Source organism: Microbacterium sp. MMO-113 (assembly GCF_037148555.1).
GTDB lineage: Bacteria > Actinomycetota > Actinomycetes > Actinomycetales > Microbacteriaceae > Microbacterium.
Genome location: NZ_JBBCTD010000003.1, coordinates 495,150 through 597,369 on the forward strand (window position 1 = coordinate 495,150; position 102,220 = coordinate 597,369).

Sequence of the window (102,220 nt, forward strand, 5' to 3'; positions counted from 1 at the left end):
GCTGTCCTTGCCGTCGAGCCAGAGCTCGTCGGTCTTGTCGGCATGCGACCCGGTCGTGCCGACGTGCTTGTCGCTGATCTTCGGCCCCTTGAGGATGACGTGGACCATCGCCTGCGCGTGGCCGTGGCCGAGGCCGTACTCCTGCTTGAGCCAGTTCAGGACGACGGTGGACTTCGTGCTCTCGTCGAACCCCTGCTCGTGGGCGAGGTCGATGAACTGCCGCGGCGTGAGGCCGGTCTGGGTCTCGACCTTGTCGAGGTATGCCTGGAAGGACATGGTGGTCTCCGCTCTCAGTCCTCGTCGAGGAACGTCTGGATGATCGTGTCGGACGCGTGGATGCAGAGGATCCGGAGGAGCCCGGTCCCCGCGTTGGTGAAGCAGTGTGGCGTGAAAGCGGGCGCGGTGGCGGTATCTCCGGCTCGCGCGATGAGGGCGTCGTCGCCGATCCGGATCCGCACCGTGCCCTCGAGCACGATCCAGGTCTCAGAGTAGGGGTGCCAGTGCAGCCCCGGCCCCTCCCCTGGCTGGTTCTCGACGAAGAAGTAGGAGACGGCGGCTCCGTGGTCGGCGCCGACGAATCGGCGGCTGCGCCCGGCGCCGATGCGGATCGCGCCACTCGAGACAAGGGCGGGAACGGGGATCTCGGTCATGAACCCAGTGTCGACAGCACGCGTCGCACCTCCTAGAGTTTCGATGTGGATCGAAACTCCGCGCCGGTCGAGGGCGTCGACCACCCGGATCACCGGGTCGAGTTCCACCTGAGTCCCGGCGACATCCAGGCCGTGCGGTTCGGCATCTCCCCCGGGCACGAACTGGCGCATGCGGTACGCGTGCTCCTCCGCCCGGCGGCGCACCCCCTGCAGTGGGGGTGGCTCCGCACCGCGCGGGAGGGGCTGCCGCGCGACGCCTTCGCGCTCCTCGCGACGGTGATCGGCGACGACGGCTACCTCCCGGACTTCCTCACCAGCACTCCACGCGACGATCTGACCCCCGAGGACGAACTCGCCGCCCTGCGGGAGGCGGCGCTCGACCCGCTGCGCGTCGACCTCGGCAAGAGGATCCAGCGTTCGACGGGCGCACAGCGTCAGGCCCTGCGCGACCTGTCCGACCGGCCCCAGCGCGCCCGTGCGATGATCGCCGATGCCTGGGAGGAGGTCTGGGAGGCCGCGTTGGCTCCGGCCTGGCCTCAGCTGGAGCGCCTCCTCCGGGCCGACATCGCCGTTCGTGCCCGGGTGATCGCGACGACCGGCATCGCCGGGATGGCCGGCGCCCTCCATCCCCAGGTCTCGTGGGGCGCGGGTGCGGTGCGGGTCTCGCTCCGTCGGCACAGCGAGGACGTGGACTGCCGCGGCAGCGGTCTCGTGCTGGTGCCCTCCGTCCTCTCGTCCTGGGGCTGCCTGGTGCTCACCGAGCCGCCGGCACAGCCGACGCTGTTCTATCCCGCCCGTGGCGTGACCGCGGGGTGGGCACGGGACACCACCGAGACCGTGGCCGCCCTGGGCGCCCTGCTCGGCCCGGCGCGCGCCGGCATCCTTCTCACCGCGGGATCGCCGCGCACGACCTCGGAGGTGGCCGCCGATGCGGGGCTCGCGCTGTCGACGGCGTCACACCATCTCACCGTGCTGCGGGACGCCGGGCTCGTGGCGAGCGAGCGGGACGGCTCCCGCAGGCAGCACGTGCGCACGCCCTTGGGCGAGGCGCTCGTCGGCGCTCTGCTCTGACGCCGCCCTACTCGGCGGTCGAGACCGGGATGATCGGCCGGTGCTCGTAGTAGGTCTGCAGGACCACGGTCGTGCGCGTACTCACGTTCGCCGCGAGCCGGACGTCGCGGACGAGTTGCTCCAGGTCGCGCGGCGTCGGCACGCGGACGAAGAGCATGTAGCTCGCGTCGCCGGCGATGGAGTGGCAGGCCTCGATCGCGTCGAGGTGCTCCAGGAGCTCAGGGGCGTTGTCGGGCTGGGCGGGATCGAGCGGCGTGATCTCGATGAAGGCGGACAACGGAGTGCCCGCCTGCTCGGGGTCGAGGATCGCGCGGTAGCCGGTGATGACGCCGCGGGTCTCGAGCCGCCGCAGCCGGGACTGCACCGCCGACACCGACAGCCCGACGGCGTCGGAGAGCTGCGACAGCGTCGCCCGCCCGTCACGAGAGATGGTCGCCAGGATCGCACGGTCGACAGAATCATCCATGGCTGTAAGATTATCGTCAGGATTCCGTTATCACCGGAATCTTTCCGTTTTTCACTGCGATCGGAGGTTCCGATGTCCCTCGTTTCCGCCAACAGTTCCGCTGTTCAGGCCGTCGTCGGCGAACCCGAGGTCGTCGAGGATGCGTCGATCGCGGAGAACTCCGCCGCCTGGGCACAGCTCAAGCAGGCCGCGATCGCCCTCCGTGAGCTGCAGATCAAGGACGGCTCGATCCCTGGCGCTTCGACGAGCTCAGCGACCCGGGACCAGGCGACCGCGCTCGTCGGGCAGATCACCGCCGCGATCCGGGCACTGGCCCCCGCCTTCCCCCACGACGCGGACTACCTCGCCGCCTCCGTCGCCGACTTCGAGCGCTGGGCGGCCGAGGACTTCGGCGTGCCGGACTTCCTCGACTCGCTCGTGGCGTTCCAGCCGCAGCAGCACCGCATCGACGGGATCCGCCACCTCGTGGTCTTCCCGATGTACACGCAGAACGGCTCCAGCGACCGCCTGGTCGAGGCGCTCATCGTCGAGACCATCTGGCCGGAGTTCATCGCCGCGCTCGAGGCCGGCGACTACGGCAACAAGCTCTTCGTCTCGCTGCGCCTCGTGGACTTCACGCCCGGCTACGACACGAACTCCGCGGTGCTCTTCCCGGAGACCGTCGCCATGCGCGAGATCCCGACCTTCACCTGGGGCGCGATCTTCCAGGACCGTGAGGCCGCCCGTTACCGCCGCGTGGTCCGCGCGGCCTCAGAGATCACCAACCTCGACCTCCCCGAGCGTGCGGCGGCGATGCTGGAGGATCAGGAGGTCGCCGAGAAGACCTTCGTGATGTGGGACATCATCCACGACCGCACCCACATGCGCGGAGACCTGCCCTTCGACCCGTTCATGATCAAGCAGCGGATGCCGTTCTTCCTCTACTCGCTGGAGGAGATGCGCTGCGACATGACGGCGTTCCGCGAGTCGGTGAAGATCGAGCGGGCCCTGGATGCCCGGGTCGCCGCGGGCGAGGAGCTCACGGAGACCGAGCGGGAGATGCACGAGTACGCGCACCTCGTGCAGTACGCCGTGATCTTCGACCGCATCTTCCGCTTCGCCATCACCGGCACGCGCGTGCGCAACTACGACGCGGTCGGCGGTCAGCTCCTGTTCGCGTGGCTGCACCAGCGGGGCGTGCTGCACTGGACCGACACGGCGCTGGCCTTCGACTGGGAGAACGTGCCGGATGCGGTCGTGGCCCTCGGCGACGCGATCGACGACCTGTACTGGCACTCGATCGACCGCCCCAAGGTCGCGCACTGGCTCGCCGCGTACGAGCTGGTCCGCGGCACGCTGACCCCGCATCCTGCCTCGCAGTGGGCGCGCGGCCTGTCGGACGAGATCCTCGCCGGGGCTCCGAAGGGCTACACCGACGCGGTCCTCGACGACGAGTTCCCGCTGTCGATGTTCTTCGAGACGCTCGACAAGAAGATGAAGCCGGTCATCGAGTCGACGGTCGGCATCCGCGGTACGGACGACTGATCCGCATCGCATCGTTGTGACGCTGGGGCGCACCACCTCTGACCGAGAGGACACCGCATGACGACGTCGAAGATCGAGGGACCGCAGGGCCGTGTGGTCGTGCTGGCGGGGGCCACGAGCGCGGCGGGCCTCGCGGCGACGAGGGCACTGCGCGATGCCGGGGCCCGCGTGATCGCCACCGGCCGCACGGACGAGCGGCTGCGTCCGCTGGCCGATGCGGGCGCCGAGACCGAGCTCGCCGATGCGACCTCCCTCGCCGAGATGACGGCGCTCGCCGATCGCCTCGAGACGGTCGATGCGGTCGTGCCCCTCGTGGGCGGCTGGCGCGGCGGCGGCGGACTCGCCGGGCAGACCGACGACGACTTCGCGGCGCTGCTGCCGGCGCTGGAGGCGGTGCGGACGACGAGCCGCGCCTTCGACGGCCCCCTCCGTGCCTCCGCCGCCGGACGATTCGCGATCGTGTCGTCGACCGCCGTCGCACGCCCCCTCGCCGGCGGAGCGAACTATGCAGCGGTCAAGGCGGCGAGCGAAGCGTGGACCCGTGCCGTCGCCCAGGGGTACGCCAAGGCGGCGCGCGAGGCCGACGAACCGCTGCGGGCCGCTGCCGTCGTGTTCCGCGCCAAGGCCCTCGACCCCGATGTCCTCGCGGCGCGTCTCGTGGGGCTCTGGGACACCGACGCCGCGGACCTCAACGACCGGGTGCTCGACCTGAGCTGAGTCCCGCTCGTCGGACGATCACCGGGGCTCGGGCGGTATGCCGGGGACGATCGGCGGGGCGTCACGGAACGTGTGCGGGCCGTCGCCCGCTTCGTCCACGGCGTCGGCTGCGGGTTCGGGAGCCTCCTCCGGAGCCGGATCGGGGGCGGTCGCGTACAGCTCGGTGAGGGTGCGGTACGACCGGGTGAAGAAGGCAAGGGTCGCGGCCACCACCATGATCAGCCCCGCGAAGAGGCAGATCAGCGCGATGCCCCGCGCCTCGCCCTTGCCGAGGAGCCACCCCCACTGCCGCTGCCCCTGCGCGCTGTCCATGTACGGGATCACGAGGAACTCGGCGATCGGGGCGATGAGGAACGCGGTGATCGGGGCCGCCGCCGCCTCCATCGCGGCCGCGGTGCCGAACACCCGTCCCTGGCGCGCGAACGGGACGACCTTCTGGATCACGGTCTGCTCCGCGGCCTCGACGGGCGGCACGAGCGCCATGTACACCCACATGCCGAGGACGTACAGCGGCCACCATTCGCGCAGCATGAAGATCGCCCCGAGGAGTCCCATCGCGATCACGATGAGCAGCATCGTGCGCACGGGCTTCCTGCCGAGGCCGAACTTGGCCACCAGTCCCCCGCCGATCAGGAATCCGGTCGACGCGAAGGCCAGGGCGAACCCCCACATCTGCGCGTCGAACAGGGTGAGACCGTACGGATCCATGAGCGCCATGTAGACGCCGCCGATGAGGTTGTTGAAGGTCGAGAAGATGATGAGCGCGAACAGTCCGGGCGCCTGGCGGATGGCCTGGACGCTGCCGCGGACGTCGACGGCGCTCTTCGCCTCCGGGTCGACCTCGGGCTCGGGCTCCGGGATCCGGATGAACAGCAGGTGCGCGAAGGTGAGGGCCATCGCCGCGATCGCGATCCCCAGGGTCCACCCCATGCCGAGGAAGCCGATGGAGAGGCCGGAGAAGACGCTCGTGACGAGGAAGGCGAGCCCCTGCACCGTGCCGACGAGACCGTTGGCGTTGGCGCGCTTCTCCTCCGGCACCAGCAGCGTCACCGTGGTGGACAGGGCGATGTTGCGGAGCTGCTCGATCACCCCGCCGAACAGGATGACGCCGGAGAACAGCCAGAACCACGGTCCGCCGAGGTCGAGCAGGGATGCCTCGGGCTGCCACAGGTAGAGGACGCCCGCGACAAGGAAGGCCGCTGCCGAGATGACACTCGACAGGAGCATGACGCGGTGCTTGCGATGACGGTCGACGATGGTGCCGAACACCATCGCGAAGAACGCGACGAACAGCATGTAGGCACCGCCGATGATGCCCGTGGCCAGCACCGACCGGGTCTCGATGTAGACCCAGAAGGTGAGGGCGAACCACAGGAAGCTCGTCGTGACGTTGGCGATCAACGTGTTGACGAGGACGTTCGCGAAAGCGGTCTTCGCCGCACTGCGTTCCATGGGTTCGAGGGTAGAGCGGGCCTCGGACATCCGGTAGGGGAAGGCGATTAGGCTTGTCCGGTGAGCATCCCGCACGACCCCGCCATCCGGGGCTTCGCCAGTGACAACTACTCCGGCATCCACCCCGAGGTCCTGGCGGCCCTCGCGGCCGCGAACGGGGGCCATCAGGTGGCCTACGGCGAGGACGCCTACACCGCCCGCCTGCAGGAGGTGTTCCAGGCGCACTTCGGTGACACCGCCGCCGCGTACCCCGTGTTCAATGGCACCGGGGCGAACGTCACCGGTCTGCAGTCGATGCTGCCGCGCTGGGGTGCCGTGATCGCGGCCTCGACCGCGCACATCAACGTCGACGAGGGCGGAGCGCCGGAGAAGATCGGCGGCTTCAAGCTCCTCACCGTCCCCACCGACGACGGCAAGCTCACCCCCGAGCTCATCGACCGCGAGGCCTGGGGCTGGGGCGACGAGCACCGCGCACAGCCGCTCGTGGTCTCGATCACGCAGTCCACCGAGCTCGGCACGCTGTACACCGCGGAAGAGATCCGCACGATCGCGGACCACGTCCACGCGCGCGGCATGAAGCTGCACGTCGATGGCGCGCGCCTGTCGAACGCGGCCGCCGCCCTGGATCTGCCGCTGCGGGCGTTCACGACCGACGCCGGGGTGGACGTGCTGACCTTCGGCGGCACGAAGAACGGCGCCATGCTCGGCGAGGCCATCGTCGTGCTGAACCCGGACGCCGCCGTGGGCCTCAACTACGCGCGCAAGTTCAACATGCAGCTCTCGTCGAAGATGCGCTTCGTCTCGGCCCAGCTCATCGCGCTGCTCGACGGCGACCTCTGGCTGCGCAACGCCCGGCACGCCAACGCCATGGCGGCCCGGCTCCGCGGACGGATCGAGGACGGTCTCGCCGACGGATCGATCGTCGGGGTGGAGTTCACGCAGCCGACGCAGGCGAACGGCGTGTTCGCGACCCTGCCCGAGGGCATCGCCGATCAGCTCCGCGACGTGTTCCGCTTCTACGACTGGGACGCCGCCCGCCGCGAGGTGCGCTGGATGTGCGGCTTCGACACCGAGGAGTCCGACGTCGACGCCTTCGTCGACGCCCTCGCCCGCCTCACCCGCCCCTGATCGCCCACGCCTGACGCCCCGAGACCCCGGGTTCGCGCCGAGACCCCGGGGTGCTCGCGGGTCTACGCCGGGGTGTGGGCGGGAACCCGGGGTCTGGGCGGAGGGTCGTCTACCGCTTCGACTTGCGGTAGCCGGCCTTGACGGCGGCACTCTCGGTGGAGAAGCACACCTCGGGCTTGGTCTTTGCGTAGTACGCCCCGCTCCGCACGTGGTAGATCATCGACTGCGCGTTGCCCTTGATGGGAGCCCAGGCAGGGCAGTTCCAGGTCGAGATCGGCTTGGTGCGCCCCGGATAGACGACGGCGGCCGTCCGAGCCGATGTGCGCGCGGCGGAGATGTAGCCGCTCTTCGTTCCGGTGACGCGGACTGTGATCCTCGCCTTCACCATGGCCGGGGTGACGACGAGCGTCGAGCCGGTCGCCCGTGAGATGGCCCGGCCATTGAGATACCACTGGTAGCTCAGCCGGGTGCCGCTGGTCCAGGTATACGGCACGGCGGTGAGGCGAGAGCCCACGATCGCCGATCCGGTGATCCGAGGCGTCGGTGCGGACAGGATCCCCTTCACCGCGGCCGTCGGCTTCGAGCGCCGTGATGCGGCGGCGTACCCGGCTTTGGTCCCGGAGACGACGACCGTCACCGTCTTCACGGCCGCCGACGACGGGAGCGTGAACGAGGCTGCGGTGGCTCGGGCGACAGCGGCGCCGTTGATGTACCACTGATACGTCAGCCGTGTTCCCGTCGTCCAGGTTCCTGTCCGGACCTTGAGGGTCTGCCCGACGGTCGGCGTACCGGTGATCGACGGCGTCGGCGCGACGAGCGGGCGGAGCACGGCAGCCGTCGCGGCGGAGGCGACCGTCACTGACGCGAAGGCGGCCTTCTTCCCGGTCACCTGAACGGTGATGCGCGTCCCCGCGTGCGCCGTCGTCAGCGCGAGGGAGGAGGCTGTCGCCTTGCTGATCGCCTTTCCGTTCGCGTACCACTGGTAGCTGAGCGCGGCCCCCGCGGTCCAAGCCCCCGGGAGCGCTCGAAGGGTCTGCCCGACGACAGGCGTACCGCTGATCGTGGGCACCGAGGTCTCCATGCGGTGCAGCGCCTCGAGTGCGGCATCGATCCCCGGCCGCGCCTCCCCTGCAGCCAGCACGAGCGGCCGCGCCTTCTCGAATCGAGGTGCGTCCTGCCACCACTCCGAGACCGCGCCCGCGACCGAGGACACGAAAGCGACGCGATACTCGCCCGCCGGCAGCCCGCCGACGGCGAAGGTACCGGCGTCCGTCACGACGTTGGCAGCGGCGACTGCGGCCCCCGCTCCGGCCACCGGGTAGACGGCGACGACGACCCGCTGTCCGGTGATGTCCACGCCCGCCGGCGCGGTGACGCGCCCGGAGACGAGGGCGGAGCGCTCCAGCAGCACGTCCCGCACGACCCCGTCGGGCCCCACGGACACGAGCTCGCCGCTCTGCGGACCACCCTGATCGAAGACGGCGCGTCCCTCCGACACCACACCGAGGACGACGTCACCCTGCGGGACGCGCAGGGTGTAAGACCCATCGATCACGGCGGCGGCCGCGAGCGGGGAACCGGCGTCCGCCCCCGGCGCATAGGCCGCGACGAACGTCCGTCCCGTGCGCAGATCGGTGCCGTCCGGGAACGTGACCCGTCCGGTGACGGTGGCGGTGCCCGCCGGATCCGCCTCACCGGGATCGGCGGCAGCGACCTTCGCGGCCGCTTCCACCGCCGCGGGAAGCGCTTCGGCGACCCCGGGGAAGGCGGGGTCGGGCGCAACCGTCGCCGTGGCGGGTGCCGCGACGAAGACGAGCCCGGAGGCGAGGACTGCAGCGGCGACCGTGACGGCCAGCGCGCGGAGGGTGCGGAGTGAAGCGGCGAACGCCATGGGCATCCTTCGGGACGGACGCGGTCGACGACCGCGCGGATCAGGGCGTTCTGAGCAGATCACCTTCGTCATGAATACAGGGTCCCTGGCTCGGAAGACAAGCCGGACCTTGCGCCGAGACCCCGGGTTCTCGCCCAGACCCTGCCCTATGCGCGCGCCGTAGCCGGGGTCTCGACGCGAACCCGGGGTCTCGGGGAGAAGGACGAGCGTCAGCGGAGGAGGCCGAGGCTGGCGAGCGCGTGGCGGATGAGGGTGCCGCGGCCGCCCTCCATCTCGGCGGCGACGGCGTCGGAGGCGGCGGCCTCGGGCGAGAACCATGTCACCTCGAGGGCGTCCTGGCGCGGCTCGCACGTCCCGGTCACGGGCACCACGAAGGCGAGGGAGACGGCGTGCTGACGGTCGTCGTGATACGCGCTCACCCCCGGGATCGGGAAGTACTCGGCCACCGTGAACGGCAGCGGCTGCGGCGGAAGGAGCGGGAAGGCCATGGGGCCGAGGTCGTTCTCGACGTGGCGGAACAGCGCGTCGCGGATCGTCTCGCCGAAGCGCACGCGGCCCGACACGATCGTGCGTGTGATCTCGCCGAGCGGGGTGGACCGCAGCAGCACGCCGATCTCGGTGACCTGACCGGAGCCGTCGGTGCGCACGGGGATCGCCTCGACGTAGAGCATCGGGAGGTGGCGCCGCGCCTCTTCCAGCTCGATGTCGCTCAGCCAGCCCGGGTTCGCATCCGGCGCCGGCGGGTTCGCATCGCGGAACGAACCGAGGCCCTCGTCTTCGGGCTCCGGCTCCGGATCGGGTGTGCGCACCGCCATGCCTCCTTTCTACCAGCCGTCCTCGCCGATGGCAGCACCGGCGCGAGCCCTGGCAGGATGACGATGTGACCGAGAACCTGACGATCGACGCTGCCGCGACGCGCTGGTCGCCCACCGACCGCGCCGGGCTCCCGCTGCTCGTGCTGCTGCACGGGTACGGCGCCGACGAGCACGACCTCTTCGGCCTCGTCCCGTATCTGCCCGCCGGCATCGCCGTGGCCTCCGTCGCCGCACCGCTCGCCCCACCGTGGCCGACGCCCGGTCGCTCCTGGTACCCGATCGAGGGGCTCGACGGACGCAGCTCCACCGCCGTCACCCTCGCGGCGGAGGCGTTCCTGCGCTGGCTCGACGACGCCGCGGCGGACGCGCCGTCAGTGGCGCTGCTCGGGTTCTCCCAGGGCGCCGCGGTGTCGCTCCAGGCGCTGCGGCTGGCCCCCGAACGGTTCGGCGCGGTCGTCGCGCTGAGCGGGTACGCCGCCCCGGACGCCCTCCCCGGCGATGCGCACCTCGCGGAGGTCAGCCCCCCGGTGTTCTGGGGCCGCGGTTCCCGCGACGACGTCATCCCCGCGCCGCTGATCGCCCACACGGCGCAATGGCTCCCCGCGCACACGTCCCTCTCCGGTCGCGTCTACAGCGGACTGACCCACAGCATCTCCGAGGAGGAGCTCGGCGACGTGCACCGGTTCCTCACGACCTGGGTCGAGGGGATCGACGCGGATCAGGCGGAGGGGTCCCGGCCGTCCTGAGCGCCGTCTGCGGAGTCCGGGTCATCGGCATCGCCCTCCGCCGTGTCTCCCCTGCCGCCCCCGGAACCGCGGAACGCCACGGACAGGGCGACGCCGATCGCGAGACCGATCCCGATGCCCAGGATCCAGTTGCCCAGCGCCATCCCCATCGAGACGCCGATGGCCACGCCGAGCGCGAGACCGATGCCGAGGCCCGTCCGTGCGCGCATCTCGTCGGGACTGGGGTTCCGATCGTCTGCCATGCCTCCACGGTACGAGCCGTCCCGCGGCCCCGCATCCCCCGCGCGACGGAGCGGCGACATGCCCGGGAGTTGCGCGGCGTGACACGCCCGGGTATCGTCGTGGCGTCCTGTCCGCCGTGTCTGGAAGTCCTTTGATCTGAATCGTCGCCTCCGCGCCCCTCTTCTCGCGCGCTGACCCGACGATCGCCGACTCCCCGGCAGACGCCCTCCTCCGCTTCCGTGACTCCACGGTCCGAAGGGCTCGGTGTCAGTGCACCCTCGCACTCGACAGGAGACACCCCATGTCACAGCCCTCTTCCTCGCACGCCGCCGTCGTCCTCGACCGCCTCTCCCTCACCTGGCCCGACGGCACGGTCGCCCTCGACGGCGTGTCCGGAGCCTTCGGTGCCGGACGCACGGGACTGGTCGGCCGCAACGGCGCCGGCAAGTCCACGCTGCTCCGGCTGATCGCCGGGGAGCTCTCCCCCACCTCCGGAATCCTCAGCACCTCGGGCGAGGTCGCCTTCCTCCCCCAGCAGCTCACACTCGACGTGGACCGCCGGGTGTCCGACCTCCTCGGGGTGTCGGCAGCCCTCGATGCCGTGCGGGCCATCACCGCCGGTGACGTCGACCCCGCGCACTTCGACGCGGTCGGCGACGACTGGGACATCGAGGCGCGAGCGGAGGCCTCCCTCGCGGAGGCCGGGCTCGCCCCCGCATTCCTCGACCGCACGGTCGGCGAGCTGTCCGGAGGGGAGGCCGTGCTCGTCGCGATCGCCGGCATCCGGCTTAGGCGAGCCCCGGTCGCCCTCCTCGACGAGCCGACGAACAACCTCGACCGCGACGCCAGGGCGGCCCTCGCCGCGATGGTGCAGTCCTGGAAGGGCACGCTCATCGTCGTGAGCCACGACCTCGCTCTGCTCGAGCTCATGGACGACACCGCCGAGCTGTACGGACGGAACCTCTCCGTGTTCGGCGGCCCCTACTCCGAGTGGCGCGCGTGGCTGGACGCGGAGCAGGACGCGGCGAAGCAGGCCGAGGTCGCCGCCGCCCAGGTGCTCCGCAAGGAGAAGCGCCAGCGGATCGAGGCCGAGGTCAAGCTCGCCCACCGGGCCCGGACCGCCAAGAAGGCCGAGGTCGAGAAGCGCGTCCCGAAGATCGTCGCGCACGGTCGCAAGATGGCCGCCGAGGTATCCGCGGGGAGGCTGCGCACCGAGGTCGGCGCGAAGGAGGACGCTGCCCGCGCGGCACACGACGCAGCGGGGCGGCGGGTCCGCTCCGACGCCTCGATGAAGATCGAGCTGCCGGACCCCGACGTGTCGCGGAGCCGGCGGATCGCCGAGCTCGGCGGGCCGGATCGGTCCTGGGTGATCCAGGGTCCGGAGCGTGTGGCCCTGATCGGCCGCAACGGCGCCGGAAAGACGACGCTGCTGGAACGGCTGGTCTCCGGCGTCGCGCCCGACTCCGGAGGACGCGCGCCGGAACGTCCGGAACTGCGGGTGGAGGCGCTCACCGACCGGATCGGCTACCTGCCACAGCGGGTGGACGGTCTCGACGAGGGCCTGTCCGTGTTCGAGAACGTGGCCGCCGCGGCACCCCAGGTCCCGGAGAAGGAGCTCCGCAACCGGCTCGCCCGGTTCCTCATCCGAGGCGGGACGACCGACCGCCCGGTGTCGGCGCTCTCCGGCGGGGAGAGGTTCCGGGTCGCCCTGGCACGACTGCTCCTCACGGATCCGGCTCCGCACCTCGTCGTCCTCGACGAGCCGACGAACAACCTCGACCTCGACACGGTCGACCAGCTCGTCGAGGCGCTGCGGGCGTACCGCGGGGCGGTGCTCGTCGTGAGCCACGACGACGCCTTCCTCGCCCGACTCGACCTCGACCTCACCCTCGAGATCGATGCCGACGGCGGGTTGCGGGAGGTCGGGTGACCCCATCCCTCGTTCCGTCTGCACGACCTGGGTCCGCCCGCACGACCGAACCGCGGTTCCGGTCGTGCGGGCGGAACGAGGTCGTGCGGGCGAAACAGGGGGCTGTCAAGGTCCGGGCCGGATGTCGGTGGGGTCGGGAATGATGGAGGCATGAGCGACGTGCTCGACCGCTTCACCCCGGCCACACAGGACTGGTTCCGGGGTGCCTTCACCGCCCCCACGCCGGCACAGGCGGGCGCGTGGGAGGCGATCTCCGCCGGCAAGCACGCCCTCGTCGTCGCCCCGACCGGGTCCGGCAAGACGCTGTCGGCGTTCCTCTGGGCGATCGACAGCGTGTTCCGCGAGCGCGCCGACCTCCCGGAGGAGCCGAAGAAGGACGGGTCGCGCACGCGGATCCTCTATATCTCGCCGCTCAAGGCTCTCGGCGTGGACGTGGAGCGCAACCTGCGCTCCCCCCTCATCGGCATCGGGCAGTCCGCGCGGCGACTCGGTCTCACCGCCCCCGGCATCACGGTGGGCGTCCGTTCCGGTGACACCACGTCGAGCGATCGCCGCAAGCTCGTGTCCGATCCGCCCGACATCCTCATCACGACGCCCGAGTCGCTGTACCTCATGCTCACGAGCCGGGCCGGCGACACCCTGCGCGACGTGCACACGGTCATCATCGACGAGGTGCACGCAGTCGCCGCCACCAAGCGCGGCGCGCACCTCGCGGTGAGCCTGGAGCGCCTCGATGCCCTCCGCCGGTCCCACGGCGCGGAGACCGCAGCGCAGCGCATCGGCCTCTCGGCCACCGTCCGCCCGATCGACGAGGTCGCGCGCTTCCTCGGCGGCGCCGACCCGGTCGAGATCGTCGCTCCCCCGGCATCGAAGACCTTCGAGCTCGGCGTCGTCGTGCCGATGGACGACATGACCAACCCGCCACCGCCGCCCGGGGCGCCGCCGGAAGCCCCGGCGATCGATGCGGAGTACACCGAGGTCACCGGCTCGGTGTGGCCGCATGTCGAGGAGGCGATCGTCGACCGCATCCTCCAGAACAACTCGACCATCGTCTTCGCGAACTCCCGCCGCCTCGCCGAACGGCTGACCGGACGGCTGAACGAGATCTATGCGGAGCGGATCGGGGTCGCTCTTCCGGAGCCGACCGTGCCCGCCGCGATGATGGCACAGGCGGGGTCGACCGCCGGCGCCGATCCCGTGCTCGCCAAGGCTCACCACGGCTCGGTGTCGAAGGAGCAGCGCGCGCAGGTCGAGGAGGAGCTGAAGTCGGGGGTGCTCCGCTGTGTGGTCGCCACGAGCAGCCTGGAGCTCGGCATCGACATGGGTGCCGTCGACCTCGTGATCCAGGTCGAGGCACCGCCGTCCGCGGCCTCCGGGCTCCAGCGCGTGGGACGGGCCGGGCACCAGGTCGGCGAGATCAGCCGCGCGGCCCTGTTCCCGAAGCACCGGGGCGACGTGCTGCACACGGCGATCGTGACGGAGCGGATGCTCGCGGGGAAGATCGAGGCCATCCAGGTGCCGCGGAACCCGCTCGACATCCTCGCCCAGCAGACCGTCGCGGCCAGCGCCCTCGGAGCGATCAGCGTCGAGGAGTGGTTCGAGACCGTCCGCCGTTCCGCCCCGTTCCAGTCGCTCCCCCGCTCCGCGTACGAGGCCACGCTCGACCTGCTGGCCGGCCGCTTCCCCTCCGACGAGTTCGCCGAGCTGCGCCCGCGCCTCGTCTGGGATCGCGACGCCGGCACGCTCACGGGCCGCCCGGGGGCACAGCGGATCGCGGTCACCAGCGGCGGCACCATCCCCGACCGGGGACTCTTCGGCGTCTTCGTGGCCGGCGAGTCCACGGGTGCCCGGGTGGGCGAGCTCGACGAGGAGATGGTCTACGAGTCCCGGGTCGGCGACGTGTTCACCCTGGGCACCACGAGCTGGCGCATCGCCGAGATCACCCACGACCGGGTCAACGTCATCCCCGCCTACGGCCAGCCCGGCAAGGTGCCGTTCTGGCACGGCGACGGCATCGGCCGCCCGTTCGAGCTGGGCGAGGCGCTCGGGGCGTTCTCCCGCGAGGTGTCCGCCGCGAAGCCGGAGAAGGCGGAGCAGCGGCTCATCGCGGCCGGTCTCGACGAGCAGGCGCGCGCCAACCTCCTCGCGCATCTCTCCGAGCAGCGGGAGGCCACGGGCACCCTGCCGACGGACCGTACGCTCACCGTGGAGCGAGGACACGACGAAGTCGGCGACTGGCGCGTCATCCTGCATTCCCCGTACGGCATGAAGGTGCATGCGCCGTGGGCGCTCGCCATCAATGCGCGGGTGCGGGAGCGTCTCGGCGTCGAGGGCTCCGCGGTGGCGAGCGACGACGGCATCATCGTGCGCATCCCCGACGCCGAGTCGGAGCCGCCCGGGGCGGAGCTCTTCGTGTTCGACCCGGACGAGCTGGAGCAGCTCGTCACGCAGGAGGTCGGCGGCTCGGCACTGTTCGCCTCGCGGTTCCGCGAGTGCGCCGCGCGGGCGCTGCTCATGCCCCGCACGAATCCCAACCGCCGCACGCCGCTGTGGCAGCAGCGCCAGCGCTCGGCCCAGCTCCTCGAGGTCGCACGCCGCCACCCGACGTTCCCCGTGATCCTGGAGACCCTGCGCGAGGTGCTGCAGGACGTCTACGACCTGCCCTCGCTGCGGAAGCTCGCGACGAGCATCGCCGACCGCCGCATCCGCCTCGTCGAGACCCAGCCGGGGCAGCCGTCGCCGTTCGCGCGCGACCTCCTCTTCGGCTACGTCGGCGCTTTCATGTACGAGGGCGACTCGCCGCTGGCCGAGCGCCGAGCGGCCGCCCTGTCCGTCGATCCCGCGCTGCTCGGCGAGCTCCTGGGCACGGTCGAGCTGCGCGAGCTCCTCGACCTCGACGTCATCGCGCAGTTCGAGCGCGAGGCCCAGCGCCTCGACCCGGAGCGTCGGGCGCGCGGCCTGGAGGGCGTCGCCGACCTGCTCCGGTTGCTCGGCCCCCTCGACGCCGACGAGGTGGCGGCACGCCTCGATCCGGAGTCCACCGGCGGAGCGACCGCGGCGACGCTGCTCGACGACCTCGTCACCGCGCGGCGGGCCATCCCCGTCACGATCGCCGGGGTGTCCAGGGTCGCCGCGATCGAAGACGCGGGGCGCCTGCGCGACGCGCTCGGGGCGGCCTTGCCGACCGGCATCCCCGTCGCGTTCCTCGAGCCGCTGGCGGACCCTCTGGGCGACCTCGTGGCCCGTCATGCCCGCACCCACGGCCCGTTCACCACCGCAGCGGTCGCCGAGCGCTTCGGTCTCGGCACCGCCGTCGGCCGGCACACCCTGCAGCGCCTGGAGACGAACGGCCGCCTCACGAGCGGGTACTTCCTCCCCACCGCGGCCGGCAGCGGCGACGACGTCGAGTGGTGCGACACCGAGGTGCTGCGGCGGCTGCGCATGCGGTCGCTCGCGGCGATCCGCGGGTCCGTCGAGCCGGTCTCCCCGGAGGCGTATGCGCGGTTCCTTCCGGACTGGCAGCACCTCGGTCGACCCCTGGAGGGCATCGACGGCGTGCTCACCGTGATCGAGCAGTTCGCCGGCGTCCCCATCCCCGCCAGCGCCTGGGAGTCGCTCGTCCTGCCGTCGCGGGTGCGCGACTACAGCCCGGCGATGCTCGACGAGCTCACGGCCGCGGGCGAGGTGATCTGGTCCGGACACGGCACGCTCCCCGGGCGCGACGGGTGGGTCTCGCTGCATCCGGCCGATCTCGCCCCGTTCACCCTGCCCGATCCGGACGCGGAGATCGCCGCGGAGTCGCTGGAGGCACGTCTCCTCGCGGCCCTCGCGGCGGGCGGCGCGTACTTCGCCGCGCAGCTCAAGGAGATGACCGGCGCCGAGAACGAGCAGTCGGTGTTGGAGTCCCTGTGGTCGCTGACCTGGTCCGGGCACGTCACCAACGACACGTTCGCGCCGATCCGCTCGCTGCTGACCGGGGGCTCCCAGGCCCACAAGGTCAAGCGCCGGGCTCCGCGTGCGCGCACCTATCGCGGCATGTCGCTCACGCGGACCGCTCCGCGCCCGACCTCCATCGGCGGTCGCTGGTCGCTGCTCCCCGAGGTCGAGACCGATCCGGCGCGGCGCGCGACCGTCACCGCCGGACTGCTCCTCGACCGCTACGGCGTGGTCACCCGCGGGGCCGTGCAGTCGGAGGGCGTCCCGGGCGGTTTCGCGCAGACGTACCGGGTGCTGGCCGGGTTCGAGGAGGCGGGGCACTGCCGCCGCGGCTACGTGATCGAGAAGCTCGGCGCCGCGCAGTTCGCGGCATCGGCCACGGTCGACCGTCTCCGCACGTACGCCGGCCTTGCCGACCCCCCGCCGCGGACGGCCGTCACCCTGGCGGCCACCGACCCGGCGAACCCGTACGGCGCGGCGCTCGGGTGGCCGAAGCTCGAGGGCGTCTCGCATCGCCCGGGGCGCAAGGCCGGCGGGCTCGTGGTGCTCGTCGACGGCGCCCTCGTCCTGTCGCTCGAGCGCGGCGGACGGACCGTGCTGTGCTTCACGGACGACGAGGAGGTCCTGCAGGCCGCCACCGCCGATCTCGCGACGACAGCCAGGGACCGCCGACTCGACACCCTCACCGTCGAGAAGGTGAACGGCGAGGGGGTGTACGGCACGATCCTCGGGCGGGCTCTGCAGGAGGCGGGCTTCGTGCAGACCCCGCGCGGCTTCACCCTCCGCAAGGCCGTCTGACCCCGGCCTCATCACGACCACGAGTGGTACCATATTCCGTACCAGAAGGGGAACAACATGGCCATCACGACGAGCGAAGCGCGGCGCGATCTCTTCGGCCTGATCGAGCGGGTGAACCAGGATCACAACGAGGTCGAGATCACGTCCCGCCGCGGCAGCGCCATCCTCATGTCCAAGGCGGAGTACGACTCCCTGGTGGAGACGAGTTATCTGCTGCGCTCGCCCGCGAACGCCCGGCGACTCCTCAGCGCCCTGGCCGCGGTCCACGACGGCGACGTCTCGGAGCACGACCTCGACGAGGCATGACTGTTCGACTTCTCGTCTGGACCCCCCAGGGGTGGGAGGACTACGTCCACTGGCAGACCGAGTACCGGCGCACTCTCAAACGGATCAACCTCCTGATCGCCGACACCCTCCGCGACGATCCCTTCCAGGGGATCGGAAAGCCCGAGCCCCTCAAGCACGCTCTCGCCGGCGCGTGGTCACGGCGCATCGATGAAGCTCATCGCCTCGTCTACACGGCGACCGATCGCCACGTGACCATCCTGCAAGCCCGCTACCACTACTGACCCACCCCTACCCTGGAGCCATGATCCGAGAGTTCGCCGCCGGCGTCCGCACCCTGTTCCGCGGGTTCGGCGTATGGCGCACCCGCCCAGGGCTGATGGCGCTCGGGCTCGTCCCCGCGATCATCGCGCTCGTGCTCCTCGCCGCCGTCCTCGTGCCGCTGATCCTGTCGCTGCCCTCGCTGTCCGCCTGGCTCACCCCCTTCGCCGACGGATGGGTGGAGCCCTGGCGCGGGTTCCTGCGGACCGCGGTCAGCCTCGTGGTGGTCGCCGCCGCGCTCGCGCTGGCCAGTTCGGTGTTCAGCGCCCTCACCCTCACGATCGGCGACCCGTTCTACCAGCGGATCTGGCACGCCGTGGAGAAGGATCTCGGCGACCCGCCCCCCGCCGACGGCGGCAGCTTCTGGACCACCGTGGGCGAGGGGCTCCGGCTCGTCGTGCTCGGCATCCTCATCGCCGTGCTCGTGCTGCTCATCGGCCTCGTTCCCGGGGTGGGCGGCGTCCTCGGCGCGGTGTCCGGCGTGGTCCTCACGGGCCGCCTGCTCGCGCGGGAGCTGACCGGGCGCGCCTTCGACGCCCGGGATCTCAGCCCCGCCGCCCGCGCCGCGCTGTTCTCGGGCAGTCGCGCCCGTGTGCTGGGCTTCGGCGTCGCCACCCAGCTCTGCTTCCTCATCCCGGGCGGCGCGGTCGCCGTGATGCCGGCCGCGGTCGCGGGAAGCACGATGCTGGCACGCGACATGCAGGTCCGCACCCCGCTCGCCGTCGCTGCCCCCGCACCGACCCCGGGACCGCACGACCGCACACCCGGGGTCGCCTGATGCCCGAGGGCGATACCGTCTTCCGCACGGCCCGCCGTCTGGACGAGGCCCTCGCGGGCGGGGAGGTGACCCGCTTCGACCTCCGTGTTCCGCGCTACGCGACCCTCGATCTCACCGGGCAGCGTGTGCAGGGCGTGGTCCCCCGCGGGAAGCACCTTCTGCTGCGGATCGGCGAGAGCACGCTGCATTCGCATCTGCGCATGGACGGCGCCTGGTTCGTGTACCGGCCGGGTGAGAAGTGGAGGCATCCGGCCTACAAGGTGCGGGCGATCGTCGGCACGGCCGAACGCGAGGCCGTGGGCGTGGACATCGCCGACATCGAAGTCGTCCCCACCCGCGATGAAGACGACCTCATCGGCTACCTCGGTCCCGATCCCCTCGCCGCCGACTGGGACCCGATCGAGGCCGCGCGACGACTCGGCGCCGACACCCGGGCCATCCACGTCGCCCTCCTCGATCAGCGCAACGTCGCGGGCTTCGGCAACGAGTACGCGGCAGAGCTCCTGTTCCTCCGCGGAATCCTGCCGACCACGCCGACTCCGGAGGTCGACGTCGCCGCCCTGCTCGACCTGGGCGTGCGGACCATCCGCGCGAACCGCGACCGCCGCAACCGCACCTTCACCGGCATCGATCGTCCGGGCCAGGCGACGTGGGTCTACGGACGCGCTGGACGCCCCTGCCGACGCTGCGGAACGCTCATCCGCCGCGGGGAGCTGGGGGCCGATCCGACCCGCGAGCGGATCACGTTCTGGTGCCCTCGATGCCAGCGTTGAGCCGTATCCATCCGCGGGAATGAATCTCCCCCTCCCGTGGTTGTTGATATATCCGGAGAACTCCGGAGCACGGGAGGAATCGTGGGCAAGAACTACGTCGACATCGAGAACGACCACGGAGCAACGCTGCGGTACCGCAAGCACGCCAACGGTCGCGGTCTCGTCGCGCATGGCGCCAAGGTGCATCCGAAGGCGCACATCGAGGCGGGAGCCTACATCGAACCGGGAGCACGCGTCGGGGCGGGGGCCGTCATCGCCCGCGGTGCGTGGGTGGACGAGGATGCCGTGATCGGCGAGGGCGCGTACATCGACGCCCACGCGCACGTCGGGCAGGGCGCAGCGATCGGCGATCACGCGCACGTCGGCGTCCGCACCGACATCGGCGCCGGGGCCCGCATCGTGCGGGGCGCCCGCATCGGCGACGACGAGACGGTCGCGGCGGGACTCACCGTCGCCACCGATCAGAAGGGCCTCTGGCTGGCGGCCTGACCGCCCTCAGAGCAGGCGCCGCTCCGACGCCCAGGCGGTGAGCTCGTGGCGGGAGGAGAGCTGCAGCTTGCGCAGCACTGACGACACGTGCGTCTCGACGGTCTTGATCGAGATGAAGAGGGCTGCGGCGACCTCTTTGTACGCGTAGCCGCGGGCGATCAGCCGCATCACCTCCTGCTCGCGCGAGGAGAGGCGGTCGAGTTCGTCCGTCGCGGTGGCGGTCTCGCCGGCGACGGCGCCGAACGCGTCGAGCACGAATCCCGCGAGCCGCGGCGAGAACACCGCGACCAGGCGAGCGGCCTCATCGTCGTGACCCTGCAGGAGCCCGAGGAGGGCCAGGAATGAGCACCGAGAGCATCACCGCACCCCGGGTGCGCTGGGCAGCCGTCATCTGGGGCACGACCTTCGCCGCGGTCGCCGCAGGGGCGCTGTGGTTCCTCGCCGACGCGGATCGCCGCGCCGCGCTGGCCGACGGCGTGGGGACGATGACTCCCGCCACCCTGCTCACGATCGTGCTCCTCGCCGCGGGGGCCCTGTTCCTCGTGGGCGGTGTCGCCGGACTGGTCCGGCGGACCCAGCGGAGCTCCCCCACCGAGGACTCGGAAGACGCCGAGTAGCCTGGATCCCATGGCGCACCAGGGACGACGGCCCGCGAAGGGCTCCGGCAAGGGCTCACCCGCCCACCGGGGCCGTGCCGCGGGCGGCGGCTCACGCCAGGGGAAGCCGGCTCCGCGTCGCACACCCCGCGCCGAGAAGGTCGTGTTCGACGCTCCGACTGCCGCACCCGAGGAGCCGCGGACGTTCCGCCTCGGCGCCGTGCCCGGAGCGACCCCGGGCAAGTGGATCGACACGTGGAAGCGGCGCCTGCCCCAGGTGGCCCTCGAACTCGTGCCGATCGAGGTCGCCGGGCAGCGAGAGGCGCTCGACGATCTCGACGCCGCCCTCGTGCGGCTGCCGCTCACCGACGACGCCCTGCACGTCATCCCGCTGTACGACGAGGTCCCGGTAGTGATCACGTCGACTGACTCCCACCTGCTCGCCGCCGATGAGCTGACGGCGGCCGACCTCGACGGCGAAGTGGTGCTCCCGCTGTCCGACGATGTGCTCGGACCGCTGGCTCTGCCCGGCACCGCCCCCGCCCGCGTCGGACAGCTGTCCACGGCGGATGCGATCGCCACCGCGGCGACCGGGGTGGGCGTGGTCATCGTGCCCATGTCGCTCGCCCGTCTGCACCACCGGAAGGACGCCGACTACCGGGTCCTCGCCGACGGCCCGGTCTCGACCGTGGCCCTCGCCTGGCCGCGCGACCGGACCACGCCCGACGTCGAGACGTTCATCGGGATCGTCCGAGGACGCACCGCGAACTCCTCCCGCTGAGCCGTCGGGCCGGGACGCTCCCCCTCGTTAGAATCGCCTGATGGCCTCGCTTCTCTACGTCTGCGTGCGACCCGAGACCGGGGCGGCGGACGCCGAGCACGCCTCGTTCCGGCGGGCGCTCGGAGTCGACGTGGTCGATCGTCTCGACCTGCTGCACGAGCCGCTGGCCGAAGCCCACCTCGACCGCTACCGCGGCGTCGTCGTCGGCGGTTCTCCCTTCAACGTCACCGATGTCGACAAGACCCCGGTGCAGCGGCGGGTGGAGGCCGATCTGGAGACGCTCGCCCGCGCCGCACGGGAACAGCGGATCGCCGCGTTCTTCACCTGCTTCAGCATCGGGGTGCTCACCCGGCTCCTCGGCGGCGAGGTCGTGACGACCATGCCGGAGCCGGCGAGCGCGACGGTCATCGACACGACAACGGAGGGCGCCGTCGATCCTGTGTTCGGCCCATCCGGTCCGGCACTCACCGTGTTCACTGCGCACAAGGAGAGTGCCGCGGCGACCCCGCCCGGGGCCGTGCTGCTCGCCACCAACGCGACCTGCCCCGTGCAGGCCTACCGGGTGGGCACCCACCTGTACGCCGCGCAGTTCCATCCCGAGCCGACGCCGCGCGACTTCGCCGATCGGATGACGTTCTATCGCACGACGGGATACTTCGATCCGGCGCAGTTCGACGCGGTGCAGCAGGAGGTCCTCGCGGCCTCGGTCACCGAGGGTGCCGCCCTGCTCCGCCGCTTCGCCGAGCTGTTCGGCTGAGCGACACCCGGCGCGTGGAGGTGGCGTCGACGGCAGAATGCAGGGATGAAGTCTGTATGGATCGTGTTCGACGACGAGGATGACGCTGGCATCTACGGCGTCTTCGACAACCGCGAAGACGCGGATACCTATGCCGATGAGGTCAGTCACATGTCCTCGAATGGCATGAAGATTGCGGATTTTCCGGTGCCATGGCGCCTGACGGACAGGGCCACTCGCATAGAGATCTGACACCTTGCGGTGGGTCGGAGCGCATGTGCTCGCTCTTACAGACGAGGCGACGGTCGACGCCGAGATGTTCGGCGGAGATCAGGCCGGGGCATCGCCGCGGAGCAGCGGGATGCGCTCGCGCAGGTAGGCGTCCAGCGGCATGAACCCGCCCGCCTGACTCCAGCGCACCGACGGCACGCCGTCGATGAGCGCGAGCGGACCGGAGGATCCTCCCGCGTCCACCGCGTCGACGTCGATCACGCTCCAGCCGACGTGCACGACATCCCCCTCGTGGAAGCCGCCGCGGAGGGCCAGCGCGCGACGCTCGGCCCGTGCCCGCGCGGACTCGGCGGTGTATCCCCGACGCCCCGGGTCCGCCGCGCGGAGCACCTCCGCCGTCGCCAGCGCATGTGTGTCCGTGAGCAGGAGAACGCCGATGTGCCAGGCCTCGCCGACACGGACGATCCGAGGCCCGCGCCAGCGCGAGTCCCTCTCCTCGCCGAGGCCCTCGCGGGGTGCGCCGGCGAGCTCCTGCACGGCCTGGGTCAATAGGGCGGAGGCGGTGGTCACAGCTCCCCCAGGGTGGTCTGGTCGGCGAGGCGCGGGCCGGCGACCTGCGCCCGATCGCCACGCAGCGTCATCCCGATCAGCGGGTACAGGAGCACCGACAGCATGCCCGCCCCGACCAGCGCGGCCGCGGTCCCGGAATCGAGCATGTCCTGATCCACGCCGATCGCGGTGACCGCGACGATGATCGGCAGCCCGGTGGCCGCGAGCAGGCCGAGCGCGGCGCGGTCACGTCCGCTCGCGCCCGCCGGGGCGGAGAGCTGGGCAGCCGACCCGCGGATCACCAGGAGCGCCAGCAGGAACACCGGCACCAGCGACATCGCCGAGGGAGACGTCAGCAGCGCCTGCAGGTCGAAGGTCACCCCCGTGTAGAGGAAGAACACCGGCACGAGGAAGCCGAACGCGAGCCCCTCGATCTTGCTCTCGACCTCCGCCGCATCCTTCTCGGGCGCCCGCGCCATGATGATGCGCCAGATGGCCCCCGCGACGAAGGCGCCGAGGAGCATGTCCAGGTCGAGCATCACGCTGAGGCCGACGAGGGCCGCGATGAGGAGGATCACGAAACGCACCCCGAACTGGTCGGAGGTGTGGAGGGTCGCGCGCACGATGCCGTGCAGGCGCCCGTGCGGCACCCGGTGCGCGACGACGACGGCGAGGCCCGCCAGCACGACGAAGGTCAGCAGCACCGCAGTAGCCAGCGGTGTCGTCCGGGTGCTGAGGAAGATCGAGATCGCGATCAGCGGCAGGAACTCCCCTACGGCGCCGATGGTGCTGATGGCACGGCCGAACGGGGTGTCCAGCTCCTTCGCATCGCGCAGGATCGGCATCAGCGTGCCGAGAGCGGTCGAGCTCAACGCGATCCCGATGACGACCATCCCCTCGCCCGGGGCGAAGAAGAAACCGAGCCCGATGCCCAGCAGCACGCTGAGCAGCCAGCCCAGCGACGCCCGGGCCAGGGGCTTGCCGGCCACCTGGCGGAAGTCGATCTCGGAGCCGGCGACGAAGAACAGCACGGCCAGGCCGAAGTCGCTGAGCTTCTCCAAAAGGGGCCCTGGCTCCACCCAGCCGAACACGGCGGGACCGACGAGGATCCCGAGGACGAGCTCGAACACGACGATCGGCACCCGGACGAGCGGACGGACGCCGCGTGCGAGAAGCGGTGCGGCCACCGCCAGCAGCGGGATCAGCACCAGTCCGACGTCGCTCGCATTCACGGTCTCAGGGTAGCGACGCCGTGGGCGATTCGCTCCCCACCCGCGCGGCACGGCAGAATCGATGCACACCCCGAGGAGCAGCCATGACCCAGCCCGATACCGCCCGCCTGCTGATCGCCTGCGACGACCAGCCCGGCATCGTCGCCGCGGTCGCCGGCGTGCTCGCCCAGCACGGGGCCAACATCATCTCGCTCGACCAGCACTCGACCGACTCCGAGGGCGGGCGGTTCTTCCAGCGGACGGTCCTCCACCTCGACGGGCTGGCCGCCGCGCGCCCCGCGCTGGAGGCCGACATCGCGACGGTCGCCGAGCGCTTCGGCATGGAGTGGTCGCTGCACGACGTGGCCCGCCGCAAGCGCGTGGCGATCTTCGTGTCGAAGTACGACCACTGCCTCATGGAGCTGCTGTGGCGCACGCAGCGCGGTCAGCTCGACATCGACATCACCATGGTCGTCTCGAACCACCCCGACCTCGCCGAGGCCGTCCGCTCCTTCGGAGTGCCGTTCGTGCACATCCCCTCGACGGACAAGCAGGCGATGGAGGAGCGTCAGCTCGACCTCCTCCGCGGCAACGTCGACCTCGTCGTGCTCGCCCGCTACATGCAGATCCTCAGCGACGACTTCATCACGCGCCTCGAAGCCCCGGTCATCAACATCCACCACTCGTTCCTGCCCGCGTTCATCGGCGCGAACCCCTACGCCAGGGCGAAGGAGCGCGGCGTGAAGCTGATCGGGGCCACGGCGCACTACGCCACGGCCGACCTCGATGAGGGGCCGATCATCGAGCAGGACGTCACGCGGGTCACGCACTCCGAGTCCGCGGCCGAACTGCAGAGCCGGGGCGCCGACGTCGAGCGTCTGGTGCTGGCACGGGCCGTGCAGTGGCACGCCGAGGACCGGGTGATCGTGCACGGCCGCTCGACCGTCATCCTGTAGCGCCCGACCGCTCAGCGGTCGAGGATGTCCACGGCGAGCCCGTGCGACGCGGCGGCGAGGCGCCTGTCGTTCGTCCACAGCTCCGTGCACCCCGACAGCTGGGCGGCGGCGAGGTGCAGCGCGTCCGGGGTCTTCAGGCCGAAGTCGGCCCGGAGCTCGGCCGATCGGACGAACGCGGCCGTATCGAGCGCGACGATCTCCATCCGCTCGAAGAGAGCCAGGTACCGGTCACGGAGCTCCGGATTGCGCTCGCGGGCGGGGAGCACGAGGCATTCGTGGAGCGCCAGCGGACTCGACGCCACCTCGTCATCGACGTCGCGGAGCGCGTGCCGCACGGCATCCCCCCTCGGACCGCGGTCCTCGATGGCGTAGCTGAGGATGCACGAGTCGAGATAGATCATTCCCAGGCGTCCCGGTTCTCGGCGACCTGCGCGTCCAGCTCCTCGGCGGTCCGTGCGAGCCGCGGCGGAAGCGGATGCTGTTCGATCCACTCGACGAGGAGGCGGCCGCTCCGCACCACGTCGACCGGCCCGATGGGCACCAGACGGGCGACCGGAGTGCCCCGCTTCGTGATGACCACGTCCTCACCCGCCTGGGACTCCGCGATCAGGCGCGAGAGGTTGTTGCGCGCTTCCAAGACGTTCTGCGTGGACATGATGCCATTCTAGCCAGGAACCTGGCGTTCTTCACCGGCCGGGGACTCCGGCTGCCAGCTCCGCGAAGACCTCGGCAGCGGTGGTCCCCCGGGCGAGAGGGGCGGCCTGCCCCATCCACAGCGACTGCAGCTCGCCGAGGTTCTGCTCTCCTGCCGCCGCGCGGAAGCGTCCGGTGAGCCAGTTCTGCATCGGGAACGGGGCGATCGTGCCGCTCGCCTCGATCGCCCGCACGGCGCGGTTGCGGGCTCCGCGGGCGAGGCGTCCGCTCATCGCCCTGGTCAGCACGGTCTCGTCGGCGGCGGTGCTCCGGATGGCGTCGCGGTGCGCGGTCGTCGCGGCGGACTCGGCGGTCGCGAGGAACGCCGTCCCCACCTGCACGCCGGAGGCACCGAGGGCGAAGGCCGCAGCGACCCCGCGGCGGTCCGCGATCCCGCCGGCGGCGATGACCGGCACGTCGACGGCGTCCACGACCTGCGGCACGAGCGCGACGGTGCCCACGAGCGACTCGGCAGCGGGGCGGAGGAACGACACCCGGTGCCCGGCCGCCTCGGCTCCCGAGGCGACGACCGCATCGGCTCCGGCGTCGGCGAGCGCGACGGCTTCCGCGACGGTGGTCGCGGTGCCCACGACGCGGATGCCGCGGTCGCGGGCTTCGGCGACGAGAGCTGCGGACGGCACCCCGAACACCACGCTCAGCACGGCCGGAGCGACCTCCCAGATCGCGTCGAGCTGCTCGTCGAGCTCGGGGACGTAGCGCTCGGGCCGGGCCGGCACCGGAACCCCGACGGCCTCGTAGAACGGCTCCAACGCCTGGGCGAAGACCGCGTGCTGCGGGTTCGGCGCGACCTCGTCCCCCAGCGGCAGCCAGATGTTCAGGGCGAAGGGCCGGTCCGTGGCTCGGCGCAGCTCAGCCCCGACGGAGCGGATCCGGTCGCCGTCGTAGCCGTACAGCCCGTACGATCCCAGCCCACCGGCGGCACTGACCGCCGCCGTCAGCTCCACGGATGAGCTCCCCCCGAACGGCCCCAGCACGATCGGCTGCTCGACTCCTAGAAGTTCTGTCGCCATACCCCGACCGTACGCCCTTCGAATCGCCTGAATGGCTCCATCGGCGGCCCGGATACAGCAATTCAGGCGATTCGAACGGGGTAAGCTCGCGGCATGAGCGAGTGGTTCGGGCAGATGCTCGGCTTCGTCGCGGCCGCGATCGGCCTCGTGACGATGCCGGATGCCGCCGCGCTCGGCCTCGCCATCGCGATGCTCGCCGTCACGGTCCTCACGCTCGCGCTCGCGCTGAGCGTGCGCCACCAGACCTCCGCCGATGCCCCGCACCCGCTGCGGGCGATCGATGTCGGAACGCTCCTCCCGCAGAGCGATCCGGATGCCGCAGGACACCCTCGTCCGCGAGCGCCGGGAGTCGCGACCGCCGCGTAGTCCGTCCGACCGGGACCGCGCGGCCTTCGCCGACCCTTCCCGACCTCATCGAACGGACCGTCCCGTGGACATCTTCGCCTTCCCTCCCCTCGCCGCGCTCCTGGACGCCGCCTACGGTGCCCTGAACGGCCTCTCCACCCTTCTCGAACCCCTCGCCGGCCCCTCCGCCGCCGCCCTCGCCGTGGTCCTCGTGACCCTCCTCGTGCGCGCCCTCCTCATCCCCGTCGGCATCTCGCAGGCCCGGGCCGAGCAGACCAGGGCCCGCCTCGCCCCGAAGCTGCGCGCGCTGCAGCAGCGCCACCGGAAGAACCCGGAGCGCCTGCAGCAGGAGATGATGGCGCTCTACCGCGCCGAGAACACCTCGCCCTTCGCCGGGATGCTGCCCGTGCTGGCGCAGGCACCGGTCGTCGGCCTGCTCTACACGCTGTTCCTGCGACCGGAGATCGCCGGGCACCCGAACGAGCTGCTCACCCACGACCTCTTCGGCGCCCCGCTCGGCACGAGCCTGGTGTCTGCCCTGTTCGGCGGCACCGCGACCCCGGCGACGTTCGCGGTCTTCGGCGTGCTGCTGGCCGTGATGATCGCCGTCGCCGAGGTCACCCGGCGGGTGTTCCGACCGGCGCCCGTCGAGGGCGACGACTCCCCGCTCAGCTCCCCCGGCGTGCTCCGGATGATGGCGGCGCTGCACTACCTCACCGCGGTCTTCGCGGCCTTCGTCCCCCTGGCCGCCGCGCTCTACCTCACGGTCACGGTGGTGTGGACCCTCGTGCAGCGAGTGATCCTTCGCCGCCGTTACCCGCTGCCGCAGCCGGTGGCCGTCCGGGCGTGAGAGCCACCCGATCGGAGGGGCGTCAGTCGGGAAGCGGGATCGGCGCGGTGAACGGCCCCGCGGGGCCGTCGCCCCTCCGATCGCGGCGCACGCCCAGCGTCGTGCCCACGCTCGCGGCGATCACGAGCGCCACCGCGAGCAGCCGCAGCGGCGTGGCATCCTGTCCGAGGATGAGCCACCCGGCGAGGGTCGCGAACGCGGGCTCCAGGCTCAGCAGCACGCCGAACACCCGCTGCGGGAGCCGTCGGAGCGCCGCGAGCTCGAAGCTGTACGGGATCACGGACGACAGCACCGCGGTGACCGCGGCGAGCACGAGGAGCTGCGGGTCCAGCGCCACCGTCGCCGCCGCGGGCACGCCCACGGGGATGAGGAGCACGGCCGCGACGACGAGTCCCATCGCGAGCCCGCTGCTGCCGGGGATGAGGGCGCCGACACGCGCGCTCATCCGGATGTACATGACCCAGAATCCGGCTGCGATGAGGATGAAGACGACGCCGAGCGGGTCGAGGGGTTCGGCGCCGACGAGGCCGTCGACCCCGAGCAGCGCCATGCCCAGCAGGGCCACGCCCACCCAGACCGCGTCGGCGAGACGGCGGGTCAGCACGGCGGCGAGCACGAGCGGACCGAGGAACTCGATGGCCACCGCCGGCCCCAGGGGGATGCGGTCGATGGCCGCGTAGAAGAACCCGTTCATCGCGGCCAGGGACACCCCGAACAGCACGGCGGCGAGCCACTGCGACCGGGTCCAGGCACGGGGCCGTGGGCGCACGATGACGACCAGCAGCAGCGCGGCGATCGCGACGCGGAGCGACGTCACGCCCCACGGTCCGAGGACGGGGAAGAGCTGCGCGGCCACGGCGGCGCCGAACGGCAGCGAGAGGCAGGATCCGATGACGAGCGCGACGCCCACGAGGGGTCCGGAAGCCGCGGGTCTCTGCACCAGACAAGCTTAGGCGGCGGGGCCCTGCCTCCCCGCCGCCTGCGTCGTCCTCGCGCGGATCAGAGCGGCTTGCCACCCGTTACCGCGAGCACCGCGCCGGATACGTACGACGACTCCGCCGAGGCGAGGTACACGTACGCGCCGGCGAGTTCTGCGGGCTGCCCCGCGCGTCCGAGCGGGGTGTCCTGACCGAACGTCTCCAGGCGCTCCGGCCCCCATCCGGTCGCGGGGATCAGCGGCGTCCAGATCGGCCCCGGCGCGACGGCGTTGACGCGCACGCCGCGCGGTCCGGCCTCCTCCGCGAGCGCCTTGACGAACGCGACCTGCGCCGCCTTCGTCATGGCGTAGTCGATGAGCCCCGGTGACGGCTGCGCCGACTGCACCGACGAGGTCACGATGATGCTGGATCCGGGCTCGAGGTCGGGGAAGGCGGCACGGGCCGAGAACACGAGGCCGGCGAGGTTCGTATCGAACACGCGGCGCATCTTCTCGGTGTCGAGGTTCTCGAAGCCGTCGATGTCGTGCTGATAGGCCGCGTTGAGGACGAGCACGTCGAGTCCGCCGAGCTCGCGGCGCGCGCGGTGCACGGCGTCGGTCGCGAAGGCCTCCTCGCGGACGTCGCCGGGGATGCTGACGCCGGTGCGACCGGCTTCGCGGACGAGCGCGAGCGTCTCCTCCGCGTCCGCCTGCTCCTCGGGCATGTGCACGATGGCCACGTCGGCTCCCTCACGGGCGAACGCGATGGCGACGGCGCGGCCGATGCCGGAATCACCACCGGTGATGAGAGCGCGCCGCCCCTCGAGCCGCCCGTGGCCGACGTAGGACTGCTCGCCGTGGTCCGGCTCCGGGGTGGTCTTCTCGGTCAAGCCCGGCTGGTCCTGGCTCTGCGCCGGGAAGCCGTCCTCGTGGTGGGCGTGTCGGGGGTCGGTAAGGCCGCCGTCGCGGGTGGTGTCGGTCATGTCCGCTCCTCCTGTCATGGGGCTGTCGATCAGGTCGTGATCGAGCCTCGTGGCTCCGGAGGAGGGACGGCAGGGGGTTGACAGCCCGGGGCGGTCTCCGCGACAGCAGGTGTCAGCCGGCGGAGGGGACGTCGCCGTGCGGGGGCTCGGCGCCCTCGGCGGGCTCCGGGACGAGGTAGAGCCCGCTGGGGGAGTTCGCGGTGAAGGCGAGCGCTTCGACCCAGGCCCGGTTGACGGCGGGCTGGCGGCTGCCGAAGTACTTGAAGACGAGCGAGCTGCCCGGCTGGATCCAGACGGTGGTCCGGCCGCCCCCGACGCCGGCGTCCTCGCGCCAGCTGAACGGGAAAGGCTCGCCGCGACGCAGCTTGGCCGTGATGACGAGCTGCAGGTGCGTGAGCGCCCGATCCTCGATCTCGGTCTTCACGCTGCCTTCGTAGATGAACTTGCCCATCGGGTGATGCTCCTCGGTCGGGTGGTCCTCAGCCCGGCAGACACTGCCGGGATCGGCCTATGGGTAGAGGGTAAGCCCTCGGACGGGGCGCACGGCAAATCCGTCTGCAAGGGCGACGCGGCGGCCGAAGTCAAGGCCCTGCGCACGATCCGCGCGGCGATTAGCCTCGAAGCATCGACACCCGAGGAGGGCACCGCCATGACTGACCGCCACATCGACGACCGTCCCGAGGAGGGCTACACGCCCGGCACCACCCACGCCGAGCGCGGCGCCGGCAACCCGCGACTGCGCGTGCGGCGCGACGACGAGCGCACGGAGTTCGCGCTCGATGTGAAGGAGGTCCGCATCGGTTCCGCCGCCGGGAACGAGTTGCGCCTGGCCGACACCGAGCCCGTCCATGCGACGGTCGTGCACGACGACCGCGACGAGTACGTCGTGACCCTGCACGCCGACGGCGAGATGAACTCCAACCCTGACGCCGACGCGACCCACCCCGGCGAGCGCACCGAGACGCTGCGTACCGGATCGCGTTTCACGGTGGGCCCGTGGGAGCTGGTCTTCGCCCGCGAGGAGTTCGCCGACCACGGCCGTCCGTTCGGCGGACGCCAGGGCGGCGAGTACTCCGACCAGCCGCTGCAGGAGGCACGTCCTGGCTACGACGCCGACGACGAGCGGTTCTCGCAGGCCGACGTCAACGACGAGCGGTCTCAGTCGGACTCCCGGGACGACTGATGGTGCGGTGTGCCGACGGGCTTCGACTCCGCTGACCCCCGTCCCGGCGAGCGACTGCGCGAACCAGGACAGCACGAACACCGCCCCCATCACGAGCAGCAGCGAGTTAAATCCCCTGCGACTCGGCGCCGCCGGGTCCGTAGCGTAGGGGAACCGACGAGAGGAGCGCCCCGATGACCGCACCGAACGAGACCCCCGACCTCGAACACCTGGGCGAGCTCGCCCGCAGTCGTGGTCTGCGCGTGAGCGTGGCGGAGTCGCTCACCTCCGGACGCCTCGCGAACACGATCGGTGCGGGCGAGGGAGCCTCGGGCTGGTTCGCCGGCGGCATCGTCGCGTACTTCACGGAAGTCAAGGAGAGGGTGCTGGGACTGACCCCGGGGACCGACCCGACCTCCGCCGCCTGCGCCGAGCAGCTCGCCAGCGGGGCGCGCGAGCTCTTCGACGCCGAAGGGCTGCACCCGGCAGGTCCCCGGCGCACCGGGTCCGACTGAGGGCTCAGCGCCCCGGCACCAGCCCCACCCGCAGCGGGGCGCTCGGCGCCGCGGCGTCCGTGAGGGCGGCGTCGATGTCGAGCAGCGGTCGCACGGTGCCCACGGCTTCGGCGAACGGATATGCGCGCCCGCGACCCGCGAGGAACGACGCCGCCGCCGCGAGGTCGTCGGCGCCGTAGTTGTGCACGCCGGCCACCGTGACGAGCCGGCGGACGAGATCCTCCGCGTCCAGCGGGACCGGTGCGGCCGGGAAGACGCTGCCGACGAGGACGACCGTGCCGCCGACGGCGACGCCGGCGAGGGCCTCCCCCACCGCATGCCCCGATGCCTCGATGACCACGTCCGGGTCGCGGTCGAGCGCGGTGGCCCCGAAACGGGAGGCGAAGGCCCGGCGATCGTCGTCCGGGTCCCGGACCTCGACGACGGCACCCTGCTCGGCCGCGATCGCCGCGGCGCTGACCCCCACCAGTCCCGCGCCGTGGACGCGCACCGCGGCGCCGTCGAGATCGATGTCGCGGGCGGCCCTCGCCACAGCGGCCCACGCGGTCGCCGTCGCGCAGCCGGCCGGAGCCAGCGCCGCGGCGGGCAGCGCCTCCGGCACGCGCACGATCGCGGTACCGGCCCGCAGCTGCACGTGGCTCGCGAACGCCCCGGTCAAGTCGCCGTGGGCGCCGACCCGGTCGTGGCCGTACTTGCCGAGGTCGCGGCACTTCTGCGTGAGGCCCCGCCGACAGCGGTCGCAGGTGCCGCACGACACCGTGACCGACCACACCACGCGGTCGCCGATGCGCAGCGGGGTGCCGTCCACCGCCTCCGCACCGTCGTCGCCCATCGCGATGACCCGCCCGACACTCTCGTGCCCGAGGACGAGAGGGGCGGGCGCGGGCCGCCGCCCCTGCACGGTGTGCACGTCCGATCCGCAGATCGTCGACATCTCCACCGCGACGAGCACGTCGCGGTCCCCGAGTGCGACCCCGGGGACCGCGATCGTCTCGTGCGGGTGGCCCTCGCCGATCCAGACCATCGCGGTGGCGGCGGGGCGCAGCGCGACGTCCCTCCGGTGACCGGGTGGGCGGATGAGCAGCGTTCCCATGACCCGACCCTCAGACGGAGGCGACGGCAGGAAGGAGTTCGCGCTGGGCCAGAGCCCCACGCAGAGCCGTGACGTCGGAGAGCACGGCGTGGGCCCCGGCTCCGCTCAGGGCCGCCCGGTCGTGCGCCCCGGTGAGCACGCCCGCCACGAAGCCGGCACCCGCACGGCGGCCCGACGCGACGTCGCTCACGGTGTCGCCGGCGACGGCGACGGCCTGCACCGCGGATGCTCCCGTGCGCAGAAGGGCGGTGAGGACGAGGTCGGGCGCGGGGCGTCCGCGGCCGGCATCGACCGGGGAGAGCGCGAGGTCGACGAGCCCACCCCATCCGAGGCCGTCGATGATCGTCTGTCGCGTGACCGGTGCGAAGCCGGTGGTCAGGGCGACGGTGAGCCCGGCGTCTTTCAGGCCCTGGATCGCGTCCCCCGCTCCGGGGATCTCCGCGACGCCGTCCTCGGCGACGATCTCGGCGTACGCGGTCTCGAACGCCGCGGTGGCCTGCCGCGCCGCGTTTGCATCGCTGCCCGCGAGATGGAGGAAGACGTCGAACTTGGACTGCCCCATCGTCTCCCTGACGTAGCCCAGGGCGTCTTCCCAGGGCAGCCGCGCAGCGACGCCGGTGCGCTCGGCGGCGCGCTGGAACGCCTGCTCCACCACGCCGTCATCCACGACGGTGGTGCCGGCCATGTCGAGGACGACGAGTTCGATCGGAGTGGTCATGGTGTTCCTTCCAGAGCAGGGGTGCCGCCGAGGGCGGTGGTGAAGTTCAGGTCGGCGAGCCCGAGGCCGCAGGTCATGCCGATGCCGGTGGTCGCGGCGAGCACGAGGGCGCCGTCATCTCCGCGGTCGACGAGGAACTCGCCGGGGGCTTTCGCGTACACGCCCTGCCAGCGCTCGATCACCCGAGGCGCCGTCCCCTCGAAGAGGGCTTCGGCCTCATCGAGGAACGCGGTGAAGGCGGCTTCCGGCTGGAACGGCGAGGGGGCGGCGTCGGTGACGTGCGAGTCGCCGAGGATGAGCGTGCCGTCCGGCATCTGCGTGTACATCTGGTTGAGATCGAGGGCCGCGAGGTCGGGGCGTTCGGCGTGCAGGCGCTCGCGGAGGGTGCGGGCCTCGGGGCTGTCGGCGAACCTCCCGTACCGGATGAGGGACCAGCCGGTCAGCAGGGGCGCGGTCATTGGTCGAGGGAAGGAGACGGCCGCCCGCATCATGTCCAGCGCACAGCGCACCACCCCGTGCCGTTCCGCGATCTCGGGAAGCAGCTGGTCGATGTCATGATTCACGGCTACGACCACCGCCCCGGTGTCGATCGCCCCGCGCGTGGTCTCCACCCGTCCCGCGCCGAGGGCCGTCACGGCGGTGCGGAAGCGGAATTCGACGCCCTGGGCTGTCAGGTAGCGCACGATCGCGGTCGCCGCCGTGCGCGGGTCCGTCTGCAGGTCGGCCTCGATGAGGGCACCACCGACGAGCCCGTCCCGGCGCAGCGGCGCACGGCGGAGGAGCTCGGCGGCCTCCAGCATCCGGATGCCGCCGTCCTGCGCCGCCGCGGAGAGCACGGCGAGCTCGTCCTCGTGGCGCGCGGCCACGAGGGTGCCCGACTCGCGGAGCCAGAACCCCGCGTCGCGGGCGAGCTGCAGCCAGAGCTCACGGGACGCATCCGCGTACCGCCGTGCCTCTCCGCCCTGCGCGCCGATGCAGAGGTGGCCGAAGTTGCGGATCGTGGCGCCGGTCGGGGCGGCGCTGCGCTCGACGACGACGACCCGGAGCCCGCGGCGCACGGCGGCGAAGGCGGCGCCGAGACCGACGATGCCGGCCCCCACCACGACGAGGTCGGGATTCTGCTTCGCCCCGGTCATCGGAACACCTTCCTCATCCACATCGCGAGCCCCTCGACCGCGAGCACGGTGACGAGGATCATCAGGACGATCGCGGTGACGGTCTCGTAGCGCGAACCCTGGCTGGCGTTCAGCAGGTAGTAGCCGACCCCGCCGCCGCCGACGATGCCGAGGATCGTGGCCGCGCGGATGTTGGTGTCGAGCATGTAGAAGCTGTGCCCGATGAGGGCTCGGGTGCCCTGTGTCAGCGTGGCCGACGTGTACGTCTGCATCCGGGTGGCGCCCACCGCCCGCAGCGCGCGCTCAGGCCCGCGGTCGACCTCCTCGAAGGAGTCGGCGATGAGCTTGCCGAGCAGCCCGATCCCGCCGATCGCGAGCGCGATGACGCCGGCCTGCGCGCCGAGACCCGTGATGACGACGAGGACGATGGCGAGGATCAGCTCGGGGATGCCGCGGATGCCGACGAGCAGCAGACGGGCGGTGCCTCGCCCTGCGGCATGCGGGGCCACGTTGCGCGCGGCGAACGATCCGAGCAGCAGCGAGGGCAGGAGGGTGAGCACGGTGGCGGCGAGCGCGATGGCGACGGTCTCCCGCATGGCCTCCAGCATCGCGACCGTGTCGTAGCTGCCGAACGACGGCGGCCAGAAACGGGCGGCGACGTCGGGCAGCTTCGCCCAGAAGGTGAACAGGTCGGACCAGGTGATCTGGCTCACGACGACGCTGCCGACCACGACGAGGACCGCGACGATCCCGGCGGCGGTGTGGCGCATGCGTTGCGCGGTCCACGGACGACGCACCGCGGTCTCCGGGCTCGCCGCCCACGCCGGGCGGCCGTCGGCGGGCGCCTGCGACAGCCGAGGCAGGCGCGGGTGCACGATGCGGTCCATCCACGACCGGGTGTGCTTCTGCTCGCCGAGCATCGCGCCGCGCACCGTGCTCGAGACGATCTCCATCACGATGCAGAGCACGAAGATCACCAGCGCGATCCCGAGCCCCTTGCCGTAGTTCAGCGCCTTGAACGCATACGACATCTCGAGCCCGAGGCCGGCGACGCCCACGTAGCCGAGCACGACGCTCCCGCGCAGATTGATGTCGTTGCGGTGCAGCACGGTGGCCACCCAGCTCGGCAGCACCTGCGGGAGGATGCCCGCGGTGAACTCCTGGAGCTTCGAGCCACCGGCGGCGCGGATCGCGAGACGCGGCCCTTCGTCGATCTGCTCGATGGCATCCGCGAACATCTTGGAGATCATGCCGATCGAGTGGATGCCGATGGCGAGGATGCCCGGCAGCGTGCCGAGCGAGAACATGAGCACGAACGCCATGGCCAGCACGACGTCCGGCAGGGCGCGGGTGAGGACGCCGAGGAACCGGGCGGCCGCGCGCCACCCGGCGCCCGGGGTGGTGTTGGCGGCGGCGAGGAAGGCGAGGGGCACGGAAAGCACGGCCGCCAGCAGCGTGCCGACGAGCACGAGGCCCACGGTCAGGGCGATGAGCCAGGCGAGGTCGGCCGGCGCCGGGAAGGAGAGTCCGCCGACCCGGGCGAGGAAGTTCTCCGCGTTGCCCCAGCTCTGCACCATCGCGGGGATCGAGATGCCCACATCGCGCACCGCGAGGATCCCGAGCACGACGAGGACGACGAGGGTGAGGCCGGCGGCGATGCGCTCCGCCGAGAGCGTCCGCTTGGGCGCGCGCTCCGCGACGCTCCCCCTTCGCTGGTTCGCTGCGCCGCCTCCGTGGGTCGCTGAGCCTGTCGAAGCGCCCCGCGTCGAGGCTTCCACCGCCGTCATGACGCCGCCACCGTGGTCACGGCATCGACGAGCTCCACCTGCACGGCGCGGATCTCGGCCGTGGTCGTCGCGACGCGGCCGTAGATCTCCATCACCTCGGCCTTGGTGAGTCCGTCCGTCGGAGTGTCCAGGACGACTTCGCCGTGCCGGAGCCCGACGATCCGGTCGGCCCAGCTGATCGCGAGGTCGACCTGGTGCAGGCTGCACACGACGGTGAGTCCTTCGTCGGCGGCGATCTCGCGGATGAGGGCCATCACCTGCTCGCTCGACTCCGGGTCGAGGGAGGCGACGGGCTCGTCGGCCAGGAGGATCGCCGGCTTCTGCATGAGGGCCCTGGCGATGGCCACGCGCTGCTGCTGGCCACCGGACAGGGTGTCGCTGCGCTGGTAGGCGCGGTCGAGGAGGCCGACGCGGTCGAGGTGCTCCAGCGCGGTCAGCTTCGCAGCGCGGGGGTAGCTCCACAGCCCGAGCCGCGGGCCGCGCATCCGCGAGAGCGACCCGGTCAGCACGTTCTCCAGCACGGTCAGCGAGGGCACGAGCTCGAACTGTTGGAAGATGAAGCCCACGCTGCTGCGGAGCTGTCGCAGCGCCCGGCCCTTCATCGAGGGCACGGACGCGCCGAGCACCTCGACGGACCCGGAGCTGGGCAGCTCCAGGCCGTCGAGATGCCGCAGCAGCGTGGACTTGCCGGAACCGGAGAGCCCGAGCAGCACGACGATCTCTCCCCGCGCCACCTCGAGCGTGACGTCCTTGAGGGCGGTGGTGCTGCCGAAGGTCTTCGTGACGCCGGCGAGGCGGATGAGGGTGTCGGATGCCGCGGTCATGGCTTCTCCTGTCGTCAGGCGCGGGGCGTCAGCCCTGGCACTGCTCGGCGTCGGTCTCGGCGCAGATGTCGCGGATGAGGTCGTAGTACGCGTCGTCCACCGGCTTGGTGGCGAAGAACACGCTGCGGAACGCGTCGGAGTCCGCGCTGTCGATGCCCGCCGCGATGATGTCGTCGATGGTGACCTCGCCGAGGGCGTCGACGAGCTGCTTCGCCACGTCGTCCGGCAGCGACGACGAGTAGACGAGCGGAGCACCCGGGACCATGGTCTCGGCGATGACCTTCACCTTGTCGGACTTCTCGACCTCGGAGTCCTCGGCGAAGCCGGCCTCGCACTCGACGCCCTCGCCGACCTTCTGCACGCTCACGTCGTGCTTGCCCGCGAACACGGGCGTGATGTCGGTCTTCGGGTCGACGCCCGCCTCGAGGAGGTTGTACGACGGGAAGAGGTAGCCGGAGGTGGACGAGGGGTCCACGAAGCAGACCTTCTTGCCTGCGAAGTCCTCGAGGCTGGAGATGTCGCTGTCCGCCGGCACGATCGCCTGCGAGTAGTAGCCGGGCTCCTGGCCCTCCTCGGTCACGATGGAGGAGATCGGGGTGAGCTTCGCGCCGTTGTTGGTCGCGGTGACGTAGGTGAACCCCGAGAACGAGGCGACGTCGACCTTGCCGGCGACGGCGGCCTCGATGAGCGCGGCGTAGTCGGTCGACTCGTGGTACTCGACGCTCTTGCCGGTGACCTCGGCGATGTAGTCCATGAGCGGCTGGTAGTTCGTCTCGGTGTCCACCGAGTCGGGGACGACGCCGAAGACGAGGGTGTTCTCGTCCACGGCGAATCCACCGGCGGACTGTGCGTCGCCAGGTGCGTCGGTGGCATCGGCCGATCCGGAACAGGCGGCGAGGCCGAACGCGAGGATCGCAGCGCCGGCGAGGGCGGGGAGAGCGCGGAGCTTCATGAGGACCTTTCAGGGTGGGAGGAGTGATCCAGGGACGACTCTCCCAGCCCTCGGGCCGACATGTATACCTATCTCGGAAGAGTTCAGGCGGCGTTCACCCGCGATTCTCTTGGATGAACGGCCCTACAACACGGGGACTCCGGGAGCGGCAGACGAAGTAATGTACCTATGTGGCCGAACCTGTGTACACCCAGATCGCCGACGACCTGCGCGCGCGGATCGTCGACGGCACGCTCCGGCCCGGCGACGACGTACCCACGGAGGCGGAGCTCGCGGAGCGCTGGCACACGTCGCGGGGTCCGATCCGCAACGCGCTGGCGGCCCTCCGCGCCGAGGGGTTGATCGAGACCGGTCGGGGGCGCCCTGCCCGCGTGGTGGCGCGCAAGGCGAATCAGGCGGTCGACGTCTCGGTCCCGTTCACCCGCTGGGCGCGGGATCTCGGCGTCACGCCGGGCGCGCAGACGCAGGAGTTGAGCCTGCGACGCGCGGGCGATCTCGGACCGGCACTGGGCGTCGGACCCGACGACACGATCGTGAGCGTGGTACGACTGCGGCTGCTCGACGGGCGGCCGACCATGCTGGAGCGCCTGGCCTACACCGAGGACGTCGGGCGCCGGCTGTTCGAGGTGGACCTCGACGAGGTGTCGATCACCGAGCACCTCGCGTCGGTCGGACACCCGATCGTCACCCTGCAGCACGTGATCGATGCCGTGGCCGCCGATGATCAGGACTCGGCGCTTCTGCGCGTGCCTCGCGGCACGCCCATCCTGCGGCTGACGCGGACGTCCAGGGACGCGGAGGGGCGCATCTTCGAAGCGTCGGAAGACCGCTACCTCAGTGAGGTGGTGCGCTTCACGGTGGCGGCGTCCGGGAGATCGACGGACGGGCACTTCATGAGAGCGGTGGGCGGATGAGACCCGGAGACAGATTCGCGACCGCGGGCGCGGGAGTCTAAGAAGCCAGAAAGATCGCGCCCGCGATCGCAGCGCTGGGGACGCTTTATCTGGGGAGCCTTCAGGATATGTCGGCTCCGCGCGGCCGCTGAAGTGCCGAATGTCGAGACACTCGTAGACTTTCGTCTACGGTCTCAGGCCCGGGATCACGGGCTTCATCTCAGGATACGCGGGGCTCACACCACCGGCAACACGGCGGACACGAGCCAGTGTCCGTCCACTTCACCGGCGCTGAACTCGCCACTGGCGCCCATGACGCGTTCGGCCATGCGCCCGAGCCCGGTCCGGCTGGAGGAGAGCTCACGACGCGGCGTCGTGGGCAGCGGGCTGCGCAACGACAGGTGGGCCTTGTCGTCGTCCACGGCGAGACGGATCTCGACGGTGCCGGGACCTGCGTACTTCAGGACGTTCGTGGCCGACTCGCGCACGATCCGCGCGAGCACGATCTCGACGGCACGAGGGATCCGTTCGTCGCCGGGGTCGCCGTCGAGGATGACATCGTGCCCTGCTGCTTCGAACTCGGCCTGCGCCTCCTCGACCGCAGCGACGAGGTCGCCCGTCGGCATGCCCGCAGCTCGCGGGCCGTCGTCGGCGAGGTCGATCACGAAGCGGAGGTCTGTCATGGCCTTGCGGGCGGCGACACGGATCGCCTCCCGGGAGCCGTCGCTGGCGTCGGGGTCTTCGAGCATCTGCACGTGCAGGGACACCACCGTGAGGTGGTGCGCGATGCTGTCGTGCAACTCGCCGGCGATCCATCGTCGCTCGGCGAGGACGGCTTCCCGTTCCTGCTCGGCCGCAGCCTCCAGCTGACGCTCGAGTCTGCTGCCGCGGGCGAACGCCAATCGGAGGGCGAAGCCGACGGCACCCGCGACTGCGGCGAAGACGAGATAGAGGGCGACGTTCACGCCGGAATCCGCATCGCCGAAGGCGACGATAGCGGCAGAGACGAGAAAGGCCCCCGTGTAGGACAGGATCAACGCGGTCCACCCGAGTCGCATGACCAGCCCGGCCGCGACAGCGGCGGCGGTCAAGACCTGGGATTCGGTTCCTGCCAGAAAAGAGAGGGCGAACACGACGCCGAGGGCGCATGTCGCGATGAGGGGTTTCCAGAGATAGAGGGCGAACACTGCCGACGACGCGATGCTCACCAGGACGGCCGCGGGATTCACACCCGGGGCGACGATGAGGCCGATGACGTCGACGGCGACGGTGATGGAGATGATCGCCAGAACGACGATGCGCTCGATGGGAGTGAGCTTCTCGCCTCGAACCAGTCGGAGCGAATCCGCGGAACCGCGAATCGAATGGTCGAAGGCCATGGTTCACTATCTCCTATTCGCCAGGTACTCTAGCGGACGAGACCAAAGAACTTGCCAACCTGCTGCCAGAAAGTCATTACATTCACCTCCGTTCTAGTGCCGTTTGTCGATGTCTGTATTCATCTTCTCGGCGGCGCGCGGAGCGCACATCTGGCGTTCGTCCAGACCTCGATAGCCAAAGGTCTACATCCTCAGAGCGCCCGCTTCACGCCGTTAGGCTTCCTCCATGCAGGAAATCCGCGTCGTGATCGTCGATGACGATCCTCTGGTCCGCTCCGCGCTGTCGCACTTCGTGTCGCGCGCGCCCGAGATCACGGTCGTGGCGCAGGCAGAGGACGGCCGGGAGGCCCTCACGACGGTCGAGCGCGAGAAGCCGGACGTCGTGATGATGGACGTCCAGATGCCGGAGATGAACGGCATCGAGGCGACCGCGGCGATCGCCGAGCGGTGGCCCGACGTGCGCGTCCTCGCCGTGACGACGCTCGATGGCAGCGACACCGTCCTGCCGATGCTGAGCGCCGGCGCCTCCGGTTACCTGCTCAAGGACTCCAGCGCGGAGGAGATCGTCACGGGTGTGCGCGAGGTGTTCGCGGGAGCGAGCTCGCTGTCCCCCCGCATCGCGTCGATGCTCATCCGCCACGTGCGCGACTCCACGCCCACCGCGGCCGCGGAGACCCTGGAACCGCTCACCGAGCGCGAGGAGGAAGTGCTCCAGTGCCTCGCGAAGGGCATGTCCAATGCCGAGATCGCCAAGGCGCTCATCGTCTCGGAGGGAACCGTGAAGGCCCACCTCGGTCGCATGATGTCGAAGTGGCACCTGCGCGACCGCGTGCAGATCCTCGTCACGGCCGCCCACGCCGGCCTCGTCACCTTCCGCTGAACCGCGGCGTCAGAGCGCGAGCAGCACGATCCCGACGAGGACGATCAGTGAAGCGCCGATCCGCCATCCCGGCTGGGACTCCCGCAGGACGAAGGCGCCGAACAGACTCACGAGCACGACGCTGACCTCCCGCAGCGGTGCCACGAGCGCCACCGGAGCGATCTGGATCGCGGTCAGCACGAGGATGTACGACAGCGGGGACAGGATGCCGAAGGCCAGGATGCGCCGCCACTGCGTGCGGCCCAGCGCCAGGACCGCAGCCCATCGTCCGCGCACCGCCACGGAGTAGAACGGCACCTGCAGCAGCGTGGTGCCGACCATGAACGCCACCGGGGACAGCTCCCATTCCCGCACCGCGTGAGCATCCCAGATCGTGTAGACCGCGATCGCCACGCCGGTGAGGGCGCCGAACAACAGGCCGGGGTCGATGCGGCGCCCGCTGCCCGCCGGACGACGGTCGACGAACCCGATCGCGACCACACCGGCGATCACCGCGGCGACGCCGACGAGCGCCAGGGCCGAGGGGCGTTCGCCGAGCAGGAGCACGGCGACGATCACGGAGAGGAAGGGGCCGGTGCCGCGTGCCGTCGCATAGACGGTCGACAGGCTGCCCTCCCGGTAGCCGCGCTGCAGCACGGCCATGTAGGCGACGTGCAGGACCGCGGAGACGGAGACCCCGAGTGCGAACGAGCCGAGGTCGGCCGCACCGAGTCCGCCCGTGAACGGCACGGCCCCGATCCAGACGGCGGTGCTGGCGACCGCACCCCACCACAGGAACGGCGAGCCGGCGCGGCTGATGCCGTGCGCGATGACGTTCCAGGACGCGTGGGCGATCGCGGCGGCGAGGACGAGGACGAGAGCGACAGCGGACATGGCAGACCCTTCCCTCCGCCGCGGGCGCGACGAATCGGGTCCTCCGGGCTTTTGTCCTGTCAGATGACGGCCCTCCTGCGGAGGAGGACCGTGGCGCCGCTCGGACCAGACGGGTGCAGACCCCGGAACCCTAGGCGCTATCGCCACCACCCTATCCCCGACCGGGAAGGGCGCGGTGACCGGGCGCGACTACGCTCGAAGGACACCCCGCGCAGGAAGGTCATGCCATGCCCGTCACCCCGGACGCCCTCGCCCACGCCGAGGACCTCGCCGACTTCGTCGCCGCTTCGCCGTCGAGCTACCACGCCGCCGCCGAGACGGCCCGCCGTCTGGAAGAGGCCGGCTTCGCGCGGCTGCAGGAGGAGGACGCCTGGCCCGCGCAGCCCGGCGGCCGGTACCTCGTGGTCCGCGACGGCGCGACGATCGCGTGGGTGGTGCCGGAGGATGCGACCGCCACGACGCCCGTGCACGTGTTCGGGGCGCACACCGACTCCCCCGGCTTCAAGCTCAAGCCGCAGCCGACCACCGGAGCACGCGGCTGGCTGCAGGCCGCCGTCGAGGTGTACGGCGGTCCGCTGCTGAACTCCTGGCTCGACCGGGAGCTGCGCCTCGCCGGCCGACTGGCCCTCGCCGACGGCCGGGTCGTCCTCGCCGACACCGGCGCGCTGCTGCGCCTCCCCCAGCTCGCCATCCACCTCGATCGCGGCGTCAACAACGGCCTCGCGCTCGACAAGCAGACCGAGACGCAGCCGGTGTGGGGCCTGGGGGATCCGACCGAGGCCGATGTGCTGGGCGAGCTCGCCGACTCCGCCGGAGTGACCGCGGCGGAGATCCGCGGGTACGACGTCGTCGTCTCCGACGCCGCGCGGGGTGCCGTGTTCGGCAAGGACGACGCGTTCTTCGCCTCCGGCCGGCTCGACGACCTCGCCTCGGTGCACGCGGGCGTCGTGGCCCTTGCGGCTCACGAGCCCGCCGCGGGCGCGCCCGTCGCGATCCTCGCCGCGTTCGATCACGAAGAGCTCGGCTCCGAGTCGCGCTCCGGCGCCGCGGGCCCCTTCCTCGAGGATGTGCTGGAGAGGCTCTACCAGAGGCTCGGCGCCGACGGTTCCGCCCGCCGCCAGGCGTACGCGTCGTCGTGGTGCCTGTCCAGCGACGTGGGGCACTCCGTCCACCCGAACTACATCGGCCGGCACGATCCCGTCGTGCAGCCCGTGCTCGGCTCCGGACCCATCCTCAAGCTCAACGCCAACCAGCGCTACGCGACCGATGCGGTCGGCGCCGCGTCCTGGCGGAACTGGTGCGATCGGGCCGAGGTGGTGACGCAGGAGTTCGTCTCGAACAACAGCGTGCCGTGCGGCTCGACCATCGGACCGATCACCGCGACCCGGCTCGGCATCCGCACGGTCGACGTGGGCATCCCGATCCTCTCGATGCACTCCGCCCGCGAGCTCGCCGGGGTCTCGGACCTGCACGACCTGACCCGCGTGGCCGGGGCCTTCTTCGCCGGCTGAATCGGGCCGCGCGGAGTGCGCCCACACAGTGCCAGGATGTGAGGATGACCGACATCAGGCCGGCTCTCATCGAGCGTGCAGGCATCGAGATCATCCCCGAGTCCGAGCGGACCGCCCAGCCCCGCGACCTGTTCTGGCCGTGGTTCGCGGCGAACGTCTCGGTGTTCGGGATGTCGTACGGCTCGTTCGTGCTCGACTTCGGCATCTCGTTCTGGCAGGCGACGGTGGTGTCGGTCGTCGGCATCGTCGTGTCATTCCTGCTGTGCGGCCTCATCGCGATCGCGGGCAAGCGGGGGTCGGCGCCGACGATGGTGCTCTCCCGAGCCGCGTTCGGCGTGCAGGGTCAGAAGGTCCCAGGGATCGTGTCCTGGCTCACGTCGATCGGGTGGGAGACGTTCCTCGCGATCATGGCGGTGCTCGCGACGGCGACCGTCATCACGCAGCTCGGCGGCGACGGCGACAGCCTCTGGCTGAAGATCCTCGCCACCGTCATCGTCGCGGCGCTGATCGTCGCCGCCTCGGTGCTCGGCTACCACACGATCATGCGGCTGCAGTCGGTGCTGACATGGATCACCGGCGTCGTGACGATCGTCTACATCATCCTCGCCGCGCCGACCATCGACCTCGCCGCGGTGCTGGCCCGGCCGGACGGCGGCATCGGCCAAGTGGTCGGCGCGCTCGTCATGGTGATGACCGGATTCGGGCTGGGCTGGATCAACATCGCCGCGGACTGGTCGCGTTACCAGAAGCGCACCGCGTCCGACGGGGCGATCATCGCCTGGAACACCATCGGCGGCTCGGTGGCACCGGTCATCCTCGTCGTCTTCGGTCTGCTCCTCGCGGGATCGGACGCCGAGCTCATGGACGCGATCGCCGCGGATCCGATCGGTGCGCTCGCGAGCATCCTGCCGGTCTGGGTCCTCGTGCCGTTCCTGTTCACGGCCGTGCTCGCGCTCGTCTCCGGCGCGGTGCTCGGCATCTACTCCTCCGGCCTGACCCTGCTCAGCCTCGGCATCCGCATCCCGCGGCCGTCGGCGGCGGCGATCGACGGCGCGATCCTCACCGCGGGCACCATCTTCGTGGTGTTCTTCGCGACCGATTTCCTCGGCCCGTTCCAGAGCTTCCTCATCACCCTGGGCGTGCCGCTGGCCTCCTGGGCCGGCATCCTCATCGCCGACATTCTGCGTCGTCGGAAGGACTACGACGAGGCGGCCCTGTTCGACAGCCGCGGCCGCTACGGCGCCTGGGACTGGACCTCGATCGGCACCATGGTCGTCGCGAGCGTGATCGGCTGGGGCCTCGTCCTCAACGGCTTCGCGGACGCCGCACCGTGGAACAACTGGCAGGGATACCTCCTGTTCCTCGTCGGCGGGACGGACGGGGACTGGGCGTACGCGAACCTCGGGGTGTTCGTCGCCCTCGTGCTGTCATTCCTCGTCACCTGGTTCGCGCGGGCGGGGAAGATCCGGCGGCAGGAGTCGTGAGCCCTTCGACAGGCTCCGGGACCCAGGAGGCGGCAGGCACCGGAGCCGAGAGCTGGCTCGTGGTGATCGACCCGCAGGTGATCTTCGCGTCGCCCGACTCGGCGTGGGGCTCGCCGTTCTTCGCCGACGCGATGACGAACATCCGGCGCCTCGCGGACGCCTTCGGCGAGCGCGTGCTCGTGACCCGGTGGCTTCCGACGGCCGACCGCTCCACCTCCTGGGGCGAGTACTTCGCCGCGTGGCCGTTCGCCGACCGCCCCGCCGACGACCCCTTGTACGCGCTGGTCCCCGAGGCGGAAGGCCTGTCTCCTCATCCCACCGTGGACCTGCCGACCTTCGGCAAGTGGGGCCAGGAGCTCGAGGCCATCGTGGGTAACGGCGGTCGGATCGTGCTCGCGGGTGTGTCCACGGACTGCTGCGTCGTGTCCACCGCTCTCGCCGCCGCGGATGCCGGGGCACGGGTGACGCTCGCCGCCGACGCCTGCGCCGGCTCCACGGCCGAGAACCACGTCGCCGCCGTGCAGGTCATGTCCCTGTATCCCCCGCAGATCACCGTGACCGACACCGCCACCCTCCTCTCCCCCTGACCCCGGCCCCGCCCCCGCGCCCCGCACCCGTGCGGGACGGAATTCGCACTTCCGCACACCATTTCCCGCCCGTTTTCGATCCCGCACCCCGGCGAGCTCTCCCAGCGGGACGGATTCCGCCCCTCGCGTGGGTCCACCGGGCACGGTTTCGATCCCGCACGGAGCCTCCGTCGCGGGATGGAAAAGCACCTCGGCAGCCGCGGGGAGGAGCGTTGTTGAGCCCGACAGGGGCGAGGGTCAGGCGTGGGCGCGGACCGCGGCGGCGATGTCGGCGGGAGATCCGTGCCAGGGCGCACCATGGCCGGGAAGGACCCACTCGGCGTCGAGCGCCGCGAGACGGTCGAGCGAGGCCAGGGCTTCCGCGGGCGCGTCGGTGAACGGGGCCGGTTGCGCGCCCTCCTCCCCCGTGAGCACATGCCGCGTGGTCAGAGCGTCGCCGACGAACACCGCGCCGACCGCCGGGATGTGCACTGCGACACTCCCCGGCGAGTGCCCCGGGAGCCCCACGACGACCGGGGCCCCGGGGAGGTCGAGCACATCACCGTCCGCGACCTCGGACACCTCGGTGACGTGGCGCGTGCGGACCGCACTCTTGCGGAGGCCGTAGGCCAGGAACCCGAGCATCGGACCGAGCCGGGCAGGACCCATCGGGGTCTTCGGCTTCTCCCCGGTACGCACGCGGTGGGCATCAGCACCGTGGATGAACACCGGTACGCCGGACTCGCGACGCAGTCGTTCCGCGAATCCGATGTGGTCGCTGTCGCCGTGGGTCAGCACGAGTCCGCGGATGTCGGACAGCGATCGCCCGATCGCGGCCAACTCCCGCTGCAGGTCATGCCAGTGCCCGGGCAACCCGGCGTCGACGAGGGTGATGCCCTCGGGCAGATCGATGAGGTACGAGGCGACGATGTCGTTGCCGAGGCGGTGGAGGTGGGGGGCGAGCTTCATGATGATCCTCTCGGGCGATTGCGATGGCTACGTTACGTAGCTATCATGGCTACTGTCAATAGCCATCGAGGAGGATCCATGCCCACCCCCGAGCGCACATCGATCGATGCCATCGTCGCGGCCGGCCAGGCGATCATCGAGGCCGAGGGGCCTGCGGGACTCACGATGCAGGCGGTCGCGGAGCGTGTGGGCGTGCGCGCCCCCTCCCTCTACAAGCGCGTGCGCGATCGCGAGGCCCTGCGCGCCGCGGTCGCCACGGCATCCGTCCATGCCCTCGCGACCCGACTCGAGGCGGCCGGCGACGACCTCTCCACCCTCGCCCGGACCTATCGCACCTTCGCTCACGCGCACCCGGAGGGATTCCGCCTCATGTTCAACGCCGCGGTCTCCCGCGAGACCCTGGAACGCTCCGCCGCCCCCGTCATCCGCGCCTGCGCCACCGCGGTCGGCGAGACGGACGCCCTCGACGCCGCGCGTCTCTTCACCGCCTGGGCCACCGGATTCCTGCAGATGGAGCTGTCCGGGGCGTTCCGACTCGGCGGTGATGTCGACCGCGCCTTCGAGTACGGCCTCCGGCGCCTCATCACGAGCCTCGCTGGGTGAGGACGCCCGCCCTTCCCAGTCCACGACGGCGGATGCCGGCGCACTGAGGCCGTGGACGGCGCCGCATCGTGCTGGCGGGAGACTCCGCCGGGGCCCAGCTCGCCAGCCGATTGGGGACGCTCGTCACGAATCCGTCCCCCGGTCGTGCGGGCGGTCCTGGGCACGGGCGCACGAGCCGGGCACGGATGCACGACCGAATCAGGGAGATACCCGTGCAACTGTCTCCGGATCGTGCAGGTGAGCCGAGACCGGACATAACAGGTCTGTGACGACCGGCACGGAAGTGATATGTTCGCGGGATGCACACCGAGAACGAACGCGCACTCGAGTCCGGGATCGTCACGGACCTCTCCGGCCGCATGACCTACGGCTCGTATCTCGCGCTCGACCAGCTCCTCACGGCACAGCATCCGGTGAGCGACCCGCAGCACCACGACGAGATGCTGTTCATCATCCAGCACCAGACGACGGAGCTCTGGCTGAAGCAGCTGCTGCATGAGCTCAGCTCCGCCCGGGAGCTGCTCGCGGCCGACGACCTGCGCGAAGCCCTCAAGCGCATCGCCAGGGTCAAGCGCATCCAGGACGTGATGACGCAGCAGTGGTCGGTCCTGGCGACACTGACCCCGACGGAGTACGCCCAGTTCCGTGGCGCGCTCGGCAACTCGTCCGGCTTCCAGTCGGTGCAGTACCGCGCCGTGGAGTTCGCGCTGGGCAACAAGAACGAGAAGATGCTGAGCGTCTTCCGCGACCACCCTGCGAACCTCGCGCTCCTCACCGCCGAGTGGGAGAAGCCCACGCTGTACGACGAGTTCCTCCGCTACGCGTCGCGCCGCGGGCTCCCCGTCCCGCGCGAGATCCTCGACCGGGACGTGCGCGAGCCGTACCGCGAGACCCCCGCCCTCGTGCCCGCGATCCGCGCGATCTACCAGGACCCGCGCACCCACTGGGACCTCTACGAGGCCTGCGAGGACCTCGTCGACCTCGAGGACAACTTCCAGTTCTGGCGATTCCGCCACCTCAAGACCGTGTCCCGCACCATCGGGATGAAGGTCGGCACGGGTGGATCGAGCGGCGTCGGCTTCCTGCAGCGTGCCCTCGACCTGACGTTCTTCCCGGAGCTCTACACCGTCCGCACCGAGATCGGCTCCTGATGCGCGCGGCGACGTTCTTCGACGGTGAGCGCTGGCGCGAGGGCGTCGCCGGGCTCGGCGTGGACGGGCGCCCCCAGCTCCGCGATGAGGCGCCCTCCCCCGGCACCCCGGCCCTGATCGGACGCATCGTCGGCGGCTTCACGGACCACCACGTGCATCTGCAGCTCGTCGACCATGCGCTCCTCGCCTCGTCGTGCCTCGGTCGGGTGGTCGACCTCGGCGGCGATCCGTCCACAGTCGCGGGGATCGCCCGGCACCACTCCGGAGATTCGTCGACCCGACACGGATCTGGAGCGTCGCGCACCGTCCACTACGCCGGCGCGTTCCTCACTCCTCCCGGCGGTTACCCTTCGGACCGCGCGTGGGCACCGGCAGGTTCGGTCCGGGAGATCGCCGACTCCGCGGCGGCGGCGACCGTGATCGAGGAGCTGGCGGCGGCCGGCGCCTCCGGCATCAAGGCCGCGAGCAACAGCGCCGCCGGCCCGGTCCTCTCCGACGCCCTCTTCCGCGCGATCGTCGAGCTCGCCGCGGCGCACGGCCTCCCCGTCGTCGCCCACGCGGAGGGCCCCGGCGAGGCGCAGCGCGTCATCCGCCTCGGAGCGACGCAGCTCGCGCACGCTCCGTTCACCGAGCGTCTGGACGACGAGGAGATCGCGGAGCAGGCCGTCCGGTCCGCCTGGATCAGCACCCTCGCCATCCACGACCCCGCCGCGAGGGCCATCGCGATCGACAACGTCGCCCGGTTCCACGCCGCCGGCGGCACCGTCCGCTACGGCACCGACATGGGCAACGGCCCGACCCCCGTCGACCTGAACCCGACCGAGGTCGCCGCCCTCCGCACCGCCGGCCTCGACGACGAGGCCCTCCTCCGCGCCCTTGCGCCCGTCGACCCGCTCGATCCCCGCTCTCTCCTCCTCCTGCTGCCACCGGGATCCGCCGATCCCCTGGCCGCCCGCCCGCTCACCCCCGCCGACCTGAATGTGTGACATGACCGACCGCTCCGCCGATACCGCCCTCCTCGACGCCGCCCGCGCCCTGGACGAAGCGGACCCACTCGCCGCGCACCTCGACGCGTTCGTCGAGGCCCCGGGCGTCACCGCCTACCTGGACGGCAACTCGCTCGGCCGCCCGCTGCGCGACGTGCCGGAGAAGCTCGCCGCCTTCGTGCGCGAGGACTGGGGCACCCGCCTCATCCGCTCCTGGGACGAGCAGTGGATGGCCCTGCCGATGGAACTCGGCGACCGCATCGGCGCCGTGACCCTGGGCGCGGGGCCGGGGCAGACGGTCGTGTCCGACTCCACGAGCGTCCTCATCTACAAGCTCATGCGGGGGGCCCTTCGACACGCTCAGGGACCCAGCGGCGCGGCTCAGGGGCCCACGGGGCGGACGGAGCTCGTGATCGAGGAGGGGAACTTCCCCACCGACCGGTTCCTTGCCGAGGGCGTCGCGGCGGAGATGGGGGCCACGCTGCGCTGGATCACGCCCGATCCGGTGCACGGCGTCACGATCGACGACGTCGCGGCCGTGGTCTCCGAGCGGACGGCGCTCGTCTCGCTCAGCCACGTCGACTACCGCTCCGGCGCCCTCGCCGATATGCCCGGCATCACGGCCGTCGTCCACGAGGCCGGGGCGCTGATGATGTGGGACCTCTGCCACTCGGCGGGCGTCGTGCCGATGCAGCTCGACGACTGGGGCGTCGACATGGCCGTCGGCTGCACGTACAAGTACCTCAACGGCGGCCCGGGATCGCCCGCGTTCGCCTACCTCCGCCACGACCTGCAGGGCCTGCTGCGGCAGCCGATCCAGGGATGGTGGAGCGCCGCCGACATCTTCGCCATGGGCCCGGAGTACGTCCCCGCCGACGGCATCCGTCAGCTCCTCAGCGGCACGCCGCCGGTGACCTCGATGCTCGCGATGCAGGGCATGATCGACCTCATCGAGCAGTCGGGGATCGACGGCGTGCGCGCGAAGTCGGAGTCGCTCACCGCGCTCGCGGTCCGGGCGTACGACGAGCTGCTCGCGCCGCTGGACGTCCGCCTGCTCAGCCCTCGCGACCCCGCGCGACGCGGCGGACACATCACGATCGGCCACCCCGACTTCCGGGAGGTCACCCGGAGGCTCTGGGCCGACGGCGTCATCCCCGACTTCCGCTTCCCGGACGGGATCCGGCTCGGGCTGTCGCCGCTGAGCACCTCGCACGCCGAGACCGTGGCCGGGGTGCTCGCGGTCAGGGATGCGTTGGAGTCCGGTGTCTCCTGACCCCGCGGCGCCGGTCGTGCTCGATGACATCGACGCCCGCCCCGGCAGCACCGCCTCGCTCCTGCGCACCCTGATCGGCCTGTATCTGCGCCCGCTCGGGGGCTGGATCTCGGCCGCCGATCTCGTGGCGCTGGCCGCCGATCTCGGCATCCCCGCCGCTCCCGCCCGGACGGGCATCGCCCGTCTCAAGCAGAAGGGCCTGCTCCTACCGGAACGCCGCGACGCCGTCGGGTACCGGCTGAGCCCGGCGGCCGTGCCGATGCTGGAGCGCGGCGACCGCCGGATCTTCCGGATGCAGGAGATGACCGACGACGATCCGTGGTGCCTCGTGTCGTTCTCGATCCCAGAGAGCGCGCGCAGCGTGCGCCATCAACTGCGCCGTCGGCTGCACTGGATCGGCGCCGGTGTCGTCTCCCCCGCCCTGTGGATCTGTCCCGGGCACCTCAGGAAGGAGGCGGAGCAGATCCTCGACGAGCTGGATGCCCGCCGCTGGGCGACCCTGTTCGACGCCTCGGCCCCGGCCCCGGCCGGCACCCTGGCCGAGGCCGCTGCGGCGTGGTGGGACCTGGACGGGCTGCGCGCCGAGCACGAGGCCTTCCAGGCGTCGCTCACGGCCATGCCCGATGCGCCGTTCCCCGCGTACGTGCACCTCATCGACCGGTGGCGGGTGCTGCCCTACACCGATCCGGGGCTGCCCCCGGCGATGCTGCCGGCCGACTGGCCGGGCGGACGCAGCTTCGAGGCGTTCGCCCGGCTGTCGGCGGCGTGGGAGGCACCCGCCCTGGCTCACGTGCGAGCCGTGACGACCTAGCCATTCCGGGTGGCGACCTCGCGCACGAACCCGGTCACGTGCTCCTGCAGCCGCAGGATCCGCATCTCGCGCGCGAGCTCGCGGTCGTACCCCGGATAGGCCAGCGGCGGGAGCGTGCGCACCGCCGCGTTGCAGCCGAACTCGGCGCACGCGAGAACGCCGACCGTGTCGCCCTTGCGACCGGCGGCCCCGGCGCGTCGGGCCACGTACAGCTGCACGTCGTTGCGGAGCGTCACGTCCTCGCACCACGAGCACTGAGCGCGGGCGAGCACGCGCTGCTCGGCACGCTGCAGCACGACGCCCACGGGCTCGTCGTCGATCCAGACGACGACATAGGCGCGCCGCGGCAGCTTCGGGTCGACCCAGCCGAGGTAGTCAAGTCGGTCGAAGTCGGTCTCGGCGAAGCCGGGCGGCACGGTGATGTCGGAGACCTCCTTGCGGGAGGCGTTGCAGAAGGAGGCGCGCAGGGCGCGCTCGTCGATGGGACGCATGAGGGAAGAGCTTTCGGTGTGATCGCCGGAACGGCGAGACGGATCGGAGGATCACCCGGACGATGCCGGGGTACGACGCAGCACCGGAGACGGGGTTCCGCCTCCGGCCGGTCCTCAGCCTCTGCCTGCGGCGCTGAACGCGCCTGCAGCTCCGCTCCGCGCCCCGAGGGCGCTCATCGACGACAGCACCCGGCGAGCATACACCCGTTTGTTTCGTCGCGTGTCGAGAGCGCTGCGGGATCCCGACCTCGTCGGCGTACTCTGGCCGGACGCCGATCCGAAGGAGTCCCCGTGTCCACGCCGCTGCACCGCCGTCCGCCCCTCGAGGTGCGTGAGCGTGCGACGTGCATGTGCCGGAACGGCGGCCGCTGCTCCTCCTCGGCCCCCGGCCACGCCCTGCACCTGATCCAGGAGCGCCTCGCGGCGGCGACCCCGGCGCGATGGGCGGACGCGTTCGTGACCGCGGCGGATCCGGTCGCCGGAGACCTCGTCGTCCGCACGCTCGACGGCACCACCCACACGCTGTGGAACGGCTCCGGCGCGGCGCTGGAGGCCGCCATCGGCAGCCCGGTCGCCCTCCACCTCGACTACGCCGTGCTCGCCGTCGGGCGCACCCGCTTCAACGTCGCCGTCGTGTGAGGATGCACTGACCCCCTCGGGTCAGGCGCTCGCCATCATCATGTCGCGGACCGCCATGCAGGCGTTCATGCAGGCCTGGCACGCCTGAGCGCACAGGCGGCAGACGTCGCTGTGATCGGCGTGCTGCATGCACTCGTCCATGCACATCTGGCACATCGCGATGCAGGCGTCCAGCATCGCCATCATCGTGGCCGGGGTCATCCCCTGCACGCGGAGCATGGATCGCATCATCGTGTGACACATGTCCGCGCAGTTCATGCACGCGGGGGCGCAGCCCATCTCCTGCGTCGCGCACACGGTGCAGGCCTGCTCGCAGGCCGCACAGGCGTCCATACAGGCCTGCAGCACCGACATGTCCATCATCGCCATGTCCGGCATCGACTCCATGTTCTTGGACATGGCACCCATCATCATCGCGTCCATCGCACACCGCTCCCTTCGTCGAGGACGACGGGCAGGACACCCGCCTGGCGCCAGGCTAACCCCTGGGTGGGACGGGAGTCGATGGGGGCGGAACGCTGACACGCCGCTCGGTGAATGTCAATCCCGTGGACGGACCGCACGCCCGGTGCGACGCTCGAAGAGCAATCGATCCGTCCAGGAGAGGAGCCTCTTATGAGTGGCGCAGATGACATGAAGAATTCCGCTGAGAAGCTGGGTGGCAAGGTCAAGGAAGGCTTCGGCAAGCTGACCGACAACGAGAAGCTCGAGGCCGAAGGCCAGGCGGATCAGGTCAAGGCCGACGCGAAGCAGGCCGGCGAGAACGTGAAGGACGCCGCGGGCAAGGCCGGCGACAGCGTCAAGGACGCGTTCAACCGCTGATCCCCCACCCGCTGATCCCATGAAGAGGGGGAGGCTCGCCGATGGCGAGCCTCCCCCTCCGCACTCGGGTCAGACCTTGCGGCTGCCGGTGATCGCTCGGATCAGCCAGGCGATCACGGCGATGGCCAGGAGCACCAGACCGACCCACAGCAGGAACTGGAGCGACTGCACCAGTCCTCCGGTGATCGCGAGGATCACGGCGATGACGATGACGATGATCAGGAGGATGTTCATCGGTCTTTCCCTTCTCTGGGGGCGCGGGCGCCCGACTGCGGTGACCTCACGCTAGACCCGAACCACACCCTCTCTGGAGGGGGTTGACTTCGACCCTCCCGATGCGCGAAGGAGCAGAGCAATGCCAGGACGACGCAACAACTCACTGAAAGATCCGGAGCTGTACGAAGAGCTCCGCGACGACGGGGCTTCGAAGGAGAAGGCCGCCCGCATCTCGAACGCCGCCGCACGAGACGGCCGCAGCTCGGTCGGCCGCCGCGGCGGGAAGCACGGGGACTACGAGGACTGGACCGTTCCCGAGCTGCGCAAGCGCGCCAAGGAGCTGGGCCTCACCGGCTACAGCGGCAAGCGCAAGGCCGAGCTCATCTCCGAACTGCGAAACCACTGACCCGGATGACGCGCTTCGGGATCGAGGAGGAGTTCCTCCTGCTCGACGAGGATTCGCTCGTCCCCGTCGCCCTCAGCGGTGACATCCTGGAGCGCATCGGCGATGACGTCATCGCCGGACGCGTGACCACCGAGTACCTGGCCTCGCAGGTCGAGGCCCTCACCGATCCGGTGCGGACCGGCGCCGAGGCCGTCCAGCAGCTGACGGCGATGCGCACGGCCATCGGCACGCAGGCACGCGCCCGGCGCGCGATCGCGGCGCCCACTGGCTCTCCGTTCACCACTCTCCGCTCGCCGCGCCTCTCGCCGTCGGCGCACTACGACGACGTCGCGCGGCGGCTCGCGCACCTCACCCGCGAACACGAGGTGAACGGTCTGCACGTGCACGTCGAGGTGGCGGACGAGGAGGAGCGGGTCCGCGCCCTGAACCGTCTCCGCGCCTGGCTGCCGCTGCTGCTCGCTCTCAGCACGAACAGCCCGTTCGGCAACGGTCTCGACACGGGATTCGCGAGCTGGCGGAGCATGCTCATCCGCCGGCTCCCCTCGTCCTGGTGTCCGCCCCGGTTCGCCGACCTCGACGACTACCGGGCGCGCGTAGACCAGCTCCTCGCCCTCGGAACCATCGGCGAGGCCACCTCCCTCTCGTGGGCGGTGCGCCTCTCGGAGCGCTACCCGACGGTCGAGGCGCGCGTCGCGGACACTCAGCTCACTGCGGAGGACGCCGTTCTCTCCGCACTGCTGACCCGCGGGATCGCCCTGTCGTCCGGGCAGCGGATCGTCGCCGACGAGACGGAGGCGATCGACGCGTCGATCTGGATGGCGTCGAGAGCGGGGATGACGGCCCGCATCGTGGATCCGCTCACCGGAGAGGTCTGCCCGACCTGGACCGTGGCGGAGCACCTGATCGACGACATCGGGCCGGTGCTGGACGACCTCGGCGATGCGGCCGCCGTGCAGGAAGGTCTCGACCGGATGCGGGCCGACGGGACCGGTGCGGACCGACAGCGCGCGGCGCACGCACGGGACGGGCTCCCCGCGCTCCGACGGCTCCTGCAGGGAGGTACCGGAACTCCGGCCGACTGACCGGCCCTCGCGTCCGTCGCCCGGAGTAGGGTCGGCCTGTGTCATCCTTCGCCCCGCTCCAGCGGCTCGTCATCGCGATTGCCGTGCTGGCCTCGTTCGTCACGTTCCTCGACGGGACTGTGGTGAACGTCGCCCTTCCCGCCATCAGTGAAGAGCTCGGCGGCGGGATCACCACGCAGCAGTGGGTCGTCGACGCCTACCTCATCACCCTCAGCGCGCTGATCCTGCTCGCCGGCTCCCTGTCCGACGCCTACGGACGGGTGCTGGTGATGCGGATCGGCCTCATCGCCTTCGGCATCGCGTCCGTCGCCGTCGCCGCCGCGATCGACCCGCTCATGCTCATCGTGGCTCGCGGGGCGCAGGGGGCGGCCGGAGCCCTGCTCGTCCCCAGCTCCCTCGCGCTCATCACCGCGACCATGCGCGGCGACCTGCAGGCAAGGGCCATCGGCGTCTGGACCGCCTTCACCACGGCCGCCCAGCTGGTCGGCCCCCTGCTCGGCGGACTCTTCGTCGACTTCCTGTCCTGGCGCTTCGTCTTCCTCATCAACGTCCTCCCCATCGGGGTGACGCTGGTGCTGCTCGCCCGCCTGCATCTACCGGAGCACCCGCGAGGCGTCCGCGTGGACTGGTGGAGCGGAGCACTGTGCGCGCTGGGTCTGGGCGCCATCGTCTTCGCCCTCATCGAGCAGCCGAACCTCGGATGGACCTCCCTCGCGATCTGGATCCCCGCCGTGGTCGGGGCCGTGCTCTTCGCCGTCTTCCTGTGGCGCCAGGGCCGCTCGGCCACACCGCTCATGCCGCTCTGGCTGTTCCGGGTGCGCGACTTCGGGTGGGGCAACCTCGCCACGCTCTTCGTGTACGCCGCGCTCTCCCTAAACGGCTTCGTGGTCGGCGTCTACCTCCAGCAGGGGGCGGGACTCAGCGCCACGGCGGCCGGGCTCGCGAGCCTGCCGATGACGATCCTCATGATCCTGCTGAGCTCCCGCGCCGGCGGGTGGGCGGGGCGCTGGGGCCCGCGCATCTTCATGACGATCGGACCGCTGATCATGGCCGTCGGCGCATTGATGCTGCTGACCGTGAACGCCACCTTCGACTACTGGGCGCAGGTGCTCCCGGCCATGATCGTGATGGGTCTCGGTCTGTCGCTCACCGTCGCCCCGCTGACGGCCGCGATCCTCGGGGCCATCGACGAGAACCACTCCGGCATCGCCTCCGCTGTGAACAACGCCGTCTCCCGCGTCGCGGGTCTGCTGGTGGTCGCGATGCTGTCGACCATCGTCGGGGGCACGCTCGACCTCGACGGTTTCCACAACGCAGCATGGGTCACGGCGGCGCTCCTCGTGCTCGGCGGCGTCGTGTCGTGGATCGGCATCCGCCGGAACCCCTCGGAGGCGGCGGCCCCGCCCGTCGGCGCTCCCGCGCAGACGACGCCTCAGCCGCGATGAGCGTCCCGCGTCCGCGGCGCCGTCGAAGGACGACACACCTCTCCCTGGCGGCGTCGGTCGCGGTCGGGGTCTTCGCTCTCGCCGCCTGCACCGCGCTGCCCGCTCCCCCCGCGGAGGGAACGGGGTCGTCGGCCGATGTCGCACTTCCTCCGACCGGCGCCCTCCCCGACTACCAGCTCGGCGGCGCCTACGATCCGCCCGAGGGGGTGGGCATCGTCGGGCGCGACCGCAGCGCGGAGCCGGCTGCCGGCCTCTACTCCGTCTGCTACGTCAACGGCTTCCAGACCCAGCCGGGCGAGCTCGACGCCTGGCCCGACGACCTTCTCCTGCGCGACGGCGACGAGGTGGTCTTCGACCCCGATTGGCCCGACGAGGCCCTCCTGGACACCGGCAGCGCGGCGCAACGATCCCGCATCGCCGAGATCGTGATCCCGTGGATCGAGGGCTGCGCGGACTCCGGCTTCCAGGCGGTCGAGTTCGACAACCTCGATTCGTTCTCGCGCTCCGGCGGCGCCCTGAGCCTGGACGACAACCTCGCGCTCGCGGAGCTGCTCGTCGACGCGGCGCACGGTGTCGGGCTCGCCGCCGGGCAGAAGAACGCGGCCGAGCATGCGGACGTCCTGAAGGAGCGCGCGGGCTTCGACTTCGCCGTGACGGAGGAATGCGCCGCCTTCGCGGAGTGCGGTGCGTACACCGCGGTCTACGGGGCGCACGTGATCGACATCGAGTACACGGATCAGCTCCCCCGGCCGTTCACTGAGATGTGCGCCGACCCGGACACCCCGGCGTCGACCGTGCTCCGCGATCGTGACCTCGTCACTCCGGACGATGAGGGCTATGTGTTCGCCGGGTGCCCGTGACGACGGGCGCGCTTGCCTGCCGACCGGCTCGGCGTCAAGTCCCTGGTGGTCTCCGCTCGCGCGCGTGAGGATGCGGGTGATCGATCCGATGGGAGCCCCTCCTCATGACCCTCTCCACCCTCGACGCCGACACCGCCGTCGCCTTCTCGCCGCGCGGCCCCCTGTCGAGCGCCGTCCTCGGCGTCCTCACGGGTCGCGGTGACGATGCCGCGACCCTCCCCGACCTCGCCGCCGCAGCCGTCGCTGCGAGCGACGACGTGGTCCGGGATGACGACATCCAGCTCGGCCTGTTCGTCCTCTACGCGTCGTCCTACGGCTCGCTTCCGCAGCTGGATGCGAGTCTCGAGTGGGATGCCGGGGTGGTCACGGCACGCCGCATCCTCGAGGACGCCTTCGAGGCCGCACTGCGTGACACCGTGCCGGTGCCCGAGCTTCCCGAACCCACGGTCGACGCCGTCGGTCGCGCCCTGTTCGCCCTCGCCGCCGCGGACACCGGCCCCAGCCTGTCCCGGCACATCGCCCGGAAGGCCACCCGCGAGCAGGCCGAGGAATCCCTGATCCTGCGATCGGTGTACACGTTGCGGGAGGCCGATCCGCACTCCTGGGCGATTCCGCGGCTGACCGGCCGCCCCAAGGCCGCGCTCGTGGAGATCCAGTCCGACGAGTACGGCGGCGGCCGACCCCAGCGGGTGCATGCGGAGCTCTATGCGCGGGCCCTGCGCGCCGCAGGACTCGACGACACGTACGGCGCCTATCTCGACGACGCCCCGGCGATCACGCTCGCCTCGCACAACATGATGAGCCTGTTCGGACTCAACCGCCGGCTCGTCGGCGCCATCGTCGGCCATCTCGCCGCCTACGAGATGACCTCGTCGATCCCCTGCCGGTTCTACGCCGACGGCCTGCACCGGCTGGGGTTCGCCGACGAGGTCGCCGCGTACTTCGAGGAGCATGTGGAGGCCGACGCGGTGCACGAGCAGATCGCCGCCCGCGACCTCGCGGGCAGCCTCGCCGAGGACCGTCCGGAATTGCTGGCGGACATCCTGTTCGGCGCGGCCGCGTGCCTCACGGTCGACGGGTGGGCCGGAGCCCACACCCTGGACGCCTGGACCGAGGGCCGCTCGGCGCTGCGGGAGAGGACGACGGCATGAGCGGTCGCGAGGAGCCGGTCACGGTCACCGCGTACCCCGACGGCCCGCTGCTCGTGCGCGGGGAGATCGAGCTGCGCGCGAGCGACGGCACGGTGATCGATCCTCGGCGCCGCACGGTGGCGCTGTGCCGCTGCGGGCTCTCCGCACTCAAGCCGTTCTGCGACGGCACGCACAAGGCGGCCGGGTTCCGCACCGAGGGCTGAGCCGGGGTCAGCCCTCCGGCCAGTAGTGACTGTCGGGGACGGATCGCGCGCCGAAGATCGCCTGCCCGACGCGCACGCACGTCGCGCCCTCCTCGACGGCGATCTCGTAGTCGCCGGACATGCCCATCGACAGTGCACCGTCGCCGATGAGTTCGGGAGTCTCGTCGCGCGCCCTGTCGCGGAGCGTGCGCAGGAGCGCGAAGCACTCCCGCACCCGGGCGTCGTCGGGCGTGAGCAGCGCGAGCGTCATCAGGCCACGGACACGGAGGGCACCGTAGGACGGCAGGGCCTTCAAGAAGCCCGGCAGCTCCTCCGGAGGCATCCCGAACTTCGAGTCCTCGGCCGAGGTGTTCACCTGCACGTACACGTCGAGGCTGCGGCCCGCGGCCTGCAAGCGCCGGTCGAGGGCCTCCGCGACGCGGAGTCGGTCGAGCGCCTGGAACTCGGCAGCGAAGGAGGCGACGTCTCTCGCCTTGTTCGTCTGCAGGTGACCGATGACCACCCAATCGACGTCGAGGTCGGCCGTCTCCCGGTTCTTGCGTACCGCCTCCTGCACCTTGTTCTCGCCGAGACGACGCAGGCCGGCACCGATGGCCACCCGCACCCGATCGGTCGGGACGGTCTTGCTCACGGGGAGCAGGTGCACCGCAGCGGGTTCGCGTCCCGCCCGCTCGGCGGCGGCGTCGATGCGCGCACGCACCGCCGCGACGTTGGCCTGGAAGTCGGCGGCGGTGGACGCCGTCGGGTAGCGATCGGCGCCGTCCTCCGCGGGTTCGAACTTTGACATAGGTCAAAATCTAACATAGCTTCGGGACCACGTCGCACGTCCGCCGACATCCCCTCACGAAGGAGCCTGCCCATGTCCGCACCCGGCCTGTTCTCCGACACCTCGCTGTCGACTCCGCGCCTGCGCACCGAGGTGCCGGGGCCGCGGAGCCGCGCCCTGCACGAGCGCCGGCAACGCGTCGTCCCTCGCGGGGTCGGCAGCGTGCTGCCCGTCTACATCGAGCACGCCGACGGACCCTGGGTCACCGACGTCGACGGCAACCGCTTCCTCGACCTCGGCAGCGGCATCGGCGTGACGACGATCGGCCACACCAACCTCGCCGCCGTCACCGCCGCGACGGAGCAGCTCGATCGGGTCACGCACACGCTCTTCACCGTCACCCCCTACGAGGGGTACGTGCGCCTCGCCGAGCTGCTCGCGGAGAGGGTCCCCGGCACCCACGAGACCCGCACGGCCTTCGCGAACTCCGGGGCGGAGGCCGTCGAGAACGCGGTGAAGATCGCCCGACGGCACACCGGGCGTCGCGTCGTCGCCGCCCTGGACCACGCCTTCCACGGGCGCACCAACCTCGCGCTCGCGATGAACCACAAGGCGGCGCCGTACGGGACCGGGTTCGGCCCGTTCGCCCCCGACATCCACCGCGTCCCCAATTCCTACCCGTACCGGGACGGACTCGACGGCATGGAGGCCGCGGCGCGCACGATCGCCCATCTGGAACAGCGCATCGGCGTCCACGACCTCGCCGCCGTCATCGCCGAGCCCATCCAGGGCGAGGGTGGCTTCGTCGTTCCCGCCGCGGGCTACCTGCCCGCCCTGCAGGAGTGGTGCACCCGGAACGGCGTGGTGTTCATCGCCGACGAGATCCAGACGGGCCTCGGGCGCACCGGGACGTGGTTCGCGAGCACGCATTTCGACCTCGTGCCGGACCTCGTGCTCACGGCGAAGGGCATCGCCGGCGGGCTGCCCCTGGCGGGAGTGACCGGCCGCGCCGAGATCATGGACGCGCCCGACCCCGGCGGTCTCGGCGGCACGTTCGGCGGCAACCCGGTCTCGATCGCCGCCGCCCTCGCGGTGTTCGACGAGCTCGAGCACGGGACCTTCTTCGCGGACGCCCGACGGATCGGCGCCCACCTGTCCGCGCGGCTCGAGGGGCTGCGCGCCCGCCACGCCGTCATCGGCGACATTCGCGGGATCGGCGCCATGCAAGCCTTCGAGCTGAGCACGCCAGGTACGACACGACCGCTGGCCGGGGCTGCGTCCATGATCGCGGAGTTCGCCGCCCAGCGCGGCATCCTGCTGCTCACCGCCGGGAGCGACGGCAACGTGATCCGCTTCCTGCCGACCCTCACGACGACGGACGAGCAGCTCGACGTCGCGGTGGACGTGATCGACGAGGCCCTCAGCGCGCTCCGTTGACCACCCGGAGACGCAGCGCCTCCCCCCTCCACCGCACCCGGGAAAGGTCCTGCACGACGAGGTCGGGGTGGGCCGTCGCAGAGGCTGCGCCCACCCCGACCACGAACCCCGCGCCGGCCGCCCTCGCCGCACGGATCCCCGGAGCCGAGTCCTCGAAGACCACGCAGTCCCCCGGGTCCCGCCCGAGCAGACGCGCGGCGCGGAGGTAGGGGTCGGGCGCAGGCTTGCCGCGGTCCACATCCTCGGCGGCGACGAGCACGGTAGGCGTCGGGATGCCCGCTCCGCGCATCCGCGCGGTCGCGACGGCCCTGTTGCTGCTCGTCGCGACCGCCCACCGGTCAGGCGGCAGCGCGGCCAGCAGGGCGGCGGCCCCGGGGATACCCGCCGTGGCCGACGCGACGTCGAGCTCCCGCGCGAGCAGGTCGGCCGTCGCCTCGTCCACCCGCTCCGGCTCCACGAGCGTCGCGACCACCTCACTCGGCCGCATGCCGTGCGGGGCGTCTCGGAGGAAGTCGAATCCCGGGGCATACCGACGGGCCCAGGCACCCCACGCGGTCGCGGCCGAGGGGACGGAATCAACCAGCACCCCGTCGCAGTCGAACAGGATCCCCGTCGTGCGCACGATCACCTCGGCACCCTGAACCTGGTGTGCTATTTTTGGCATAGGTCAAATCTATCCGAGGAGAGTGCATGTCTGCGTCCCGCACGCCCCGAACGGCCGTCGCCGTCCGCCACGTCCCCTTCGAAGACCTCGGCATCCTCGCTCCCCTGCTGGCGGAGCGCGGCTACGAGATCACCCTCCTCGATGCCGGCATCGACGAGCTCGACGCGCACACCGTCTCAGGAGCGGACCTGCTCATCGTCCTCGGCGGACCGATCGGGGTGTACGACGACGATCGCTACCCCTTCCTGCGCTCCTCGAAGGCCGCCGTCGCGGCGCGGCTGGACAGCGGCGGCGCCACGCTCGGCGTCTGCCTGGGCGCGCAGCTCCTGGCCGAGTCCCTGGGCGCAGCGGTCCGGCCGACCGGGGCGGTCGAGATCGGCTTCGGCCCGCTCACATTAACCCCTGAGGGCCGGGAGTCCGTCCTGGCCCCTCTCGACGGCGAGCCCGTGCTGCACTGGCATGGGGACGAGTTCGCGATCCCCGCCGGCGCGCAGTCCCTGGCGCACACCCCCGGCTTCCCCCATCAGGCCTTCGCGGTGGGGCGCACTCTCGGCCTCCAGTTCCACCTGGAAGCCGACCACCGCGCCATCGAGCGCTGGCTCATCGGCCACGCCCACGAACTGAATCACCACGGCATCGACCCGCGGGGGATCCGGGAACAGGCACGCACGCTCGGCCCCCGACTCGAGACACTCGCCACCCGCGTCCTCACCGACTGGCTGGATGCGGTCGAGGTCTAACGAGAACGCCCGGGCAGCGGAAGAGGCCGGACCCCCAGCGAATCCGGCCTCTGCTCCCCGCGACCTCAGGCGGCGCGACGCAGCGGCACCGTCGGGAAGTCGATCGGCACGTCGAGCGCGATGTTCACGTAGTTCGTGAAGAGGTTCAGCGCGACCTGGCCGATGGTCTCGACGATCTGCTCGTCGTTCCAGCCGTGCGCGCGGAGGGCGTCGACATCGGCGGAGGTCACCTGGCCACGCTCCTCGACGAGCTTGAGCGCGAAGGCCAGCAGCGCCGCGGTGCGCGGGTCGTCGGAGGTGCCTTCCTGCGCCTCGGCGAGGACCTCCTTCGACAGGCCGGCCTTCCTGCCGAGCGCGGTGTGCGCGGCAAGGCAGTAGCCGCACGAGTTGCGGTTCGCGACGGCGACGGCGATCTGCTCGCCCAGGGCCGCGCCGAGCGTGCCCCCACCGTAGGCGCCGAACGCGCTCCACATGCTGGTGAGCGCGGCGGGCGAGTTCGCGACCGCACGGAACATGGCGGGAACGGCGCCGAAGGCGGAGCCGATCTGCTCGAGCTGGTCCTTGACGGGGCCGGTGGCGGTCTCACGGTCGACGAGAGGGACGTTGGGCATGGGTTGCTCCTTTGTTTCGGGACGGGCCGGGTTCGGCTTCTCCTTAAGCTTTCCGCAAAAGAAAGTACGATACGCATCTTTTGGTCTTGCGTTCATCACATATCGTCCAGAAGAATGGGGGTATGCCGCCGCTCGACCGCCTCACTCCACTGCTCGACCGTTTCCGCGTGCGCAGTCGCCTGTTCCATACCGGACCGCTCTGCGGCACCACCGCCTTCGCGGCGAGCGCGGGACACGGCTTCCTCCACGTGCTGCGTCGCGGCGAGATGGAGGTGACGCACCAGCGCCCTGACGGCCGCACCGAGCGCGAGACGATCACCCGCCCCAGCCTGCTGTTCTTCCCCCGCCCGATCGATCACACCTTCCTCAACGCCCCGACCGAGGAATCCGACTTCGCCTGCGCGACGATCGACTTCGACGGCGGAGCGACGCATCCCCTGGTCCGCACCCTCCCGTCCGTGATCGTCCTTCCGCTCGACGAGGTGTCCACCCTCGGCCCGGCGCTCGACCTCCTGTTCGCCGAGGTCGACAACGTGCGCTGCGGACGCCCCCTCCTGGCCGACCGCATGTTCGAGGTCGTCCTCATCCAGCTCCTGCGCTGGATGCTCGACCACTCCGGCGATCTGACCCTGCCGCCGGGGCTGCTGCCCGGCCTGGCCGACGAGCGCCTCGCCCCGGCCCTCGTGGCGATGCACGAGGCGCCCGGCGAACCGTGGACGCTCGACTCCCTCGCGCGGACCGCAACGATGTCGCGCAGTGCCTTCGCGGCGCGCTTCAAGGACGTCGTGGGCCGCGCGCCAGGCGACTACCTCACCGAGTGGCGCCTCACGATCGCTCAGGAGCAGCTCCGCGCGGGGATGTCGGTGAGCGCTGTCGCCGCCGACCTCGGCTATGCGAGCGCCTCTGCCTTCTCCCGGGCGTTCACCCAGCGTCTGGGCCGCTCCCCCCGCGCCTGGCTCGGCCTCGCCGCCTGAAGTCAGCCGCCGGCCGACATCACCGCCGCGACCCCCGTCACGATCCGGTCGAGATCCCCGGCCGTGAGCGACGGGTGCACGGGAAGGGAGAGCACCTGCTGCGCCGCGCTTTCCGTCTCCGGCAGCTCATCGGTCGGAGCGAAGCGCGCCAGCGAGGGCAGCCGATGGTTCGGGATCGGGTAGTAGACGCCGGAACCCACCCCGTGCTCGTCGCGGAGAGCGTCGCGTACCCGGTCTCGCTCCCCCGCGGCGATCCGCACCGTGTACTGGTGGTAGACGTGCTCGGCGCCCTCCGCGACCGCGGGCACCGTGAGGCCGTCGATGCCGGCGAGCGCGGCGTCGAGGAACGCGGCGTTCCCCTGTCGCTGCCGGGTCCAGGCGGCGACCCGCCCGAGCTGCACCCGACCGACTGCGGCATGCACCTCGCTCATCCGGTTGTTGTAGCCGACGACCTCGTTCGCGTACTGCGTCTCCATGCCCTGGTTGCGGAGCAGACGGATACGGCGCGCCACCTGCTCGTCCGCACAGGACACCATGCCGCCCTCGATCGCCGTCATGTTCTTCGTCGGATAGAGGCTGAACATGCCGAACGTGCCGATGGTCCCCGCCGGCCTCCCTCGCCACGCCGCGCCGTGGGCCTGCGCAGCATCCTCGTAGATGGCGAGACCGTGGTCGTGAGCGACCTCCTCGATACCGTCCACGAGGAACGGGTGCCCGTACAGATGCACGGGCATGATGCCCTTCGTGCGGGCGGTGACCGCGGCACGGACCCGGGTCGGATCCAGGGTGAAGTGCGTCGGTTCGATGTCGACGAACACCGGCGTCGCTCCGGCCAGCACCACGGAGTTCGCGACCGCCGCGAAGGTGAAGGAGGGCACGATCACCTCGTCGCCCGGCCCCACACCGGCGGCGAGCAGTCCCAGGAGCTGCCCGCTCGTACCGGAGTTGACCGCGACGGTGGTGCGACCGTCCACGAACTGGGTCGCGAACTCGCGCTCGAACGCCGCCACCTCGGGGCCCTGCGCGAGCATCCCACTGCGGAGCACCCGTTCGACGGCTGCCACCTCGTCGTCGCCGATGAGCGGCGCGGCGGCCGGGATGAAGTCCTTCTGCATGGAGATGCCCTTCGTCGGGAACGGCTCGTCGAGAGCCGGATCGGAGGTGGAGGCAGGAATCGAACCTGCGTACACGGTCTTGCGGACCGCGACCTGGCCACTCGGTCACTCCACCGGGTCAGGTGTCCTCACGCGCCGGGCGGCGAGTACCCCTGCAGGAAGCGGCCGAAGCGCTGCACCGCATCGACCAGGGTCTCCGTCTCGGGCAGGAAGGCGATGCGCACGTGGTCGGTGTCGGCACCGTTGAAGGCGCGACCGTGCACGAGAAGGACGCGTTCCGCATCGAGGAAGTCGAGCACCAGGCGCTCGTCGTCGCGGATGCCGTAGACCTCAGGGTCGAGGCGGGGGAAGAGGTAGAGACCACCGCCCGCCTCGTGCACATCGACGCCGGGGATCGCGCGGAGCGCCGCCGTGGCGGCGTCGCGTTGCGCCGTCAGCCGCCCGTCCGCCGAGACGAGCGCATCGAGCGATGTGTCGTGCCCCAGTGCGGCCGTGATCGCATGCTGCGCGGGCACCGAGGCACACATCCGCATCGACGCCAGCAGCCGGAGGCCGGACAGGAACGGATCGTCCGCAGCGAACCCGGTCGCCAGCGCCCAGGCGGCCCGGTACCCGGCGACGCGATGGGTCTTGGACAGTCCGGCGAAGGTGATGCACGGCACGTCGGGGGCGACCTGCGCTGTGGAGACGTGCGTGAACCCGGGGTACACGACCCGGTCGTAGATCTCGTCCGAGAGCAGCAGCAGACCGTGGCGACGGGCCAGCTCCGCGATGCCCTCCAGCGTCTCCCTGGGGTACACGGCCCCGGTCGGGTTGTTCGGATTGATGACGACGACGGCGACGGTCCGGGGGCCGATCGCAGCCGCCATGGCATCGAGGTCGGGAAGCCACCCGGCCTCCTCCACACAGGGGTAATGCACGGGCTCGCCCCCGGCGAGGACGGTCGATGCGGTCCACAGCGGATAGTCGGGACTCGGGATCAGGACTTCGTCGCCCGGCTCCAGCAGCGCCTGCAGCGTGAGGCCCACCAGCTCGGACACGCCGTTGCCGACGGTCACCGCCTCGATCCCGAGGGACGGGAAGCCTGCCCGCCGTGCGTAGTGCGCGCGGATCGCCTCCCTCGTCTCCGGCAGCCCCGGGGATTCCGAGTATCCGTGGGCATGCGGAAGTGCCTCGCGGAGAGCCTCCACGATCACCGGCGGCGCCTCGAACCCGAACGGCGCCGGGTTGCCGATGTTCAGGCGCAGGATCCGTTCACCGCGGGACTCCAGCTCGGCCGCACGCGCGGCGACCGGGCCACGCAGGTCGTAGAGCACGCCGTCGAGGCGCGAGGATCGCCCGACCCGGAACGCGCTCCCGGCGTCTCCGGCCGTCATCCGTCCCCCTCGGCCGATGCCGGACCGGAGGCGGCGGCCACGTCGTCGGCCAGGCGTCGCAGGTCGGCGTCATCGAGGTCGTGCACGGTCAGCCGCAGGTGATGTTCACTGGCGGATTCGTCCTCCAGCGCGAACTCCGACCCCGGTCGCACGAGCCATCCGCGGTGCGCGAGCCGCGTGGCGACGACCCCCGCATTCTCCCGGACGTCGATCCACACGTTCAACCCGCTCTCCGCGGCGACATCCAGCCCTCGAGCGGACGCGAGGGCGGCGAAGGACCTGTTGCGCGCGGCATACCGGGCGCCTGCCTCCGCGACCAGCCGGTGCACTCCCTCGTCGCGCAGCATCGTCGCCGCGAGCTGCTGCATGACATGGCTCACCCACATGGTGCCGGGACTGAGCCGAAGGGCCAGCCGCTCAGCGGTGACCGGATCGGACGCCGTGAGGGCCAACCGCATGTCGGGGCCGAGGAACTTGGAGACCGACCGCACCAGCGCCCAGCGCTCCTGGGCGGGCCCGATGATGGTGGCGTACGGAGTCGGGGAGAGCAGCGAGAAGTGGTCGTCCTCGATCACCAGGACGTGGGGGTGCGGAGCGAGCACCTCGCGGAGCTCCTCGGCGCGGGCGGGAGTGATGCTGGCGCCGGTGGGGTTGTGGGCGCGAGGCGTGCAGATGATCGCGCGCACGCCGCTCTCCAGGGCCTCTCGGACACCCTCCACCGTCATCCCCTCCTCGTCGACCGGTATCGCGACCGGGGTGTAGCCGGCCAACCGCGCGGTCTGGATGCTGGACAGGAAGCACGGATCCTCCAGGCCCACCCGGTCGCCGTGCACGAGCGTCTGGGCCAGCAGGCGCTCCACCGCGTCGACCGCGCCCGCGGTGACCGTGAGCCGGAAGGGACGAGGCTGATCCTCCGCGATCCATCGGGTCCCCCACTCGGCGAGCTCGGCATCGATGACGGATTCGCCGTAGAGGACGGGATGGGGACGCACGGTCGCGAGAGCGGCGACGAGGTCGGGCAGCAAGGCGGCCTGGGGGTTGCCGTTGGCGATGTCGCGGAGTGCCGTTCCGGGCGTGAAGCCCTCATCCGGCGTGGCTGCAGGGCCGAGCACGGTCGTCCCGGTGCGCCCGCCGGTGGTCGCGATGCGGGCGGTGACGAGTGCGCGATAGGCGGCAAGGACGGTGTTGCGATTCACGCCCAGCCGCTCGGCGAGAGTGCGGACCGGGGGCAGACGGTCCCCCGCGACGAGCGTCCCCCGCTCGACGAGGTCGCGCACGCTCTCCGAGATCTCCGCGGCGGTGACACCGCTGATCGCGTCGGTGTCGCCGTCTCTGCTCTCCGCCGTGGCCATGACTCGACGGTAGGGGAGATTTTGACCTATGTCAAAATCCGGAATCGGTCGTTCCCGTCCGTCCCGCTGCCCGACGCACGCAGGCGGAGTCCAGGTACACCGGATACCGTTCAGGAGCGATCGGTCCCCCGGACCGCCCCCGCATCCCGCACGATCACCGCGATCCCCCGACAGAGGACACGATGACCCCCGGCACTTCGCCCCTCGCCGCTTCCGCCCCCGGCTACGACGGCTTCATCGGCTGGGTGCTCAGCCTCATCGAGACCCTCGGCGAGGTCGGTGTCGGTCTCGCGGTGCTCATCGAGACGTTCGTTCCCCCCATCCCCTCCGAGGCGATCCTCCCCGCAGCGGGCTTCCTGGCGTACGACGGGCGGATGAACGCCTGGGGCGCCTGGGCCGCAGCCACCATCGGCGGACTCGTCGGTGCGTGGCTCTGGTACGCGCTCGGCGCCGCGGTGGGCCGGGACCGCACGCGGCGCATCGTCGGGCGCATCCCCCTCCTCGACCACGACGACTTCGACAAGGCCGAGGCGTTCTTCGCCCGCTGGGGAGGCGGCGCCGTGCTGTTCGGCCGCTGCGTGCCTCTCGTGCGCTCCTTCATCTCGATCCCGGCAGGGATCGAGCGAATGGCCCTGTGGAAGTTCACGCTGTACACGCTGGTCGGCTCGGCGGTCTGGAACGGCATCTGGATCGGCCTGGGCTTCGCCTTCGGCCCCGCCATCCGGCCGATCCTCGAGCAGTGGAGCGGCGTGATCTCCGACGTGGTCGTCGGCCTGCTCATCCTGCTGCTCCTGGCGTTCGTCGTCCTTCGCATCCGTCGCCGCATGCGCGAGGCCGCCGCACGGCGCGCAGAGGACAACGGAGCGGCCTGAGCACCCTCCGTCCGGCGGCTCCACAGAGAAGTCCGCCGAGACGAAGGGCACCGGGACTCAGCCCCTCGGAGTGCCAGAACGAGCCGCGGCGGCGACGTCGGAGGGGATGACCAGCGTCGGCCTCGTGGCATGGTGGAGGACGTTCGCGGAGGTGCTGCCGAGCACCGTCGCGGCGAGCCCCCGTCGACCCCGCGAGCCGAGGACGATGAGCGTGCTGTCGCGTTCCTCCGCGGCGGCGATGATCGCCTCCGACGCGGAGACGACGCTGGACGACACCAGCGGTTCGGCGCGGAGGCCGAGCGTGCGGGCGAACTCCGCTCCTTCAGCCGCGACCTGCTCCGACGCGTCGAGGAGCGCCGCGTCCACGTCCTCCAGTCTCTCGAGCACCGGGTGCCCCTGAAGGTGCGCCGCAAGACCCTCCATCGGCTGCCGGGCGAAGAAGATCACGGCCTCCGCCCCCGGGAACAGAGCCGCAGCGGCCTGCACCGCGGTGCGGGAGTTCGGGGATCCGTCGTAGGCGATCAGGACTCTCGGAAAGGACATGGTGTTCTCCTTCGTTCGGCGGGGCAGTTCCGGTTCCGCGGTGTTCACAGCGTGCGGGTGGAGATCGTCTCCACCGTCCGGTCGGGTCGGCGGGTGCGGAAGAGCACCGCGACGAGCAGGGCTCCGACCAAAGCGATCCCTCCGGCCGCGACGAACGCCGCGGAGTATCCGGAGGTGAGGGCCACGGCGTCGCCCAAGTGGCTCGCGCCGAAACCTGCGGCAACCGCCGACACCGCCGCGAGGCCGATCGCCGAACCGACCTGATAGCTCGTGTTGACGATGCCGGAGGCGAGGCCTCCCTCCTCCGGCGGTGCGGCCGAGATGGCCACCTGCAGGGAGGGGATGAACGCGAGCGCCTGCCCGAAAGCGACGACCAGCGACGGCCCGAAGGCATCGACCCAGTAGTTCCCGTCCGGGCGGATGAAGGCCATCCAGCCGAGGCCGGCGGCGAGCACGACCAGACCCAGGACGATGGGCACCTTCGGCCCGAACGCGGCGATCACCCGTGGAGCCAGCACGATCATCCCGAGCATGATGAGAGCCGTCATCGGCAGCAGGGCGGCTCCGGCGGGGAAGGCGCTGAATCCGAGCACCTGCTGCAGGTAGAGGTTGAGGAAGAACCACATCGGGATCCACGCGGCGCCGAGCAGCACCTGCGCGAGGTTCGCCGCACCGAGATTCGGCGACCGGAAGATCGACAGGCGCATGAGGGGTTCCCGCTTCACACGCTGGATGATCAGGAAGAGCACGAGCAGGACGACACCGGCGCCGATGGCGATCCAGGTCTCAGCCGCCACCCACCCGACGACCTCGGCGCGCACGATGCCGTAGACCAACGCGGCGAGCCCGAGGGTCACGGTGAGGGCCCCGAGGACATCGACGGAGCCCTTCGCGCCGAGGGCACCGCCGGGAAGCGCACGCCACATCAGGGCGAGGACCAGCACCGCGATCGGGACGTTGATGAAGAACACCCACGGCCAGGAGGCGAACTCGGTGATGACGCCACCGAGGAACACGCCCGCGGTACCACCGGCCGGCGCCGCCGCCCCGTAAAACGCCATCGCCTTCGTGAGCTCGCGCGGGTTCTGCCCGAACAGCATCATCAGCAGCGTGAGCGCGGCAGGCGCGATGAGGGCGGAGCCGGCGCCCTGCAGCACTCGGCCGACGAGTTCGGTGACGACGTCGCCGGCGAACCCGGCCACCAGGGACCCTGCTCCGAGGATGACCCACCCGGTCGCGAACATACGTCGCGGCCCGAACAGATCGGACAAGCGCCCGCCCAGGAGCAGGAGGCCGCCGAGGGCGATCACATAGGCGTTGAAGACCCAGGAGAGGGTGTTCGGGGTGAACCCGAGATCCTCCTGCATCCGCGGCAGCGCCACGCCGATGATGGATGCGTCCATGATGACCATGAACTGCGCCAGGGCGATGAGGGTCAGCCCCCACCAGCGCGCGGGACTTCTCGTTGACGATGACACGTCGTGCTCCATTTCCGTCGGGAGGAGGCGCCGAACGACGCCTCTCGTGTTAATACCCTAGGGGGGTACGGTATTCCCGACAAGCGGAGGGATCATCGCCGTGAGCAGTCGCCGGAACCCTCAGCGCTTGCGATCAGGGCCGCTCGAACGCGCCGAGGCGCCGAAGGAACCATTCGTCGTCCCACCAGCCGGTCGCGCGCGCATGCTTGACGTCGTCCCAGATCCGGAAGAGGCCACGCCGCGCTGAGGCCCCGCGGGCGAGTGGACGACGGGCCACCGCGCGCTCCCAGAGCCTGAGCCCCTCGGCCGCGTCGGCGAGGTGGAACAGGTCCACCTCGCGGTGCGAGTACCGCGCAGCACCGGGATCGATCACTCCCGTCAACACGAACGCCTCCGGATCGACGAGGAAGTTGCCGGCGTGGCAGTCGTCGTGGATGAAGACGGGAGAGTCATCGGCGAGCGGACGGAGGAGGTCGGGCACCGCGCGTGCCGTCACACGGATACGCTCCCGGAGTCCTGGGTCGATGTGATCCGCCCCCTCGAGCCAGGAACCGAGGTCACGGACGTCCGCGGAGTAGCTGGCGAGGAAGCTGGGATGGGTGCCGCCGCGGAGGTCTTCGAACGCGGGCCCCTCCTGCGCATGCCAGTGGGTCACGACGTCCACGACCTGCTCGGCGAGAGCGTGCGCCGCCGCGGACGACGGCTCCGGCGTGGCTTCGGCGAGGGGCACTCCCGGCACATAGGTCTGCACCATGACCTCGCGGTCGCCCTCACGCCGCAGCGAGATCAGCTCCGGCACAGCGATCCCCGGCGGCGTCATCCGGCCGAGCGCGGCGAGGGCCACCGCCTCCCGCGCTGCGGTCCCCGGGCGATGGAAGGCCTTCACCACCCGGCGCCCGCCGGCGATGTCTTCGACACGGACGGTCGCATAGAACCCTTCGAAGACCTGCATCGACGCCCTCCCCGCGAACTCCGTCTCGCCCTGATCCTCGAACGTAGTCGGCACGCGACAGTCGGGAAAGCGCGGCGGTGTCGGCGGGGCAGGGCACGATGGGGTCATGACGGACGGCTACGACCCCGGGTTCCTCGGCATCCCGCTCCCCCTGCCCGCGCCTCCGATGACGGTGCGCACCCTGCCGGCGCCGCGGTTCACGGTGCTGCTGGACCCGGAGCGGCGGCTCGCCGCGGTGACAGCCGTCACCATCGACGGCGCCCGCCTGCGGGATCTCCCCCGGACGGGTGAGTGGCATCTTGACCCCCGGGTTCCCGAGGAGGAGCAGGCGGGGCCCGCCGTCTACGCCGGGAACGACCTCGACCGCGGGCATCTCGTCCGTCGCCGCGATCCGGGCTGGGGCGAGCTCGCCGACGCGCGCGCGGCCATGGAGGCCACATTCACCTACCCCAACGCCGCGCCGCAGGCCGCCGTCTTCAACCAGTCGAAAGACCTCTGGCTCGGACTGGAGGATCACGTGCTCGTGTATGCGGAGACCACCGCGCAGCGCCTCACGGTGTTCACCGCCCCCGTGCTCGACGAGGCCGACCCGCCGTATCGCGGCATCCGAGTTCCTCTGCGCTACTGGAAGATCGCAGCCTGGAATGCCGGGGGCCGACTCGCCGCCGCCGCGTTCCTCCTCGACCAGTCCGCGCTCGTGGACACCCGGGAGGGTGCTCTCGCCGTCGCGTCGCTCGAAGCCTTCCGCACCTTCCAGGTGCGGGTCGCCGAGGTGTCCGCCCTCACCGGGATCGACCTCGGCCCGCTGTCCGACGCCGACGTCCTCCCCCGACGCGGGATCCGAGAGAGCGGATGGCGCCCGCTGCACACGGCCGACGACATCGTCGTGTGACAGCGGGCGCTCCGCCTCACTCGCCGGCGCGCGCGACCTCCAGCGAGGGGTAGTCGATGTAGCCCTCGGCGGTCGAACCGTAGAACAGGTCCGGGCGCGGTTCGTTCAGCTCGGCCCCGGTCCGCCAGCGCTCCACGAGGTCGGGGTTGGCAATGACCGGACGCCCGGCCGCGACCGCGTCCGCCCAGTCCTCCGCCACCAGCTCCTCGGCCGCGGCACGGGTGGTCTCGACGCCGAAGCCGGTGTTGACGATGAGCGGAGCGCCCGACGCCCGGCGGATGGTCTGGACGAGTTCCCCGGCCGGCTCGGGGTGCAGCACATCGACGAAGGCCAGTCCCAGAGGGGCGAGTCCTTCGGCGAGCGCGGTGTAGGTCGCGAGGACGTCGGCCGCGTCGTCCTCGATGACTCCCTGGATGCCGTGGGCCGGCGAGAGCCGGATGCCGGTCCGGTCGGCACCCACCGCGGCGGCGACCGCCGTGGTCACCTCGATCGCGAAGCGCGCACGGTTCTCCGGCGAGCCGCCGTACTGATCGTCGCGGACGTTGGAGACGGGAGACAGGAACTCGTGGACGAGGTAGCCGTTGGCGCCGTGCACCTCGACGCCGTCGAAGCCGGCCGTGATCGCGTTGCGCGCGGCCTGGACGAACTCCTCGACGACCACAGGGATCTCGTCGAGGGTGAGGGCGTGCGCGACCGGCAGGTCGGCCTTGCCCTGGGGCGTCCGCGTCTGGCCAGGGGCGGCCAGGGCGCTCGGCGCGACGACGCGGGGCTCACCGGAGATCTCCGGGTGGCCCACCCGGCCGCCGTGCATGAGCTGCATGACGATGGTGCCGCCCTCGGCGTGCACGGCGTCGGCCACACGACGCCATCCGTCGATCTGCGCCGGAGTCACGATGCCCGGCTGCCCGGGGTACGACTTGCCTTCGAGGACGGGCCAGACCCCCTCCGAGATGATCAGCCCCTGCCCCGCGCGCTGGCGGTAGTACTCCTCGATGATCGCGGTCGGCACGCCGTCGGCGTCCGCACGCGTGCGGGTGAGGGGCGCCATGACGACGCGGTTGGACAGGTGCAGCGAGCCGAAGTCGGCGGAGTCGTAGAGAGTCACAGAGAGGCAAAGGACACGACCCATCGCTGTATTCCCGTGAATCGACCACGTGGTCCGGGTGCATCAACCGCCCAGGTCGGCGACGAGGTTCGCGAAGTGGTCGAGATCGGCGGCCGTCCAGCCGCGCAGGCGCTCGCCGATGCGTCCCTCGTAGCGGGAGCGGGCGAGGGCGACGCGCTCCTCGGCCAGCGGGGTCGCCACCAAGACGCGGGCGCGGCGGTCGTCCGGATCCGGGATGCTCTCGACGAGTCCGAGCTGCTCGAGCTGGCGCACCTGTCGGCTCACGGCGGATTTGTCCGTCTGCAGCCGCTCGATGAGGGCGCCGGCCGAGGTCGCCCGTCCGGCCAGGATTGAGGTCAGGACCTGGTAGCCCAGCGGCTGGAGGTCCGGATGCACGGTGACGGCAGCCTCGCGCCACCCGACGCGGATGCGGGCGAACAGACGGCCGAGCTCGTGCTCGACGCGAGCGACCGCCTGGTCGAGGTCGTCGATCGGGGCGCCGTCGGCGGAGTCGTCGGGCGAGGCGCTCATATCGCCAGTGTACGGCGAAGCCCCGCGACCGTACGCGGTCGCGGGGCTTCGCTCAGACCTCGGCGAGGAGTCGGAACACCTTGGAGGCGGCCTCGATCTCGGCGGGCGTGAGCTCGTCGATCACGGCGCGGAGCCGGGTGCCGTACGCCTGACGGACGTCGGCGAGTGCGGTACAGGCGGACGGCGTCGCGGTGAGCACCCGAAGCCGGCCGTCGTGCTCGTCCGGCACGGAGGCGATCAGCCCGAGGTCCTCCAGCATCCGCACCTGGCGACTGACGACGGACTTGTCCATCTCGAAGCGCTCGGCGAGCTCGTGCGCGTTGGCAGAGCCCGCGCGGTCGATGAACGTGAGCAGCTTGTAACCGGCCACCTGCAGCTCCGGGTGGACCCGGGACGCCGATTCCTTCCACAGCGACCGGGTCCGCGCGAAGATGAGGTTGAGATGCGCCTGGAGGTCACTGAGGGCGGTGTCGACGTCGGGGGTGCCGACCGCCTCGGACGCGATCATGTCAGCGCTCCTGCTTCCGATCCTCGCGCTCGAGCACGCTCACCGACCCCGTGGTGGTCGTCGGTCCGGCCTGCCCGGTGCGGATCGCCCCCGTCGAGAGGTTCGCGCCGACCTCGGCCTCGGAGACCTCGATGACGGACTCCTCGGCCTGCTCGCGCAGCTGCTCCGCGGCGTTCTTGGTGGACAGCGGCTTGTTCTTGATGAATGCGATCGCGATGATCGCGATCACGGCCAGCGGGATGGCGAGGATGAACGCGTCCGCGATGCCGTGCCCGTAGGCGCTCTCGACGATCGTGCGGATCGTGTCGGGCAGCTCGCCCACCTTCGGCACGTCTCCGGAGCCCAGGCGCTCCAGGGCGCTGATCTCGTCGGGCGTGGTCGGGACGAAGCCCTTCAGGCCGTCCTTCATGAAGTCGGCGACGCTGGTCGACAGCAGCGATCCCATGACGGTCACGCCGATGGTGCCGGCGATCGTGCGGAAGAAGTTGACGTTCGACGACGCGGCACCCAGCTGCTGCGGTGCGGTGTCGTTCTGCACGATCAGGGTGAGGTTCTGCATGACCATGCCGAGGCCGGCGCCGAGGACGAACATGTACACGGCCACCAGGCTGAACGGAGTGTCGTAGCGCAGAGTGGCCATCAGGCTCACACCGATGGTGGCGAGGATCGAGCCGGTGACCATCCAGCCCTTCCACTTGCCGAAGCGGCTGACGAGCTGTCCGATGATGATCGAGGCGCCCATCTGACCGATGATCATGGGGATGGTCATCAGGCCCGACTCGGTCGGCGTGGCGCCACGGGCCAGCTGGAAGTACTGCGCGAGGAAGACCGAGGTCGCGAACATCGAGACGCCGATCGCGATCGAGGCGATGACCGACAGCGTGAAGGTGCGGTTGCGGAACAGCGACATCGGGACGATGGGTTCCTTGACGAAGAACTCCACCGCGACGAAGGCGGCGATGGCGACGCCCGCGGTGACGGCGAGGGCGATGCTGGTCCCGGAGTCCCAGTCGAACTGGCTGCCGCCCATGGAGACCCAGATCAGCAGGGTCGAGACGCCGACGGCGAGCAGGACGATGCCGAAGTAGTCGATGGACACCTTGGTGCCGCGCTGCGGCTTGGGCAGGTGCAGCGTGAACTGCAGCAGGACGAGCGCGACGATCGCGAACGGGACGCCGACGAAGAAGTTGGCGCGCCAGCCCCAGGCGTCGGTGATGACGCCGCCGAGCAGCGGGCCGCCGATCGTGCCGAGGGCCATGATGCCGCCGACGACACCCATGTACTTGCCGCGCTCGCGCGGGGAGATGATGAGGGCCACGGCGATCATGACGAGCGACATGAGGCCGCCGACGCCGATGCCCTGCACGACGCGGACCGCGATGAGCATGTTCGTGTCGGTCGAGAAGCCGGCGATGACGGTGCCGACCGTGAAGAGGATGAGCGAGATCTGGATGAGGACCTTGCGGTCGACGAGGTCGGCGAGCTTGCCCCAGATCGGCGTCGAGACGGCGGTGGCGAGAAGGCTCGCGGTGATGACCCAGGTGTACTGCGACTGGGTGCCGCCGAGGTCGGCGATGATGACGGGCATCGAGGTCGAGACGACCGTGCCGGAGAGCACGGCGACGAACATGCCGACGATGAGGCCCGAGATCGCGGTGAAGACCTCGCGGGCCGAGCGCGCGGTCTCGGAAGAGGATGAGGTGTGTGTCACGGGGGAATGCTCCTGCATAGAAAGTTGATCGAGATCAACCATACGCCGATAGTTGCGGTTTCGCAACTATCGGCGTGCACTCCCCACCGCCGCTCAGCCGCAGAAGGAGGAGAGTCCGTCGTGGAGGCGCTCGATCGCCTCGACGGTCTCCGGGGCCTGAAGGTCGGTCATGCCGCCGAGCTGATCGGCGCCGGAGCGGATGAGGTCGCCGAGCTGCCCGTCCATACCGTCCGCGACGCCGTCGAGGGTGGCGACGAGGTCGTCGCGGGCGGCGTCAAGCTGTTCTGCGGACGCGTCGCCCTGACTCAGCAGCTCCTGATACTGCGTGTACGCGCCATCGATGGTCGCGCACGTCTCCGCCACCGGGACCCCGAACGCATCACCCGCGGTCTGGGTGATCTGGGCGCACCCCGCGAGGAGGCCGACGGCGAGAAGCAGAGGGACGAGGGCGATTCGGCGCATGCCCCGAGGGTAGCCGCGCCGGCTGGGGCGCGGCTGACCCTCGGGCGGTGCGGCGGTCACCCGCCGGACGGATTCTCCAGGGGATTGCCCTCGTCGTCCGTCGTCTCGCGCTTGAGCACGTCGTCGGTGTTCTCGCCGCTGTCGTCGGGGGCGCCGCCGGACGCCGTGTCGGCTTCCTCGTCGGCGCCCGGAGTGCCCTGCGTGTTCTGGGGGTCGCTCATGCTCTCCTCCTCTGTTCGGTCCCCCGACCGTACGTGCGCCCGTCGCGGCTGATGCAGGGGGTTGACCGGGCGCGCGTCGGCGGCCACACTGCCGTCGCCCGCGGTGTCAGTCCAGGGCCCAGAGCCGCTCGATCGGGACCGCCCGCCCGAGGATGCGCTCCGCCGCACGATGCCCGGAGAACAGGGCCGCCGGCACCGTGGCCGGATCGTCGGTCCACGTGGCCTCGCCCGCGAGGTGCAGCACGCCGCCGACCGGGGTGGCGAGGTCGTCGTGATCCGCGGTGGTCGACCCGACCGTCATGTACGCGTACGACCCGTGCGCGAACGGATCGTCCTGCCAGGCCGTGCGGCGCATCCCGATCGGATCGGGGATTCCGTCGCCGTAGAGCCGGCGGAGCTGCGCCATGATCGAGGCCTGCACCTCCGCATCGCTCCAGTCCCGCGTGGCTGCCGCGGCGGGCCCGGCGGCGAAGGTGAGCAGGAGCGGCTCGTCGTGCAGCGCGGTGAGGTCGTACCAGGAGTGCCACCACCGCGCCTCGGGGCCCTGCTGCCGGAGGGCGTACACCCCGTCTTCCCAGAACCGCGCGGGGAACCGCAGGAACACCTTCTCGAAGGCGTTCATGCGCAGCCGCCCCAGCGCCTCGGCGTTCACCGGCGGCAGCGGAGGGACGATCTCCATGGTCCCGGCCTGCAGCACGCCGACGGGAACCGTGATGACGGTCGTGTCCCCGGAGAAGTCGCCATGCGAGGTCCGCACCCAGACGCCCTCGTCGCTCCAGTCGACACGGGTGACGAGGTGCTCCAGCCGGATGTCGAGGCCTTCGGCCAGGCGCTCCGGGAGCACGACGTACCCGTCGGGGAACACGACCTCGTCGCCCTCGATCGCGTCGTCGTCGAGGCCGTGCGCGGCGAGGTCCTCGATCCACGCCCCGTACTGCTCCTCGGCGCGATGCTCCAGGTACTCCCGCACCCGCTGCGTACGCTCGGCACTCCATCCCTGGCGCGAGAGGGCCTCGTCCGTGACGTCGCGGTAGGAGGCCGTGGGGCGGGAGGCGGCGATGATGTCCGGGAGCACGGCGTCCACCGCGTGGACATCGGCGGCGAAGGCGCGTGTCTCCTCGGCGGAGAGCGGGCGCCCGACGGGGCCGTGATAGGCGATCGGCCGGCTGTCCACCTGGAAACCGCCGACGGTGAACTCCACGGTCCGCATGCCGAAGGCCTCGGCGGCCGCCGCCACCGGACTGCCGTCGACACCGTGGATCCACGAGGCGCCGAGATCGACGACACCGTCGGTCCGATCCGTGTGCACTCTGCCGCCGATCCGGTCGCGCGCTTCGAGCACCACGACCGTCCGTCCGGCATCCTGCAGCAGCCGGGCCGCTGTCAAACCCGCCACGCCCGCGCCGACGATCACCGTGTCGACCTGCTCCATGCGCTCCTCCTCGCAGCCCCTCCGCAGGGAGCCGTGCCCCGACGATAGCCCAGCCCGGCACCCGCCGACAGGGCCGCGGAGCCCGACGACCCGCCCGCGATGCCGGGCTCAGGCGGCGTGCTGGATGAGTCCGAGCAAAGTGCCGTCCGGGTCGAAGAACTTCAGGAAGAGGGCGAAACCGCCGTCGTCGAAGCTCACCACGTCGACGCCCTCCGCCGCGAACCGCTCGGCGAGCGCATGGATCTCGGTCGTGCGCAGGAAGAAGAGCGGCCGCTCCTCCCCCGACACCGTGAGCTTCATCGGCGCGTGCCCTGGCGCCTCCCACAGCATGAGGTCGGGACCACCCTCGGCGCGGAGCATGGCGCTCGACCCGTAGTGGGTGAGGACGCGGAAGCCGAGCAGACGCTCGTACCACGCGATGGACGCCGCGAGGTCGGCGACGGGCAGCTGGATGTGATCGAGTCCGGCGAGGACGGATGTCATGGGAAAACCCTCCGTGGTCGTGTCCGTTCACGGTAGCGCCACCCACCGACCACACCGCGCGCCGGATGACAACCCCCTGGGCGTCGCACGCGGCACAGCGCACCCGCCGACCTCACGCTGACCGTTCCGCCCGTTCCTCAACTATTGTTGAGGTCTACGGAAGGGCGACGGATGGAACCGGACGATCTCCTCCCGATCGGGGAGGTCACCCGACGCACGGGCGTCGCGCCCTCCGCACTGCACTTCTACGAGCAGCTCGGCCTCATCGCCTCGACGCGCACGCCCGGAAACCAGCGGCGGTATCGCCGCCACATGCTGCGACGGATCTCGATCATCGTCGTGGCCAAACGCATCGGCATCCCGCTCAGCGAGGTCCAGGAACTCTTCCAGACCCTGCCCGTCGATGCCCCGCCCTCACACGGCGATTGGCGCCGCGTGGCGAAACGCTGGCGCGCCGAGCTCGAGGAGCGGCGGACCCAGCTCGAGCACCTGCAGCGCGAGCTCGCGGGCTGCATCGGCTGCGGCTGCCTGTCCCTGAAGGCCTGCCGCCTGCTGAATCCGGAGGACGCCCTCGGCGAGAACGGCCCCGGCCCCCGCCGCATCTGAGGCCGGGGGCGTCCGCCTCGGCCGGGTGCCCGAAGGTAGGGTGGTGCGGAGCTCGGATCGGTGAGAGCGTGGAGACATCCCCACCAGCGATCAGCGTGGTTGCGCCTCGTGGCAACGGGTTCCTGTGGAGATGGAACGAAGGATCCATCGAATGGGCAGGTTCATCTATGAGGGCGGTCCGAAGATCGAGATCGAGGACCGCCCTCTCACACACATCCAGCTCGTCATGACGACGAAGCTCCGGCGCGGCGAGCCGATGCCGTTCTCGTGGAAGGAAGACGCCTCTGTCGGGGGCGGTCGGACGACGGTCTGGGTGCATGCGCACTCGAACATCGTGTTCAAGTTCTTCGGCAACAGGCCTCCGGCCATCAACCGGCGGTGGGTGGACGCGCTCGCGTTCACCGCGAACACGCTGCACGGCCTATACCTGGTGCCGGAGCCGACCGAGTCGAGCAGCGCCTCCCGGCAGCTCGCGGGTCTCACCGTCTGACATCGGCACCGCCGAAGCGGAGGGCAGGCCCGAGGACTCAGTCCTCGAGGTCGGCGTCCTCCTCTTTCGCCTTCTCGGCCTTCTCCTGGGCCTTCTCCACGTCCTTCTCGGCGGCCTCCTGCGCCTTCTCGGCCTTCTTCTGCGCGTCCTCCTCGGCCTTCCGCTGCTCGTCGGCGGCCTTCTGCGCGGCCTTCTCGGCGGCCTCCTGCGCCTTCTCGGCCTTCTTGTCGTCCGGCAGGTCGGGCTTCGGTTCCGGGGCGGGGGCGTCGACCGAGGTCACCGGCTCGTCCGCCTCTTCCGGCACGGTCGCTGGCACGACGACTGCCGGTGTGGGCGACGAGCGCGGACTCGGCTCGGTGTCGACGGGGGTCACCACGGGATTCGGGTTGAGCGCTCCCGCGGCCCAGAGCGTTCCGGCGACGGTGAGGGCGGCCGCGACCGCCACGGCTCCGGTCAGGAGTCCGCGGCGTCGCCGCGCACGCTGCATCCGCGGACCCCGAGTATGGAGAACGACCCCGTCGGGGGGCTGGCGGCGAGGAAGCACGAGGGTCGGCGTCGGCGCCGACGGCGCGGTCGACGCCTGCTCCGCGAACGCTGCCGCGGCGATCGGAGCCGGCACCGCGGGCCGCGGGGGAATCGAGGGGTCGTGCGCGAGCGCGGACACCGCCGCGAAGACGCCGGCGGCGCTCGGCCGGTCCCCGGGGTCCGTTGCGGTCATCCGCTGCAGCAGCGCGGACCAGGCGGGACCCACTGAGTCCGGGATCGTGGGCGGTTCGATCAAGCGGGCCAGGGTGGCACCGATCCCCTCCGCCTCCGCGAAGGCGCGCTCGCCCGTGAGCGCTTCGCGCAGGACAAGTCCCAGTGCGTAGATGTCGGCGGGCGGCGCGGGCGCGGCGCCGTTGAGCTGCTCCGGCGCCAGATACGCCGCGGTGCCGATCACTGTCCCAGGCGACGTCAGCCGGGCCGCATCCACGAGCACCGAGATCCCGAAATCGGCGAGCTTGGCCCCAGACCGGCTCCCCACGAGGGAGCGCCCCGTGAGGAGGACGTTGGAGGGTTTGATGTCGCGGTGCACGATCCCCGCGCCGTGCACGACGTGCAGGGCCTCCGCGAGATCGGCCGCGAGCGCCGCCACCTCGGACGAGGACAGCGGCCCCTGGGCGATCCGCTCCGCGAGGGTCGGGCCGTCGACGAACTCCATCACCAGGTACTCGGCCCGTCCCGGATGCAGCTGCGCGTCGTACAGCGTGACCAGCGCGGGGTGGTTGAGTGAGGCGAGCACGGTCATCTCGCTGCGGGCCCGATCGGAGGCGGCCCCCTGCTCGGTCTCCGCCCGGAGCATCTTGATGGCCACCGTGCGCCCGAGCAGCGAGTCCTCCGCGCGGTACACGCGCGCCATCCCGCCCTGCCCGACGCACTCCCGGAGGTGGTAGCGACCATCGAGCAGCGCCTCAGTGGGAAGCGAGTCATCCGTCATCGTCGAATCCTCCTGCCGCGGCGTCGGGAGCGGCGCGGCGAGACCCCACTGTAGAAGCGCGGTCGGCAGCCGTCTCGGGCCTTGACAGACGGGCCGTCGATGGGGAGGTCTCAGACCGCGGGAGAATGGGACATATGCCCGCGCGTTCTCCCCAGCGACTGCTCCTCTCCGTCCGCCGGCTGCTGCACACCGATCCGTCCACCGTCGCCCACACCGAGGCGATGCCCGTGATCGACGAGCACACCGTTCCGCGGGTCCTCGATCTGGCGACGCGCATCGGAGAGTCGATGTTCGCGGTCGGCGCCTCGGCGCACGAGGTCACGCTCGCGATCACCCGCGTCTGCGAGGCGTATGGCCTCAAGGGCGTCCAGGTCGACGTGACCTACAACTCGATCACGGTGTCCTTCCACCTCAGCGGGGAGGTCTGGCCGGAGACGCTGGTCCGCGTGGTCCGGGTCGCCGCCCCCGACCACGCCAAGCTGCAGCGCGTGCAGGCGCTCGTCGCCGACATCGACGGCGGACTGGATCTGGAGTCCGCGCGCACCGCGTTCCGAGTCATCCGCCGCGTGCCCTTCCGCTATCAGCAGCCCGTGGTGATCGTCGCACGGGCGCTCCTCGCGGTCGGAGTGAGCATCATGCTCGGGGCCTCTCCGCTCATCGTGGGTCTCACGTTCGTCGCCGCGCTGGGGGCGGCGCTCACCCAGGCGGGCCTGGCCCGGCTGAGGGTGCCGCTGTTCTTCAGCCAGATCGCCGGAGGCCTCGTCACCACGGTCGTCGCGGTCGCCGTGTCGGCGCTCGGCAGCGCGGGGATCGATCCGTTCGTCGGCATCCGCCCGTCGATCATCGTCGCCTCCGGAATCGTGCTCATGCTCGCGGGACTCACGGTGGTGGGCGCCGCGCAGGATGCCATCGACGGCTTCGCGCTCACGGCCGGCGGCCGCATCCTCGACCTGACGATGCAGACGCTCGGGGTGGTGATCGGCATCCTCGTCGGCCTGGAGCTCGGCGGCGTACTCGGCTTCACGATGGAGCTGCCGGACGATCCCGCGCCCTTCGGCCCGCTGCTCAATCAGTTCGTCGGGGCCGTCATCATCGCGGTCGCCGTGGCCGTATTCAACGGCGCGGGCATCCGCATCATCCTCGTCAGCGCCCTGCTCAGCGCCGTCACCCTCGCCGGGTACGCCAGCACCGTCGCGCTCCAGCTCCACCCGGCCGCGGCGAGCGCGGTCGGAGCGCTGCTGGCGAGCTTCATCGGCATGCTCATCGCGCACAACCTGCACGTGCCCTCGGTCGCGGTGACGACCGCCGCGATCGTCCCGCTCGTGCCCGGTGTCGCGGTGTTCCAGGGCCTTCTCGAGGTCGTGCACGCAGCGGGCACCTCCACCGGGATGCTCACCGTGGGCGGATCGCTGATCGACGCCGCCGTGATCGGCATCGCCCTCGCCTCCGGCGCCTCCCTCGGGCTCTACCTCGGAACGCCGGTGCGAGCGACCCTCGCCGGCGTCGCGAAGACCAGGGCGCGTGTGCGCCGCTGACCCGACGGCGTCATCCCGCCGAGGTGTCGGCGGCGAGGTCGAGCACCCACGCGTTGATCGTGAGCTCAGCGCCGCGGAACTGCTCCGTGAGGGTTCCCTGACGAGTGAATCCGCCCCGCTGACACACCGCGTTCGACGCCGGGTTGTCGACCCCGGGGAACGCGAGCAGCGAACGCCCGTCCCCTACGCGATCGCGGAGGAGATCGACGAGCAGAACCAGAGCCCGGGCAGCCACTCGCCGGCCCTGTGCAGCGGGCAGCACGAACCAGCCGGTCTCCCACGCCGGTTCGTCCTGCCACGTGATCCGCCACGCGCCGATCGAGCCGAGAGGCTGCCCGGCGTGGTCGACGATCGCGAACATCAGGGCCTCGTCCTCCGCGACGAGGCGCAGATACCTCTCGTGTCGCGCCTGCACCTCCGCTGCGCTCTCCGGCCCGTTGAGGTGCGCCGTCATCTCTGGGGTGTTCGCCGCCCGCAGGAGAGGGAGATCATCGGCCGACCAGGGCCGGAGGCTCAGTGTGTCCACGCTCGGAGCCTCGCACGCCCCACCGACACCGGAGACGACGGTGCGCCCGCCGCGGACGGCTCCACGACGGGCGCATCGGCCGGGTCTCAGTGGCCGCCGAGGTCCTTGACCAGCTCGGCCTCGTCCTCCTTCGACAGCGAGGTCTGCACGACCGTGCCGTTGTACGGGGCCAGCGCCTCGGCGAACTTGTCCTCCGTGAGCTTGAGCGCGTAGATGACGACGGCGGACTTGCCGGCCGTCACGGTGGCCTTCACGCGATCGCGGAAATCGGCGTCGATGCCGGTCTTGTCGAGTCCCGCGAAAAGCGCCCCGAGCAGACCGCCGAACACCAGCCCGGCAACAGGGATGAAGAACAGGATGCCGATCAGCGCACCGAACAAGGCGCCGGAGGCGACTCCGAGGCCGATCCTGCTCCCGGCCCCCGGGTACTCCACCTTCGTCTTGCCCTCGCCGTCCACCTTCACGAGCGCGAGGCCGGCGAGTTCGACGACGAGGTCGTCCTGCAGGGCCTGGACGCGGTTGTAGGCGCCCTCCGCGTCGCTCTCGGTGTCATAGGAGATGACGATCAGTTCAGCCATGGTTTCCTGCTTTCGGTTGCGATCGGAGATGCTCTCCACGCGCGCAGAGGCACCGGTCTTCGCCACCGACCCTAGGCGTGCCCCTGCGGACACGACAGAGCAGCCGCCGATGTTCACCCTGGTGACTCCGCAGCGGCGATGTCGGTGGCCTCGCCTAGCGTCGCTGTCGTGCCCGAGCCCGTGCAGCAGTGGTGGGCGAGACGCCAGTTCTCGCGCGGACTCGACGTGCCCTACGCGGTGGGCACCTACCGGGCGGCGTGGGCGGCCTACCCCGAGCTCATCCGGCAGTACCACCCGGAACTCAACCACGGCATCGCACTCTCGCAGATCCCGTTGGCGGCCGATGTGCTGCTCTGCTGGGAGTGCGCCGTCGGCCACCTGTTCGCGGCGACGCCGACCGAGCAGCGCGAACGCCCGGGGCGGGTGCGACGGCGCTCGTCCTGGTGCCCCGAATGCACGGCGCTGGCGCGTCCGCAGTCCGTGGTCCTCGGAGAGGCGCGGGCGCTCCCCGCCCGTCCGAAGAAGCCGGCGCCGCCGCTGTGCACGAAGACCCCCGCGCTGCCGACGGGGACCGCGTTCCTGAGTGTGTGCGCTCCGAAACCCGCCTCGGCGGCCGAGGGGAAGCTCCGGCGGGCGCTCACCGAACGGCTGCTGTTCCCTGACGACGTCAACGCCATCAAGGTCGCGCGGCCGTTCTTCCGGCACACGGAGGTGTGGCCCGACATCCTGCTCCCGGAGCTGCGGATCGCGATCGAGTACGACACGGTCGGCCGGCACGGGCTGGAGCACGTCGGGAAGAGGGAGGAGACCGATCGCCGGAAGGACCGCGCAGTACGCGCCGCCGGCTGGGAGGTGGTGCGCGTGCGGATGGGGACGCTCGAGCCGCTCGGGCCGTTCGACCTCCCGCTCGCCTCCCTCGGCGCGAGCGGCATCACCCGGCTGGTCGACCGGCTCCGGGACATCCGCGGAGCCCTCCTGGTCGACGCCTACCTGCGCTGAGGGAGCCCGCTTCCCTTCACGATGCGACCGACTCGTCCCCGCGCCGCTCCCGGGGAGAGCCGAGGGCGACGGTGGAGAGCAGGCCGAGAGTGAGGAAACCGGCCGCCGTCCAGGCCGCGTAGCGGGTGCCGTCGGAGAACGCGCTGCGGGCCGCCTCGGCGAACGGCGCCGTCTCCGGGTTCTGGTCGAGCCCCGCGATGGCGGCGCCGGCGCTGTCCACGACGGCGGAGACCACCTGGTCGCGCGCCGCCGACGGCACGCCGCGGTCATCGAGTGCCGCCCCGAGCACGACCGCCGTGCTCGTGAACAGGACGGTGCCGAGCACGGCCACCCCGAGCGCCGCGCCGAGCTGACGAGACGTCGACTGGGTGCCGGACGCGGCCCCGCTGTCCGTAACAGGCACGTCGGCGAGCACGACGCCGGTGAGCTGCGCGGTCGCGAGCCCCACACCGAGCCCGTACACGAAGAGGAACGGAACGAGGGGCACCCAGGACGCCTCTGGGGCGATCACGAGCCCCACACCGGCGACGCCGACGATCTCGGCGAGGAGCCCGACCCTGACCACCCAGACCGGGGCGATCCGTCCGCTCGCGGCACCGGCCACTCCGCTGGCGAGGAAGGATCCGCCCGCGAGGGCGAGCAGCAGCAGACCGGTCTGCAGCGCGTCGAAGCCGAGCACGAACTGCAGCCAGAGCGGGAGCGCGAGGATGAGGCCGAACTCTCCGAGGGACACGACGGCGGCGGCGATGTTCCCGTTGCGGAACGACGGGATCGCGAACAGGCGCAGCGCGAGCAGGGTGGAGCGTCCGTGTCGTTGGCGGTGCAGGCCCCAGGCGATGAACGCGACCAGCCCGAGGCCCGCGAGGGCGAACGCGAACGGGATGGGCGAGAGCTCCCCCGGCCAGGTCCAGCCGCCGATCTGCGGGCGCTCGTCCACGAGCCACCAGCCGTACGTGCGGCCCTCGATGAGCGCGAAGACGAGACTGCCCATCGTCACGACCGAGAGCACGGCCCCCACCACGTCGATCCGTTCCGTGCGCTCTCCACGCGATTCGGCCACGGTCAGCAGCACACCGACGACGATCAGCAGGCCGAGCGGGATGTTGATGCCGAACGCCCAGCGCCAGGAGAAGGCGGTGGTCAGCCACCCACCGAGGAGCGGCCCCACGGCCGCCATGCCGCCGATGGTCGAGCCCCAGACGGCGAACGCGACGCCGCGTTCCCGCCCGCGGAAAGTCGCGTTGATGATCGACAGGGTGGTCGGCAGGATCATGGCACCGCCGACGCCCTGCACCAGCCGGGCGAGGATGAGGATGCTCCCGCTCGGCGCGGTGGCGGCGAGGACGGAGGCGGCGGCGAACACGACGACACCGACGATCATGACGCGGCGACGACCGAAGCGGTCGGCGAGGCTGCCGAAGACGAGCAGGAGGGCGGCGAAGACGAGGGTGTAGGACTCCTGCACCCACTGCACCTCGGTCGAGGTGATCCCCAGGTCGTCGACGATGGCCGGGATGGCGACGTTGACGATCGTCGAGTCGACGATGATGAGGCTGACGGCGATGCTGATGAAGACCAGACCCGCCCAGCGCCGGCGTTGCAATCTGTCCATGTTCGCTAGCCTAGTTAGATACTTGAATGGAAAGCAGTTTTATCCGTTCTCTCCCGCGAGCGCAACCCCCGTGCGCACGGACGCGCGGAGCGCGATGATGCCCTCATGAAACTCGTCTCCTACGCCGGCCAGCAGCTCATCACCTCCGACGACATCGCGGAGACGCTGCTGACCCTGGCCGCCGCCATCGCCAGGGAGGGCGAGTCCGAAGCGGTCGAGATCCCGATCCTCTTGGAGGGCGAGAAGGACTGGGCCGATCTCCTCGTCGGCGTCGGCAACGACGTGCTCGTCAGCCCTCACCACGCCGTGGACGCCGACCCGGACTTCTCCGCCGAGGTCGATGAGCTGCGGTCCCACCGCCTGTTCCCGAAGCCGCCGAGCGAGACGTCATCGCCGGGCGACATCGAGGTCCCGGCGCTCTCCGACTTCGACATGGGCCACGGACTCTGATCGCGCTCCGCTGAGCGACTGCCCCCTCAGCGCGACGTGGGGAGCCGCGCACCGTCGCGGAGCGCGACCTCGCGGTCGGCATCGGCGATCAGGGTCGCATCGTGCGTGACACAGAGGACGGCCGCCCCGCGGTCCGCCTCCTCGCGCAGCACTGTCCGGATGCGACGGACCGATGCGGCGTCCAGGCCCGTCGTCGGCTCGTCCACGAGCAGGATGCCTGCTTCCCCCGCGAGCCCTTGAGCCAGGAGCACACGCTGCTGCTGGCCGCCGGACAGCGTCGCGAACGGCAGACGCTGCAGTGACGACACGGCGGTGCGCTTCATCGCCGCCACCACCGCCGCACGCGCCCGTCGATCCCGCCGCCGGAAGGCCCCGAGCCGACGCCACGTCCCGACCGTCACGACGTCTCGCGCGGTGAGCGGAAGGCCGGCGGGCACCGCGGCGCGCTGCGGCACGAAGGCGATCGCACCGGTCACGCTCCGCCGCCCTCCGGTCGGTGAGCGCACCCCGGCGGCCACCTCCAGGAGCGTCGACTTCCCCGCGCCGTTCGGACCGGTGACGACGACGAACTCCCCCGCCTCGACCTTCAGGGTGAGGCGGCGCAGCGCCACGCGGTCGCCGAGCCGGACGGAGACGTCGTCAAGACACACGGCGCCGTCGGCAGCGCGGGAGATTCTCGTCATGTCTCCAGTTTATGAATTTGATAATCATTCTCAATTACGAATAGGCTCGCGTTTCGTGACCCTCTCGCTCGCCGCCCTGCTCACCCCGTTCACGCTGGAGTTCTTCCAGCGCGGACTCGTCGGCGGCGCTCTCGTCGCGGTCCTCTGCGGGGTCGTCGGCACCTGGGTCGTCGTTCGAGGGATGGCCTTCCTCGGCGAGGCCCTGGCCCACGGGATGCTGCCCGGCGTCGCGCTGGCCACGGTGCTCGGGGCACCCGTGCTGGTCGGCGGGGCGGTCAGCGCCGTCGCGATGAGCATCGGCATCGGCGCCCTGCAGCGACGCGCCCGACTCTCCTACGACACGAGCATCGGCCTGCTCTTCGTCGCGATGCTGGCCCTGGGGGTGATCGTCATCTCCCACTCCGGGAGCTTCGCCACGGATGCGACGGCGATCCTCTTCGGCGACATCCTCGCGATCACCCGCGCCGACCTTCTCCTGCTCGCCGCGGCCGCGGTCCTGGGAGTGACGGTCGCCACCCTCTGCCATCGGCCGTTCGTCGCGCTCGCCCTCGACGCCCGCATCGCGACGGTGCTCGGGCTGCGACCACGGTGGGCCCAGGCGGCCCTGGTCGGACTGGTGACCCTCGCGGTGGTGGCGTCGTACCAGGCGGTGGGCTCGCTGCTCGTCGTCGGTCTGCTGCTCGCGCCGGCTGTCGCCGCCGGACAGTGGACGTCCCGTCTGCCCACGCGGATGGCGCTCGCGTCGGTGTTCGGCGTGGCGGCCGTCCTCGTCGGCCTCCTCGCGTCCTGGTATGCGGCCACCGCTGCGGGAGCGTCCGTCGCCGCCGCCGCGATCAGCCTCGCCGGTCTGTCCTGGGCGGCACGGGTCGCCGTGCGAACCCGGCGACCGATCGCCCGTCCCGCCCCGGTTGCCGCCTCCTGACTCGTCCCGAAAGGCTCTTCGTGCATTCCCGCTTCCTTCCCCTCATCACCGTCGCCGTCCTGACTCTGCCCCTCGCGTCCTGCGCCGGACCCTCGACGCCGGGCCTGACCGCCCCCTCCTCCGCCGACGGACACGGCGCGATCGCCGGAGCGGAAGAGGTCGCCGAAGCGCAGCTCGGACTCACGACCATCGACGCGCAGGGTCGGGTCACCCACCTCGACCTCCTGGACGAGAGCGTCACCGACATCGGCACGGTGGCCGCCCCGGAGAGCATGACGACCGACGGCCGGTACCTTTTCGCAGACACCGGCGACGGCGTCGAGGTCGTCGACAGCGGCGTCTGGACGTGGGACCACGTCGACCACTTCCACTACTACCGCACCGCTCCCGCACTGCTCGGCGCGGTCGGGGGCGACGGGTCGGCGACGGTCGCGACGACAAACAGCTCGACCACCGGCGGCACCGGCATCTCCTTCTCCGGGTCCGGAGACGCCGTCCTCCTCGACACGGAGGCCCTGTCGAAGGGAGAGATCCGTGAGTTGTTCCGCGTCGAGCGATCCCCGCACGAGGGGCTGGTGGTGCCGGTCGGGTCGTTCGCGCTGGTGACCGAAGCCGAGGGGGACACGGGCGGAGTCGTCGTCGGCTACACGGCGGACGGCGAGCGCACCGGGCTCCGGGAGGAGTGCGCCGTAGCGACCGGCACGATCACGACCAGGGTCGGCGCGGTCATCGGCTGCGCCGACGGTGCCCTGCTCGCCCGTGTCGAGGCCGGGGCGCTGACCGTGGACCGCATCCCGTACCCGGATGGAGCGCCGGCCGGAGCCGTGTCCGCGTTCCACAACCGCGAGGGGCGCCCCACGGTCGCCGGCCTCGCCGGACCGACCGACATCCGGGTCCTCGACACCCGCGCGCAGGCCTGGACGCTGCTCACCGCCCCCACTCCCCTCGCGCAGGTCACCGCGGTCGGCGATGAGGACGACACCCTCCTCGCGCTGACGCAGGACGGACGCGTGCTCGTGCTCAGCGCGCTCGACGGGACGGTGCGGGCGGAGACCACCCCGCTCGTGGCGGCATCGCTGGCGGCGGGCGAGGCTCCGGCCCTCATCGCCGATCAGCACCGCGCCTACCTGAACGGCCCGGCGGAGCACCGGCTGTTCGAGATCGACTACGCCGACGACGCCCGCCTCGCGCGGACCTTCGATACCGCCGACGCCCCGGCGTTCGTCGCCGAGACGGGACGCTGACATGCGCCTCCTGCGCCCCCTCGCCGCGGTTCTCGCCGCGCTGACCTCCGCCGCTCTGACCGCCTGCGCCCCTCCCGCCGATACGCGGCCGGTGGTCGTCGTCACGACCAACATCCTGGGCGACGTGGTCGGCGAGCTCGTCGGCGATCAGGCGCGCGTCGTCACCCTCATGAAGCCGAACGCCGACCCGCACTCGTTCGAGATCTCAGCGCAGGAGGCCGCCACGCTGCGGGACGCCGACCTGCTCGTCTCCAACGGACTCGGGCTCGAGGAGGGCCTGCAGCAGCATCTCGACGCGGCCGTCGCGGCCGAGGTGCCGTCCTTCGTCGCAGGCGACGCGATCGACGTCCTGGACTACCGCGACGGCGACGCCGCGGGAATGCCGGACTCCCACTTCTGGACCGATCCGGCGCGGATGATCGACGTCGTCGACGCCCTGGAGCCCGCCCTGGCCGCGCTCGACGGGGTCGACGCCGACACCCTCACGGCGGACGTCGCCGACTACCGCGAGGAGCTGACGGCGCTCGACGATGAGATGACGAGCGCGTTCGCCCGGATCCCCGACGACCGTCGGGCGCTCGTGACCAACCACCACGTCTTCGGCTACCTCGCCGACCGCTTCGACTTCGAGGTCGTCGGCGCCGTCATCCCGGGCGGCACCACGCTCGCGGCCCCCTCGGCCTCCGACCTCGCCGATCTGGTGGGTGCCGTGGAGGAGACGGGTGTGCCCGCCGTCTTCGCGGAGTCCTCCTCCCCCGACCGCCTCGTCCAGGCGCTGGCCGAAGAGGCTGACGTCCACGTCGCGGTGATCGAGCTGTTCACCGAGTCGCTCACCGCGGAAGACGGCGGCGCCCCGGACTACCTGACCATGATGCGCGTCAACACCGAGCGCATCGCCTCCGGTCTCACCCGTTGAGACCACCCCTCACAAGAAAGAAGCACCGCATGAAGCCACTCCCCCCTGCGCCGGGCGCTGGTCGGGGCCGTCGCCCTCGGCGCCGCCGTGACGCTCGCCTCCTGCTCGACCACGGCCGGAGCCGGATCCGCGAGCGACGCCCCGGAACCGGACGCCGGCCCCCGCGTGGCCATCTCGTACGAGGGCGGCATCCTCGTCCTCGACGGCGAGACCCTCGACACCGTCGCCGACTTCGACTCCGAGCCGTTCACCCGCCTGAACCCGGCCGGCGACGGTCGCCATGTGATGGTGACGATGAGCGAGGGCTTCCAGGTGCTCGACACCGGGGCCGGGTCAGCCGACGAGGCGGTCCTGACTGACACGGTGTTCGCGGCCGACACCCCCGGCCACGTCGTCCGCCACGGTGGCAAGACCATCCTCTACGCCGACGGCACGAGCGACACCACCATCTTCGACACCGCCGACCTCGGCGACGGCGGCATGCCGGAGGTGGAGACCGTGGACGGCGTCGAGGCGCACCACGGCGTCTCGGTGCTGTTGGAGGACGGCACGTTCCTCACCACGGTGGGCGATGCGGACGGTCGCACCGGCATCGTGGTGCGCGATGCGGACGGTACGGAGATCGCCTCGTCCGACCAGTGCCCGGGCGTCCACGGCGAAGGCACCGCGGCCGACGAGGTGGTCGTCTTCGGGTGCGAGGACGGCGCGCTCGTCTACAAGGACGGCGAGATCACCAAGCTCGCCGCTCCCGACCAGCCGTACGGCCGCATGGGCAACGCGTACGTGAGCGAGACGAGCCCGATCATCGTCGGGGACTACAAGGACGACCCCGACGCCGAGGGCTACCTGCTCGGCGCCGTCACGCTCATCGACACCGAGGCGATGACGTCGGAGGTCGTGTCCCTGCCCGAAGGGGCGGAGTACACCTTCCGCGACGTCGTGCGCGGCCCGGACGACCGGGCCTACATCCTCGGCGCCGACGGCGCCATCCACGTGCTCGACCCGGAGACCGGCGAGATCACCGGCTCCTACCCCGTCATCGAGGCGTGGGAGGGACCCGCCGAGTGGCAAGACCCGCACCCGGCCATCGTCGTCGCGGGCGACATCGCCTACGTGACCGAGCCGGCCGCGAACAGCGTGCACGCCGTCGACCTCGCCACCGGCGAGGTGCTCGCGAGCACGGAGCTGGAGGTCACGCCGAACGAGATCGCGCCGGCCGCCGGCTGATCCTCGACACGGCGGGTCCGTCCTCTCCCGGGCGGACCCGCCGCGCGCGTGCGGAGGGGTCGGGTCAGCGCGATCCGGGATGCCAATGGCGCGTGCGCCGAAGCCGCCGCGCCGCGAGGAGCGCGGCCCCGAGGAGGACGAGCAGACCACCGGCGCCGGCCGCCGCGGCCGCGCCCGGCGCAAGACCTGTCGTCGCGAGGCCGGAGGCGGATCCGCCGGTGGCCCCGGTCCCCGGCCCTGGTCCACCGCCCGTCCCGGGATCCGGGTTCTCGGGTTCCGGCTCGGGCTCGGGGTCGGGACCGGAGCGGGGGTCGTAGACGTTCGTCACCGTGCACACGGTGTCGACCCCTGCGGTCACCTGGACGATGTCGCCCTCCAGCCCTCCCCCGGTGCACTCCCAGCCATCGCTGCGGTAGTCCGCTGTGGGCGCGCCCGCGACCGCCCGCTCCGAGAGTCGGAACGCACCGGCCCCGAGCGGAGCGAGGGTCACCGCCGTCTCGCCGGACGCTCCCTCGATGCGCGGGCGCGGGAACTCCCCGCCGCCGAGGGCGTGCAGGGTCCAGTCCGTGACGGCAGCCGGCCCGGCCGGGGCTCCGGGGGCGTTCCCGACGATGGCCTTCCGGAGCGTGAGCGTGCCGCCGACGAAGGTGTTCGTGGCGGTGCAGATCGCGTCCTCCCCGAATCCCAGCGTCGCCGTGGTCCCGTCCCAGGTCGTGCCGGTGCAGGACCACTCGCCCTCGTACCCGCTCGGGCCGTCCTCGGAGAAGATGTAGTCGCCCGGCGGGAGCGACATGTCGGTGACGAACTCCGACCCGCTGGGGCCGGAGAGTGCCGCGTTGCCCGGGCCGCGCGCCTTCAGCTCGAAGTCGGCGGGCACGGCGCGCCCGCGCTCGCCGTTCACGACCTGCTTGACGAGAGTCAGGCTCGGCGTGATCGATGCGTTGGTCAGGATGCAGACGACATCAGCCGACGGAGGCACCTGGACCACGTCGCCGGTCACCGTCCCGCCCGAGCAGTTCCAGCCGAGCGGGTCGTAGCCGGTGGGGCCGTCCTGCTCGCTGAGCGTCCACGCACCGGGGGCGACGGCGGCCTGGGTGACCGCCGGCGAGTTCGCCGGTCCTGAGACGGTGGCGGTGCCATCGGTGGCGGACAGGGTCCACGCCGAGGGCAGGGCCGGAGTCCCGAAGGCGGAGGCGACCTGCTTGCGCAGCGTCAGGGTCGACTGGGTCCAACGGTTCGTGACGGTGCAGATCACACTCTCCAGCGGCACGACCTCGACGGTGTCGCCGGTGCCGACGGGGGTGCCCTCGTCATCGACGCAGGACCAGCCCTCACTCACATAGGAGCCCGCCTCCGGAGCGGTGCTCGCCTCCGACAGGGTGAAGGTCCCTGGAGCCACCGCCGCGAAGCTCACCTTGCCCGAGCCGGAGACGCCGCTGATGACGGTGTCGGCCGATGCCGCGGTGAGCTCCCAGTCCTGCGCGGTGAGGGGACCGCCGCCGGCGTTCACGACGTTCTTCACGAGGGTGAGCTGGCCGACCTCGAGGGTGTTCGTGACCGTGCAGGTCACGTCCGCTCCGGCGCCGACGGTCACGGTGTCGGTCGCCATGGCGCCGCCCGTGCACAACCACGGCCCGGCCGCGTACCCGGCGGGTCCGTCCGCCTCGGCGAGCGTGTAGTCGCCGACCGGCACCGGGACGCGGGTGACCGCAGCGGATCCGGAGGCGCCGGTGACGGTCTCCGGGCCTGCGGCGGTCAGGGTCCAGTCGGACGGCGGCTGGTCGCTGCCCACCACGTTCTTGACGAGGGTGAGCCAGCCGCCCGCGAAGGTGTTGGTGATACGGCACGTGATGTCAGACCCTTCGCGCACGTAGAGGAGTGCCCCATCGATCCCGCCGTCGCTCGTGGCGTCGACGCAGGTCCACGCGCCGCCGCTGTATCCGGCGGGACCGCTCTCGGCGAGCGAGTAGGCGCCGGGGTCGATGGAGGCGTGATCGACGGCGTCCGACCCGGAAGGGCCGGAGATCCGCTCGGGTCCACTCGCGGTCAGGACGAAGTCCGATGGGGCGGCCAGTGGGAATCCGGTCGCCGCCGGGTCGACGACCTCCTTGACGAGCGTCAGGTGGGGCAGATCCCCGGTGTTGGTGATCTGGCAGGTCACCGCACCGCCGAGGGTCACCTCGAACTGATCACCGGCCACGGGAACGGCGGTGACCGCGCCGGTCGTCAGATCCCGCCGCTCGCAGGTCCAGGGTCCTGCCACATAGCTTCCCGGCCCGCCGGACTCGCTCAGCGTGTACGTGCCGATCCGTGCCGGCTGGTTCTGCACCGCGGCCGAGCCGCCCGCACCTTCGATGGTCGAGGGCCCCTGCGCCCGCAGGGTCCACTCCGACGGAGTCGCACCCCCGCCCTGAACGTTCTTGACGAGCGTGAGGCTGCTCCGGATCGCGTTGTTCTGCACCGTGCAGGTCATCGACTGGTTCGCGGTGATGGTGATCGTGCGCTCCGGCTGCGTCGTCACGTCGCCGTCGCAGTTCCAGGAGTAGAAGGCGTAGCCCGCCACACCGCCGGTCTCGAAGATGCGGTACGTGCCGGGCGGGATGAGACGCGACTGCATGCCGTTGAGGCCGTCGCCGGTGAAGGTCTCCCCCGTGGCCACGTTGACCGCGTGCATCGTCCACAGCGTGCGGTCGCCGAGACTGGCGCCGGTGTCGAGGTTCTCGATCGCCTTGAAGAGCGAGAGCCGGGCGGTGGGTTCGGCGGCGACGGCGGGAAGAGCACCACCGAGGCCGACCACGGCGGCCAGCAGCACGCCCAGAACTCCGAATCGGACTCTTCTCATCGACTGGCCCCCGCCCCGGGTGCGGATGCCCACCCGTCACCTCACCGTAGGGGCGGGGGCCGCGGCAGGGCAAGGGTCGGTGGAGGCGGGGACCGGTAGGCGTCGGTACAGCAGCGGAACGCACTCGCAGCGGAGCGCCCGCCGGGGGAGGGAGTTGGGTGGCAGGCGCTCCGTCGGCCGCAGCGTGACCGTCGAGGCCCCCCAAGCCGATCCCGTGCAGCACGTTCAGGATGAACCATGCGCAGGGCGCGCGCAACGGGTGTGTCCGTCAGTGTCCGTGCGCGAGCTGCTGGACGAGCACGACGATGCCGCCGAGCCCGACGAGGATTCCCAGGGCGATGAGCTGCTGCCACCCGCTCACCCCGGTCCGGCGGACGGCGACGTACCCGATGAGCCCGAGGATCGCGACGTACACGATCGACGCGATGGTCAGCGCCGTCCGCAGCTCGATCCATCCGAGCACGGCGGCGAGGAGGACGAGCAGCGGCACCGCCGCCGAGCCGAGCGCCGTGCCGGTGAGCCCCAGGACCTCACGCAGGTCCGCTCCCCGGGGGAAGCTGCCATGCGTCGCGAGGTGCGCGACCAGATCGGCGGCGAAGCCCGCGAGCGCGATCGCGACGATGCCGATCAGCAGGGTCACCGTGGCCTGCAGGGCGCTGGTGTGCGCCACGTTGGCGTTCTGCACGAGCACGATGGCGAGCCCCGTGAAGGTCGCGTACACGCGCTCCTTGATCGCGGCGCGGTCGTGCTCGGGCCGAGCGGGATCGGAGTCCGGCGTGCTCATGGGCGGGATGCTATCAAGCCAGCCCTGCCGACCGCAGCGCATCGTCGAGCACCGTCGCGGCGGGAGCGATCGCGGGCTCACCGTCCTCGATGTCCCACAGTGTGTTCTGCAGGAGCCGCGCGGTCGTCCAGCGTGCCGCGCGGGCGCGGTCGAGGTGCAGCATCTCGGTGAGGATGTCGAACCGACGCCGCACGATGCGGGCCGCATCCACGGTGCCCGGATCGCGGCTCCAGCCGCTGTCCAGCGCCGGCCACAGATCGAAGCCCGCGTCGCCGACGAGGGGCTCGGGGTCGATCGCCAGCCACGGTTCGCGCTCCGCGCCGAGGACGTTGCCGAAGTGCAGATCCCAGTGCAGGAACCGGCTGCCGGGCGTCGCGGCGACGTCCGCGACGAGGCGCCGCCACCGGTCGAACCGCCGTCGGTCCTCTCGGGTCAGCAGCGTGCCCGCCTCCGTCGCATCGTCCAGCATCTGCGACACCACCGCCTCCAGTCGCGGAAGGCCGGCCGGCGGGTCGACGCGATGCAGACGTGCGAGGAGGGATCCGACGATGCGCGTGGCCTCATCGTCATCGTCCATCGCCTCGAGGCTGCGCTCGGCATCGAGGCGCTCCAGGAGCATCGCTCCGCGATCCGGGGCGCTCGCGAGGAGGCGGACGATCCCTCGCCCGTCCCACCGCGCCAGCCCGAGTACTGCCGCATCGACCTCCGGCCCCGGCTGCTGCAGCTTCACCACGGCGGCGAGGCCGTCCGTCCGCCGGACCGGGACGACGATCCCCGCCTCGCCGGACAGGAGGGGCCCGTCCGGAGAGAGACCCCAGGCGTCCAGGATCTCGGCGGCCCGTTCAGGCAGCGGACTTTCGTGCGCCATGTCAGTCCAGGCGCGCGGAAAGCTCCACGGTGATCCGGGCGACCTGAGTCCGCGCCTCCGCCAGTCGCCCGACCTCCTCATCGAGCCCTGCCCGCATCGCGGCCGACGCCCCGTGCCTGCGAGCGAGCTGCAGATTCGCCCGGAGGTTCAGGGACGCCCCCGCCAGCCCCGCGGCGAGCGCTTCCGTCGCCACCGCGAGGTCCACCGCGACGTGCGGGTTCCCGTGGGCGGCGAGCGTGCGCGCCTCATCGACCACGGTGATGCCGAGGCGACCGAGTCGTGCGACGGATGCGGCCGCCTCGAGGGCGGCGGCTCGCACCGCCTCCTCCCGCTCGGGGTCTTCCGGCACCCGTGCGAGCGCGGCGCCGAGATCCGCCGAGACCACGCCGTCGGCTTCGACCGCCTCCAGAAGCGCCGCGCGCGTGCTGTCGAGACGGCCGGCGATCTCGGCGACGGCGTCGTCGCGGGTGTATCCGGCGACCATGCCCATCAGCCCGGTCGCCAGACCGAGCATCACCCCCGTCGCGGCTCCGCCACCCGGAGAGCCGGTGGGCTGGCTGAGCGCGTCGAGCCAGGCGTCCAACGGCCGTGACGTCGGGATGTCTGCGGAATCCGTCATGCCGGTCAGACTATCCGCGTGCAGGTGTGACTCTCCCACTGGTTCCCCTCTCTACGATGGAGTCGTGCAGCTCGTGGATACCCTCTCCGTCGTCGGTGAGGTGCTGTCCTGGATCGGCCTCGGCGTCGGAATCCCGTTCCTCATCGTGGCCCTGCTGATCCGGCTCGTCGAGGGGCAGTGGGTCCCCGTCGAGATCGCCGTGATCGATCGGGACGGCCGCCCCGCCGCTCGCTGGTTCGCGGGCGGCGACTTCCACGAGAGACCGCTGCGCCGCAGCGAGCCCACGGCCACCACCGATGGATGGCTCGACGGGTTCCACAGCTCGAACGACCCGGCTCGCATCCGGATCGGTGAGCCGCCGCATCTGCGCCGCGTGCTGCGGACTGTCGGCGTCGTCTTCGCCGCGGTCGGTGCCGTCGGCCTGATCGTGTCGTTCCTCCCGCTCGTCCTCTGACTCGGGCCGCTGGGCGTCACGCCCTCGACGGGCGCTCCGAGGGACCTCGACCGAACGACTCCAGCGCCACGCGGTACGCGGCGGAATCGCTCCGCACCTCATCGGTGACCAGAAGGGCGTGCGGTCCGATCTGCCGGACGTACGTCCCCTGGGACGGCAGCGTCACCACCCTTCCGAGGCCGCGCCGCCAGGCGTCGGCCAGGGTGGCGACGTCGCGGTGTTCGGGGCTGTCCGTGAGGGCCGTGAGGTGCGACGCGAGATGCGCCTCGGAACCGCGCCGCTCCCATTCGCGGTACGCCGCATCATCGAACACCTCCACCCCGAACGCGTCCCGCGCTGTGGGCCCGACGATCCGCCCGAGCAGCGTCTCCCGCTCGTCAGGACTCAGCGTCATGGCGACGGCGCGGTCGAGCAGCGCCTGGTCGGGCTCGGTCGCGGCGTGCGCGAGAGCATCGCCCCAGATCCGTGGCCACACCTCCGCCCAACGGGCACGGGTCTCCTCGTCCACGCGCCGCGCGGCCGCCGCCGGTCGGTCGACCAGCGGCGGTGGGAGGGCGTCATCGGCGGGATCCAGCCCGTGCGCCTCGCGGATCCAGAGGAGTTCCAGCAGCGTGTGCGGACGATCCTCGACGGTGATGGTCATGTCGTGCGGCCACGGGTTCCCGGGCATCGGTCGCGTCGAACGCATGTGTCCTCCTCTCCCGCCGTGAGCCGACCACCGCCGGCTGACAGTTTTATATACCGCCGTATACAAGATCGCGGGGAGGAAGGAACGACCATGACCGTCACATCCATCGACATCGACCCCGACGAGTTGAAGCAGGCCAAGAGGCTCGCCGGCACGACCTCCAACCGCGAGACCGTGGATCTCGCCCTACGCACCCTCATCGCGGTACGTCGCCAGCCCGCCGCGGTCGAGCGCATCATCGGCCGCCGTTTCGAGGCCGAACAGATCGACGCACCGACGGTGGTTCCCGAGCCGATGCCGGAGCGGCGCGAGGGCGCTGGACGGAGCGCGAGCACTCCCCGGTGACCATCTACCTCGTCGACAACAGCATCTGGCAGAAGGCAGGGAGAAGCGCCGCGATCGCCGACCGCCTCCGCTCCCTCTCGCCGAACCACCTCCTCATCACCTGCCCGCCGCAGGTGCTCGAGTACTGCCGCTCGGCCCGTGACGCGGCGGAGTACGCCGCTCTGCGGGAAGACATGGAGGAGCTGCTCCCCGCCTGGGAGCATCCCGACGAGCGGATAGCCCTGGACATCCAGCAGGCGCTCTGGACCAACGGATTCCTGCGAGCCGCGGCTGCCTTCGACTGCCTGATCGCGGCGTACGCCGTCGCCAACGACGCCGTGATCCTCAACTCCGACCACGACTTCGGATACATCGAGCTGGCGACGGCGGGCCGAGTCCGCCAGGAGTACGTCGCCGCCTGAGCGCACGCTCAGGCGATCGCGTCGTCGTCCCGCGGGCGCGGCACCGTCGCGCCATGCGCGGGGATGAGCCCGAAGTCCGTCAGCAGCTCTCCCATCTGCGTGTTGTCGAGCTTGTCGAGGAGGCGGCCCTGGAGGAAGTTCGGGCCGGGGATGTGGACGGCCTCGCCGTCGCGCAGCCGCGCGGTCGCCTTGAGGAGGTAGCGGATGTCGTAGGTCGAGTTGAAGACCTCCGGCACGCCGCGTTCCACGTCGAGCAGCTGATACGTGGCCTCCATCGCCGTGCGCACGGAGTACTCGGTGGTGAAGATCGTGTCGCGCGTCGTCTCGGCGAACTGTCCGAGGAAGGCGAAGTTGACGCTTCCCTCCGGGACCACCTGCGGACGGTCGCCGGCCCGGCGCGGCATGAAGAAGGAGGTCACGTACGGCATCATCACCGGGACCGTCTTGGCCGCCGACGCGGCGAGCTCGGCGATGTCCTCCACCGGCACACCGAGGTGGTAGAGCCACTCCTGCGCGATCTCCTCGCCCGTGCAGTCCTGCATCGGCTTCTTGACGTAGTCGCCGGGCGTCTCGACAAAGAGTCCGTACACCCAGACCACGATCTCGTTCGGCTTCTGCGCCTTGAAGTGCGGTTGCCGGTTCACCGTCCAGCTCATCAGCCAGGCCGAGTCCTTGGCGGTGACGATCCCGCCGGTGACGACCTTGCCGCTGAACGGGTCGCGCTTGCAGATCTTCTCGATGTACTTCGGGATGCGCTCGTCGACGGTGGTGACCGTGGCGGACTCCCACTTCGTCTTGTCGATGTCGCTGCAGAACACCTCCGGTCGCCCGAACGCCGGCGACTTCGCGGCGATCCGCTTCCAGAGGTCCCAGGCCGGGGCCGGGCCGGTCTTCAGCTCCGGAGCGGTGTGCTGGTCGCCGTTGCCGGAGTTCTCCGTCAGCGACCCGATCGTCGCCAGACACAGGTCGTCAGGGCCCAGGTCGACGCCGCCGGGCTCGCCGTCGGCGATCCAGTCGATGCGCGTCGACTGGATGCGACCGTCCTCGATGTCGAACTGGATGTCCGTCACTGTGTGATGGAACCGGAACTGCACGCCGTGGTCGTCGAGGAACTTCCGCATCGGCAGCACGAGCGACTCGTACTGGTTGTACTTCGTGAACTTCAACGCGGAGAGGTCGGGCAGCCCGCCGATGTGGTGCATGAAGCGGTGCAGATACAGCTTCATCTCCAGGGCCGAGTGCCACTCCTCGAACGCGAACATGGTCCGCCAGTACAACCAGAAGTTGCTGCCGAGGAAGTCGTCGCCGAACACCTCGTCGATGCGCTTGCCCTCCATCTCCTCACGGGTGGCGAGGATGACGGCGACGATCTCCTTCTGCGCCTTCTCCGAGAGCGTGAAGAGCTTGTCCGTATGCGCATCCTGCCCCTGCTTCTCGGTCACCCGGCACAGGGACACGTTGGGGTCGTCCTTGTTGAGCCAGTAGAACTCGTCGAGCACGCTGGCACCCTCGATCTCCAACGACGGGATGGAGCGGAACATGTCCCACAGGCATTCCATGTGGTCTTCCAGCTCGCGGCCGCCGCGGATGACGAACCCTTTCTCGGGGTACTTGATCCCATCGAGCGCGCCGCCGGGCAGCCCCAGCTCCTCGAGGATCGTGATCCGCTCCCCCGCGACCTGCCCGTCGCGGATCATGAAGATCGCGGCCGCCATCGCGGCGAGACCGCCGCCGACCAGCCAGACCGTCTTGTCGTCGGCCCCCTCCGGCTTCCGAGGTCGTGCGAATGCTTCGTAGTTTCCATTGCTGCGGTACATCTGTCCCACCCTCCGATTGGTTCGACACCGATGCGCACAGTCCAGCCGAAACCGATGCGGAAGGGAAGGGCTTCCTCTGCGACCGGCCGAACTACGGATGGCTGGTGTTCCTCACGCCGTCGTGTTCCAGTTGGGCGGATGATCCACCACGAGCACGCGCGCGAGCGCGGGCCGGTAGAGTACGGGGAACAGGGGGGCACATCTTGTCTGACGAGTCCACGGCGCAACGGCGCGACTACAACCCCGGACCGCGAGTGGGGATCACCTTCTCCACGTTCGACCTGCTGCACGCGGGGCACATCATGATGCTCGCCGAGGCGAAGCGGCAGTGCGACTACCTCATCGTCGGTCTGCAGATGGATCCGACCCTGGACCGTCCGGAGAAGAACGCGCCGACACAGACGGTCGTGGAGCGCTACATCCAGCTTCGCGGCTGTCAGCACGTGGATGAAATCGTGCCCTACTCCACGGAGCAGGACCTCGAGGACATCCTTCGGTCCTTCAAGCTCGATGTGCGCATCGTCGGCGATGAGTACCGCGATCGGGATTTCACGGGCCGCGCGTACTGCGAGGAGAGCGGCATCGAGCTCTACTTCAACAGTCGAGACCATCGCTTCTCCAGCTCGGGCCTCCGGAGGATCGTCGCGGAGAAGGAAGCGGAGCGCGCCGCGAGTCACTGACCCGCGTTCTGCCTGTGGCGACCCCCGGTCATCGAACTCCGCAAAGAACAGGTGACTGATGCGCACATCGACAGCGTGGAGCTTGATCGCAGCGATGACCGCGCTCTCACTCGTCGCCCTGGGTGTCGTCATGACCTACCGCTTCGCGACTCCGCTCGTCGATCCTGCCCCGCCGACACCGGACTACGGGGTCCAGACGCTCGTCGCCGGCGTGACGATGGCAGCAGCGGTGGCGGGTGGCCTCGGCGCGGGCGTGTACGCGACGAAACGCGAGGCCGCCCGAGGTCGCATCGTCGGCTGGACGGCCGCCGCAATGCTCACGGGCACCGCCCTGGGAGCGGTTCTGGCCTTCGTCCTGAGCACACGCTGAGGTTTCCGCCGCGTCGAGGAACTGACGAAGAGTGAGGTCCCGAACCAGCGCCGGTCTCAAAGTTGTGTCAACTTCACCGTGGTGGGGGGGGCCACCGGGGTGGGGCCCCCCACCGGGGCCGCCGGACCAGAC

113 protein-coding genes, 1 tRNA gene and 1 pseudogene (1 of these 115 running past the window's edge) are annotated in these 102,220 nt (G+C 71.1%); 58 read left to right on the forward strand and 57 right to left on the reverse strand.

Features of this window, described 5'->3' with window-relative positions; genetic code table 11:
• A protein-coding gene (locus tag WFJ36_RS13115; RefSeq protein WP_292786005.1) for a DUF4287 domain-containing protein crosses the window boundary here: on the reverse strand, positions 1-276 show its 5' portion. The gene continues 15 nt to the left of window position 1, outside the view; 276 of the gene's 291 nt are visible here — the first part of the coding sequence; it begins with the start codon at positions 274-276; the stop codon falls past the left edge of the window.
• A 14-nt stretch (positions 277-290) separates the two neighbouring features.
• A complete protein-coding gene (locus tag WFJ36_RS13120) occupies positions 291-650 on the reverse strand; it encodes a cupin domain-containing protein (protein ID WP_071328989.1) in 360 nt (119 codons plus the stop codon).
• A 45-nt stretch (positions 651-695) separates the two neighbouring features.
• On the opposite strand from WFJ36_RS13120, the gene WFJ36_RS13125 reads away from it, so the two are divergent.
• Positions 696-1,721, forward strand: a complete 1,026-nt coding sequence (locus WFJ36_RS13125; protein WP_071328990.1) for an ArsR/SmtB family transcription factor — start codon at positions 696-698, stop codon at positions 1,719-1,721.
• 7 nt (positions 1,722-1,728) lie between these two features.
• Here the strand turns inward: WFJ36_RS13125 and WFJ36_RS13130 are convergent, their stop codons facing one another.
• The gene (locus tag WFJ36_RS13130; protein ID WP_060922394.1) at positions 1,729-2,187 is read right to left on the reverse strand and encodes an Lrp/AsnC family transcriptional regulator; all 459 of its coding nucleotides are present in this window, start codon (positions 2,185-2,187) and stop codon (positions 1,729-1,731) included.
• A 72-nt stretch (positions 2,188-2,259) separates the two neighbouring features.
• Between WFJ36_RS13130 and WFJ36_RS13135 the strand changes: the two genes are divergently transcribed.
• Together WFJ36_RS13135 and WFJ36_RS13140 are read left to right on the forward strand one after the other, a co-directional pair.
• Positions 2,260-3,711, forward strand: a complete 1,452-nt coding sequence (locus tag WFJ36_RS13135; RefSeq protein WP_071328991.1) for a DUF6421 family protein — start codon at positions 2,260-2,262, stop codon at positions 3,709-3,711.
• A gap of 57 nt (positions 3,712-3,768) precedes the next feature.
• Positions 3,769-4,428: an SDR family NAD(P)-dependent oxidoreductase gene (locus WFJ36_RS13140; RefSeq protein ID WP_071328992.1), complete on the forward strand. Its 660-nt coding sequence runs from the start codon at positions 3,769-3,771 to the stop codon at positions 4,426-4,428.
• An 18-nt stretch (positions 4,429-4,446) separates the two neighbouring features.
• Here the strand turns inward: WFJ36_RS13140 and WFJ36_RS13145 are convergent, their stop codons facing one another.
• A complete protein-coding gene (locus WFJ36_RS13145; protein WP_336643436.1) occupies positions 4,447-5,880 on the reverse strand; it encodes an MFS transporter in 1,434 nt (477 codons plus the stop codon).
• 60 nt (positions 5,881-5,940) lie between these two features.
• Between WFJ36_RS13145 and WFJ36_RS13150 the strand changes: the two genes are divergently transcribed.
• Entirely contained in the window at positions 5,941-7,008 is a 1,068-nt protein-coding gene (locus WFJ36_RS13150; RefSeq protein WP_071328994.1) for a threonine aldolase family protein, read from the forward strand.
• A gap of 109 nt (positions 7,009-7,117) precedes the next feature.
• Here the strand turns inward: WFJ36_RS13150 and WFJ36_RS13155 are convergent, their stop codons facing one another.
• Both WFJ36_RS13155 and WFJ36_RS13160 read right to left on the reverse strand, forming a co-directional pair.
• Complete coding sequence (locus WFJ36_RS13155; RefSeq protein WP_336643437.1) at positions 7,118-8,899, reverse strand: sunset domain-containing protein; 1,782 nt, start codon at positions 8,897-8,899, stop codon at positions 7,118-7,120.
• Positions 8,900-9,108: 209 nt separating this feature from the next.
• Positions 9,109-9,714: a DUF4916 domain-containing protein gene (locus WFJ36_RS13160; RefSeq protein WP_071328996.1), complete on the reverse strand. Its 606-nt coding sequence runs from the start codon at positions 9,712-9,714 to the stop codon at positions 9,109-9,111.
• Between the two features lie 65 nt (positions 9,715-9,779).
• On the opposite strand from WFJ36_RS13160, the gene WFJ36_RS13165 reads away from it, so the two are divergent.
• Positions 9,780-10,460 (forward strand): alpha/beta hydrolase, encoded by a 681-nt coding sequence (locus WFJ36_RS13165; RefSeq protein ID WP_336643438.1) that lies wholly within the window; start codon positions 9,780-9,782, stop codon positions 10,458-10,460.
• On the opposite strand, the gene WFJ36_RS13170 is transcribed toward WFJ36_RS13165, so the two are convergent.
• Positions 10,433-10,702, reverse strand: coding sequence for a hypothetical protein (locus WFJ36_RS13170; RefSeq protein ID WP_336643439.1), 270 nt, complete (start codon positions 10,700-10,702; stop codon positions 10,433-10,435). The two genes, WFJ36_RS13165 and WFJ36_RS13170, sit on opposite strands and share 28 nt — an antisense overlap.
• A gap of 281 nt (positions 10,703-10,983) precedes the next feature.
• Here WFJ36_RS13170 and WFJ36_RS13175 point away from each other — a divergent pair, with 281 nt between their 5' ends.
• From WFJ36_RS13175 to WFJ36_RS13205, 7 genes are all read left to right on the forward strand, one after another.
• Entirely contained in the window at positions 10,984-12,612 is a 1,629-nt protein-coding gene (locus tag WFJ36_RS13175; protein ID WP_336643440.1) for an ABC-F family ATP-binding cassette domain-containing protein, read from the forward strand.
• Positions 12,613-12,762: 150 nt separating this feature from the next.
• Complete coding sequence (locus WFJ36_RS13180; protein ID WP_336643441.1) at positions 12,763-17,346, forward strand: ATP-dependent helicase; 4,584 nt, start codon at positions 12,763-12,765, stop codon at positions 17,344-17,346.
• A gap of 57 nt (positions 17,347-17,403) precedes the next feature.
• Entirely contained in the window at positions 17,404-17,652 is a 249-nt protein-coding gene (locus tag WFJ36_RS13185) for a type II toxin-antitoxin system Phd/YefM family antitoxin (RefSeq protein ID WP_292785982.1), read from the forward strand.
• Positions 17,649-17,915 (forward strand): Txe/YoeB family addiction module toxin, encoded by a 267-nt coding sequence (locus tag WFJ36_RS13190; protein ID WP_071329002.1) that lies wholly within the window; start codon positions 17,649-17,651, stop codon positions 17,913-17,915. The genes WFJ36_RS13185 and WFJ36_RS13190 overlap by 4 nt, the downstream gene beginning before the upstream one ends.
• A 20-nt stretch (positions 17,916-17,935) precedes the next feature.
• Complete coding sequence (locus WFJ36_RS13195; RefSeq protein WP_336643442.1) at positions 17,936-18,730, forward strand: EI24 domain-containing protein; 795 nt, start codon at positions 17,936-17,938, stop codon at positions 18,728-18,730.
• Positions 18,730-19,503 (forward strand): DNA-formamidopyrimidine glycosylase family protein, encoded by a 774-nt coding sequence (locus tag WFJ36_RS13200; protein ID WP_336643443.1) that lies wholly within the window; start codon positions 18,730-18,732, stop codon positions 19,501-19,503. Before WFJ36_RS13195 ends, WFJ36_RS13200 begins: the two co-directional genes overlap by 1 nt.
• 81 nt (positions 19,504-19,584) lie before the next feature.
• Positions 19,585-19,992, forward strand: coding sequence for a DapH/DapD/GlmU-related protein (locus WFJ36_RS13205; protein WP_071329005.1), 408 nt, complete (start codon positions 19,585-19,587; stop codon positions 19,990-19,992).
• A 6-nt stretch (positions 19,993-19,998) separates the two neighbouring features.
• Here the strand turns inward: WFJ36_RS13205 and WFJ36_RS13210 are convergent.
• Positions 19,999-20,277, reverse strand: a pseudogene (locus WFJ36_RS13210) (response regulator transcription factor); the annotation flags it as partial.
• A gap of 56 nt (positions 20,278-20,333) precedes the next feature.
• Between WFJ36_RS13210 and WFJ36_RS13215 the strand changes: the two are divergent.
• The 4 genes from WFJ36_RS13215 to WFJ36_RS13230 are packed head-to-tail and all read left to right on the forward strand — an operon-like array spanning position 20,334 to position 22,357.
• Positions 20,334-20,609: a hypothetical protein gene (locus tag WFJ36_RS13215; protein WP_071329009.1), complete on the forward strand. Its 276-nt coding sequence runs from the start codon at positions 20,334-20,336 to the stop codon at positions 20,607-20,609.
• Between the two features lie 10 nt (positions 20,610-20,619).
• On the forward strand, positions 20,620-21,369 hold the full coding sequence (locus WFJ36_RS13220) for a LysR substrate-binding domain-containing protein (RefSeq protein WP_071329010.1): 750 nt from the start codon (positions 20,620-20,622) through the stop codon (positions 21,367-21,369).
• Between the two features lie 40 nt (positions 21,370-21,409).
• A complete protein-coding gene (locus WFJ36_RS13225) occupies positions 21,410-22,126 on the forward strand; it encodes a glutamine amidotransferase-related protein (RefSeq protein WP_336643444.1) in 717 nt (238 codons plus the stop codon).
• 45 nt (positions 22,127-22,171) lie between these two features.
• Positions 22,172-22,357: a hypothetical protein gene (locus WFJ36_RS13230; protein ID WP_062765390.1), complete on the forward strand. Its 186-nt coding sequence runs from the start codon at positions 22,172-22,174 to the stop codon at positions 22,355-22,357.
• Positions 22,358-22,435: 78 nt separating this feature from the next.
• Here WFJ36_RS13230 and WFJ36_RS13235 read toward each other — a convergent pair whose 3' ends face one another.
• Entirely contained in the window at positions 22,436-22,906 is a 471-nt protein-coding gene (locus tag WFJ36_RS13235; RefSeq protein ID WP_336643445.1) for a glutaminase, read from the reverse strand.
• Positions 22,903-24,117 (reverse strand): cation:proton antiporter, encoded by a 1,215-nt coding sequence (locus tag WFJ36_RS13240; protein WP_336643446.1) that lies wholly within the window; start codon positions 24,115-24,117, stop codon positions 22,903-22,905. The genes WFJ36_RS13235 and WFJ36_RS13240 overlap by 4 nt, the downstream gene beginning before the upstream one ends.
• Before the next feature lie 83 nt (positions 24,118-24,200).
• Between WFJ36_RS13240 and purU the strand changes: the two genes are divergently transcribed.
• Positions 24,201-25,052, forward strand: a complete 852-nt coding sequence (gene purU, locus WFJ36_RS13245; RefSeq protein WP_336643447.1) for a formyltetrahydrofolate deformylase — start codon at positions 24,201-24,203, stop codon at positions 25,050-25,052.
• An 11-nt stretch (positions 25,053-25,063) separates the two neighbouring features.
• Here the strand turns inward: purU and WFJ36_RS13250 are convergent, their stop codons facing one another.
• The 3 genes from WFJ36_RS13250 to WFJ36_RS13260 are packed head-to-tail and all read right to left on the reverse strand — an operon-like array spanning position 25,064 to position 26,776.
• Complete coding sequence (locus WFJ36_RS13250) at positions 25,064-25,453, reverse strand: type II toxin-antitoxin system VapC family toxin (RefSeq protein WP_292785963.1); 390 nt, start codon at positions 25,451-25,453, stop codon at positions 25,064-25,066.
• Entirely contained in the window at positions 25,450-25,707 is a 258-nt protein-coding gene (locus tag WFJ36_RS13255; protein WP_025102482.1) for a type II toxin-antitoxin system Phd/YefM family antitoxin, read from the reverse strand. Before WFJ36_RS13255 ends, WFJ36_RS13250 begins: the two co-directional genes overlap by 4 nt.
• A 31-nt stretch (positions 25,708-25,738) precedes the next feature.
• The gene (locus tag WFJ36_RS13260) at positions 25,739-26,776 is read right to left on the reverse strand and encodes an NAD(P)H-dependent flavin oxidoreductase (protein ID WP_336643448.1); all 1,038 of its coding nucleotides are present in this window, start codon (positions 26,774-26,776) and stop codon (positions 25,739-25,741) included.
• 93 nt (positions 26,777-26,869) lie between these two features.
• On the opposite strand from WFJ36_RS13260, the gene WFJ36_RS13265 reads away from it, so the two are divergent.
• Together WFJ36_RS13265 and WFJ36_RS13270 are read left to right on the forward strand one after the other, a co-directional pair.
• On the forward strand, positions 26,870-27,142 hold the full coding sequence (locus WFJ36_RS13265; RefSeq protein WP_071329019.1) for a DUF6412 domain-containing protein: 273 nt from the start codon (positions 26,870-26,872) through the stop codon (positions 27,140-27,142).
• 64 nt (positions 27,143-27,206) lie between these two features.
• On the forward strand, positions 27,207-27,971 hold the full coding sequence (locus tag WFJ36_RS13270) for a YidC/Oxa1 family membrane protein insertase (protein WP_071329020.1): 765 nt from the start codon (positions 27,207-27,209) through the stop codon (positions 27,969-27,971).
• Positions 27,972-27,993: 22 nt separating this feature from the next.
• Here WFJ36_RS13270 and WFJ36_RS13275 read toward each other — a convergent pair whose 3' ends face one another.
• The 3 genes from WFJ36_RS13275 to WFJ36_RS13285 all read right to left on the reverse strand — a co-directional run bounded on the left by WFJ36_RS13275 (position 27,994) and on the right by WFJ36_RS13285 (position 30,321).
• On the reverse strand, positions 27,994-28,911 hold the full coding sequence (locus WFJ36_RS13275; RefSeq protein WP_071329021.1) for an EamA family transporter: 918 nt from the start codon (positions 28,909-28,911) through the stop codon (positions 27,994-27,996).
• Between the two features lie 59 nt (positions 28,912-28,970).
• Positions 28,971-29,870 (reverse strand): SDR family oxidoreductase, encoded by a 900-nt coding sequence (locus tag WFJ36_RS13280; protein WP_025102487.1) that lies wholly within the window; start codon positions 29,868-29,870, stop codon positions 28,971-28,973.
• 112 nt (positions 29,871-29,982) lie between these two features.
• Complete coding sequence (locus WFJ36_RS13285; protein ID WP_071329023.1) at positions 29,983-30,321, reverse strand: DUF7882 family protein; 339 nt, start codon at positions 30,319-30,321, stop codon at positions 29,983-29,985.
• 198 nt (positions 30,322-30,519) lie between these two features.
• On the opposite strand from WFJ36_RS13285, the gene WFJ36_RS13290 reads away from it, so the two are divergent.
• Together WFJ36_RS13290 and WFJ36_RS13295 are read left to right on the forward strand one after the other, a co-directional pair.
• Positions 30,520-31,053 carry an FHA domain-containing protein gene (locus WFJ36_RS13290; RefSeq protein WP_336643449.1) on the forward strand — a complete coding sequence of 178 codons (534 nt, stop codon included), beginning with the start codon at positions 30,520-30,522 and terminating at the stop codon, positions 31,051-31,053.
• A gap of 173 nt (positions 31,054-31,226) precedes the next feature.
• Entirely contained in the window at positions 31,227-31,547 is a 321-nt protein-coding gene (locus WFJ36_RS13295) for a CinA family protein (protein WP_336643450.1), read from the forward strand.
• Positions 31,548-31,551: 4 nt separating this feature from the next.
• Here WFJ36_RS13295 and WFJ36_RS13300 read toward each other — a convergent pair whose 3' ends face one another.
• Genes WFJ36_RS13300 through phnD form a run of 6 tightly spaced genes read right to left on the reverse strand, consistent with a single transcriptional unit; the run spans position 31,552 to position 38,036 of the window.
• Positions 31,552-32,640 (reverse strand): alcohol dehydrogenase catalytic domain-containing protein, encoded by a 1,089-nt coding sequence (locus tag WFJ36_RS13300; protein WP_292785949.1) that lies wholly within the window; start codon positions 32,638-32,640, stop codon positions 31,552-31,554.
• A 10-nt stretch (positions 32,641-32,650) separates the two neighbouring features.
• A complete protein-coding gene (locus WFJ36_RS13305) occupies positions 32,651-33,358 on the reverse strand; it encodes an HAD family hydrolase (RefSeq protein WP_336643451.1) in 708 nt (235 codons plus the stop codon).
• Positions 33,355-34,494: a TIGR03364 family FAD-dependent oxidoreductase gene (locus WFJ36_RS13310; RefSeq protein WP_336643452.1), complete on the reverse strand. Its 1,140-nt coding sequence runs from the start codon at positions 34,492-34,494 to the stop codon at positions 33,355-33,357. The genes WFJ36_RS13305 and WFJ36_RS13310 overlap by 4 nt, the downstream gene beginning before the upstream one ends.
• Positions 34,491-36,260 (reverse strand): phosphonate ABC transporter, permease protein PhnE, encoded by a 1,770-nt coding sequence (phnE, locus tag WFJ36_RS13315; RefSeq protein ID WP_336643453.1) that lies wholly within the window; start codon positions 36,258-36,260, stop codon positions 34,491-34,493. Before phnE ends, WFJ36_RS13310 begins: the two co-directional genes overlap by 4 nt.
• Positions 36,257-37,084: a phosphonate ABC transporter ATP-binding protein gene (gene phnC / locus WFJ36_RS13320; RefSeq protein WP_071329031.1), complete on the reverse strand. Its 828-nt coding sequence runs from the start codon at positions 37,082-37,084 to the stop codon at positions 36,257-36,259. Before phnC ends, phnE begins: the two co-directional genes overlap by 4 nt.
• Positions 37,085-37,112: 28 nt before the next feature.
• A complete protein-coding gene (phnD, locus tag WFJ36_RS13325; RefSeq protein ID WP_071329032.1) occupies positions 37,113-38,036 on the reverse strand; it encodes a phosphate/phosphite/phosphonate ABC transporter substrate-binding protein in 924 nt (307 codons plus the stop codon).
• 170 nt (positions 38,037-38,206) lie between these two features.
• On the opposite strand from phnD, the gene WFJ36_RS13330 reads away from it, so the two are divergent.
• Positions 38,207-38,950, forward strand: a complete 744-nt coding sequence (locus WFJ36_RS13330) for a GntR family transcriptional regulator (protein WP_071329033.1) — start codon at positions 38,207-38,209, stop codon at positions 38,948-38,950.
• Positions 38,951-39,165: 215 nt separating this feature from the next.
• On the opposite strand, the gene WFJ36_RS13335 is transcribed toward WFJ36_RS13330, so the two are convergent.
• Positions 39,166-40,308 (reverse strand): sensor histidine kinase, encoded by a 1,143-nt coding sequence (locus WFJ36_RS13335; RefSeq protein ID WP_292785938.1) that lies wholly within the window; start codon positions 40,306-40,308, stop codon positions 39,166-39,168.
• A 226-nt stretch (positions 40,309-40,534) separates the two neighbouring features.
• Here WFJ36_RS13335 and WFJ36_RS13340 point away from each other — a divergent pair, with 226 nt between their 5' ends.
• A complete protein-coding gene (locus tag WFJ36_RS13340; protein WP_256209438.1) occupies positions 40,535-41,188 on the forward strand; it encodes a response regulator in 654 nt (217 codons plus the stop codon).
• Positions 41,189-41,197: 9 nt separating this feature from the next.
• On the opposite strand, the gene WFJ36_RS13345 is transcribed toward WFJ36_RS13340, so the two are convergent.
• Complete coding sequence (locus WFJ36_RS13345) at positions 41,198-42,061, reverse strand: EamA family transporter (RefSeq protein WP_071329036.1); 864 nt, start codon at positions 42,059-42,061, stop codon at positions 41,198-41,200.
• Positions 42,062-42,288: 227 nt separating this feature from the next.
• On the opposite strand from WFJ36_RS13345, the gene WFJ36_RS13350 reads away from it, so the two are divergent.
• From WFJ36_RS13350 to WFJ36_RS13360, 3 genes are read left to right on the forward strand one after another with little or no spacing between them, the layout of a single operon-like run.
• On the forward strand, positions 42,289-43,572 hold the full coding sequence (locus WFJ36_RS13350) for a M18 family aminopeptidase (RefSeq protein WP_336643454.1): 1,284 nt from the start codon (positions 42,289-42,291) through the stop codon (positions 43,570-43,572).
• 44 nt (positions 43,573-43,616) lie between these two features.
• Complete coding sequence (locus WFJ36_RS13355) at positions 43,617-45,056, forward strand: purine-cytosine permease family protein (protein WP_071329038.1); 1,440 nt, start codon at positions 43,617-43,619, stop codon at positions 45,054-45,056.
• The gene (locus WFJ36_RS13360; protein WP_256209439.1) at positions 45,053-45,643 is read left to right on the forward strand and encodes a cysteine hydrolase; all 591 of its coding nucleotides are present in this window, start codon (positions 45,053-45,055) and stop codon (positions 45,641-45,643) included. The genes WFJ36_RS13355 and WFJ36_RS13360 overlap by 4 nt, the downstream gene beginning before the upstream one ends.
• A 237-nt stretch (positions 45,644-45,880) precedes the next feature.
• Here the strand turns inward: WFJ36_RS13360 and WFJ36_RS13365 are convergent, their stop codons facing one another.
• Positions 45,881-46,591: an MBL fold metallo-hydrolase gene (locus WFJ36_RS13365; protein WP_336643455.1), complete on the reverse strand. Its 711-nt coding sequence runs from the start codon at positions 46,589-46,591 to the stop codon at positions 45,881-45,883.
• A 78-nt stretch (positions 46,592-46,669) separates the two neighbouring features.
• On the opposite strand from WFJ36_RS13365, the gene WFJ36_RS13370 reads away from it, so the two are divergent.
• From WFJ36_RS13370 to WFJ36_RS13390, 5 genes are all read left to right on the forward strand, one after another.
• Positions 46,670-47,194 (forward strand): TetR/AcrR family transcriptional regulator, encoded by a 525-nt coding sequence (locus WFJ36_RS13370; protein ID WP_336643456.1) that lies wholly within the window; start codon positions 46,670-46,672, stop codon positions 47,192-47,194.
• Between the two features lie 299 nt (positions 47,195-47,493).
• Complete coding sequence (locus tag WFJ36_RS13375) at positions 47,494-48,345, forward strand: tryptophan 2,3-dioxygenase (RefSeq protein WP_071329041.1); 852 nt, start codon at positions 47,494-47,496, stop codon at positions 48,343-48,345.
• On the forward strand, positions 48,345-49,331 hold the full coding sequence (locus WFJ36_RS13380) for an amidohydrolase family protein (protein ID WP_336643457.1): 987 nt from the start codon (positions 48,345-48,347) through the stop codon (positions 49,329-49,331). The genes WFJ36_RS13375 and WFJ36_RS13380 overlap by 1 nt, the downstream gene beginning before the upstream one ends.
• Before the next feature lies 1 nt (position 49,332).
• Positions 49,333-50,604 (forward strand): kynureninase, encoded by a 1,272-nt coding sequence (locus tag WFJ36_RS13385; RefSeq protein ID WP_292785921.1) that lies wholly within the window; start codon positions 49,333-49,335, stop codon positions 50,602-50,604.
• Positions 50,594-51,415 carry a PaaX family transcriptional regulator gene (locus WFJ36_RS13390; RefSeq protein ID WP_336643458.1) on the forward strand — a complete coding sequence of 274 codons (822 nt, stop codon included), beginning with the start codon at positions 50,594-50,596 and terminating at the stop codon, positions 51,413-51,415. Before WFJ36_RS13385 ends, WFJ36_RS13390 begins: the two co-directional genes overlap by 11 nt.
• Here the strand turns inward: WFJ36_RS13390 and WFJ36_RS13395 are convergent.
• Positions 51,412-51,906, reverse strand: a complete 495-nt coding sequence (locus WFJ36_RS13395; RefSeq protein ID WP_336643459.1) for an FBP domain-containing protein — start codon at positions 51,904-51,906, stop codon at positions 51,412-51,414. The two genes, WFJ36_RS13390 and WFJ36_RS13395, sit on opposite strands and share 4 nt — an antisense overlap.
• A gap of 291 nt (positions 51,907-52,197) precedes the next feature.
• Between WFJ36_RS13395 and WFJ36_RS13400 the strand changes: the two genes are divergently transcribed.
• Positions 52,198-52,545: a hypothetical protein gene (locus WFJ36_RS13400; protein WP_180964567.1), complete on the forward strand. Its 348-nt coding sequence runs from the start codon at positions 52,198-52,200 to the stop codon at positions 52,543-52,545.
• A 21-nt stretch (positions 52,546-52,566) separates the two neighbouring features.
• On the opposite strand, the gene WFJ36_RS13405 is transcribed toward WFJ36_RS13400, so the two are convergent.
• Positions 52,567-52,968, reverse strand: coding sequence for a hypothetical protein (locus WFJ36_RS13405; protein WP_336643460.1), 402 nt, complete (start codon positions 52,966-52,968; stop codon positions 52,567-52,569).
• Positions 52,969-53,178: 210 nt separating this feature from the next.
• Between WFJ36_RS13405 and WFJ36_RS13410 the strand changes: the two genes are divergently transcribed.
• Positions 53,179-53,367 carry a CsbD family protein gene (locus tag WFJ36_RS13410; protein ID WP_370670658.1) on the forward strand — a complete coding sequence of 63 codons (189 nt, stop codon included), beginning with the start codon at positions 53,179-53,181 and terminating at the stop codon, positions 53,365-53,367.
• A 69-nt stretch (positions 53,368-53,436) separates the two neighbouring features.
• On the opposite strand, the gene WFJ36_RS13415 is transcribed toward WFJ36_RS13410, so the two are convergent.
• A complete protein-coding gene (locus WFJ36_RS13415) occupies positions 53,437-53,601 on the reverse strand; it encodes a hypothetical protein (RefSeq protein ID WP_164498167.1) in 165 nt (54 codons plus the stop codon).
• 121 nt (positions 53,602-53,722) lie between these two features.
• Between WFJ36_RS13415 and WFJ36_RS13420 the strand changes: the two genes are divergently transcribed.
• The 6 genes from WFJ36_RS13420 to WFJ36_RS13445 all read left to right on the forward strand — a co-directional run bounded on the left by WFJ36_RS13420 (position 53,723) and on the right by WFJ36_RS13445 (position 58,730).
• The gene (locus WFJ36_RS13420; protein WP_025102516.1) at positions 53,723-53,989 is read left to right on the forward strand and encodes a DUF7218 family protein; all 267 of its coding nucleotides are present in this window, start codon (positions 53,723-53,725) and stop codon (positions 53,987-53,989) included.
• Between the two features lie 5 nt (positions 53,990-53,994).
• Positions 53,995-55,071: a carboxylate-amine ligase gene (locus tag WFJ36_RS13425; protein ID WP_336643461.1), complete on the forward strand. Its 1,077-nt coding sequence runs from the start codon at positions 53,995-53,997 to the stop codon at positions 55,069-55,071.
• Between the two features lie 38 nt (positions 55,072-55,109).
• Positions 55,110-56,516 (forward strand): MFS transporter, encoded by a 1,407-nt coding sequence (locus WFJ36_RS13430; RefSeq protein ID WP_336643462.1) that lies wholly within the window; start codon positions 55,110-55,112, stop codon positions 56,514-56,516.
• Positions 56,513-57,376, forward strand: a complete 864-nt coding sequence (locus WFJ36_RS13435) for an endo alpha-1,4 polygalactosaminidase (protein ID WP_336643463.1) — start codon at positions 56,513-56,515, stop codon at positions 57,374-57,376. The genes WFJ36_RS13430 and WFJ36_RS13435 overlap by 4 nt, the downstream gene beginning before the upstream one ends.
• 104 nt (positions 57,377-57,480) lie before the next feature.
• Positions 57,481-58,527: an iron-containing redox enzyme family protein gene (locus WFJ36_RS13440; RefSeq protein ID WP_071329049.1), complete on the forward strand. Its 1,047-nt coding sequence runs from the start codon at positions 57,481-57,483 to the stop codon at positions 58,525-58,527.
• On the forward strand, positions 58,524-58,730 hold the full coding sequence (locus tag WFJ36_RS13445; RefSeq protein ID WP_336643464.1) for a CDGSH iron-sulfur domain-containing protein: 207 nt from the start codon (positions 58,524-58,526) through the stop codon (positions 58,728-58,730). Before WFJ36_RS13440 ends, WFJ36_RS13445 begins: the two co-directional genes overlap by 4 nt.
• Positions 58,731-58,737: 7 nt before the next feature.
• On the opposite strand, the gene WFJ36_RS13450 is transcribed toward WFJ36_RS13445, so the two are convergent.
• Positions 58,738-59,517, reverse strand: coding sequence for a YggS family pyridoxal phosphate-dependent enzyme (locus WFJ36_RS13450; protein ID WP_336643465.1), 780 nt, complete (start codon positions 59,515-59,517; stop codon positions 58,738-58,740).
• A 72-nt stretch (positions 59,518-59,589) separates the two neighbouring features.
• Between WFJ36_RS13450 and gabT the strand changes: the two genes are divergently transcribed.
• Positions 59,590-60,933 (forward strand): 4-aminobutyrate--2-oxoglutarate transaminase, encoded by a 1,344-nt coding sequence (gene gabT / locus WFJ36_RS13455; RefSeq protein ID WP_336643466.1) that lies wholly within the window; start codon positions 59,590-59,592, stop codon positions 60,931-60,933.
• On the opposite strand, the gene WFJ36_RS13460 is transcribed toward gabT, so the two are convergent.
• Complete coding sequence (locus WFJ36_RS13460; RefSeq protein WP_071329053.1) at positions 60,917-61,597, reverse strand: HAD-IA family hydrolase; 681 nt, start codon at positions 61,595-61,597, stop codon at positions 60,917-60,919. The two genes, gabT and WFJ36_RS13460, sit on opposite strands and share 17 nt — an antisense overlap.
• Positions 61,598-61,623: 26 nt before the next feature.
• Between WFJ36_RS13460 and WFJ36_RS13465 the strand changes: the two genes are divergently transcribed.
• Positions 61,624-62,337 (forward strand): glutamine amidotransferase, encoded by a 714-nt coding sequence (locus WFJ36_RS13465; RefSeq protein WP_336643467.1) that lies wholly within the window; start codon positions 61,624-61,626, stop codon positions 62,335-62,337.
• A 65-nt stretch (positions 62,338-62,402) separates the two neighbouring features.
• On the opposite strand, the gene WFJ36_RS13470 is transcribed toward WFJ36_RS13465, so the two are convergent.
• Positions 62,403-62,948 carry a carboxymuconolactone decarboxylase family protein gene (locus WFJ36_RS13470; protein ID WP_071329055.1) on the reverse strand — a complete coding sequence of 182 codons (546 nt, stop codon included), beginning with the start codon at positions 62,946-62,948 and terminating at the stop codon, positions 62,403-62,405.
• Positions 62,949-63,070: 122 nt separating this feature from the next.
• On the opposite strand from WFJ36_RS13470, the gene WFJ36_RS13475 reads away from it, so the two are divergent.
• On the forward strand, positions 63,071-63,922 hold the full coding sequence (locus WFJ36_RS13475) for an AraC family transcriptional regulator (RefSeq protein ID WP_071329056.1): 852 nt from the start codon (positions 63,071-63,073) through the stop codon (positions 63,920-63,922).
• Positions 63,923-63,924: 2 nt separating this feature from the next.
• Here the strand turns inward: WFJ36_RS13475 and WFJ36_RS13480 are convergent, their stop codons facing one another.
• The 4 genes from WFJ36_RS13480 to WFJ36_RS13495 form a co-directional block, all read right to left on the reverse strand.
• On the reverse strand, positions 63,925-65,037 hold the full coding sequence (locus WFJ36_RS13480) for a DegT/DnrJ/EryC1/StrS family aminotransferase (RefSeq protein WP_071329057.1): 1,113 nt from the start codon (positions 65,035-65,037) through the stop codon (positions 63,925-63,927).
• A gap of 44 nt (positions 65,038-65,081) precedes the next feature.
• A tRNA-Cys gene (locus WFJ36_RS13485) sits at positions 65,082-65,152 on the reverse strand.
• A gap of 13 nt (positions 65,153-65,165) precedes the next feature.
• Positions 65,166-66,413 carry an aminotransferase class I/II-fold pyridoxal phosphate-dependent enzyme gene (locus WFJ36_RS13490; protein ID WP_292785891.1) on the reverse strand — a complete coding sequence of 416 codons (1,248 nt, stop codon included), beginning with the start codon at positions 66,411-66,413 and terminating at the stop codon, positions 65,166-65,168.
• Positions 66,410-67,765, reverse strand: a complete 1,356-nt coding sequence (locus WFJ36_RS13495) for an aminotransferase class I/II-fold pyridoxal phosphate-dependent enzyme (RefSeq protein ID WP_292785889.1) — start codon at positions 67,763-67,765, stop codon at positions 66,410-66,412. The genes WFJ36_RS13490 and WFJ36_RS13495 overlap by 4 nt, the downstream gene beginning before the upstream one ends.
• A gap of 182 nt (positions 67,766-67,947) precedes the next feature.
• Here WFJ36_RS13495 and WFJ36_RS13500 point away from each other — a divergent pair, with 182 nt between their 5' ends.
• Positions 67,948-68,637 (forward strand): DedA family protein, encoded by a 690-nt coding sequence (locus WFJ36_RS13500; RefSeq protein WP_292785888.1) that lies wholly within the window; start codon positions 67,948-67,950, stop codon positions 68,635-68,637.
• Between the two features lie 57 nt (positions 68,638-68,694).
• Here WFJ36_RS13500 and WFJ36_RS13505 read toward each other — a convergent pair whose 3' ends face one another.
• From WFJ36_RS13505 to WFJ36_RS13515, 3 genes are all read right to left on the reverse strand, one after another.
• A complete protein-coding gene (locus tag WFJ36_RS13505) occupies positions 68,695-69,180 on the reverse strand; it encodes a universal stress protein (protein ID WP_292785886.1) in 486 nt (161 codons plus the stop codon).
• Between the two features lie 44 nt (positions 69,181-69,224).
• A complete protein-coding gene (locus tag WFJ36_RS13510) occupies positions 69,225-70,658 on the reverse strand; it encodes an MFS transporter (RefSeq protein WP_292785884.1) in 1,434 nt (477 codons plus the stop codon).
• A 133-nt stretch (positions 70,659-70,791) separates the two neighbouring features.
• The gene (locus WFJ36_RS13515) at positions 70,792-71,664 is read right to left on the reverse strand and encodes a phosphotransferase (RefSeq protein ID WP_336643468.1); all 873 of its coding nucleotides are present in this window, start codon (positions 71,662-71,664) and stop codon (positions 70,792-70,794) included.
• A gap of 52 nt (positions 71,665-71,716) precedes the next feature.
• Between WFJ36_RS13515 and WFJ36_RS13520 the strand changes: the two genes are divergently transcribed.
• Positions 71,717-72,502 (forward strand): DNA/RNA non-specific endonuclease, encoded by a 786-nt coding sequence (locus WFJ36_RS13520; protein WP_071329062.1) that lies wholly within the window; start codon positions 71,717-71,719, stop codon positions 72,500-72,502.
• A gap of 16 nt (positions 72,503-72,518) precedes the next feature.
• Here the strand turns inward: WFJ36_RS13520 and WFJ36_RS13525 are convergent, their stop codons facing one another.
• The 8 genes from WFJ36_RS13525 to WFJ36_RS13560 all read right to left on the reverse strand — a co-directional run bounded on the left by WFJ36_RS13525 (position 72,519) and on the right by WFJ36_RS13560 (position 78,955).
• On the reverse strand, positions 72,519-73,631 hold the full coding sequence (locus WFJ36_RS13525) for an alkene reductase (RefSeq protein ID WP_336643469.1): 1,113 nt from the start codon (positions 73,629-73,631) through the stop codon (positions 72,519-72,521).
• Between the two features lie 39 nt (positions 73,632-73,670).
• Positions 73,671-74,138, reverse strand: a complete 468-nt coding sequence (locus WFJ36_RS13530) for a MarR family winged helix-turn-helix transcriptional regulator (protein WP_071329064.1) — start codon at positions 74,136-74,138, stop codon at positions 73,671-73,673.
• A gap of 52 nt (positions 74,139-74,190) precedes the next feature.
• The gene (locus tag WFJ36_RS13535; protein WP_071329065.1) at positions 74,191-74,646 is read right to left on the reverse strand and encodes a MarR family winged helix-turn-helix transcriptional regulator; all 456 of its coding nucleotides are present in this window, start codon (positions 74,644-74,646) and stop codon (positions 74,191-74,193) included.
• Position 74,647: 1 nt separating this feature from the next.
• The gene (locus WFJ36_RS13540; RefSeq protein ID WP_396654693.1) at positions 74,648-76,375 is read right to left on the reverse strand and encodes an MDR family MFS transporter; all 1,728 of its coding nucleotides are present in this window, start codon (positions 76,373-76,375) and stop codon (positions 74,648-74,650) included.
• A 75-nt stretch (positions 76,376-76,450) separates the two neighbouring features.
• Positions 76,451-76,819 carry a hypothetical protein gene (locus tag WFJ36_RS13545; protein WP_292785874.1) on the reverse strand — a complete coding sequence of 123 codons (369 nt, stop codon included), beginning with the start codon at positions 76,817-76,819 and terminating at the stop codon, positions 76,451-76,453.
• A 56-nt stretch (positions 76,820-76,875) separates the two neighbouring features.
• Positions 76,876-77,040, reverse strand: coding sequence for a hypothetical protein (locus WFJ36_RS13550; RefSeq protein ID WP_336643470.1), 165 nt, complete (start codon positions 77,038-77,040; stop codon positions 76,876-76,878).
• 106 nt (positions 77,041-77,146) lie between these two features.
• Positions 77,147-78,472, reverse strand: a complete 1,326-nt coding sequence (locus tag WFJ36_RS13555) for a flavin monoamine oxidase family protein (protein ID WP_336643471.1) — start codon at positions 78,470-78,472, stop codon at positions 77,147-77,149.
• 108 nt (positions 78,473-78,580) lie between these two features.
• Entirely contained in the window at positions 78,581-78,955 is a 375-nt protein-coding gene (locus WFJ36_RS13560) for a VOC family protein (protein ID WP_071329068.1), read from the reverse strand.
• 171 nt (positions 78,956-79,126) lie between these two features.
• Between WFJ36_RS13560 and soxR the strand changes: the two genes are divergently transcribed.
• Together soxR and WFJ36_RS13570 are read left to right on the forward strand one after the other, a co-directional pair.
• The gene (gene soxR, locus WFJ36_RS13565) at positions 79,127-79,561 is read left to right on the forward strand and encodes a redox-sensitive transcriptional activator SoxR (protein WP_060922707.1); all 435 of its coding nucleotides are present in this window, start codon (positions 79,127-79,129) and stop codon (positions 79,559-79,561) included.
• 151 nt (positions 79,562-79,712) lie between these two features.
• Positions 79,713-80,051 carry a DUF7882 family protein gene (locus tag WFJ36_RS13570; RefSeq protein WP_071329069.1) on the forward strand — a complete coding sequence of 113 codons (339 nt, stop codon included), beginning with the start codon at positions 79,713-79,715 and terminating at the stop codon, positions 80,049-80,051.
• A 37-nt stretch (positions 80,052-80,088) separates the two neighbouring features.
• On the opposite strand, the gene WFJ36_RS13575 is transcribed toward WFJ36_RS13570, so the two are convergent.
• Complete coding sequence (locus WFJ36_RS13575; RefSeq protein WP_336643472.1) at positions 80,089-81,528, reverse strand: protein kinase domain-containing protein; 1,440 nt, start codon at positions 81,526-81,528, stop codon at positions 80,089-80,091.
• Positions 81,529-81,662: 134 nt separating this feature from the next.
• Between WFJ36_RS13575 and WFJ36_RS13580 the strand changes: the two genes are divergently transcribed.
• On the forward strand, positions 81,663-83,063 hold the full coding sequence (locus WFJ36_RS13580) for a threonine/serine ThrE exporter family protein (RefSeq protein WP_292785867.1): 1,401 nt from the start codon (positions 81,663-81,665) through the stop codon (positions 83,061-83,063).
• A gap of 10 nt (positions 83,064-83,073) precedes the next feature.
• On the opposite strand, the gene WFJ36_RS13585 is transcribed toward WFJ36_RS13580, so the two are convergent.
• Positions 83,074-83,589 (reverse strand): GNAT family N-acetyltransferase, encoded by a 516-nt coding sequence (locus tag WFJ36_RS13585; RefSeq protein ID WP_292785865.1) that lies wholly within the window; start codon positions 83,587-83,589, stop codon positions 83,074-83,076.
• Positions 83,590-83,675: 86 nt separating this feature from the next.
• The gene (locus tag WFJ36_RS13590) at positions 83,676-84,167 is read right to left on the reverse strand and encodes a DUF1269 domain-containing protein (protein WP_071329073.1); all 492 of its coding nucleotides are present in this window, start codon (positions 84,165-84,167) and stop codon (positions 83,676-83,678) included.
• Positions 84,168-84,335: 168 nt separating this feature from the next.
• Between WFJ36_RS13590 and WFJ36_RS13595 the strand changes: the two genes are divergently transcribed.
• On the forward strand, positions 84,336-85,166 hold the full coding sequence (locus WFJ36_RS13595; protein WP_292785862.1) for a zinc-ribbon domain-containing protein: 831 nt from the start codon (positions 84,336-84,338) through the stop codon (positions 85,164-85,166).
• 16 nt (positions 85,167-85,182) lie between these two features.
• Here the strand turns inward: WFJ36_RS13595 and WFJ36_RS13600 are convergent, their stop codons facing one another.
• The gene (locus WFJ36_RS13600) at positions 85,183-86,778 is read right to left on the reverse strand and encodes a DHA2 family efflux MFS transporter permease subunit (protein WP_336643473.1); all 1,596 of its coding nucleotides are present in this window, start codon (positions 86,776-86,778) and stop codon (positions 85,183-85,185) included.
• Positions 86,779-86,883: 105 nt separating this feature from the next.
• On the opposite strand from WFJ36_RS13600, the gene WFJ36_RS13605 reads away from it, so the two are divergent.
• A complete protein-coding gene (locus WFJ36_RS13605) occupies positions 86,884-87,228 on the forward strand; it encodes a hypothetical protein (protein ID WP_071329076.1) in 345 nt (114 codons plus the stop codon).
• Between the two features lie 26 nt (positions 87,229-87,254).
• On the opposite strand, the gene WFJ36_RS13610 is transcribed toward WFJ36_RS13605, so the two are convergent.
• Positions 87,255-87,911, reverse strand: a complete 657-nt coding sequence (locus WFJ36_RS13610) for a metal ABC transporter ATP-binding protein (protein WP_292785854.1) — start codon at positions 87,909-87,911, stop codon at positions 87,255-87,257.
• A gap of 55 nt (positions 87,912-87,966) precedes the next feature.
• On the opposite strand from WFJ36_RS13610, the gene aztB reads away from it, so the two are divergent.
• From aztB to aztD, 4 genes are all read left to right on the forward strand, one after another.
• The gene (aztB, locus tag WFJ36_RS13615; protein WP_292785852.1) at positions 87,967-88,833 is read left to right on the forward strand and encodes a zinc ABC transporter permease AztB; all 867 of its coding nucleotides are present in this window, start codon (positions 87,967-87,969) and stop codon (positions 88,831-88,833) included.
• Positions 88,834-88,853: 20 nt separating this feature from the next.
• Entirely contained in the window at positions 88,854-90,077 is a 1,224-nt protein-coding gene (locus WFJ36_RS13620; RefSeq protein WP_292785850.1) for an ABC transporter, read from the forward strand.
• 1 nt (position 90,078) lies between these two features.
• A complete protein-coding gene (gene aztC, locus WFJ36_RS13625; RefSeq protein WP_336643474.1) occupies positions 90,079-90,993 on the forward strand; it encodes a zinc ABC transporter substrate-binding protein AztC in 915 nt (304 codons plus the stop codon).
• A gap of 87 nt (positions 90,994-91,080) precedes the next feature.
• On the forward strand, positions 91,081-92,220 hold the full coding sequence (aztD, locus tag WFJ36_RS13630; RefSeq protein ID WP_336643475.1) for a zinc metallochaperone AztD: 1,140 nt from the start codon (positions 91,081-91,083) through the stop codon (positions 92,218-92,220).
• Between the two features lie 64 nt (positions 92,221-92,284).
• On the opposite strand, the gene WFJ36_RS13635 is transcribed toward aztD, so the two are convergent.
• The 4 genes from WFJ36_RS13635 to WFJ36_RS13650 form a co-directional block, all read right to left on the reverse strand.
• Positions 92,285-95,062: a hypothetical protein gene (locus WFJ36_RS13635; protein ID WP_336643476.1), complete on the reverse strand. Its 2,778-nt coding sequence runs from the start codon at positions 95,060-95,062 to the stop codon at positions 92,285-92,287.
• A 268-nt stretch (positions 95,063-95,330) separates the two neighbouring features.
• Entirely contained in the window at positions 95,331-95,846 is a 516-nt protein-coding gene (locus WFJ36_RS13640; protein WP_292785842.1) for a hypothetical protein, read from the reverse strand.
• A gap of 13 nt (positions 95,847-95,859) precedes the next feature.
• Positions 95,860-96,795: an aminoglycoside phosphotransferase family protein gene (locus WFJ36_RS13645; protein ID WP_442927865.1), complete on the reverse strand. Its 936-nt coding sequence runs from the start codon at positions 96,793-96,795 to the stop codon at positions 95,860-95,862.
• Positions 96,716-97,333 (reverse strand): cyclodeaminase/cyclohydrolase family protein, encoded by a 618-nt coding sequence (locus WFJ36_RS13650; RefSeq protein ID WP_336643478.1) that lies wholly within the window; start codon positions 97,331-97,333, stop codon positions 96,716-96,718. Before WFJ36_RS13650 ends, WFJ36_RS13645 begins: the two co-directional genes overlap by 80 nt.
• Positions 97,334-97,397: 64 nt before the next feature.
• Between WFJ36_RS13650 and WFJ36_RS13655 the strand changes: the two genes are divergently transcribed.
• Positions 97,398-97,787: a hypothetical protein gene (locus WFJ36_RS13655; RefSeq protein WP_336643479.1), complete on the forward strand. Its 390-nt coding sequence runs from the start codon at positions 97,398-97,400 to the stop codon at positions 97,785-97,787.
• A gap of 16 nt (positions 97,788-97,803) precedes the next feature.
• Here the strand turns inward: WFJ36_RS13655 and WFJ36_RS13660 are convergent, their stop codons facing one another.
• A complete protein-coding gene (locus WFJ36_RS13660) occupies positions 97,804-98,475 on the reverse strand; it encodes a hypothetical protein (RefSeq protein WP_336643480.1) in 672 nt (223 codons plus the stop codon).
• A gap of 90 nt (positions 98,476-98,565) precedes the next feature.
• Between WFJ36_RS13660 and WFJ36_RS13665 the strand changes: the two genes are divergently transcribed.
• Both WFJ36_RS13665 and WFJ36_RS13670 read left to right on the forward strand, forming a co-directional pair.
• Positions 98,566-98,820, forward strand: a complete 255-nt coding sequence (locus WFJ36_RS13665; protein ID WP_071329087.1) for a type II toxin-antitoxin system VapB family antitoxin — start codon at positions 98,566-98,568, stop codon at positions 98,818-98,820.
• On the forward strand, positions 98,817-99,221 hold the full coding sequence (locus tag WFJ36_RS13670) for a PIN domain-containing protein (RefSeq protein ID WP_336643481.1): 405 nt from the start codon (positions 98,817-98,819) through the stop codon (positions 99,219-99,221). The genes WFJ36_RS13665 and WFJ36_RS13670 overlap by 4 nt, the downstream gene beginning before the upstream one ends.
• 8 nt (positions 99,222-99,229) lie before the next feature.
• Here WFJ36_RS13670 and WFJ36_RS13675 read toward each other — a convergent pair whose 3' ends face one another.
• Positions 99,230-101,038, reverse strand: coding sequence for an oleate hydratase (locus WFJ36_RS13675; protein WP_336643482.1), 1,809 nt, complete (start codon positions 101,036-101,038; stop codon positions 99,230-99,232).
• 203 nt (positions 101,039-101,241) lie between these two features.
• Here WFJ36_RS13675 and WFJ36_RS13680 point away from each other — a divergent pair, with 203 nt between their 5' ends.
• Both WFJ36_RS13680 and WFJ36_RS13685 read left to right on the forward strand, forming a co-directional pair.
• Positions 101,242-101,718, forward strand: coding sequence for an adenylyltransferase/cytidyltransferase family protein (locus WFJ36_RS13680; RefSeq protein WP_292785827.1), 477 nt, complete (start codon positions 101,242-101,244; stop codon positions 101,716-101,718).
• 94 nt (positions 101,719-101,812) lie between these two features.
• Entirely contained in the window at positions 101,813-102,088 is a 276-nt protein-coding gene (locus WFJ36_RS13685; RefSeq protein WP_336643483.1) for a hypothetical protein, read from the forward strand.
• The last annotated feature ends 132 nt before the right edge of the window (positions 102,089-102,220 follow it).

Bases quoted from the DNA above. Each gene is read 5' to 3' on its own strand.
- WFJ36_RS13555 (WP_336643471.1), bottom strand. From the start codon at position 78,472: ATGGAGCAGGTCGACACGGTGATCGTCGGCGCGGGCGTGGCGGGTTTG.
- phnE (WP_336643453.1), bottom strand. From the start codon at position 36,260: ATGACGGCGGTGGAAGCCTCGACGCGGGGCGCTTCGACAGGCTCAGCG.
- WFJ36_RS13660 (WP_336643480.1), bottom strand. From the start codon at position 98,475: ATGCGTTCGACGCGACCGATGCCCGGGAACCCGTGGCCGCACGACATG.
- WFJ36_RS13490 (WP_292785891.1), bottom strand. From the start codon at position 66,413: ATGACGGCCGGAGACGCCGGGAGCGCGTTCCGGGTCGGGCGATCCTCG.
- WFJ36_RS13445 (WP_336643464.1), top strand. From the start codon at position 58,524: ATGAGCGGTCGCGAGGAGCCGGTCACGGTCACCGCGTACCCCGACGGC.
- WFJ36_RS13345 (WP_071329036.1), bottom strand. From the start codon at position 42,061: ATGTCCGCTGTCGCTCTCGTCCTCGTCCTCGCCGCCGCGATCGCCCAC.
- WFJ36_RS13520 (WP_071329062.1), top strand. From the start codon at position 71,717: ATGACGGACGGCTACGACCCCGGGTTCCTCGGCATCCCGCTCCCCCTG.
- WFJ36_RS13310 (WP_336643452.1), bottom strand. From the start codon at position 34,494: ATGACCGGGGCGAAGCAGAATCCCGACCTCGTCGTGGTGGGGGCCGGC.
- WFJ36_RS13365 (WP_336643455.1), bottom strand. From the start codon at position 46,591: ATGAAGCTCGCCCCCCACCTCCACCGCCTCGGCAACGACATCGTCGCC.
- WFJ36_RS13155 (WP_336643437.1), bottom strand. From the start codon at position 8,899: ATGGCGTTCGCCGCTTCACTCCGCACCCTCCGCGCGCTGGCCGTCACG.
- WFJ36_RS13605 (WP_071329076.1), top strand. From the start codon at position 86,884: ATGAAACTCGTCTCCTACGCCGGCCAGCAGCTCATCACCTCCGACGAC.
- WFJ36_RS13305 (WP_336643451.1), bottom strand. From the start codon at position 33,358: ATGACCACTCCGATCGAACTCGTCGTCCTCGACATGGCCGGCACCACC.
- WFJ36_RS13265 (WP_071329019.1), top strand. From the start codon at position 26,870: ATGAGCGAGTGGTTCGGGCAGATGCTCGGCTTCGTCGCGGCCGCGATC.
- WFJ36_RS13145 (WP_336643436.1), bottom strand. From the start codon at position 5,880: ATGGAACGCAGTGCGGCGAAGACCGCTTTCGCGAACGTCCTCGTCAAC.
- WFJ36_RS13135 (WP_071328991.1), top strand. From the start codon at position 2,260: ATGTCCCTCGTTTCCGCCAACAGTTCCGCTGTTCAGGCCGTCGTCGGC.
- WFJ36_RS13440 (WP_071329049.1), top strand. From the start codon at position 57,481: ATGACCCTCTCCACCCTCGACGCCGACACCGCCGTCGCCTTCTCGCCG.
- purU (WP_336643447.1), top strand. From the start codon at position 24,201: ATGACCCAGCCCGATACCGCCCGCCTGCTGATCGCCTGCGACGACCAG.
- phnD (WP_071329032.1), bottom strand. From the start codon at position 38,036: ATGAAGCTCCGCGCTCTCCCCGCCCTCGCCGGCGCTGCGATCCTCGCG.
- WFJ36_RS13590 (WP_071329073.1), bottom strand. From the start codon at position 84,167: ATGGCTGAACTGATCGTCATCTCCTATGACACCGAGAGCGACGCGGAG.
- WFJ36_RS13160 (WP_071328996.1), bottom strand. From the start codon at position 9,714: ATGGCGGTGCGCACACCCGATCCGGAGCCGGAGCCCGAAGACGAGGGC.
- WFJ36_RS13170 (WP_336643439.1), bottom strand. From the start codon at position 10,702: ATGGCAGACGATCGGAACCCCAGTCCCGACGAGATGCGCGCACGGACG.
- WFJ36_RS13340 (WP_256209438.1), top strand. From the start codon at position 40,535: ATGCAGGAAATCCGCGTCGTGATCGTCGATGACGATCCTCTGGTCCGC.
- WFJ36_RS13505 (WP_292785886.1), bottom strand. From the start codon at position 69,180: ATGTCCTTTCCGAGAGTCCTGATCGCCTACGACGGATCCCCGAACTCC.
- WFJ36_RS13535 (WP_071329065.1), bottom strand. From the start codon at position 74,646: ATGATCGCGTCCGAGGCGGTCGGCACCCCCGACGTCGACACCGCCCTC.
- WFJ36_RS13600 (WP_336643473.1), bottom strand. From the start codon at position 86,778: ATGGACAGATTGCAACGCCGGCGCTGGGCGGGTCTGGTCTTCATCAGC.
- soxR (WP_060922707.1), top strand. From the start codon at position 79,127: ATGGAACCGGACGATCTCCTCCCGATCGGGGAGGTCACCCGACGCACG.
- WFJ36_RS13355 (WP_071329038.1), top strand. From the start codon at position 43,617: ATGACCGACATCAGGCCGGCTCTCATCGAGCGTGCAGGCATCGAGATC.
- WFJ36_RS13675 (WP_336643482.1), bottom strand. From the start codon at position 101,038: ATGTACCGCAGCAATGGAAACTACGAAGCATTCGCACGACCTCGGAAG.
- WFJ36_RS13130 (WP_060922394.1), bottom strand. From the start codon at position 2,187: ATGGATGATTCTGTCGACCGTGCGATCCTGGCGACCATCTCTCGTGAC.
- WFJ36_RS13550 (WP_336643470.1), bottom strand. From the start codon at position 77,040: ATGAGCGACCCCCAGAACACGCAGGGCACTCCGGGCGCCGACGAGGAA.
- WFJ36_RS13645 (WP_442927865.1), bottom strand. From the start codon at position 96,795: ATGAGGAGGTCGGGCGACTGGCGGAGGCGCGGACTCAGGTCGCCCGGA.
- WFJ36_RS13225 (WP_336643444.1), top strand. From the start codon at position 21,410: ATGGCCTCGCTTCTCTACGTCTGCGTGCGACCCGAGACCGGGGCGGCG.
- WFJ36_RS13530 (WP_071329064.1), bottom strand. From the start codon at position 74,138: ATGAGCGCCTCGCCCGACGACTCCGCCGACGGCGCCCCGATCGACGAC.
- WFJ36_RS13290 (WP_336643449.1), top strand. From the start codon at position 30,520: ATGACTGACCGCCACATCGACGACCGTCCCGAGGAGGGCTACACGCCC.
- WFJ36_RS13335 (WP_292785938.1), bottom strand. From the start codon at position 40,308: ATGGCCTTCGACCATTCGATTCGCGGTTCCGCGGATTCGCTCCGACTG.
- WFJ36_RS13405 (WP_336643460.1), bottom strand. From the start codon at position 52,968: ATGGACGCGATGATGATGGGTGCCATGTCCAAGAACATGGAGTCGATG.
- WFJ36_RS13200 (WP_336643443.1), top strand. From the start codon at position 18,730: ATGCCCGAGGGCGATACCGTCTTCCGCACGGCCCGCCGTCTGGACGAG.
- WFJ36_RS13185 (WP_292785982.1), top strand. From the start codon at position 17,404: ATGGCCATCACGACGAGCGAAGCGCGGCGCGATCTCTTCGGCCTGATC.
- WFJ36_RS13215 (WP_071329009.1), top strand. From the start codon at position 20,334: ATGAGCACCGAGAGCATCACCGCACCCCGGGTGCGCTGGGCAGCCGTC.
- WFJ36_RS13500 (WP_292785888.1), top strand. From the start codon at position 67,948: ATGACCCCCGGCACTTCGCCCCTCGCCGCTTCCGCCCCCGGCTACGAC.
- WFJ36_RS13475 (WP_071329056.1), top strand. From the start codon at position 63,071: ATGCCGCCGCTCGACCGCCTCACTCCACTGCTCGACCGTTTCCGCGTG.
- WFJ36_RS13640 (WP_292785842.1), bottom strand. From the start codon at position 95,846: ATGAGCACGCCGGACTCCGATCCCGCTCGGCCCGAGCACGACCGCGCC.
- WFJ36_RS13370 (WP_336643456.1), top strand. From the start codon at position 46,670: ATGCCCACCCCCGAGCGCACATCGATCGATGCCATCGTCGCGGCCGGC.
- WFJ36_RS13120 (WP_071328989.1), bottom strand. From the start codon at position 650: ATGACCGAGATCCCCGTTCCCGCCCTTGTCTCGAGTGGCGCGATCCGC.
- WFJ36_RS13465 (WP_336643467.1), top strand. From the start codon at position 61,624: ATGTCTGCGTCCCGCACGCCCCGAACGGCCGTCGCCGTCCGCCACGTC.
- WFJ36_RS13580 (WP_292785867.1), top strand. From the start codon at position 81,663: ATGCCCGCGCGTTCTCCCCAGCGACTGCTCCTCTCCGTCCGCCGGCTG.
- WFJ36_RS13635 (WP_336643476.1), bottom strand. From the start codon at position 95,062: ATGAGAAGAGTCCGATTCGGAGTTCTGGGCGTGCTGCTGGCCGCCGTG.
- WFJ36_RS13350 (WP_336643454.1), top strand. From the start codon at position 42,289: ATGCCCGTCACCCCGGACGCCCTCGCCCACGCCGAGGACCTCGCCGAC.
- WFJ36_RS13195 (WP_336643442.1), top strand. From the start codon at position 17,936: ATGATCCGAGAGTTCGCCGCCGGCGTCCGCACCCTGTTCCGCGGGTTC.
- WFJ36_RS13385 (WP_292785921.1), top strand. From the start codon at position 49,333: ATGACCGACCGCTCCGCCGATACCGCCCTCCTCGACGCCGCCCGCGCC.
- WFJ36_RS13175 (WP_336643440.1), top strand. From the start codon at position 10,984: ATGTCACAGCCCTCTTCCTCGCACGCCGCCGTCGTCCTCGACCGCCTC.
- WFJ36_RS13480 (WP_071329057.1), bottom strand. From the start codon at position 65,037: ATGCAGAAGGACTTCATCCCGGCCGCCGCGCCGCTCATCGGCGACGAC.
- aztC (WP_336643474.1), top strand. From the start codon at position 90,079: ATGCGCCTCCTGCGCCCCCTCGCCGCGGTTCTCGCCGCGCTGACCTCC.
- gabT (WP_336643466.1), top strand. From the start codon at position 59,590: ATGTCCGCACCCGGCCTGTTCTCCGACACCTCGCTGTCGACTCCGCGC.
- WFJ36_RS13525 (WP_336643469.1), bottom strand. From the start codon at position 73,631: ATGGGTCGTGTCCTTTGCCTCTCTGTGACTCTCTACGACTCCGCCGAC.
- WFJ36_RS13395 (WP_336643459.1), bottom strand. From the start codon at position 51,906: ATGCGTCCCATCGACGAGCGCGCCCTGCGCGCCTCCTTCTGCAACGCC.
- WFJ36_RS13540 (WP_396654693.1), bottom strand. From the start codon at position 76,375: ATGCAGGAGCATTCCCCCGTGACACACACCTCATCCTCTTCCGAGACC.
- WFJ36_RS13415 (WP_164498167.1), bottom strand. From the start codon at position 53,601: ATGAACATCCTCCTGATCATCGTCATCGTCATCGCCGTGATCCTCGCG.
- WFJ36_RS13650 (WP_336643478.1), bottom strand. From the start codon at position 97,333: ATGACGGATTCCGCAGACATCCCGACGTCACGGCCGTTGGACGCCTGG.
- WFJ36_RS13460 (WP_071329053.1), bottom strand. From the start codon at position 61,597: ATGCCAAAAATAGCACACCAGGTTCAGGGTGCCGAGGTGATCGTGCGC.
- WFJ36_RS13570 (WP_071329069.1), top strand. From the start codon at position 79,713: ATGGGCAGGTTCATCTATGAGGGCGGTCCGAAGATCGAGATCGAGGAC.
- WFJ36_RS13180 (WP_336643441.1), top strand. From the start codon at position 12,763: ATGAGCGACGTGCTCGACCGCTTCACCCCGGCCACACAGGACTGGTTC.
- WFJ36_RS13420 (WP_025102516.1), top strand. From the start codon at position 53,723: ATGCCAGGACGACGCAACAACTCACTGAAAGATCCGGAGCTGTACGAA.
- WFJ36_RS13220 (WP_071329010.1), top strand. From the start codon at position 20,620: ATGGCGCACCAGGGACGACGGCCCGCGAAGGGCTCCGGCAAGGGCTCA.
- WFJ36_RS13425 (WP_336643461.1), top strand. From the start codon at position 53,995: ATGACGCGCTTCGGGATCGAGGAGGAGTTCCTCCTGCTCGACGAGGAT.
- WFJ36_RS13470 (WP_071329055.1), bottom strand. From the start codon at position 62,948: ATGCCCAACGTCCCTCTCGTCGACCGTGAGACCGCCACCGGCCCCGTC.
- WFJ36_RS13665 (WP_071329087.1), top strand. From the start codon at position 98,566: ATGACCGTCACATCCATCGACATCGACCCCGACGAGTTGAAGCAGGCC.
- WFJ36_RS13140 (WP_071328992.1), top strand. From the start codon at position 3,769: ATGACGACGTCGAAGATCGAGGGACCGCAGGGCCGTGTGGTCGTGCTG.
- WFJ36_RS13410 (WP_370670658.1), top strand. From the start codon at position 53,179: ATGAAGAATTCCGCTGAGAAGCTGGGTGGCAAGGTCAAGGAAGGCTTC.
- WFJ36_RS13380 (WP_336643457.1), top strand. From the start codon at position 48,345: ATGCGCGCGGCGACGTTCTTCGACGGTGAGCGCTGGCGCGAGGGCGTC.
- WFJ36_RS13495 (WP_292785889.1), bottom strand. From the start codon at position 67,765: ATGGCCACGGCGGAGAGCAGAGACGGCGACACCGACGCGATCAGCGGT.
- WFJ36_RS13285 (WP_071329023.1), bottom strand. From the start codon at position 30,321: ATGGGCAAGTTCATCTACGAAGGCAGCGTGAAGACCGAGATCGAGGAT.
- WFJ36_RS13575 (WP_336643472.1), bottom strand. From the start codon at position 81,528: ATGACGGATGACTCGCTTCCCACTGAGGCGCTGCTCGATGGTCGCTAC.
- WFJ36_RS13375 (WP_071329041.1), top strand. From the start codon at position 47,494: ATGCACACCGAGAACGAACGCGCACTCGAGTCCGGGATCGTCACGGAC.
- WFJ36_RS13560 (WP_071329068.1), bottom strand. From the start codon at position 78,955: ATGACATCCGTCCTCGCCGGACTCGATCACATCCAGCTGCCCGTCGCC.
- WFJ36_RS13545 (WP_292785874.1), bottom strand. From the start codon at position 76,819: ATGCGCCGAATCGCCCTCGTCCCTCTGCTTCTCGCCGTCGGCCTCCTC.
- WFJ36_RS13435 (WP_336643463.1), top strand. From the start codon at position 56,513: ATGAGCGTCCCGCGTCCGCGGCGCCGTCGAAGGACGACACACCTCTCC.
- WFJ36_RS13610 (WP_292785854.1), bottom strand. From the start codon at position 87,911: ATGACGAGAATCTCCCGCGCTGCCGACGGCGCCGTGTGTCTTGACGAC.
- WFJ36_RS13190 (WP_071329002.1), top strand. From the start codon at position 17,649: ATGACTGTTCGACTTCTCGTCTGGACCCCCCAGGGGTGGGAGGACTAC.
- phnC (WP_071329031.1), bottom strand. From the start codon at position 37,084: ATGACCGCGGCATCCGACACCCTCATCCGCCTCGCCGGCGTCACGAAG.
- WFJ36_RS13255 (WP_025102482.1), bottom strand. From the start codon at position 25,707: ATGTCCACGCAGAACGTCTTGGAAGCGCGCAACAACCTCTCGCGCCTG.
- WFJ36_RS13450 (WP_336643465.1), bottom strand. From the start codon at position 59,517: ATGTCAAAGTTCGAACCCGCGGAGGACGGCGCCGATCGCTACCCGACG.
- WFJ36_RS13280 (WP_025102487.1), bottom strand. From the start codon at position 29,870: ATGACCGACACCACCCGCGACGGCGGCCTTACCGACCCCCGACACGCC.
- WFJ36_RS13260 (WP_336643448.1), bottom strand. From the start codon at position 26,776: ATGGCGACAGAACTTCTAGGAGTCGAGCAGCCGATCGTGCTGGGGCCG.
- WFJ36_RS13295 (WP_336643450.1), top strand. From the start codon at position 31,227: ATGACCGCACCGAACGAGACCCCCGACCTCGAACACCTGGGCGAGCTC.
- WFJ36_RS13250 (WP_292785963.1), bottom strand. From the start codon at position 25,453: ATGATCTATCTCGACTCGTGCATCCTCAGCTACGCCATCGAGGACCGC.
- WFJ36_RS13685 (WP_336643483.1), top strand. From the start codon at position 101,813: ATGACCGCGCTCTCACTCGTCGCCCTGGGTGTCGTCATGACCTACCGC.
- WFJ36_RS13230 (WP_062765390.1), top strand. From the start codon at position 22,172: ATGAAGTCTGTATGGATCGTGTTCGACGACGAGGATGACGCTGGCATC.
- WFJ36_RS13300 (WP_292785949.1), bottom strand. From the start codon at position 32,640: ATGGGAACGCTGCTCATCCGCCCACCCGGTCACCGGAGGGACGTCGCG.